Here is a 112,704-nt window from a genome sequence, read left to right on the forward strand (position 1 = left end):
GCGCTCAGGCAGGTCGCACCAATGCGCTCCAGATCTCAGAACCCACAAACATCCGTTCACAAACAATCGGTTATCCGACCCCGTCCGTCCAGGATCCCCCGCCTTGCCCGGCAGCAGCAGCGCGATCCTCGCCCACTGCGCATCGTTCAACTCGTACCGCTTGATCCCCATCGTCCGCTCCGCGTTCAACACGGAGCCCTATGAATCAGCGATCAACACGTTTGGAAATCCTGAATGTCGATCCCGCCTAGGCTCCAGGGATCGGGTAGCTCGGCTCGGGGATGCCGTCGATTGCCTGGGACAGCGCCTTCGTCCAGCGGGCGCCGAGATCGTGGTAATATTCATCGTCCTCGTCGATCCGGGTCAGGGTGACGCTGGACTGGCCCGGACGCATCACCAGCATGTCGATGGGCAGGCCTACGCCCAGATTCGAACGCATGGTGCTGTTCATGCTTACCAGCGCCACCTTGATCGCCTTTGGCAGTGGCGTGCGATAGTTCAGCATGCGGTCTAGGATCGGCTTGCCGTACTTCAGTTCGCCGATCTGGAAATAGGGCGTGTCCATCCCGCACTCGATGAAATTGCCCTCGCCATAGATCATGAACAGGCGCGGGGCGCGGCCGTCTATCGAGCCACCGACCAGCAGCGTGACATCAAGGCTGACATCCTCCTGCTGCTGCACCACGGACTCAATGTCGCGTTTGGCGCCGACAAGCGCCTCGCCGACGATCTGGGCGACCCGGAACATGGTGGGCGCGGTTTCCACGAACTCGGGCTCTTCCTTCCCCGGCATGAGCACGCCTTCGTTGAGACGGTTGACCAGCGACTGGGTTGTGCTGAGCGAGCCTGCCGCCGTCAGGGCGATGATGCGCTTACCTTCTTCGCCGAAGACGCGGAGCTTTCGGTAGATGGATATGTTGTCGATGCCGGCGTTCGTGCGGGTGTCGGCCAGCATCACCAGCCCTTCCTTCACCAGCAACCCGACGCAATAGGTCATTCGGCTCCCTTTGGCCCTTCTGCGCGCGTCAGGATTGGCTCTGAATCTGCGACTGGCCCTGACTGCCGGATTGCCGCCCGAAGACGCCAACCGCAAGCGATTCTGTACCCCCGCCGCGCCGGGAGCCGCGCACGGGCGCGGCATCGAGGCTGTCAAGGCCGACGGCGACGCGGATATGCGCCTCGGAACCCGAAATTCCGTGCGTGGGATCGAAGGTTACCCAGCCGAGATCGGGAATATAGGCCTCCGCCCAGGCGTGCGCCGCCTCCTGCTCCGGATGCTCGGAAGCTGCGAAATGGCCCGAGACATAGCGCGCCGGATGCTGGAGGTGGCGGGCGGCAGCGATGAAAATCTGCGAGAGGTCCTGGCAAACGCCGCGCCCGAGTTGCAGCGCGGAATCGGCATTGGTCACCACGTTGGTGATCCCGGGTTCGAACTGCATGCGGTCCTTTACCCCCAGCATCAGCGCATGGAGGGTTTCCAGAGGGTCTGCATGGCGGAACGGCTCGGCGAAGGCGGCGATTGCCGGGGTGATTTCCGTCAGGTCTGTTGAGCGGCGATAGATGATCGGCACCAGCGGCTCGTCGGTGCCACGCACGACGCCATGCGAATCCGAGGTGATGACGGTGCCGTTGACATGCAGAGTCAGCGCTTCGACAGGGCCATCTGCATAGAAGAGGTGGCAGTGGTTGCCATGCGGATCCTGCGCCATCACCAGCCGGCCGTCGGCGTCGACATCGATCCGCCAGTTCACCACCTGCTGATGGTCGTTGTCGCGGGGTGTAAGCCGCAGTTTCTGGACGATGCCGGTGGCCGGCTCGGTGTAGCGGTAGGTGGTGATGTGATCGATACTGATCTGCATGTGCCCTCTCCCGCTCAGAACAGATATTGCTCGGCGATAGCGTCGCCCAGCCTGTTGTTGTCAGCAATGAAGGCCAGCAGGAATTCGTGCAGCCCGGACTGAAACAGCGTGTCGATATCGGTCGCGGCAAGCTTGCGCAGCGATGTGGCTGCAACCCGGTTGGCCGGCCCGCGCCGTCCGCGCGAGGCCGCAAGTTGATCAAGCAGCCAGACGGCATCCTCAAGGCAGGCGATCAGCGACCGCGGCATGGCGCGATTGAAGACCAACAGGTCGGCCACCAGCCAGGGCTTCACGGATTCGCGATAGACCCAGCGATAGGCGGTGAGCGCGGAGACCGTGCGCAGCAGCGTCGTCCACTGGAAATAGTCGAGGCTGCCGCCCACCGGCTCGCTGCGCGGCAGCAGCAGATGGTATTTCACGTCGAGCAGGCGTGCGGTGTTGTCGGCGCGTTCGACGGTGGTACCGAGGCGCAGGAACCAGTAGGTCGCCTCGCGCAGCTGGGTACGGTGGGCGGCGCCGTCGAAACTGAGCAGCGCGCTCTTGATGCTGTCGGCAAGCCTGACCAGCGTGGTGCTGTCGATCGGCCCCTGCCCATAGCGCTGGATTTCATGCCAGGCGTCGTTGACGGCCTCCCACGTCTCCAGCGTGAGGGCAGTTCGGACGGCGCGGCCATTTGAGCGCGCAGCCTCCAGGCACCGACGGATGGAGCTGGAATTTTCCGTTTCCACGGTAAGATAATGGCCGACATTCAGCTCGTCGAAGGGCAGGTTCCGCTCGGTAAAGCCAATGTCGACCGCCGCCGATCGGATGGCGCTTTCCCAGGCCGGCTGCGCGCCGCCGTGCGAGGCAGGGAGCGAGGCGAGGCGAACAGTGGCGTCGATCAGGCGGCAGAGATAGTCGGCCCGCTCCAGGTAGCGGCCCATCCAGTAGAGATTTGCAGCAGACCGCGACAGCATCTCAGACGAGACTCGCCGGGGTTTCGGTATCGTAGGGACCACGGCTTTCGCCACCGAAGTCGCCCACCGCCGGGCTGTCGACCACCCAGGTATCCTTGGTGCCGCCACCCTGGCTGGAGTTCACCACCAGCGAGCCTTCCTTCAGCGCTACTCGCGTCAGCCCGCCGGGGATGATCTTCACGCCGTTCGCGCCGGTAAGGACAAAGGGGCGGAGATCGACGTGGCGAGGAGCGAGGCCGGAAGCGGTGAGCGTGGGGCAGGTGCTGAGCGCCAGTGTCGGCTGGGCGATATAATGCTGCGGATTGGCCTTCAGCCGGGCGGCGAAGACCTGGCGCTCCGCCTGCGTGGCGTGTGGGCCGACCAGCATGCCATAACCGCCGGAACCGTCGGTTTCCTTGACGACCAGCTCGTGCAGATTGTCGAGCACATAGCCGAGCGAATCCGGCTCGCGGCAGCGCCAGGTGGGCACATTGTGCAGAAGAGGATCGCGGCCGGTGAAAAAGCGCACGATTTCCGGCATGTAGCTATAGATCGCCTTGTCGTCGGCAATACCGGTGCCGATGGCGTTGGCGAGCGTCAGGTTGCCGGCATGGATGGCGCTGACGAGGCCCGGCACCCCCAGAGCGGAGTCGCTGCGGAACTGCAGCGGGTCGATGAAATCATCATCGACCCGGCGATAGAGGACGTCGACCCGCTTCGGCCCTTCGGTGGTGCGCATGTAGAGCACATCGCTGTGGACGAAGAGGTCAGAGCCCTCGACCAGCTCGACGCCCAGCTTATCGGCGAGGAAACTATGTTCGTAATAGGCGCTGTTGTGGATGCCCGGCGTCAGCAGCGCGAGGCTCGGCTCTCCGGAACAGGTTGCCGGCGCCACCGAGGTCAGCGTCTCCAGCAGGGTTTCAGGGTAGGTTTCGACAGGGCGCAGGCCGCCGGTGGAGGCGAGGGCATGGATCATTTCCGGCACGAGGCGGAGCATCACCTCTCGGTTTTCCATCATATAGGAAACGCCGGAGGGCGTGCGTGCATTGTCTTCCAGCACGAAGAATTCGTCGGGGCCGGTGCGGACCAGGTCGATGCCGGCGATGTGCACCCAGACATCCTTGGCCGGGCGTCGGCCCACCTGCGGCAGGCAGAACTGGGGGTTGAGGAGGATCAGTTCCTCCGGGACGATTCCGGCCTTTATGCACTCGCGCGGGCCGTAGACATCGGCAAGGAACATGTTGAGCGCCTGCACGCGCTGGGTGAGGCCTTCCTCCAGGCCCTTCCATTCGGTGCCGGAAATCACCCTTGGGACGATATCGAAGGGGATCAGTCGTTCCTGTGCGTCCGGGTCTCCGTAGACGGCGAAGGTGATGCCGATGCGGCGGAAGAAAAGCTCTGCCTGCCGGCGCCGGGTTTCCAGCAGCTCGGGCGGGGCCGACTTCAGCCAGCGGGCGACTTCACCGTAGGCAGCGCGAACATCGTCTCCGCCAAAGGGCGCAAATCCAAATGTCTCGTCGAAGGCGCGTGCTGTCACATCCGCATACTGTGCGGTGCAGCAAAGTCGTGCAACTGCTTTCTTCTCGCTATTGGTCGTTCACTACCGAACGCCCCTGCGAACGGACCTCGCGCTGGGTGCTGCGCGAGGGCTGGCTTGCCTGAGGCTGGCGTTGCGGACGGGCGACCTCTTGCCGGGGCCGGGATTGTTCCGGCTGGGCCTGTGGGGGCCTTGCCGGCGGCGGTTGCCGGTTCAGGCCGGGACGTTGGCCGCCCTGCCATCCCTGCGGCGGTTGGCGGTTGCCGCCCTGCCATGCCTGCTGGCCCGGCTGACGCTCTCCGCGCTGCCATTGGGGGCGGGGCGGGCGCTGGCCGTTGCCGGCCGACTGGTCGACCTGTGCGGGACGTTCGCCGCCCTGCCATTCGGGCGGGGTGCGGGGATGGGAATTCGGCGGGATGCGGAACGGCGGTCGTGGCGTTGCGACCTGATCGCCGGGACGGGGCCGGCCTGCGTCGGGTTTTTCCGGACGCGGCTTGCCGATCCACGGGTTGCGGCCGCGATAGCCATAGGGGGCGCTGGGCGACCACATGCCATCGGAGCGCCAATCGACCCAGGAGCCGCCGAAGCGGGTATCGGGCACCCAGTACCAGCCGAGCCGGGGGTCCTGGCCCCAGCGGCCATAATGGTAGGTCGCCCAGCCGAACGGCTCCTGCGAGACCCAGCGGCGGCCATAGCGGCTGTCGGTTCGCCAGTAGCCGCGGCTGTACGGGCTCCAGCCGGAGCCGACGTTGCCGGGCCAGAACACCTGACCATAGCCGGGGTAGCTGCCCCAGCGGCCATATTGCGAGAGCGGGCCATAGAAGAGGTCAATGGAGGCGGCATTCTGCCCCCACCAGCCCACCGGGGCGGGATAATCATAGCCGTAGCGATCAGAGCCGGGCGCCTCTGACCAATCGTCGAGTGTCATGCATCCGGCGAGGGAGAGGCCGGCGAGAATCGGGACCAGAAGGCGTTTCATGGCGGAAATGTTGCGACTTCGCTGTTGAATGGCGGCTGACCAAATGCGTATCGAAGGGGCAAGGCAAGGGATTGGGGATCGCGATGATTGCAACACGACTGTTGGCCGCTGCCGGAACGATGCTGTTGCTGTCATCGGCGCCCGTGGCCCTTGCGGCACCGACCGGCGGCGCAGCCGCCGAGGCAGGGACAGCCGATTCGCGGCTGAAGGCGCTGTATGCGGCGGAGTTTGCCTGGCGGCGGGCGGAGGAAGGGCGGCTGCCCGGGTTCGGTCCGGAGTCGATGGGCGACCGGCTGCCGCGGGTGGATCCGAAATCGCAGGCGGCACGGCTGGCCTATTGGCAGGATGTGCTGAAACAGCTGGACGCCATTCCGCTGGACCAGCTGTCTCCGGAAGAGCGGGTGAATGCGCAGGTTTTCCGCTCCATGGTGGAAACCAGCGCTTCGGAAATCCGCTGGAAACAATATGAGATCCCGTTCAACGCCGACAGCTTCTTCTGGGCCGATATCGCGCCCTATTCGGGCGAAGGCTTTGCCGATGCCGACCAGTATCGCCGCTATATCGCCCGGATCCGCGATGTGCCGCGCTATTTCGACGAGAATATCGCCAACATGCGCGCCGGGCTGAAGCGCGGCTTCAGCAATCCGAAACAGACGCTGGTGGGGCGCGAGAAGACCATAGACCCCTATCTGAAGGCGGATGCGAGCAACCCGCTCCTTGCACCGTTCAGGTCGATGCCGACGACAATCCCGGCTGCCGAGCAGGCGGCGCTGCGGGCCGATGGCGAGGCGGCGATCCGCGAAGCTGCGGTGCCTGCCTTCACGCGGCTGAGCGACTTCATCCGCAACGACTATATTCCCAACGCGCGGAAAAGCATCGGCGCGTCGGACATGCCGGATGGCCGGGCCTTTTATGCGGCTCAGGTGAAGGCCTTTACCACGACCGACATGACGCCGCGCGAAATCCACGAGCTGGGCCTGAAGGAAGTGGCGCGCATCCAGGCCGACATGGAAAAGACCAAGGCCGCCGCCGGCTTCGACGGCAGCCTGAAGGACTTCATCGCCTTTCTGAAGAGCGACCCGCAATTCTATGCGAAGACCCCGCACGAGCTGCTGGCGGAGACCGCCTATGTGGTGATGGAAGTGAATGGTCAGCTGAAGGACTATTTCGGCACCCTGCCCCGCTTTCGGCATGGAATCGTGCCGGTGCCGGATGCCATTGCCCCCATCTATACCAGCGGCCGCGGCGGGCTCGAGAACTGCATGATGAACACATACAAGCTGGACTCGCGGCCTATGTATTCGCTGCCGGCGCTGACGCTGCACGAATGCACGCCGGGGCACAGCTTCCAGGCGGCGCTGGCGCTGGAGGCGCCGGAGCGGCCCGACTTCCGAAAGGAGCTGTATTTCTCGGGCTATGGCGAGGGCTGGGGGCTCTATACCGAGTGGCTGGGGACTTTGATGGGGGTGTATGACACGCCCTATAAGGAGTTCGGGCGGCAGAGCTATGAGATGTGGCGCGCGGTGCGGCTGGTGGTGGATACCGGCATGCACGAATATGGCTGGAGCCGCGAGAAGGCGCTGCACTATATGAAGGATCATCTGGCGCTTTCCGATCTGGAAATCACCAATGAGGTCGATCGCTATATCAGCTGGCCGGGGCAGGCCCTGGCCTACAAGCTGGGGGAGCTGACGATCCGCCGGCTGCGGGCCGAGGCGGAGGCGAAGCTGGGGCCGAAGTTCGACCAGCGGGCGTTCCATGACCGGATACTGGGGATGGGCGCGGTGCCCTTGCCGGTGCTGGAGAGGGAGATGCGGACGTGGATGGCGGCGGAGGTGGCGAAACCCGGCGCGCAACGCTGAGGTCAGGCCTTTTAGGGATTTGCCCTGGCAAAGTTCCCAAACTTCCCACCGACTCGTGCGTACGTGCGCCGGCGCGTGCGGGTGCGCGCGTAGCGAAGCGGACTTGTGTAGGACAGGGGAGTTTCGTGCGTGCCGTAGCTGCCGCATTGCCCATCCATGGCAGGAACCTCGCCTGTAGGACAGGGCGGGCGCGGCCTCGGTTGGCGGAGGCCGCGCCTTCCTTCAGATCAGCGCTTCGAGGCGGCCCATGTGATAGTCGTAGTCGCCATATTGCGTCTCCAGGATGGAGAGCCGCTTGAAATAGTGGCCGGCTGCGAGTTCGGTGGTGATGCCGATGCCGCCATGGGTTTGCACGGCCGCCTGGCCCAGCAGGCGGGCGCCCTTGTTGACCTTGGCCTTGGCCTGGCTCACCCACTTCGTGCGTTCCGGATCGTCGAGGCGCAGCGTGCCCATCAGGGTCATCGAGGTCGCCTGTTCGGCCTCCATGAACATGTCGACGAGGCGGTGCTGGATCACCTGGAACTCGCCGATGGCCTTGCCGAACTGCTTGCGCTGCTTGGCGTAATCCAGCGTCAGTTCGTGCAGCTTGCGCATGGCGCCGGTGGCCTCGGCGCAGGCGGCCATGGTGGCGTGGTCGATCAGTTGCTCGACAAGCGGCAGGGCGCCGCCTTCGGCGCCCAGCAGGGCGTGCGGGCCGACATTGGCGTTTTCGAAATAGACTTCCGAGGCCATGTTGCCGTCGACCGTGGGGTAGTCGCGGCGGACGACGCCCTTGGTGTTGGCTTCGACCAGGAACAGGGAGACGCCCCTGGCTTCGCGCTGGCTGCCTGCCGTGCGGGCCGTGACCAGCAGGTGCGTGGCGTAGGGCGCGGCGAGGACGACGGCCTTGTGGCCGTTCAGCGTCCAGCCGGAGCCGTCGGCCTTTGCCGTGGTCTTCAGGTCGGCGAGGTTGTAGCGGCCCTGCGGCTCGTAGAAGCCGGCGCCGATGATGGCTTCGCCGCCGATGATGGCGGGGACGAGCGTTTCGGCATGTTCGCCGCCGGTGGCGACGAGGGCGCCGGCGCCGATGACGACGGTAGGGATATAGGGCTCGACGGCGATGGCGCGGCCGAGTTCTTCCATCAGCACCATGCTGTCGATCGGGCCGCCGCCGAAGCCGCCATATTGTTCCGGGAGCGCAGCACCGAGGATGCCGAGCTCGGTGGCGAGCGCCTTCCACTGGCCGGGATCGCGGCCGCCGTCGCGGGCAAGCATCGCCTGCCGCTTGTCGAAGTCGTAGTTGTCGGCGAGGTAACGGCCGAGCGTGTCGCGCAGCATCGACTGCGTTTCGGTGAAGTTGAAGTCCAAACTATCCTCCCGGAATATCTTGAATCAGGCGGCCCCGGATCGCGCCCGGGGCGACGAGTTGGTCAGAGCCCCAGCACCATCTTGGCGATGATGTTGCGCTGGATCTCGTTCGAGCCGCCGTAGATCGATGTCTTGCGCATGTTGAAATAGGTGGGCGCCGCGCGGTGCGCGAATTCCGGGCCGATCGGATATTCGTTGGAGCCTTCGGGGAATTCGCGGAAATAGGGCGCGGCGTAGTTGCCGGCACATTCCAGCACCAGCTCGGTGATGCGTTGCTGGATTTCCGTGCCCTTCACCTTGAGGAGCGAGGATTCAGGCCCCGGGCCCTTGCCCGAGGCTTCGCCGGCGAGCGTGCGCAGTTCGGTGAACTCGAGCGCGGTGAGATCGGTTTCGAGATCGGCGACCTTGCGGCGGAAGAAGGGGTTGGCGAGCAGCGAGCTGCCCTGCCCGTCCTGCTCTGTCTTCGCGATTTCCTTCAGCTTTTCGATGCCGCGCTTGGAGCGGGCGACGCCGGCGATGCCGGTCCGCTCGTGGGCGAGCAGGAACTTGGCGCAGGTCCAGCCCTTGTTTTCCTCGTAGACGCGGTTTTCGACCGGCACCTTCACATTGTCGAGCCAGACTTCGTTGACTTCATGCTCGCCGCCCAGCGTGATGATCGGCTTTATCGTGATGCCCGGCGTTTTCATGTCGATGAGGAGGAAGCTTATCCCCTCCTGCTGCTTTGCCGTGGCGTCGGTGCGGACGAGGAAGAAGCCCCAGTCGGCGTGCTGCGCGAGCGTGGTCCAGGTCTTCTGGCCGTTGACGATGTAATAGTCCTTGCCGTCCTCGGTGATACGTTCCGCCCTGGTGCGGAGCGAGGCGAGATCGGAGCCGGCGCCGGGCTCGGAATAACCCTGGCACCACCAGGTGGTGCCGGCGAGGATGCCGGGGAGATGCTGGGCCTTCTGCTCGGGGGTGCCGAAGGTGTAGATGACGGGGCCGACCATGGCGATGCCGAAGGGCAGCGGCGGGATGGTCTCGGCGCGGGCGGATTCCTCGGAGAAGATGTAGCGCTGCGTCGCCGTCCAGCCGGTGCCGCCATATTGGACGGGCCATGCCGGCGCCGCCCAGCCCTTTTTGCCGAGGATCTGGTGCCAGGCGAGGAAGTCCTCCTTGCTGAGCTCTTCGCCCTCTTCCTGCAGGCCGCGCAGGCGTGCCGGATAGTTTTCGGCGATGAACGTCCGGACTTCGTCGCGGAACGCGTTGTCTTCGGGGCTGAACGCCAGATCCATATGCTCTCTCCTTGGGCGCGAGGGGTAGCAAAGGCAGGTTGCCATTCCAAGCTGGCAAAAGGGCGGAAGCCCTTCCGTAACGGAAAGCAATGTTGGTGCTGGCGCTTGGCAACGCCTGCGCTAATAGACGGACAGAATGTGGCGCCTGCATCAGTTTCCTCTTTGTCCCTTCAGCCGCGCCGTTCGCTTTGCGATGGCAGAGAAGGGTGTGCCTGCCGAGCTGGTGCTGGCCTATCCGTGGGAGCGCGGGGAGACGCTGTCGCGGTTGAACCCTGCGATCCAGACCCCTGTGCTGGAAAATGGCACCGCCGTGCTGTGCGACAGCAACGCGATCCTGGAGTGGCTGGACGAGACGGTGGAGCGGCCGCCGCTGCTGGGGGCCGGCGCGCTGGAACGGGCGGAAGCGCGGCGGCTGGCCTTCTGGTTTGCGCAGCGCTTCTATGCCGAGGTGACGGCGCCTTTGCTGGCGGAGCGGATGTACAAGCGGGTGATCAGCCGGGAGATGCCCGACGGGATTGCCATTCGGAATGCGAACCGGGGCGCGGAACTGCACCTGCAATATGTGGACGACCTGCTGGACGAGAACCGCTGGCTGGCGGGGCCGACCTTTGGCATCGCCGATATCCATGCCGCGGCGCAGATTTCGGTGGCGGATTATCTGGGCGGGATCGACTGGGGCGGGCATCAGGCGGCGAAAATCTGGTATTCGGCGCTGAAGTCGCGGCCGAGCTTCCGGGCGCTGCTGGCCGATCGGATGGAGGGTGTTCGCCCGCCGCCGGACTATGACAAGCTCGACTTCTGACCTCAGGGCCGAGGCGGAGCGGCTTGGCTTTGTGGCGTTTGGGGTGGCGCGGGCGGATGCGGCGCCGGAAAGCGCGGCGCGGCTGAACCAGTGGATTGCGGACGGCTGCCACGGCGAGATGCTGTGGATGGAAGCGCGCGCGGCGGAGCGCGGATCGCCGGCGGGGTTGTGGCCCGGGGTTCGCTCGGTGGTGATGCTGGGGCTGCCCTATACGCCGGCGCTGGACCCGGCGCGCAATCTGGAGCGGCCGGAGCTTGCCACCATTTCCGTCTATGCGCTGGGGCGGGACTATCATGATGTGGTGAAATCGAAGCTGAAGGCGCTGGCGCGCTGGATGGTGGAGCGCTGGCCGGCTGAGCTGAAGGTTTTCGTGGATACCGCGCCGGTGATGGAGAAGCCGCTGGCGGCGGCTGCCGGGCTGGGGTGGCAGGGGAAGCATTCGAACCTGTTGTCGCGCAAACATGGCAACTGGTTGTTTCTGGGCGCGATCTATACCAGCGTGGAGCTGGAGGAGGCGCGCGAGGAGGCGGCGGTTGCGACCTGCGGGAGCTGCACGGCGTGCATCGATGCCTGCCCGACGGGGGCCATTGTGGCGCCTTACCGGGTGGATGCGCGGCGCTGCATTTCCTATCTGACGATCGAGGCCAAGGGGCCGATACCGCTGGAGTTTCGCGAGAGACTGGGGAACCGCATCTATGGCTGCGACGATTGCCTGAACGCCTGCCCGTGGAACAGCCTGGCGACGTCTGCTGCCGATCCGGCGCTGCTGCCGCGTGCGGAACTGGCGGCACCCCGGCTTGCCGATCTGCTTGCGCTGGACGATGCGGCCTTTCGCGCGGTCTTCTCGGGCTCTCCCGTCAAGCGGATCGGGCGCAATCGCCTTGTGCGCAACTGCCTCTATGCGGCCGGCAACAGCGGACTTGCGGGCCTGAGGCCCGCCGTGGCGGCCCTGCTTGCGGATGCGGATCCCGTCGTTTCCGAAGCCGCCGAATGGGCGCTTGCGCGACTGGGTTAAACCTTAGTCCTCGCCTTCCTGCTCGATGCGCCTGACCTTGCCGCGCAGGTAGATCCAGACGACCAGCAGGACGGGAATGACGGCCGCAGCGGCAAGAATCTCCGCGTGGGTGCCCAAAGCGGCGGAAACGCCCTTTGCCAGATAGGAGAGCAGGCCGACGGCATAGTAGCTGACCGCCATCACCGAGAGTCCTTCGACGAGCTTCTGGATGCGCACCTGTCGGACGGCGGTGCGGTTCATCGACTGGAGCAGCGCGACATTCTGCTCCTCTACCGACATTTCCACGCGCGTGCGCAGCAGCGAGGTCGCGCGCTCGATCCGTCCGGACAGGCTTTCCAGCCTCAGCACGAACGAGGAGCAGGTGCGTGCAGCTGGCAGCAGGCGGCGCTCGGTGAACTCGTCGAGCGTGAGGCAGCCTTCTACCGGGGTGCAGTCGAGCTGCTGCAGCCGATCCGTTGCGATCGCCGCATAGGCGGCGGTCGCGCTCATGCGATAGGCCGTGGCTGCTGTCAGCGAAGTTACCCGGGACGCCAAGGCCGAGAGCTCGTCCAGCAAGGCGCGGTCGTCCTCGCCTGCGGCCATGCGGCCGGCCAGATCGACGATCGCGGCTTCCGCCTCTGCAACCTCGCGGGCCTTTTCCTGAGCGAGCGGGAGCCCCATCAGCGCCATGTTGCGATAGTTTCCCAGCTCCTGAACCCGCTGCACCAGTCGGCCGAGATCATTGGGGGGGACGCCGTTGGCGGCGACGAGCAGGCGGCCAAAACCGTCGCCGCGGGTGTGAAAGTCCGTCCAGATCCGGGCCTTGCCGAGATAGCAGGAGACCAGATCGCTTTCGGCAAAACTGCAGGTCGCCGCAACGGCCTCTGCTTCGCGACCGGTTGCGACGATGCCGATGCGGACTGCCCTGATCACGCTGCCCGGGGCATCGCTGAGCCAGCGCATCGCCTCTGCATCATTCTGCTCGTCGGCGAACACGCCGGCCGCGGCCCGGCGCGGCAGAACAACCGTGGACGTCGTCGCTTCGCTGTGCCGTTCCCACATATAGGCGATGCCGCCCGCAGCGACGCCGGAGATGTGGCTGACACCGGACTGCGCCTCTGACCGGACAACGCCCGGCATGGCAGCGGCATGTGCGCGTTCGCGCCCATGGTCGGCGGCTTCGACGATCCGCACCACCTGCAGCATCTGGCATGGCGCCTGCAGCGCAGCCATCCGGCGCATGTGGATCTCTGCCCCAATACGGCTGCGAAGCGGATGGTTCTTCAGTGCCATCTGACATCCCCCCATTCGAGGACCGCAATGTGACCCAGAACGTGCCGCCGTGCAAAATTATTGCCGGGCGGCATCCGAGGCCAGCGCGCGATTGAGCCGTTCCTCGGTGGGGCCTTTCTCGTTGCCGAGCGACTGCAGCATCAGCACGACGGCCTGCTGGCGGACGGGATCGACGTGGAACAGCGTGCTGGCGGCGCCGCCCCAGCCCCAGACCTGCACATTGTAGCTTTCCGGATTGGGGCCGATGCTTTGATAGAGGACGGAGCGGCCACCTGCGCCGTTGCCCTGCGTTTCGGCGAAATAGACGCCGGGCTCCATCAGATTGGCCATGGCGAGGCGGGCCGTGCCGCGCGGGAGCAGCATCCTGCCTTCGAACAGGCCTTCGTTGAGCATCAGTTGGGCGAAGCGGGCGAAGTTTTCGGCGGAAGACACCAGCCCCGCGCCGCCGGCCAGCATGACGGGGCGCGTGGCGTAATCGCTCTTTTCGGCGCTGTCGATCAGGCGGGGTTTGTCCAGCATCTTCCAGGCGGAATCGCGCCAGAGATACAGGCCTGCCAGCCGCTTTTGCTGGGCGGGGCTTACCCAGAAGCCGGTGTCCTTCATGCCGAGCGGCTCGAACAGCTGTTCGGCGAAGACGCGGTCCAGCGTCTTGCCGGTGAGGCGTTCGAGCAGAGCGCCGGCGACGTCGAGCGAGATGGAATATTGCCATTTCGAGCCGGGCTCGGCGGCCAATGGCAGCGTTGCGAGGCGCTGCATGTAGCCGGTGAGGTCGGGCGCCGGGGCGCCTTGCTGCAGCAGGGCGCCGCTGGACATCGGCTGCAGACCGACGCGCTTGTATTCGTCTTCGAGCAGGCCCTGATTGAAGGCGTAGGTGAAGCCTGCCGTGTGGGTGAGGAGATGGCGGACGAGGATCGGTTTGGTTGCCGGGCGGCTGTCGAGGCCTTTCCTGGGGTCGACCAGGACCCGCATCTGGCGGAATTCCGGCATGACGTCGGCGATGGGGGTGTCGATGGAGAGCTTGCCGGCGGCAACCTGCTGCATCACCGCGATGCCGGTGACGAGCTTGGTCATCGAATAGACCCGCCACAGGGTTTCGGGATCGACGGGCACGCCGCCTTCGAACAGGGTCTTGCCGGAGCGGATCCAGACGGGCTGGAAGCGGCCCGGCCTGACGATGCCGACGACGGCGCCGGGGACCAGCCCTTCTGCCACATAGGCATCGAGCAGGGCCTGCACGGCCGGGTGGGTGCTGCCGCGACCGAAGGCCGGCGCCGACGCCGACGCGGCGCCGGCGGCGATTGCGGCCAGAAGCGATCGACGATCCAGGCTTATGGCGTTTTGCTGCCCCATCTCTGCATTTCCCCCTCAAGTTCGGCGATCAGCGGTTGCACCTGCCTTAGCCGGGTCTTTTCCGCCGACAATATGGCATTGAAAAGCAAGCCCTTCCAATGGTCGGCGTCGAATGACGTTTCCGGTGCAGCGCTGATGACGATATCGACCAGCCGTTCCGCCGCGTGCAGGCGGCCCCAGAGATAGTCGTTCTCGCGGTAGGCGCGGCTGAAGAAGCCGGCGAAGGCGTTCAGCTGCCACCCCTTCAGCGTGGCACGGGCGCCGCCCTTGCGCAGGGCGAAGGCATCGTCGGGGGAGATGCGATCCACCTTCATCTCGTCTAAGCTGTCGGCAGCTTCGTCCTGCATCAGCGGCAGGATGGCGATGTCGTAGAAGGGGAAGCCGAGCCAGGCGCGGATCAGGCTGCGGCGCATGTCGCGGCTGAAACCGGGGTTGTTGACGGCATCCACCAGCACGCGGTCGGCTTCGGCATCGAGCGACGACAGGCCGAGCGCGATTCCGAGCCGGTCTATGGCGTAGCCGGCAGCCTCGGCGCGTTCGACCGGGGTGGCGGCGGCGAGAATGGCGCGGGCGGCGATGGCGAGTGCCTCGGCTTCCGGCGGATCGGAGGGGGCGCGGCGGTTCTGGAAGGGAGCGGCGACGGCGTGCAGCGTTGCCTTCAGCGTTTCGCAGGCGGCGCGTTCCTCGGGATCGGTGGTTTCGATGATGGCGAGCGACAGGCGGCGGATGAAGAAGCTGAGGCGGCGGACGCGGAAGCCGATGTCGAGCTGCTTCAGGACCCGGACATAGCCCGATGCGTCTGCCCCGCGCTCGACCGCGGCATCGTGCGCGAAGGCGCCGCGCGCGGCGGCTTCCTCGAGGATGGCGATTTGCAGCCGGGCGGCGTCGGCCTTGCCCAGCCGGGCGGCGCGGACCAGAAGGCCGACGGCTTCCTCCAGGACGACGCGGAGCTTCAGCTGGGCATAGGCGGCGAAGGCGAAGCCGGCCTCTGCGGCGGCGAGCGACTGGATGCGCGAGCGGGCCTTTGACAGGCGTTCGGGGGTGACCTTCAGCAGGAAGAAGCGGGCGCCGACGGCGCGGACGATGGCGGCGTCGACGGCAGGTGTCATCGAATCGATCACATGCTTTACCCGGCGGATGCGGGTGGACAGGGCGTTGATCGCCTCCAGGCTGTCGCGGATCGGCTGTTCGCGCGGGATGCCGGCCATCGAGCGGAAGATGACATTGAAGAAGCCGGGGGCCTTGCCGTTGCCGTTCTGCTCCTGCCCGGAGCCGGGGTTGGGATCGACATAGACGAAGCGGCGGTCGGTTTCGCGGTGGGCGGCGCGCAGGCGGACGGCGTTGATGGCCGGGCCGAAGGGGGCGTTGTTGAGGACGCTGCCGTCTATCAGCGCGATGTCTTCGGGGGCGCGGTCGCCGGCGAGCTGGGTGCGGACGAATTCGGCGCGGCCGGGCCATGCGGCGCAGGTCTGTTCGAGCCGGCGATCGACTTCTGATATGGTAGCCGGGGGGAAGGCGCCGGGGAAGCAGGAGGTGGCGCGGGCGGCGAGGAGCAGCGCGGGGCGTTCTGCAGCCGGGAGGCGCTCGCCGAAGACCGGTTCATGCGCGACGCCGCGGCGGCGGGTGACGGCTGGCGAATAGAAGGCGAACAGGCGGCGGTGTTCGCGCTCGGTGACGATGGGGGGCGAGTGGATGGCAAGTTCGCCCTCCATCCCCCAATAGTCGGTGACGGTGACGTAGAGATCGAGCGGCAAGGTTGGCGGCAGCAGCGGCGGCCCCTTTGGGGCGCTTGCCATGGCGTCCATGGCGCGATCGATCATGGCGGTGAGGACTTCGCCCGAAAAGGGCGGCTGGAACCAGCGGCTGCGGACGAAGCCGGCGAGCTTGGCGGCGATTTCGGCGCGGACCTCCGGCACATCGACCGAGGCGAGCGTGGCCGAGCGGCGGGCGGCGAACCAGGCGACCGGCTCCTTGTAGAAATGTGCGAACCGCTGGGCGAGCGGGGATCTGGAGCGCGCGGCCGGATCGAGCAACCTGTCGACGTCGGCCTCTTCCAGCCACATATCGGTGAGCGGCTCCAGCGTCTCGCCCACGGTGATGGCATTGGAGAGGAGGACGGTGTTGATGCCGCCGGCGGAAGCGCCGGCGAGGATGTCGCACATGACGGTGAGATCGACGGTGTCGGCCATGGCGTTTAGCATGTCGCGCCAGACGGGCTCGGTGTCGCCGGGGAGCTCCCGGCCGCATTTGCGGCCTTCGCTCGCCTTCAGCAGCTTCCACAGTTCTTTCGTGACGCCGTGCATGTAGACGGCGAGGCTGACGCCGCCGTAGCAGACGAGCGCGAGGCGAAGTTCCTTTTCGCGGATCACGGGTGGATCAGAACTCTGCCAGTACCTGATCGGGCGGGCGGTGCCCGTCTGCGAAGACGCGGATGTTGGTGATGACCTTTTCCCCCATCGCCTGCCGGCCTTCGAAGGTGGACGAGCCCATGTGCGGCAGCAGCACGACATTGGGCAGCTTGAGCAATTTGGGCGAGACGGCGGGTTCGTGCTCGAAAACGTCGAGGCCCGCCCCGGCGATGCCGCCGGTGCCAAGCGCGGCGATCAGCGCCTCTTCGTCTACGAGGCCGCCGCGCGCCACGTTGATGAGGTAGCTGTGGCTGGGCATCAGGCGGAGGCGCTCGGCGTTGATCATGTGCCGGGTTTCGGGGGTTTCCGGGCAGTTGAGGCTGACGAAATCGACGCGCTCGAGCATGGCGTCCAGCGTGGGCCACCAGGTGGCCTCCAGCGTGGATTCGACGGCCTTCGGCAGGCGGTGGCGGTTGTGGTAGTGGATGGCGAGGCCGAAGGCGCGGGCGCGGGCGGCGACGGCCTGGCCGATGCGGCCCATGCCGACGATGCCGAGGCGCTTGCCGGTGATGCGGTGGCCGAGCATGCCTGTGGGCGTCCAGCCGGCCCATTTGCCGGCGCGGACGAGCTTCTCACCCTCGGACAGGCGGCGGGGCACCGAGAGGATGAGAGCCATCACCAGATCGGCGGTATCTTCGGTGAGGACGCCCGGCGTGTTGGTGACGGCGATTGCGCGGGTGCGGGCGGCGGCGAGATCGATATGATCGACGCCGGTGCCGAAATTGGCGATGAGCTTCAGCTGCTCGCCGGCGCCTTGGATGAGGGCGGCGTCGATCTCGTCGGTGACGGTGGGGACGAAGACATCGGTATCCGCCATGGCGGCGGCGAGTTCGGCGCGGGAGAGCGCCTTGTCCTCGTAGTTGAGCTGGACGTCGAACAGCTCTGCCATCCGGGTTTCGACCGCTTGCGGCAGCCGGCGGGAGACGGTGACGCGGAGCTTGCGGTCATATTTGCGGAAGCGACTGGCTGACATGCTGCATGCTTATGCTGCACCGAGGGCCGGGCGCAAGGCTTGCAAGGGGAGCGCCGGCTTGGCAGGGAGCATTATGCGTTTCGCTCTTGCCCTTATCCCCTTGCTGCTGGCGGGAAATGCCCTGGCGCAAGAGGCTGCGCCGGCGCCTGCTGCCGTGCAGCCCACGAACAAGGATGCGATGAAGAACCGATCCGGCCTGCCGGTGCCGCGCTTTGCGTCGCTGAGGGCCGGCAAGGCCTATATGCGGGCCGGGCCGGGCAAGGAATATCCCGTCACCTGGGTGTATGTGCGCCCCGGCACGCCGCTGGAAGTGGTGAGCGAGTGGAATGTGTGGCGCAAGGTGAAGGACGCCGACGGCACCGAGGGCTGGATGGACCGGGCGATGCTGTCGACCGACCGCACGGTGCAGATCACGAAGCAGACGCGGGAACTGCGGGCGCGGCCTGATCTTTCCTCGCCGATCGTGCTGCGGGCCGAGCCGGGCGTGGTGATGCGGGTGACGATGTGTGCCGACCGCTGGTGCCGGGTGGAGGGCCAGGGGCGGTCCGGCTATCTGCTGCGCGAGCAGGCCTTTGGCGTCTATCCGACCGAAACGATCGGCTGAGGGCGGATGATCCCGGTTTCGGTGCTGGTGCTGGCTACGCTGTCGCCGATCCTGGGATTGCTGGTGCTGGGCTTGCTGTTCGGGCTGGTGCAGATGCGGCGGCAGGCGAAAATGTGGCGGCAGGTGGCGATGACCGACGTGCTGACCGGGCTGCCGAACCGGCGCGGGCTGGAGCTGCACTGGGACGCGATGGAGGGCGAGAAGGCGTTGATCCTGATCGATCTGGTCGGCTTCAAGGCGGTGAACGATTGCCATGGGCATATCGTTGGCGATGCCCTGCTGCGGCAGGTGGCCGGGCGGCTGGCGGCTGCCGTGGCGCCGCCGGGGATGCTGGCGCGCTGGGGCGGCGACGAGTTTGCGGCGCTGATCCCCGCCGGGCAGGTGGACGCGCAGCAGGCGCTGATCGCGAACGCCAAGGTGATGGCCTATGATCTGTCGGCGAGCGGCGGGCCGGGCGAGGTGCGGATCGGCGCGCGGACAGGCGTGGCCGATGGTGGCGCCGGACTGGAGGCGGCGCTGCTGACGGCGACGCGTGGGCTGATGCTGGAGAAGTCTGCGGGTTAAAGACCGGCGAGGATGGGGCGGATTTCCGGGCCTGCGAGGTCTTCGGCGATGAGGCCTGCGCCCAGCCGGTTGCCGAGTTCGGCGTGGATCCAGCTGGCGGCAGAGGCGGCTTCGAAGGCGGGCATTCCTTGCGCGAGGAGGCCGGTGATGAAGCCGGCGAGGACGTCCCCCGAGCCGGCGGTTGCAAGCCATGCTGGCGCGTTGGTGGCGATGCTGGCGCGGCCTTCGGGGGAGGCGATGACGCCGTCTGAGCCCTTGAAGACGATCGTGGCGCCGGATTGGCTGGCGGCTTCGGCGGCGCGTTCGAGGCGGCTGCCCGTGAGGCCCGGGAAGAGGCGGCTGAATTCGCCTTCGTGCGGGGTGAGGACGACGTCGCGCGGGTGGCGGCGGATCAGGCGGAAGAGATGGGCGGGATCGGCTTCGAAGGCGGTCAGCGCGTCGGCATCGAGGACGAGAGGCTTGCCGGATTGCAGGGCTGCGCCCGCCACGCAGCGTGCGTTGCTGCCTGCGCCCGGCCCGACGCAGGCGGCGCGCAGTTTCGGGTTGTCCAGCAGGCGGGCGAAGTCTTGCGGGCCGGCTTCGGCGAGCATGATGGCGGTGACATGGGCGGCGTGGACGAGGAGGGCGTCGCGGGGGCCGGCCAGCGTGACGGCGCCTGCGCCGATCCGGAGCGCTGCCTGTGCGGCAAGACGGGAAGCGCCGGTGGCAAGCGCCGGGCCGGACCAGACCAGGGCAGCGCCGCGGGCATATTTATGGGTGTTGGGTTGCGGGCGGGGCAGCGACCAGAGCGCCGGGCTGTTTTCGAAGAGGGTGGCGCCGGTGGGGGCAGGAAGGCCGATGTCGGCGATGTGCAGGCGGCCGGTGTGCAGCCGGCCGGGAAGGAGGAGGTGGCCGGGCTTTGCCGTGTGGAAGCTGAGTGTCGCTGTTGCTTCGATCGCCGGGCCGGCGGCGGCGCCGGTGTCGGCATCGAGACCGCTGGCGATGTCGACGGAGAGGATGGGGCGGCCGCTGGCGTTGGCAGCCGTGACCAGGGCGGCGGCGTCGCCTGCGAGCGGGCGCTTGGGGCCGATGCCGAACAGGGCGTCGACGATCAGGTCGAAGCCGGCCGGGTCTGCCGGGCCGGTTGCGCCCGTCCATTCGGCGGCGGCGCGGCGGCTATCCGGGGTGGAGGGGGCGCCGAGGCGCTGAACATGCACGTGGAAGCCACGGGCGGCGAGCGCGACGGCGGCGAGGTGGCCGTCTCCGCCATTGTTGCCGGGGCCTGCGAGGATGAGGAGTCTCGCCGCTGGACCGGCCATCGTCCCTGCCCTTTCGGCGACGGCGGCGGCCGCGGTCTGCATCAGGGCGTAGCTGTCGTGGCCGGCGGCGAACCAGCTTTCCTCTGCGGCGCGCATGTCGGCTGCGCGCAGCAGCGGCACAGGCCGCATCAGGCGGCTTTCTTCAGCTTGTCGTCCTCCGCCCGCCAGTCGCGCGTTACCAGTTTTTCCTCGATTGCGGTGCGGGTTTCCAGCTCGCCGTTGCGGATCCAGTGCCAGGTGCGGCAGCGCTTCTTGCCGTCGTCCGAGAGCTGGACCATTTCGTAGAGGTAGAGATCCGGGTCGGCGACATGCTGCCAGTAGAGCACGAGGGAGCGGCCCTTTTCGTCGAGCGGCAGTTCGCAGGCCCATCCGCGGATGACGTCGCCTTCCCACCAGATGCGGCCGTCGCGATAGTTGGCGGGAACGTGCTGCGAGACGGTGCGGCCGTCTGGCCAGCTGTAATTGTTGGTCTGCAGGTAGGAATAGGGGCCGTCATCCGGGAAGCGGCAGACGACTCGCGAGCTGTGCTCGTCCACCAGTTTTCCGGCGGCGTCGTAGATTCTGTAGGTGCCGGCCCATACGCCTTCGTGGCGCGCGAGCAGCGGCATGTCGTCCTTCAGGCCCATGTTCCGATCTCCTGTTGGGGTGGAGTTTCGGCCCCCGACGGGCTTGCCGTCAAGGTAGGGAAAACGCGAGTGCGAAGGCGGGGCGGATGAACCGCCCCGCAAATCGGCTTATTTCTTGCCCATCGCCGACAAGCCGCCGAAGCGCTTGTTGAACTTGGCGACGCGGCCGCCATCCTGCAGCTTGGCAGCGCCACCGGTCCAGGCCGGGTGGCTCTTGGGATCGATGTCGAGCGCCAGCGTGTCGCCTTCCTTGCCCCAGGTGGAGCGGGTTTCGAAGACGGTGCCGTCGGTCATCTGCACCTTGATGGTGTGGTATTCGGGATGGATGCCTTGCTTGGCCATGTTCGGGGTTCCTTGGGGTTTGGCTGGTTCCGACCAGCCCGGAAAGAGGGGGCGCATAGCGACCGGGCGGCGAAAAGGCAAGCTTGGCCGCAGATTGGGTCAAGGCTCTTGCCATAAGTGCAAACAGTCTTAGGAGTGCGTGCATGGCTGTCATCGGAACGGGGATCCTCGCGGGCGAGGAGACGGATGCCAACCGCGCGGCAATGGCGGCGCTTGTGGCAGAATTGAAAGCGCGCGCGGCAACGGTTGCGCTGGGGGGGCCTGAGGCTTCGCGGCAGCGCCATGTGGCGCGCGGCAAGCTGCTGCCGCGAGAGCGGGTGGAGCGTCTGCTGGACCCGGGGACGGCCTTTCTGGAGATCGGCCAGTTCGTGGCGCATGACGTCTATGGCGAGGACGTGCCGGCGGGCGGATTGATTGCCGGCGTGGGGCAGGTGGCCGGGCGGCTGTGCATGGTGGTGGCGAACGACCCGACCGTGAAGGGCGGAAGCTATTACCCTTTGACGGTGAAGAAGCATCTGCGGGCCCAGGAGATTGCCGCCGAAAACCGGCTGCCGTGCATCTATCTGGTGGATTCGGGTGGCGCGAACCTGCCCCGGCAGGATGAGGTTTTTCCCGATCGCGAGCATTTCGGGCGGATTTTCTTCAACCAGGCGAACATGAGCGCAAAGGGCATTGCGCAGATCGCCGCCGTGCTGGGAAGCTGCACCGCGGGCGGCGCCTATGTGCCGGCGATGGCCGATCAATCGATCATCGTGAAGGAGCAGGGGACGATCTTTCTGGGCGGGCCGCCGCTGGTGAAGGCGGCAACCGGCGAGGATGTGAGCGCCGAGGATCTGGGCGGCGGCGATGTGCATGCGCGGATTTCGGGCGTGGTGGACCATCTGGCCGAGGATGATGCGCACGCGCTGGCGCTGGCGCGGGCGGCGATTTCGACGGTGCCTGCGGGGGACGTGCCTGTGCGGGCCGCCGTGGAGCAGCCGCGCTTTCCGGCGGAGGAGCTGCACGCGCTGGCTCCGGTGGATACGCGCCACCCGACCGACGTGCATGAGATCATTGCCCGGATTGTCGACGGCAGCCGCTTTGACGAGTTCAAGCCGCTGTACGGCGCGACGCTGGTGACCGGCTTTGCCCATATCGAGGGGCTGCAGGTGGGCATCATCGCCAACAACGGCATCCTGTTTTCGGAAAGCGCGCTGAAGGGGGCGCATTTCATCGAACTGTGCTGCCAGCGTAAGATACCGCTGCTGTTCCTGCAGAATATCTCCGGCTTCATGGTGGGCCGGGCGTATGAGAATGAGGGCATTGCCAAGCACGGCGCCAAGCTGGTGACTGCGGTGGCGACGGCCGGGGTGCCGAAGATCACCGTGGTGATCGGGGGAAGTTTCGGGGCCGGCAATTATGGCATGTGCGGGCGGGCCTATTCGCCGCGCTTCCTGTGGATGTGGCCGAATGCGCGGATCAGCGTGATGGGCGGTGAGCAGGCAGCCAGCGTGCTGGCGACGGTGAAATCCGGTGGATTCAGGAATGCCGCTGAGGAGGAAGCGTTCAAGGCGCCTATCCGCGAGACCTATGAGCGGCAGGGGAATCCCTATTATGCGTCGGCGCGGCTGTGGGACGACGGGATTATCGCGCCGGAGGATACGCGGCGGGTGGTGGCGCTGAGTTTGGCGGTGGCGTTGAACCAGCCTGTTGCTGAAACCCGTTTTGGCCTGTTCCGGATGTGATGATGAAAAAGCTGTTGATTGCCAATCGGGGCGAGATTGCCTGTCGGATCATCCGCACGGCGCGGCGGATGGGGATATCGACTGTTGCCGTTTATTCGGATGCCGATGCGGGGGCTCCGCATGTGCGGCAGGCCGACGAGGCCGTGCATATCGGGCCGGCGCCGGCGCGGGAATCCTATCTGCTGGCGGAGAAGATTCTGGCGGCGGCGAAGGCGACCGGGGCTGACGCCATTCATCCGGGCTATGGGTTTCTTTCGGAGAATGCCGATTTTGCCGAGGCGGTTCGCAAGGCCGGGCTGATCTTCGTGGGGCCTTCGGATCAGGCGATCCGGGTGATGGGACTGAAGGATTCGGCCAAGACCAAGATGAAGGTGGCCGGCGTGCCGGTGACGCCCGGCTATATGGGCGAGGATCAGTCTCTGGCGCGGCTGGAGCGGATGGCGGAGCTGGTTGGCTATCCGCTGCTGATCAAGGCGGTGGCGGGCGGCGGCGGCAAGGGCATGCGGCCGGTGGCCGACAAGGCGGGCTTTACCGAGGCACTGCTGGCGGCAAAGCGCGAGGCGGCGGCTGCATTTGGCAATGACAGCGTGATGCTGGAGAAGCTGATCGGGCGGCCGCGCCATGTGGAAGTGCAGATCTTCGGCGACAGCCATGGCAATGTGGTGCACCTGTTCGAGCGGGATTGTTCGCTGCAGCGGCGACACCAGAAGGTGATCGAGGAAGCGCCGGCGCCCGGGCTTTCCGGGCAGCTGCGGCATGTGCTGGGGATTGCGGCGGCGACTGCCGGGCACGCCATCGGGTATGAGAATGCGGGAACCGTCGAGTTTATCCTGGATATGGATGATCTGGACGAGGCGGGCGATCCGAAATTCTACTTCATGGAGATGAACACCCGGCTGCAGGTGGAGCATCCGGTGACGGAAGCGATCACCGGCCAGGATCTGGTGGAGTGGCAGATCCGGGTGGCGCGCGGCGAGATGCTGCCGCTGATGCAGGATGCGCTGGGCGTGAGCGGCCACGCGGTGGAAGCGCGGCTGTATGCGGAGAACCCGGACAAGGGGTTCCTGCCCTCTGTGGGGACGTTGAACCGGCTGCGGTTTCCGGCGGAGGCGCGGATCGATACCGGCGTTGTCGAGGGCAGCGAGGTGACGGTTCATTACGACCCGATGATCGCCAAGGTGATCACCCATGCCCCCACGCGCGAGCAGGCGCTGGCGAAGCTGGTGGCGGCGCTGGATGCCATCGAGGTGGAAGGGGTGACGACCAATCGCGGCTTCCTGGCACGGCTGGCGGCGCATCCGGCCTTTGTGGCGGGGGAAGTGGATACCGGCTTTATCGGGCGGCATGAGGCGGAGCTGTTTGAAGTGACGCCGCCCTCCCCTGCCGTGGTGGCGGCGGCTGCCGGGCATTGGCTGCGCTCTCTGGCGGCTGGCAGTTCGGGATTTTCCGCGCCGTTTCGGGTGAACCTGCCGGCGCTGACGCATTCGGCGCTGTGGACGGCCGAGGGCGAGGAGCAGCGCTTTACCGTGGCGGCAGACGGTGTTCGCGTGGGGGGAGAGCTGGTGGCGGCCGAGCCTTCTGCCATTGTCGTCGACATCGACGGCGGGATCGAAGCGCGGCGCAAGGGGCGGAGCTGGCGCTTCTTCACCGCCAATCCGGGGTGGGAGGGGCATAGCGCCGCCGGACCTTCGGATGGCAGCATCACGGCGCCGATGCCGGGCAAGGTGATCGGCCTGCATGTGAACCCGGGCGACCAGGTGGCGGCGGGCGACCGGCTGCTGGTTCTGGAAGCGATGAAGATGGAGCACCGGCTGACGGCGCCGTTCGATGCGCGGGTCGAATCGGTTTCGGTGGCGGTGGGCGGTCAGGTGGCGGAGGGAACGCTGCTGGTGACGCTGGTGAAGGCGGATCAGTAGAGCAGCGGCATCGGGCGCTGCGCCGGACATTCGCGCTTGCAGGGCTCCTGCGGGCGATCGTCGTCTGTGCAGGAAAACAGCAGCAGCGCGGGCAGCAGGCGCAACAATATATGCCTGCACGTGCGTCTTCCCTGCCGCATCTGTCGTTCCCCCGCTGAAGCAGCGGATTGCTATCGGGTAAAATCCGAATGGCGGGTGAACGGGAAGATGGCTCGCCCCCTTTTCGCCGGGAGCGGCAGCGAATAGGGCTGTCTGCACAGACCAAGGGAAGGGCCGGCCATGCTTTCGGGGCTTAGATTCAACCACGGCGAGACGATCGACATGCTGCGCGACAGCGTGCGCGCCTTTGCCGAAGCCGAAATCGCGCCGCGCGCCGACGAGATCGACCGCACCAATACGTTTCCGCGCGACCTTTGGGTGAAGCTGGGCGAGCTGGGGCTGCACGGCATTACCGTGAAGGAAGAGGATGGCGGCTCGGGCCTTGGCTATCTGGCGCATGTGGTGGCGGTGGAGGAGATTTCCCGCGCCAGCGCCTCGGTGGGGCTGAGCTATGGGGCGCATTCGAACCTGTGCATCAACCAGATCGCGCGCTGGGGCACGGCGGAGCAGCGGGCGAGATATCTGCCGAAGCTGATTTCCGGCGAGCATGTGGGCAGCCTGGCGATGTCGGAGCCGGGCGCCGGTTCGGATGTGGTTTCGATGCGGCTGAAGGCGGAGAAGCGGAACGACCGCTATGTGCTGAACGGCAACAAGTTCTGGATCACCAACGGGCCGCATGCCGATACGCTGGTGGTGTATGGCAAGACCGATCCCGAGGCGGGGCCGCGCGGCATTACCGCCTTCCTGATCGAAAAGGGAATGGCCGGATTTTCAACGGCGCAGAAGCTGGACAAGCTGGGGATGCGCGGCAGCGATACCTGCGAGCTGCTGTTCGAGGATTGCGAGGTGCCGTTCGAGAATGTGCTGGGCGAGGAAGGGCGCGGCGCGCAGGTGCTGATGTCCGGGCTGGACTATGAGCGCGTGGTGCTGTGCGGCGGGCCGCTGGGGATCATGCAGGCGTGCCTGGACGTGGTGGTGCCCTATGTGCACGACCGGAAGCAGTTCGGGCAGGCGATCGGCCAGTTCCAGCTGATGCAGGGCAAGCTCGCCGACATGTATGTGGGGCTGAGCACGTCACGCGCCTATGTCTATGCGGTGGCGGAAGCCTGCGACCGGGGCGAGACGGCGCGCAAGGATGCGGCCGGCGCCATTCTCTATTCGGCGGAGAAGGCGACCTGGATGGCGCTGGAGGCGATCCAGACGCTGGGCGGGAACGGCTATATCAACGACTATCCGACCGGGCGGCTGCTGCGGGATGCGAAGCTGTATGAGATCGGCGCGGGAACTTCGGAGATCCGCCGCTATCTGATCGGGCGCGAGATGTTCGAAGAGAGCGCTTGAGGCTGCTGGGGGCGATACTGGCCGGGGGGGAATCCAGGCGATTTGGCAGCGACAAGGCGCTGGCGCTGCACACCGGGAAGCCCTTGATCGCGCATGTGGCAGGAGCGCTGAAGGCGCAGTGCGAGGCTGTTGTGGTATGTGGTCGGGCGTGGGGCGGGATGGTTTCACTGGCCGATGCACCTGCGCCTGGGCTGGGGCCGTTGGGCGGCCTTTGTGCTGCATTGCAGCATGGACAGACGAACGACTTTGATGCGGTGCTGTGCGCGCCGTGCGATCTGCTGGGACTGCCGGTGGATGCGGCGCTGACGTTGACACCGGGGCCTGCGGTTGCCGAAGATATGTGGCTGGTCGGGCTGTGGCCTGCGATATTGGCAGACATACTGTCTCTAACGCTTTCCGCTGAAGGGGCAATCCCGGCGCGGCGGTGGGTGGAACTGGCTGGCGCCTCGGTCGTGCCCCTGGCCGGCTTGCGGAACATCAACCGTCCCGAAGATCTGGCTGGGCAATAACGCCGCACCCCGGTTTCTGTCGCATTCCTACAATCGACTTGTCACGCGCCCGCGCTATTGTTGCACTGCAACAGAGGCAGAAAGGATCGAGTCGTGCTGGACGTAGTCGATACGCTGATCGCCTATACTGCGACACCGCAAGGGCTGGCGACGGCCGGTATGGCGTTCCTGGTGATGATCATGGTTCGCCGCGCGGGCAATCGGGGCGGTTCGCGTCACACCGATTGAGACGGGGCGACTGATGAGACGGGGCGACTGACCAGAAGCGCCGGCCTGGGTGACCTGCCTGGTCAGGCGGGCGGGTCGGCGATCATGGCGGTGAAGTTGGCGGTGGCCGCAACTTCGCCATTGAGGAGCGCCTTGCCCTCGAACTTGCAGACAGTTGCGCGGCGTTGAAGGAAGCGTACTTCGAGGCGCAGCAGACAGCCCGGTTCCACCGGCTTGCGGAACTTCGCTTCCTCGATCGCCATGAAATAGACGAGCTTGCCTGAGCCCGTGAGGCCCAGCGTTTCGACCGCGAGCACGCCGGCTGCCTGCGCCAGCGCCTCTACGATGAGGACGCCTGGCATGATCGGGCGGCCGGGGAAATGGCCCTGGAAGAAGGGTTCGTTGAAGGTCACCGCCTTGATGGCGGCGATGCTTTCCCCTTCCACCAGCTCCTCGACGCGATCGACGAGGAGCATGGGGAAGCGGTGCGGAAGGCGCGCCAGAACGGCCTGAATGTCCATCATGTGCGCGCCCTCTTCGCGAGCCGATTACTGACGCGGAGCGGCCGCAGCCGGGGCAGGCTGTGCCGGCGGAGTCGTCGAAACGCGCGGCGTGCTGGTGTTGAGGCGGGTGATGACGTCGTTCGTCACTTCCAGCGAAGCGGAATGCTGCAGCGTGGCTTCCTTCTGCAGGGCGATCGAGGCGTTCCGCTCCCGCATCACCTGGGTGATGATCGGGCTGGCGGCGGTGCTGATCTGCTGGATCACATACTGGCGCGAACGGGCGATGTCCTGCTCCAGACGAGCGATTTCCTGCTGGGCTTGCTGCTGTTTCTGGCCGAAGGCCTGGGCGCGCTGCTCGAGAGCCGGGCCGACCAGCGTCTTGTTCGCCTGCCCTGCCTGGATCGAATCGGCGTCGGTCTTCAGCTGCGTCTGCAGCGTGGCGGCGCGCGATTGCAGATTGGTGATCTTGGTCTGGATTTCCGTGCCCGCCGTCTTGCCGGCGGCGCTTTCGTTCACGACGCGGTCCATATCCACGATCACGATCACGGCGGGGCTCAGCTGCTGGGCCAGCACCGGGGCGGAAGCAGCCGCAAGAAGAACGGCTGCAGTCACAGTCTTGAAAAAGGTCTTCATCAGAATTGGGTTCCTACGTTGAACTGGAATACTTGCGTGTCGTCGCCATCGACTTTCTTCAGCGCTTTCGCAAGGTCGAAGCGGAAGGGCCCGAAGGGGGAATTCCACGAAACGCCGACGCCGACGGAGATACGCGGGCTGGGGCTGTCGCCGACGAAGGTTTCGACGAAGCCGGGCGAGGTGTTGCAGATCGGAGAGGGATTCGGAACTACCTCGGTCGGAGCCGGCGTGATGCAGGTGAGGGTATTGTCGTCCTCGTTGATCAGGTCGGGCTTGGGCACGCCCCAGAGTGCGCCGACGTCCATGAAGATCGACGGCCGGAGGCCGAGCTCCCGGCCACCGGAACCGAGCGGCACTTCGACTTCGACGCGGCCGAGATAATAGTTGCGGCCGCCGATGGAATCGTCGGCAGATTTATCGTCGACGCTGCCCGTGGTGTCGGTCTGCTTATTATACGGCAGGCGGATGATGCGGGGGCCGACGCCGCGGATACCGAAGCCGCGCATCCGCGGTTCGCCGAGGTAGAAGCGATCGGTCAGGCGGACTTCCTCGCCGCCCCAGCCGAAGATGTTGCCCGCTTCGCCGCCCACATTCAGGATGAAGCCATAGGGAAGACGCCAGTAGCGGTCGTAGTTGACGCGTGTGCGCAGATATTTGACCGAACCGCCGAGGCCGGCGAAATCCTGGTTGAAGATCAGGCGTTGGCCGCGCGTCGGCCGCAGGCGGTTGTCGAGCGTATCGTTGACGAGGCTGTAGCCGATGGACGAGGTGGTGTTCTTGCCCACGGCGTCGCAGAGGTAGCGGCCGGCCTTCAGCGGGTCGCAGACGCCGTTGGTATAGAAGGTCGATTCATCCAGCGAGACATCGTCGAGCGACAGGCCATAGCGGACCTGCGCCGACCAGAATTCCGTGATGGCCGTGCCGGCGCGGATCTGGAAGCCGGTGGTCGTCTGTTCGTAGGTGGTCTGGCGGTCGCCGTTGTTGAGGTAGCCGAAGCTGTTGTAATCGCGGCGGAAGATGTCGAAGCCGAGCGCCAGGTTGCGATCGAACAGATAGGGTTCGGTAAAGCCAGCCTCGATCGAGCGCGAATAGGAGCTGATGTTGGCCGACAGGCGCAGCTGCTGGGCGCGGCCGCGGAAGTTCCGCTCCTCGATGGAGAAGCTGAAGATGAAGCGCTCGAGGCTGGAGAAGCCGGCCGAGAGCTGCAGCGAGCCGGTGGGGCGCTCTTCGACGTCGACCTGCAGCGCCACCTTGTCGGGCGCGGTGCCGGGCGATTGCTTGACCTCCAGTTTTTCCTGGAAGAAGCCGAGCGACTGGATGCGGTCGCGCGAGCGCTTGACCTTGATCGAGTTGAAGGCGTCGCCTTCGGCCAGGCGGAATTCGCGGCGGATCACTTCATCGCGGGTACGGGTGTTGCCGTTGATGGTGACGCTTTCGACATAGACGCGCGGAGCTTCGTTCACCACGAAGGTGAGGTTCATCTCCAGCTTTTCCTTGTCGCGGTCGAAGTTCGGGCGAACATCCGCGAAGGCGTAGCCGAGGAGGCCGACTGCTTCGGTCAGGCCGTCGACCGTGTCTTCGACCTGCTTGGCGTTGTACCAGTCGCCCTGCTTCATGGGCAGCAGAGCCTTGAAGCCGTCTGCCTTCACGTCGCGAATCTGGCTTTCCAGATCGACCTTGCCGAACTTGTAGCGCTCCCCTTCCTCGATCACGTAGGTGACGATGAAGTCGCGGCGATCCGGCGTGAGCTCGGCGATGGAGGAGACGACGCGGAAGTCCGCATAGCCCTGCGTCAGGTAGAACTGGCGCAGCTTCTGCTGATCGTAGGCGAGGCGATCGGGATCGTAGGTGTCGTTCGAGGTGAACAGGCGGAGCGGGCGGGCCTGGCGGGTTGCCATTTCCTTGCGCAGATCGCCGTCGGAAAACTGCTCGTTGCCGATGATGTTGATCTGGCGGACCTTGGATTTCGGCCCTTCGGAAATTTCGAAGATGAGGTCGACGCGATTCTGCTCGAGCTGGACGATCTTCGGCTCAACCTTGGCGGCGAAGCGGCCGCCGCGGCGGTAGAGTTCGAGGATGCGGCCGACGTCGGCGCGGGCGCGCGAGCGGGTGAAGATCTGGCGCGGGGCGACCTTGATCTCTTCGCGGATCTTGTCTTCCTTGATCCGCTTGGCGCCCTCGATCAGCACCCGGTTGATGACCGGGTTTTCGCGGACGTCGATGGTGATGTTGCCGTCGCCGTCATCGCGAATCTGCACGTCGGCGAAGAGCTCGGTTTCGAACAGGTCCTTCAGCGCACGATCGAGACGGACGCGGTCATAGGCTTCGCCGGGCTTCAGATCGATGTAGGAGCGGACGGTATCCGCCTCCAGACGCTCGTTTCCGACCACGTTCAGCGAGCGGATGGTGCGCGAGGGCTGCGGAGCGGACGTCGCAGCCGCGGTGGCCGCGGGCGCTTGCTGTGCAGGAGCGGGCGCGGCAGGCACCCGCGCGGCCGGAGGCGGCGCCGTCTGCGCGGCAACGGGGGAAAGAGCCACCGGTGCCACTCCGAACAGGAGAGGCAAAAGGATGGAGCGGCGAATATTGGTCAACCGTGCCGGGCCAGAACCCGGACCCACCTGAAAACTCGTCACGTTAAAACCTGGTATCCTGCTGAGTGTCAGCCGACGACGCTGGCGAGTGTATCCCACAGTCCGACCGATTGCAGGTCATTCCAGGTGAGGACAAGCATGAGCGACATCAGCAGCGCGAATCCAGACATGAACGCCCATTCCTGAATCTTCGGGTTGAGCGGCCGACGCCGGACACCCTCGATCGCGTATAGGAACAGGTGCCCTCCGTCCAGCATCGGGATTGGCAGCAGGTTGATGAACCCGAGGTTTATCGAGACGAGTGCAATGAAGCTGACGAGCGCCGGAAGGCCCAAAACGGCGCTTTGCCCCGAATATTGGGCGATTTTGACAGGGCCGCCCAGATCCTGGATGTCGCGGCGGCCGGTGGCGACCTGGACGATGGTTTCCCACATCATCCGCACGGTGGACCAGGTTTCGATGACTGCCCAGCGCAAGGCCTGCACCGGGCCGTGGCGCACCACCACCAGTTCGCCCGAGGCGATGCCGAGCATCCCGCGCGTATACTGGTTGCCGAAATTATCGGTCTGCGACACCAGTTTCGGGGTGACGGTGAGGGTCTTTTCCTGACCATCCCGCTCGACCACGAGGTCGATCGGCGTGCCGGGATTGATCGCCACCAGCGTGGTAATATCCTCGAAACGCTGCAGGGAATGCCCGTCTGCGGAAACCATCCGGTCGCCCGGCCGAAGCCCGGCCATCGCCGCCGGCGAACCTTCCTGCACGCCGCCAATGGTGGCGGGCGTGATCTGGTGGCCATAGGTCATGAAGAAGATGGCGAAGATCAGGATGGCAAAGATGAAGTTGATGACCGGGCCTGCGGCGACCACCAGCGAGCGCTGCCAGAGCGGCCGGTTGTGGAACAGGTTGGCGCGATCTTCGGCGGAAAGCGTGGCATCCAGCGCATGATCGGGCTGGCTTGCGGCATTGGCGTCTCCGGCGAACTTGGCGTAGCCGCCCATCGGGATCCAGCCCAGCTTCCAGCGGGTGCCGTGCCTGTCGGTCCAGCCGACGATCTCGCGGCCAAAGCCTACGGCAAATGCCTCGACCTTGATTCCGAACATCCGGGCGACGCCATAGTGTCCGAACTCGTGCACGAACACCAGGATTCCGATGACCAGCGCGAAGACCGCGAACGTGAAGAAGAATCCGGGTGAGGCCAGTGTTTCCATTGGATTTGCTTAACCCCTGGCCCGCTGAACGGCAAATGACCTGTTGCGGCTGATCTTTACGAAGTGTTGCGCCCTGTCGCGCGCCCTGCGATCGGCCTCGTCGACATCTTCGAGGTTTTCCGGGCATCGTGACGGGAGTGCCTCAAGCGTTTCGGCGACGATGGAGGCGATATCCAGAAAGCCGATGCGACCCTCGAGGAAGGCTGCCACGGCTATTTCGTTGGCGGCGTTCAGCACGCAGGGGCGGCAATCGCCGGCGCGCATCGCGGCTTCGGCCAGCGCCAGTGCCGGGAAGCGCTGGCGGTCGGCCTCCTCGAAGTCCAGCCGGCCGATGGCGGCGAGGTTCAGGCGCTCGACCGGGGTGGCGATGCGTTCCGGCCAGGCGAGTGCGTGGGCGATGGGAACGCGCATGTCGGCCGGGCCGAGCTGGGCGAGTACCGAGCCGTCGATATATTCGATGAGGCCGTGGACGAGGCTCTGCGGGTGGACGATGGCGCCGAGCTGATCGGGGCGGACGCCGAACAGGTGCCAGGCCTCGATCAGTTCCAGCCCCTTGTTCATCAGTGTCGCCGAATCGACGGAGATCTTCGCGCCCATCGACCAGGTGGGATGCTTCACGGCCTGCGCCGGCGTTACCGCCGCCATCGCTTCCGAGGTCCAGGTGCGGAACGGGCCGCCCGACGCCGTGAGCAGGATGCGGGATATGCGGTCGCGGTCTTCCAGCACCTGGAAGATGGCGTTGTGCTCGCTGTCCACCGGCAGCAGCTCGGCGCCGGTGCGGCGGGCCGTGGCTGTCATCAGCTGGCCGGCACAGACCAGCGATTCCTTGTTGGCGAGCGCAACCGAGGTTCCGGCCTGAAGCGCGGCAAGGGTGGGCGGAAGGCCGGCGGCGCCGACGATTGCCGCAACCACCAGATCGACGGGCTGGCGGGCGATATCGACCAGCGCCTGCTCGCCGGCTGCGACGTCGATGCCGGTGTCTGCCAGCGCTTCCTTCAGCGGGGCATAGGCGCCTTCGTCGGCGATGACGGCTGCCCGGGCGGCGTGCGCCACGGCGAGATCCGCGAGCTTGCGCCAGTCCTTTCCGGCGGTCAGCGCCTGAATCTGGAAACGCTCGGGGTTGCGGGCGACGAGATCGAGGGTGGAGGCGCCGACCGAGCCGGTGGCACCGAGGATGGTGAGGCGCTTCATGCGACGGCTCCGTTGGTCAGCGCGACAAAGAGGGCGACGGCGCAGACGACCGGGATCAGGCCATCGACCCGGTCCATCACGCCGCCGTGGCCGGGGAGCAGGGAACCTGAGTCCTTCACGCCGGCGCGGCGCTTCAGCCAGCTTTCGAAGAAGTCGCCCGATTGCGCCAGTACGGCAAGCGCCGCACCCAGCAGGGCGTAGAGCAGCGGATGTGTCGGCCAGCCGGCCAGCCAGGCATAAAATCCGGCGAAGATCGCGGCCGCCTTCATGCCGCCGATGAGGCCGGCCCAGGTCTTGTTGGGGCTGATCGCCGTCCAGATCTTTGGCCCGCCGACTGCGCGGCCGACGAAATAGGCAAAGATGTCGGTCGCCCAGACCACGCCCATCGTCCACATCACGAGGGCAAAGCCTTCGGGCTGCTGGCGCAGCCAGATGAGGGAGATGGCCGGCAGTCCCGCGTAGAGGAGGCCGCTGGTGAGCCAGTGGCTGCCGGGAAGCCCGGTTGCGAGGGCGAAGGCGGGAAGAACCAATGCGCCGCCAGCGAGTACGGCGAGCGCGGCGGGGGCCTGGCCGATCTGAGCGAGGAATGCGCTGACCGCGATGACGGCGATGGCGGCGATCTGCCAGCGGAGCGGCACGGCATGCATCGCGCTCCATTCGTGGAATATGAGGCTGACGCCCACGGCGACGAGAAGGGCGAACGGCCAGCTGCCCAGCCAGATGAGGGCGACGGCCGACACGGCGAGAAGAAGCCCGACAACGACCCGAGCGGCGAGGCCCGAGCCTGCCGACTGCGATGCGGCCACTTCAGCGCCCGCCAAAGCGGCGCTCGCGCTGCGCATAGGCTTCCACCGCTTCGCGCAGGCTGTTCTCGTCGAAATCGGGCCAGAGCGTCGGCGTGAACCAAAGCTCTGCATAGGCGGCCTGCCACAGCAGGAAGTTCGACAGCCGCTGTTCGCCTGACGAGCGGATGATGAGATCGACCGGCGGCAGGTCTGCCGTGTCGAGGCCGGCCTCGATCATCTGCGGCGTGATGGCGGCTGGAGAGATGGCGCCGGACGCGACCTTCTGCGCGATGCCCTGGACGGTGCGGACCAGCTCGTCCTGCCCGCCATAGTTGAGGGCGACGACAAGGCGGAAACGCTCGTTGTGGCGGGTCGATTCCATGGCGTTTTCCAGCCGCTCGACGACGTCGGGCTTCAGCCCGCGCCAGTCGCCGATGAGGGACAGGCGCGCACCGTTGGAATCCAGCTCCTCGAGTTCCGCCAGCAGATGGTGGCGGAGCAGGCTCATCAGGTCGGAAACTTCGTCGGCCGGGCGGCGCCAGTTTTCCGACGAGAAGGCATAGAGCGTCAGGGTTTCGATGCCGAGCTTCGGCGCGGCGCGGACGATGCGGCGGACGGCATCGACGCCGGCCTTGTGCCCTGCCACGCGCGGCAGCATCCGCGACGAGGCCCAGCGCCCATTGCCGTCCATGATGATGGCAACATGGCGCGGCCCGCCCGGGATTGGCGGCAGGCCGCTGGTCGGCATGGCAGCCTCAGCCTCTGAAGCCGGGCGCACGGAGCTGAACCATTTCACTTGCCAAGGATTTCCTTCTCCTTGGCCTGTGCCGCCGCGTCGACTTCGGCGATCGCCTTGTCGGTCAGCTTTTGCACATCGCCTTCAAGGCGCTTCAGTTCGTCCTGGCTGATCTGGCCCTTCTTTTCGGCCGCCTTCAGCACGTCGTTGCCGTCGCGGCGGACGTTGCGGATGGCGATGCGGGCCTTTTCGCCATATTGCGTACCCAGCTTCGCCAGTTCCTTGCGCCGTTCCTCGGTGAGATCCGGGATGGGGAGGCGCAAGGTCTGGCCTTCGGAGATCGGGTTGAGGCCGAGACCGGCCGAACGGATCGCCTTTTCGACGGGCTGGACGTTGGAGCGATCCCAGACCTGCACGGCCAGCATGCGCGGCTCCGGAGCGGTGACGGTTGCCACCTGGTTGAGCGGCATGTTGGCGCCATAGACCTCGACCTGCACCGGATCGAGCAGCGAGGTGTTGGCGCGGCCGGTGCGAAGGCCTGCGAGATCGTTTTTCAAAGTCTCGACGGCGCCCTTCATGCGGCGATCGAGATCGGCCTTGTGGGCGTTGGAATCGAAATCTGCCATGTTCAGTCCTTGGATTTCATGTGCTCGCTTGTCGTTCTTATCCGCCAACAACCGTGGAAACGCCACTGCCGGAGAGAACGCGCGCAAGATTGCCCTGCTCGCGGATGTTGAAGACGACGATCGGAATGTCGTTGTCGCGGCAAAGTGCGATTGCCGCGGCGTCCATCACCTTCAGATTGTCGCTGAGCACCTTGTCGAAGCTGATGCGGTCGTAGCGGACAGCCCCGGGGTTGGTCTTGGGGTCGCTGTCGTAGACGCCGTCGACCGAGGTGCCCTTTACCAGCGCGTCGCACTTCAGCTCGGCAGCGCGGAGGGCGGCCCCGGAATCGGTGGTGAAATAGGGGCTGCCGGTGCCGGCGGCGAAGATCACGACGCGGCCCTTTTCCAGATGCCGTTCGGCGCGGCGGCGGATGTAGGGCTCGCAGACGGCCGCCATCGGAATGGCCGACATCACCCGCGTTTCGACGCCCTGCTGCTCCAGCGCGTCCTGCATGGCGAGCGCGTTCATCACCGTGGCAAGCATGCCCATATAGTCGGCAGTGGCGCGGTCCATGCCCTTGGCGGCGCCGGCCATGCCGCGGAAGATGTTGCCGCCGCCGATGACGAGGCAGAGTTCGAGGCCGCTGTCCTTGGCGGCCTTCACCTCGCCGGCGACACGGGCGACGGTGGCAGGATCGATCCCGAACGCCTGGTCGCCCATTGCGGCCTCGCCCGACAGCTTCAACAGGATTCGCTTGAAGGTCGGTAGGGCCATTGGTCGCCTGTTTTTGCTGGAGGTCAGCCGGGCTTAGCGAGAGGCGCGCGCGCTCTCAAGTGCTAAGGCTCGATGCAGAGGCATCGAGTTCGGCCTGACGGCCGGCGCGCGGTTGCGCTTACGGCGTTCCGCCGATTGCGCTGCGACCGCTGCCGGCCGGAGGTTTGGCTTCAGGCGCCGGCAGCGGCCGCGACTTCGGCTGCGAAGTCGCTTTCCTTCTTCTCGATGCCTTCGCCCAGCTGGAAGCGGACGAACTTGGCGACGAGAATGTTGCCCGACAGGCGCTTGGCTTCGCTGCCGATGAAGTCGGCGACCTTGGACTTGCCGTCGATCACGAACACCTGGCTGAGCAGGGCCTGCTCGCCGGCGAACTTCTTCACCGCGCCATCGACCATGCGCTCGATGATGTCGGCGGGCTTGCCCGAGCCGGCGGCCTTTTCGACGGCAATCGCGCGCTCGCGCTCCAGCAGGGCCGGATCGATGTGCTCGATCGAAATGGCGAGCGGGTTGGCGGCGGCCACGTGCATGGCGACCTGCTTGCCGATCGCCATCAGCGCGTACTTGTCGGCGATGTCGCTGTCGATGGCGACGAGCACGCCGATCTTGCCGAGGCCGGCACCGGCCGCGTTGTGCACATAGGAGGCAACCACGCCGGTCGCTTCGACGACGGCGGCGCGGCGTACCGACTGGTGCTCGCCGATGGTGGCGATGTTGTTGGTCAGCACGTCCTGGACGCTGCCGCCGCCGGCCGGATAGTCGGCTGCGAGAAGCGTTTCCACGGCTTCGCCCTTGGCGAGCGCGACCTGCGTCACTTCGCGGACGAATTCCTGGAACTGGGCGTTCTTGGCAACGAAGTCGGTTTCCGAGTTCACTTCGACGACCGCGCCGCGGTTACCCGAGACGGCGACGCCGACGAGGCCTTCGGCCGCGGTGCGGCCGGACTTCTTGGCAGCAGAGGCGAGACCCTTGGCGCGCAGCCAGTCGATGGCCTTTTCCATTTCGCCTTCGACTTCGACGAGCGCCTTCTTCGCGTCCATCATGCCTGCGCCGGTCAGGTCGCGCAGTTCCTTGACGAGGGCGGCGGTGATGTTGGCCATGGCTGGCTCCTTCTCTCTCTAAGTTTGTGGGCGCTGCACGGTGACCCGTGCAACGCCCGAATGTCATGCCGATGACAGGCCAGCCCGGAGGCCGGCCGATATCAGGCGATAGCCGCTTCTGCTTCCGGCTCGACCGCAGCGCCGAGATCGACGCCTTGCGATTGGGCGCGGCCCTGCTTGCCGGCGAGGACCGCGTCAGCAACCGCGTTGCAGTAGAGCTGGATGGCGCGGGCGGCGTCGTCGTTGCCGGGCACCGGGAATGCAATATTGGCGGGGTCGGTGTTGGAATCAAGGATCGCGATCACCGGGATGCCAAGGACATTGGCTTCCTTGATGGCGAGGTCTTCCTTGTTCACGTCGACCACGAACATCAGATCCGGCAGGCCGTTCATGTCGCGGATGCCGCCCAGCGAGGCTTCGAACTTGTCGCGCTCGCGGGTCATCTTCAGCACTTCCTTCTTGGTGAAGCCGTGCGTGTCGCCCGAAAGCTGCTCTTCCAGCGTCTTGAACTTCTTGATCGAAGCCGAGATCGTCTTCCAGTTGGTGAGCATGCCGCCCAGCCAGCGGTGGTTGACATAGTGCTGGCCCGACCGGCGGGCTGCCTCTGCCATCGGATCCTGGGCCTGGCGCTTGGTGCCGACGAACAGCACCTTGCCGCCGGCGGCCGAGGTGGCGCGGACGAAATCGAGGGCGCGCGCGAAAAGCGGCACCGACTGCGACAGATCGAGGATGTGGATGCCGTTACGCTCGCCGAAGATGTAAGGCTTCATCTTCGGGTTCCAGCGATGGGTCTGGTGGCCGAAATGGGCGCCTGCTTCCAGCAGCGCCTGCATCGACACCTGCGGGGTGTCCGTCATGTGTAGTCTCCTAACCGGTTGGTTCCGCCGCGAAGGTAAGCCCGACTGTGGCCGGGCACCGGAGGTTTCCCTTCGCGTGTGGGATGGGCGGGGCAGCTAGTGGCGCGCGCGGGAAATGTCAAGTTTGGAGGAGATGCCCCCCAGCCGCGAGGCGACGCCCCACGCGATCATTGCCTGACCGCCGAAATAGGTGAGCCAGATGGCGTAGGAGGCCCAGCCGATGCTGGCGAGGATTTCCATGCGGGCGAAGATCAGCAGATCGGACAGCAGGAACAGCAAGGCGCCTGCGAAAGCGAGCGGGAAGCGGGAGAGGCTGGCGGTGGCCGCCATGGCGGCGAGGAACAGCGTGTAGAAGGCGATGGCGAGCTTCCAGCCTGCCGGGGCGAGGGTTGCAGCGAGGGCGATGGAGCCGGCGAAGAGGATCAGGGCGAAGGCGAATTGCGCCTGTCTGGCGCCGGCCCGGCGGTTTCGCAGATAGAGGGTGATGGCGACGACGTGGCCGAGCGCGAAAACCGCTGCGCCGCCGATGAAGTTCAGTTCCAGCACCATGTCGGCGATTGCGCCCAGCGCGAGGACGCTGGCGAGCAGGCGGTGGTTGGTCGAGCGGCCCTGAGACGACGCCCAGACGGCCAGCAGACCTACGCCCGCGCCCTTCCAGGCGATGGCGGCGGCGGGCGGCAGATTCCAGCCCCTGCTCGCCATGTAGCTGAGGCCGGCTGCGATTGCGGCGAGGAATATCCAGTTGTGGCGCAAGATCACAACTTCAGGCGGGGGCGGCCCATGAAATCCCGCTTGCCCAGCGCCACGCCCTTGCTGCGCAGGATGTCGTAGAAAGTGGTGGCGTGGAAATAGAAGTTGGGCGTGGAGAAGGAGAGGAGGAAGTTGGCGCCCGTGAAGGGCATCCGCGTTTCGCCGAAGACGAAGGCTGTTTCCTGATCCTGCAGGGCTTCCAGATCGGCAGCTGTCAACGCCGCGAGCTTCTCGTCGGCTCCCTGCAGCAGGGCCTTCAGCCCGGCGAAATCGGTGGGCCAGGGCTTCATGTCGGGGCTGAATTGGCCGGCGCGCACGCCGTCGATGCCGCCGATGCTGTGATGCGGAAGGCATTTCACCTGATAGCCCAGCGGCAGCATGTCCGGCGCGAGGCTATAGCCGATCACTTCCTCGGCCGACTTGCCCTGTTCGCTTGCCCATGCCTCTGCCTTGCCAAGGATGTGGATGGCGGCGCCGATGGTCTGACGGAAATTGGGAACTACGGCGTCATAGAGAGAGAATGTCATCTTCCTTACCCCTGTCATTTTCTGCATCGTCGTCGCTTCAGGCTACTGCCCGCAGCATGGAACCTATCGCCTTGATGCTCGCGCCGGCGATGCCCGGCAACTGGCGGATTTCGGCGTCTGCGCCGGCCGGCAGGGCGAAATCGCGGCCGAGCCGGATGACGGCCGGCGGGCCATCCCTGCGCGGAACGCTGACCTGCACTTCGCTGCGGCCGCCGCGCGGCAGCCAGGCGGCGAGCGACGGCAAAAGGTCGGGCCCGGCATCGGCGGCGAATTCGATTTCGAGCAGCGCGCGGGCGCTTTTCACCAGTGCGTTCAACGGGCTGGCGTTCTGGATGGTGAGGCGCGGGCTTTCGTCGCCTTCGCGCCATTGCAGTTCGACATCGAGCAGCAGGGTTTCGCCAGCGGCCATGGCGGCTGCCACCTGTTCCTGCGCTTCGGCGTTGAAGACGGTGGCGCCCCATTTGCCGCTCTGGTCGGTGAGGTCGGCCATCATGTAGCGCTTGTCCGGCCCCTTGCCCTGCGGCACGCGCCAGCGGCTGTCCTCGACGAGGCCGGCCATCTTCACGGTGAAGCGGGTGCCGGCGCTGGAGCGTCGGGCGAGCGCTTCGGTGGCCGTGGTGACGTTCATGGCGGCGAGGACCGCGGCGTGGGCTTCGACCGGGTGGCCGGAGAACCAGAAGCCGTAGGCGTCCTTTTCGCGGGAGAGGCGTTCGCCGAGCGGCCATGGCTTTGCGTCGGGCAGAGGCACCGATTCGGCGGCGGCGTCGCCGCCGAAGAGGCCACCCTGCCCTGTCACCCGCTGGTCGGCGGCGCGGGTGGCCGCCGCCATCAGCAGCTCGGCGCCGGCATAGATGCGCGCGCGATCGATGCCGAAGCAATCGAAGGCGCCGGCCGATGCAAGCGATTCCATCTGGCGGCGGTTGAGGGCGCGCGGATCGATGCGGTTGACGAAATCGTCCATCGAACGGAACGGGCCATTGGCGTCGCGTTCCCGGACGATGTCGGCCATGGCGCCTTCGCCGACGCCCTTCAGCGCGCCGAGCGCGTAGCGGACGGCGATGCGGCCTTCGTGATCTTCGAGGGTGAAGTCTGCCCCGGAGGCGTTGATGCAGGGGCCGAGCATCGGCTGTTCCAGCCGGCGCATGTCGTCCACGAACACCGCCAGCTTGTCGGTGAGGTGGATATCATAGGCCATCGAGGCAGCGAAGAAGGCGGCCGGGTGGTGGGTTTTCAGCCAGGCGGTCTGCCAGGCGACGAGGGCATAGGCGGCAGCGTGGCTCTTGTTGAAACCGTAGCCGGCGAACTTGTCGACGAGATTGAAGATGAATTCGGCCTGGGTTTCCGGCACGCCCCTGGCCTTGGCGCCGTCGACGAAGCGGGCGCGCTGGGCGTCCATTTCCGCCTTGATCTTCTTGCCCATGGCGCGCCGCAGCAGGTCGGCGTCTCCGAGCGAATAGCCGGCGAGCACCTGCGCGATCTGCATCACCTGTTCCTGGTAGATGATGACGCCGTAGGTCGGCTTCAGCAGCGGCTCCAGCATCGGGTGCAGATAGTCGGGCTGTTCGCGGCCCCATTTCCGCGCGGCGAAGCTGGGGATATTGTCCATCGGGCCGGGACGATAGAGGGCGCCGAGGGCGATGATGTCCTCGAAGACGCTGGGTTTCACGAGGGCGAGGGCGCGGCGCATGCCTTCGGATTCGAACTGGAAGACGCCGACGGTGTCGCCGCGGGTCATCAGCGCATAGACGGCCGGATCGTCCCACGGGAGGGTGTCGAGGTCTATTTCGGTGCCGCGCGCCTGCAGCAACTGGGTGGCGCGGGCGAGGACGGAGAGGGTTTTGAGGCCGAGGAAGTCGAACTTCACGAGGCCGGCTTCTTCGGCCCATTTCAAGTCGAACTGGGTGACGGGGAAATCCGAGCGCGGATCGCGGTAGAGCGGGACGAGTTCGGAGAGGTCGCGATCGCCGATGACGACGCCGGCCGCGTGGGTGGAAGCGTGGCGGGGGCGGTTTTCCAGTTGCAGGCCGACCTTGATGAGCTCGGCGACCTTTGGGTCGGCCTTCATCTCGGCCCTGAGTTCGGGGACGCCATTGAGGGTGCGGTTCAGATCCCACGGGTCGGCGGGGTTGGCCGGGATCAGGTTGGAGAGACGGTTCACCTGCCCATAGGGGAGCTGCATCACCCGCCCGACATCCTTGACGACGGCGCGGGCCTTCAGCGTTCCGAAGGTGATGATCTGCGCTACCTGCGCGCGGCCGTATTTCTGCTGAACGTAACGGATGACTTCCTCGCGCCGGGTTTCGCAGAAATCGATGTCGAAGTCGGGCATCGACTTGCGTTCCGGATTCAGGAATCGTTCGAACAGCAGCCCGAGTGCGAGTGGATCGAGATCGGTGATGGAGAGCGCCCAGGCGACCGCCGAGCCGGCGCCGGAGCCGCGGCCGGGGCCCACGGGGATCCCCTGCCCTTTTGCCCACTGGATGAAGTCGGCGACGATCAGGAAGTAGCCGGAAAAGCCCATGTCGCCGATGATCTTCAGCTCGAAATCGAGGCGCTCGCGATAGGGTTGTTCGTCGACGGAAAGGCTGGCGAGGCGCTTGTTCAGGCCTTCGATCGCGAGTTCGGTGAGGGCTGCCTTTTCCGCCTCGGCGTCGGGCACCAGCTTGGGAAGGACGGGGTCGCGTTTCTTCAGCGCGAAGGCGCTGCGGCGGGCGACATGCTCGGTCATGGCCAGCGCTTCGGGGAGATCGGCGAAGCGTTCGGCCATTTCCGCCTGTGTCGGCAGATAGTGGCGGGCATTAGAGCGCTGGCGTTCGGCGGATTCGAGATAGGCGCCTTCGGAAATGCAGAGCATGACATCGTGGGCGCCGTGGCCGGAGGCTTCGAGGAATTGTGCCGGGTTGGTGGCGACGATGGGGATGCCATCGGCATGGGCGAGAGATAGCAGGCCGTTTTCGCTCGCCTTTTCGACTGGATCGCCGGTGCGGGAGATTTCGACGAACAGGCGATCGCCGAAGAGCTGGCGCAGGCGGAGCGCCAGCGCCTGCGCTTCGCCGGCCTGCCCGTCTGCGAACAGCCGGGCGAGCGCGCCGTCTGCGCCGCCGGTAAGTGCCAGCAGGCCTTCGGTGCGGCCGAAGAGGGTGTCGAGCTCGGCTTCGCCCTGCATGTGGGTTTCGGAGACGAGGGAGAGCAAGTTCTGCCAGCCGACGGCGTTCTGGGCGTAGAGCGGGAGATAGTCCACCGGCGGCTTGCTGCCGGGGCGGAGAACGCCGGGTGGCAGGGTGCGGACGATCGGCAGCAGCGTGCCGATGATGGGCTGCACGCCTTCGTCCATGCAGGCCTTGGAAAAGGCCATTGCCGCGAACAGGTTGCCGCGATCCGCAAGACCGACGGCGGGCGTGCCGGCCTTGGCGCAGGCCTTGGCAAGCGCCTTCACCTCGATGGTCGACTCGAGCATCGAGAAGCAGGACTGGACCCGGAGGGGGATGAACATATTCAAACCTAGTGGGTTTGGCGCATCGGCCTCAAGCGTCGGAGCCGAGATAGTTGGGGAAAATCCTCACCCGGCGACGAGCTTGCCGTGATCCAGCCTGACGACCCGGTCCATCTTTGCGGCGAGGGCGCGGTTGTGGGTGGCGATGAGGGCTGCCGAGCCTTGCGAGCGGACGAGGGTGAGGAATTCTTCGAGGACGCGGGCGGCCGTGTCTTCGTCCAGGTTGCCGGTGGGTTCGTCGGCTAAAACGAGGACTGGCTTGTTGGCCAGCGCGCGGGCGACGGCGACGCGTTGCTGTTCGCCGCCGGATAGCTGGGCCGGGCGGTGGTGGAGGCGGGCTGAGAGGCCGAGGACGGTGAGCAGGTCGCGGGCGCGGGTTTCTGCGGCGGCGCGGGCGGTGCCGTGAACGAGTTGCGGAAGCACCACATTTTCCTCGGCCGAGAAATCGGGGAGGAGGTGGTGGAACTGGTAGACGAAGCCCAGCTTGTCCCGTCGTAGCGCGGTGCGTTCGCGGTCCGACATGTGGACGGCGGCCTTGCCGTCGATGGCGATGGCGCCGCCGAAGCCGCCTTCGAGGAGGCCGGCGGCCTGCAGAAGGGTGGATTTTCCCGAACCGGACGGACCCAGGAGAGCGACGATCTCGCCCTTCTCCAGCCGGAAGTCGACGCCGCGCAGGACCTCGATCGTGACGTCGCCCTGCTGGAAGCTGCGGGTGAGTGCTGTGAGCTGGAGCGCGGCCTCATTCATAGCGGAGCACCGTGACGGGATCGGTGCTGGCGGCCTTCCAGGCGGGATAGAGCGTGGCGAGGAAGCTGAGCACGAGGGTGAGGACGACGATGCCGATCACCTCGACCGGGTCGGTCTTGGACGGCAGTTCGGTGAGGTAGCGGACGCTCGGATCCCAGATGTTGGTGCCGGAGAGGCGCGAGACGACGGCGATGATCTGCTCGCGGAAGCGCAGCACCAGGAAACCGAGCGCCAGCCCCAGCAGCACGCCAAGCGCGCCGATGGTGGTGCCGACGATGACGAAGATGCGCATCAGCGCCGAGCGGCTGGCGCCCATGGTGCGCAGGATGGCGATGTCGCGGGTTTTTGCGCGGACCAGCATGATGAGCGAGGAAAGGATGTTGAAGACGGCGACGAGGATGATGATCGACAACACCCAGAACATCACCACCTGCTCCACCACCAGCGCTTCGAACAGGGCGCTGTTCATTTGTCGCCAGTCGGTGATCTGGGCGGACATGGTGATCTTTTCGGCGAGCGGCTGCAGGTAGCGTTCGACCTTGTCCGGGTCGACGGTGGTCATCATTACCATGCCTACCTCGTCGCCCATGTTGAACAGGGTCTGTGCCTGATCGAGCGGCAGGACGACGAAGGCCTTGTCGAAATCGTAGATGCCGATCTCGAAGATGGCGCCGATTTCATAGGAGACGATGCGCGGGACGGTGCCGAAGGGGGTGACGTTGCCGTCGGGCGAGATGAGGGCGATCTGGTCGCCGACGCGGACGCCCAGATTCTCGGCGAGGCGCGCGCCGATGGCGACCACCGGTTCGCCTGCCTTCAGGCGGTTGATGTCCCCGGATTGCACCGTCTTGGCAATGACATCGGTGTGCTTGATGTCCTCGATGCGCATGCCGCGCACGAGGACGCCTTCGACCCGGCCCTTGGCCGAGCCCATCAGCGGCTGTTCGATGAGCGGGATGGCGGTGACGACGCCGGGCGTCTTCTTCGCTTCCTCGACGACCATCTTCCAGTCCGGCAGGCGGCCGCCATAGCCCTGCGCCACGGCGTGGCCGTTCAGGCCCTGGAAGCGGTCGAACAGTTCGGCGCGGAAGCCGTTCATCACGCTCATGACCGCGATGAGGGCGGCGACGCCGAGGGCTACGGCGACCAGCGAAATGCCGGCGACGAGGACGATGAAGCCCTCGCCGCGTCCGGGGAGGAGATAGCGCCGGGCGATCATGCGTTCGTAGGAGCTGATCACTTCAGCAGACCGGCCAGCACGCTTTCGATGGAGGCCTCGTGCTTCTCGCCGGTGGCGCGGCGCTTGATCTCGACCGTGCCGGCGGCGACGCCCTTGGGGCCGATGGTGATCTGCCAGGGGAGGCCGATCAGGTCCATCGTGGCGAACTTCTCTCCGCCGCGGGCTTCGCGGTCGTCGTGCAGGACGGTGCGGCCGGCTGCCTCCAGCTTTGCCTGGAGATCGTGGGCTGCGGCGGCGCAGGCGGAGTCGTCCGGGCGGAGGTTGATGAGGCCGATATCGAAGGGCGCGACCGAATCCGGCCAGATGATGCCGGCTGCATCATGGCTCGCCTCGATGATGGCGCCGATCAGCCGCGAGACGCCGATGCCGTAGCTGCCCATCAGCGGGGTGACGAGCGTGCCGTCGCGGTCCTGCACCTGCATGCCCATGGCGGCGGAATATTTGGTGCCGAAGAAGAAGATGTGGCCGACTTCGATGCCGCGGCGACGGGCGAGCCGCTCGGGCGGCACCGGGCAATTGTCGACCTTTTCATGCTCTTCGGCCTCCATCGCGTAGAGGCTGCGCAGCCTGGCGGGGGCTTCGGGGTCGGCGAGGTCCACTTCGTCCAGCGCCGAGTCGTAGAAGACTTCGCTTTCGCCGGTATCGGCGAGGATGTGGAATTCGTGGCTGAGGTCGCCGCCGATGGGGCCGGTGGGGGCGCGGACGGGGACGGCGCGCAGGCCGAGGGCGGCGAAGGTCTTCAGGTAGGCGGTGAACTGCGCGTCATAGCTTTCGCGGCCGCCCTCTTCGGTCATGTCGAAGCTGTAGGCGTCCTTCATCAGGAACTCGCGGCCACGCATGACGCCGAAGCGGGGGCGGACTTCGTCGCGGAACTTCCACTGGATGTGGTAGAGCGTGCGGGGCAGATCGCGGTAGCTGCGGACGCAGTCGCGGAAGATCGAGGTGATCATTTCCTCGTTGGTGGGGCCATAGAGCATTTCCCGCCCGCCGCGATCCTGAAAGCGGAGCATTTCAGGGCCATAGGCGTCGTAGCGGCCCGACTGACGCCAGAGATCGGCCGACTGGATGGTTGGCATCAGCAGCTCTACCGCGCCCGCCTTCGCCTGCTCGCGGCGGACGATGTTGGCGATATTGTCCAGCACACGCAGGCCCAGCGGCAGCCAGGCATAGATGCCGGCGGCAGTCTGGCGGATCAGGCCGGCCCGCAGCATCAGCTGATGCGAGACGATCTGCGCGTCGGAGGGCGTCTCTTTCATGACGGGCAGGAGATAACGGGAAAAGAGCATGGGACCTCGTTTGCGTGGCCGTGCTTCACGCCGGCTGGGGCGCTCGGCGCCGGGGGCGGCGGAGCGCACGCCCTAGCCGAAGCTGTGGCGCGGCTGCAACAGCCGCCGAGCGAATCGTTCGGGACTGTTCCAGTTTGATGACAGTCGCTCAGACACTATCTAGGGTCGCGTCACCAAGGCAGCATGGCTGGCCAGGGTTCGGGGTTGGTCCGGTGATACTTAGCCCCATGAAGAGGGCGGCGCACCAAGGCAGGACCAATCAAAAAGGGTGTCTACGGGATACACGGCCGTCCGGCGAAAGCCGGGCGGCCTAGTTTTTCTGCCCCTGACTTTAGGCAGGGGGCGACATGTTGCGCCCTTCTCAAATCCGCATGACCCCGGCATTAACAGCGCACGTATGGGGCCGTTACAGGGAACGGCTCTGGCGTTCATTCAACCGCTTGAGGGGGGCTCATGCGCGGTATCCTGTTGTGTATTCTAAGTTTTTCGTTGGTTTCGGCACAGGTCAAGGCGGCTGCGTGCTGGGAGGCCGAGGAATATGAGGCTGCGCGGATGCGCGACCTGCAGACGGTGCTGATGGTGAGCGCGCTGAAATGCGGGCGCTCGATGCCGGACATGCCGGCTGCCTATAACCGATGGGTCGGCCGGGCGAAGGCGTCGCTGATCGAGGGGGAGAAGAAGCTGCTGGCGCATTTCGTGCGGGAGGGCGACCGGCTGAAGTACGACAAGTTCACGACCGCGCTTGCCAACAAATATTCGGAATATGCCGAGCACAGCCGATTCTGTGAGCGGGCGAAGCTGCTGATGGATGCCGACGAGAAGCATAATGGCGTGCTGGCGGAGGTGGCGCTGCTGCTGAATTCGCGGCCGAACGGGGTGGAAGACATGTGCCCGGCGAAGAAGCCTGCCGGTTCGCAGATCATCGTTTCGCCGTTCGATCCGATTCCCGAGGGCGGCGCCGCGCAGGATGCGCCCGGCCAGCCGGTGGTTGCCGGAGAACCGGCAGCGGTGGCGGCGCCGGCGACGGAAACCGCAGCCGCTATACCAGCCGGGACTGTTTCAGCGCCGCCTCAATGAAGCTTGCGAACAGCGGGTGCGGTTCGAACGGCTTGGACTTCAGCTCCGGGTGGAACTGCACGCCGACGAACCAGGGGTGATCCGGACGCTCGACGATCTCGGGCAGCCGGCCATCCGGTGACATGCCGGTGAAGGCGAGGCCCGTTGCTTCCAGCCGGTCGCGGTAGGCGGTGTTCACTTCGTAGCGGTGGCGGTGCCGCTCGGAGATTTCGGTGGCGCCATAGATGGCGTTGGCGTGGCTGTTGCCCGCCAGCACGGCCGGGTAGGCGCCAAGCCGCATGGTGCCGCCAAGGTCGCCTCCGGCCTCGCGCTGTTGCAGGCCTTCTTCCGACATCCATTCGGTGATCATGCCGACTATGGGTTCGCTGGTGGCGCCGAATTCGGTGGAGGAGGCGTCGGGGATGCCGGCGAGGTTCCGTGCGGCCTCTACGCAGGCCATCTGCATGCCGAAGCAGATGCCGAGATAGGGCACCTGCCGTTCGCGGGCGAAGCGGATGGCGGCAATCTTGCCCTCTGCGCCGCGTTCCCCGAAGGCGCCGGGCACCAGGATGGCATGCAGCGGCTCGAGGCTGGCGGCAATGTCGCTTTCGGATTGTTCGAACAGCTCGGCATCGATCCAGCGGATGTCCACCCTGGCGCGGTTGGCGATGCCGCCGTGCACCAGCGCTTCGTTCAGCGACTTGTAGGCATCCGGCAGGCCGACATATTTGCCGACGACGCCGACGGTGACGCGGCCTTCTGCATTGGTGATGCGGTCCATGATGTCGGTCCAGCGACCGAGATTCGGCTCGCGGCCTGGCGGCAGGCCGAAGGCGTGGATCACCTGCGCATCCAGCCCCTCGGCATGATATTGCAGCGGCACGCCGTAGATGGAGGAGGCGTCCAGCGCCGGGATCACGGCTTCCTTGGGGACGTTGCAGAAGAGCGCGATCTTGGCCCGGTCGCTTTCCGGCAGCGGCTTTTCGCAGCGGCAGACCAGCACGTCGGGCTGCACGCCGAGCGAGGCGAGTTCGCGGACGCTGTGCTGGGTGGGCTTGGTCTTCAGTTCGCCGGCGGCGGCGATATAGGGCACCAGCGTGACGTGGACGGAAATGCTGTTGCCGCGCCCCAGGTCGTTTCGCAGCTGGCGAATCGCTTCGATGAAGGGGAGCGATTCGATATCGCCGACGGTGCCGCCGATTTCGCAGAGAACGAAATCGACATCGTCGACGTCGGCGGTGGCGAAGGCCTTGATGGCGTCGGTGACGTGGGGAATCACCTGCACGGTGGCGCCCAGATAGTCGCCGCGGCGTTCGCGGTTGATGATCGTCTGGTAGATGCGGCCCGAGGTGATGTTGTCGGTCTTGCGCGAGGCGACTCCGGTGAAGCGCTCGTAATGGCCGAGGTCGAGGTCGGTTTCGGCGCCGTCGTCGGTCACATAGACCTCGCCGTGCTGATACGGGCTCATCGTACCCGGATCGACGTTCAGATAGGGATCGAACTTGCGGATGCGCACGCGATAGCCGCGTGCCTGAAGCAGTGCGCCCAGAGAGGCGGCCATGAGGCCTTTGCCAAGGGAGGACACCACGCCGCCGGTGATGAAAATGAACCGCGCCATGGGAGAACAGACCTAACGAAAGGCGCGCCCGCTGTCACGCGGGCGCGGCCGGTTTTCAACAGAAGTTTGGGTTAAAGTTCGAAGTTACCTGGCGACCGGTACGGTCTGATCGGCTGCCGGCGCCGTTGCCGGAGCAGCGGGCACGCCCGGAGCGGCAGCGCCCGGAAGCACCGGAGCGATCGGCGGCGCGTTGCTGGGGGGCGCGGCGGGCATGGAGCCGAGCGGGCCGACCGGCGCCGATTCGCGGGCGAGCGAGGTGTCGATCGTCTGCGGCCGATTGCTGTGGCCGGCGAGCCAGGCGAGGCCAAGCGAGGAAATGATGAAGAGCGTCGCGAGGACCGCCGTGGTGCGGCTGAGCAGGTCTGCGGCGCCGCGTGCCGAGACGAGGCCGCCGGCAGAACCGCCGCCCGTGAGGCCGCCGCCTTCTGACTTCTGCAGCAGGATCACACCCACCAGCGCGAGCGCCAGCAGGCCATGGACTACGAGAAGGAAGGTCATCAGCACGTGGTTGGGTCTCGCCAGCTCTGGTTCGGGGAAGCCGGGCACATAGGGACGACGGCGCGTTTAGGCAAGGTTGGCGGCCGGGCGCGAGGCGCGGCCGCCACCGTCGTCAATTGTATCTGCGCAGTTCGTCCTTCGCGATTGCCTGGCGGTGCACTTCGTCCGGGCCGTCGGCGAGACGCAGGGTGCGCTGGTGCGCATAGCCCGAGGCGAGGCCGTAATCCTGGCAGACGCCACCGCCGCCGTGCGCCTGGATCGCCATGTCGAGCACCTTGGTCGACATGTTGGGGGCCACCACCTTGATCATGGCGATCAGGGTCTTGGCTTCCTTGTTGCCGACGGTGTCCATCATGTAGGCGGCCTTCAGGCAGAGAAGGCGGGTCTGCTCGATCTCGATGCGGGCATTGGCGATGCGTTCGTGCCAGACGCCCTGATCGGCGACCGGCTTGCCGAAGGCGACGCGGCTTTTCAGGCGCTTCACCATCTTTTCGAGCGCCCGTTCGGCGGTGCCGATGGAGCGCATGCAGTGGTGGATGCGGCCCGGCCCGAGGCGTCCCTGCGCGATTTCGAAGCCGCGGCCTTCGCCCAGGACGATGTTTTCGACCGGCACGCGAACATTTTCCAGCAGCACTTCGAAGTGGCCGTGCGGCGCGTCGTCGTAGCCGAAGACCTGCAGCGGACGCAGCTTGGTGAGGCCCGGCGCGTCCATCGGCACCAGGATCTGCGACTGCTGCAGGTGCTTGGGTGCGGACGGGTCGGTCTTGCCCATGACGATGTTCACGGCGCAGCGGGGATCGCCGACGCCGGACGACCACCATTTGCGGCCGTTGATCACATATTCATCGCCGTCGCGGACGATCGAGGTTTCGATGTTGGTGGCGTCGGAGCTGGCGACGGCGGGCTCCGTCATCAGGAAGGCCGAGCGGATTTCGCCGTTGGCGAGCGGCTTCAGCCATTTATCCTGCTGTTCCTTCGTGCCGTAGCGGGCCAGCACTTCCATGTTGCCGGTGTCGGGCGCGGAGCAGTTGAACACTTCGCTGGACCAGCCGACCTTGCCCATCTCTTCGGCGAGGGGGGCATATTCGAGGTTCGTGAGCGGCGTTCCGTCGAAGTGGAACGCGTGCACCGGGGTGCCGCCGTGCGTGGGAGGAACGAACATGTTCCAGAGGCCGGCGGCGCGGGCCTTGGGCTTCAGCTCCTCGATGACGTCGATCACTTTCCAACGCTCGCCGCTGTAGGCCTCTTTCTCGTAGCGGGCTTCGTTGGGATAGATGTGCTCGTCCATGAACGCCTTCAGGCGATCCTGCATCTCGCGCATGCGCGGCGTATAATCGAAAATCATCTGTTTCTCCCCATCCCGGCAACCGGGTCCATCATAACTGGTGCGGAAGCCTTGGCGCAGTTGGAGGGGGGCGGCAACCTGTGGGAAGGGGCGGGGTGCAAGGGCGCCTGTTGGGCGTCAGAGTCTGCCCAGTTCGCCCGGCTTCAGCTGCAGCCGCATCCGCGCCGCGCTGGACGGCGGATCGATGGCGCTGGTTTCGAAGTCAGCCGTGCCGCCGGGCGCCAGAGTCTCGATCTCGGGGCGCACCATCCAGCGGCCGACGGTTCTGCCCTGGGCATCCAGCAGCAGGATTTCCACCGGAGGAACGGGAAGCCTTTCCCTTGTCGGGTTGCGGATGACGCCCTTCACCTCCCAGATCTGCCGGTTGTCCGAAAGGCGGCGCTTCCCGGCGTCGGCTTCGATGGTGAGCGGCGGCGGGGGGGTTCTGGGCAGGGCTATGGCAGGAAGCTGCACCTGATCGAGGCCGATGACGGACGGATCGTAGGGCGGCAGGCCATAATCTTCCGGCTGGACGCGGCCCGCTGCAACCAGCGCGGCCCATGTGACGGCAAGGGCCAGCAGCAGGGCCAGCAGCCACGGCCAGATTCGGCGGCGGGGCTTCTCGTCTTCGTCGGGCCACTCTTCCCCGGTCCACTCGCTGGCGGGCAGTTCCTCGTCTGCTTCCGATGGCGGGAGCTCGTCGGCTTCCTCGTCCTGATAGGCACCCGGGCCGAGCAGGCGGGGCCGGATGGCGCGACGCTCCGGAGGCGTGGGAAGTGGAACCGGGGGCGCTTCGAAATGGATCGAGGGCCGGGCGGGCGCTGCGTAGATGGGGGCGCTGGGGTCCTTTGGCGGCGTGAAGCCGGGCGCCGAGAAAACGGGCGGCGGACGATCGAGCGGGGGGGAGAAATCGGGCTTTGGCGCCGGCGGGGCCGGCAGTGGCCTGGGATCGGGCCAGCCGGCGACCGAGGCCCATGCGGCATCGGCCAGCCTTGGCGGCTCGTCGGGCGGCATGGGATCGTCCAGCTCGAGGACTTCTTCCTCGGGCAGGGCCTCCCAGATGGTGCGGCAGACCTTGCAGCGGGCACGCCGGGGACGGTGCACGGCTTCGCCGTCCGGGCCGGGCTCGGTAGGCCAACTGGTGGCATCGATACGGTAACGCGCCCCACAGCCAGGGCATGTGAGCTGCATGATCGGTCTTTTCCACAAGAACGGCGCCTTGCACAAGTATTTGCGGCAGAATGCCGGCCACAGCGTTTGCAAAGTGTCGTGGCAGGCGGCTATGTCCGCCATCCAATGGCCAGAAGGCGAACGACAAGCAGGCGGCAGAGCCCTCGGAATGGTCCCGGCCCGCTTGGCTGGCTGGCGCGTGCCATGGCCTTGCTTTTTCTCGTCTGGATCGGCGGTTTTGCCGTTTTCGTTCTCAACCAGGCGGGCCCTGCGCCGGAGGGCACCGTTACCGACGCGGTTGCGGTGCTGACCGGCGGGCCGGGCAGGCTGGCGCGGGGCAAGGATGTGCTGAACGCGGGGCTTGCGAAGCGGATGCTGGTGTCGGGCGTCGACCCCAGCGTGCGTCCGAACGAACTGGCGGAATCAGCCGGGTTTCCATCGGCGATGTTCACATGCTGCGTGGACCTGGGCTTTGAAGCCGACAGCACGCGTTCCAACGGCGATGAAGTCGCGCGCTGGGTGGAGCGGCATGGATTTCGCTCGGTGCGGCTGGTGACGGCCGGATATCATATGCCGCGGGCGCAGGCGGAGCTGGAAGCGCGGCTGCCTCCGGGTGTTGTGGTGGTGCCCGACGGCGTGCGGGCCGGGCTGCCGCTGTGGTCGATGCTGATCGAATATGGCAAGTTCCAGGCTTCCTGGGCAATGCTGCGGGTTCGCCCTGTGAATTGGGGGCAATGATGCGATTTCTGGGGTCCGTGCTGTTTTCGGTGGTGATGGTGCTGGGCACGATCGGGATCGCCGGAGCTACGGCGCTGGTCTCGCCCTTCTCGCATGACCTTGTGCGCCGCGGTGCGCATCTGTGGTCGGCCTGGTGTATCGGCTGCGCGCGCATCCTGCTGGGCCTGAAGCTGGAGGTTCGCGGCAGCGTTCCGCAGGAGGGGGTCATCGTCGCCTCGAAGCACACCTCTGCCTATGAGACCATCCTGACGCTGTACCTGTTCCATCACCCGGCGGTGGTGATGAAGTCGGAGCTGCGGAAAATTCCGATCTGGGGATTTGTGTCCTTCAAGCATGGCAGCATTTTCGTGGAGCGGGGCAAGGGCGCCTCGGCGTTGAAATCGATGTTGCGGCAGGCGAAGGCGCGGGTGGCGGAAGGCCGGCCGATCTTCATCTTTCCCGAAGGCACGCGGGTGAAGGTGGGGACTGCGCCGCCGCTGAAGCCGGGCCTGTTCGGCGTCTATTCGGGGCTGAAGCTGCCGGTTGTTCCGGTGACGCACAATGCCGGGGAGTTCTGGGTTCGCGGCTTTGTGAAACGGCCGGGGACCATCACCATCACCTTCATGCCGGAAATACCGGCCGGGCTGCCACGCGAGGAGCTGGAGGGGCGGGTGCATGCAGCGATCAACCGCGATCCGCTGACCGCCGAGGCACGGGCGTGATCGGGCGCCTGCCGCTGTGGATGATGCTGCTGCCGCTGGTGGCCGGCGTGGCGATATGGGCCTATGTCTGGCGTGGGCAGGCCGCCGGGTTTGAAGCGGATCTGGCGCGCGTGTTGCCGCCCAACAGCGAGATCGAGGCCGGCGGTTTTCCCTATCGGCTGGAGGTGCATGTGCAGCCGGTGGACCTGCTGGCGCAGGACGTGGCGCTGAAGGCCAGCCTGAAGGCGAGTGAAGCGACGATCAACCGTGTGCCGTGGCAGCCGGAACGGCAGGTGATCAATCTGGGCGAATCGGTGGCCGAGATTTCGCTGGCGCCGATCCAGGGGGCTATTGCGCGCATCGCCTCGCCCGAAGCGCAGGCCTCGCTGCGGCTGGATGGCGGCAAGATTGCCCGGCTTTCGATCCTGTGGGAGGGGGCCGACATCCAGACCGGGCTGTTCGCGACGCCGGCGACCGCAAAGCATTTCGAAGTGCATCTGCGGGAGACGCCTTCGTCTGCCGCTGCGGCCGACACGGATAATCCGCGGCCTCCGACACAGGCGCAGCTGGTGCTGGCGGGGGAAAGCGTGCGGTTCGGGCACGGCGACCCGCTGAAGCTGGAGCTGCAGGCGGAGCTGACGGCGACCTCGGCAATCCGGAGCCTTGCGGCCTGGACGGATGGAGGGACGGCGGAAGTGCGCCAGGCAAGCATCCACGACGCGACCGGTGAAGTTGCCAGCCTGAAGGCGACCATCGTTTCCGATGGTCTGCGCGGCCTGATGGTGGCGGGAACGATCGAGACGGTTTGCCCGGCCAGCGTCCGCGCGGCGATGGCGGGCCTGCCGCCGATTTCTGAATCGCGGACGCGAAAGGCCGAGACGATCGCGTTTCAGGGATCGCTGCCGGGGAAGCTGGTGGCGGCGGAGCGAGACCCGAAGAAGCCGCCGGCGCCGGTGAGAGGCCAGGAACCACCCTGCCCGCGGCTGAGATAGTTTTTTGTTGGCCGGCCTGCGGCCGGTTCCGCGCACTGGCGCGGGCGCGCAGTCGCGCTTGCGGGCTGCGCCCGTATTTCGTCCGAGTTGGCCGGCCTGCGGCCGGTTCCGCGCACTGGCGCGGGCGCGCAGTCGCGCTTGCGGGCTGCGCCCGTATTTCGTCCGAGTTGACCGGCCTGCGGCCGGTTCCGCGCACTGGCGCGGGCGCGCAGTCGCGCTTGCGGGCTGCGCCCGTATTTCGTCCAAGCTCCCCGGCCGAAGGCCGCAAGGCCGACCGGCCGCCCGCGCCAGTGCGCGGAACCGGCCAAAGGCCGGACCAAAAAAACAGAACAGTGGGAACCGAGGCGACCCGCGCCGTATTCGTTACGGCTGCTTCCTTCCGGATCTGACCGGGTTGGCGAGCGGCACGCCCGCCCCGGTTCCCGGCGCGGCATATGGCGATTGAGCGCCGGAAAGGCAACCTGCGTCTGTGCACTGGCTTCGGGCCGGCTTTCGGGCGCCCTTCCCGCTTGATTATGCGGCTGCGAAGCGTCACTTCAGGGGCATGAGTCTGTTCCCCGAAGATGCGCCCTATCGCGTGCTCGCCCGCAAGTACCGGCCGGGGGATTTCGATGCCCTGATCGGGCAGGATGCCGTGGTGACGACGCTGGGGAATGCGATTTCCAGCAACCGGTTGGCGCAGGCCTGGCTGCTGACCGGGGTGCGTGGCGTCGGCAAGACCTCCACTGCGCGAATCATTGCCAAGGCGCTGAACTGCATCGGCCCGGACGGCAGTGGCGGGCCGACGATCCATCCTTGTGGCGTGTGCTCCAACTGCACGGCCATTACGGCGGGCCAGCATATCGACGTGGTGGAGATCGACGGCGCCTCGAACAATGGTGTCGACGATGTGCGCGAGATCATCGAGGCGGTGCGCTATTCGGCGTCGCAGGCGCGCTACAAGATCTATATCATCGATGAAGTGCATATGGTCTCCAAGGCGGCGTTCAACGCGCTGCTGAAGACGCTGGAGGAGCCGCCGCCGCACGTTAAGTTCATCTTTGCGACGACCGAGGCGAACAAGGTTCCGGCGACGATCCTGAGCCGCTGCCAGCGTTTCGACCTGAAGCGGGTGCCCGCGGATACGCTGGCGGCGCATTTTGCCAGGGTGAGCGAAGCCGAGGGCGTGACGGCCGAGCCGGAGGCGCTGGCGCTGATCGCGCGGGCGGCCGAGGGCAGCGTGCGCGACGGGCTTTCCATTCTGGACCAGTCGATTGCGCTGGCGGGACAGGGGCCGGTGACGGCGGGCGCCGTGCGCGACATGCTGGGGCTGGCCGATCGCGGGCGGGTTGCCGGGTTGCTGGATGCGGTGCTGAAGGCGGATGTGCACGGGGCGATGGCGGCGATGGATTCGGCGCATTCGGCGGGTGTGGAGCCGCAGGCGCTGGTATCCGGTCTGTTGGATCTGTCGCACGCAGTGGCGCGCGCCAAGCTGGCCGGAAGCGCCGATCCGGCGCTGGCAGAAGGCGACCGGGCGCTGGTGACGCAATGGGCGGGGCAGCTGTCCTTCCCGCAGATTCACCGGTTGTGGCAGTTGCTGCTGAAGGCCCACGCGGATGTGGCGCAGGCGCCGATCCCGCAGCAGGCGGCCGAGATGGCGGTGCTGCGCTGCGTGCACGCATCCGGCCTGCCCGATCCGGAGAAGCTGGCGAAGCTGCTGGCGGAAGGCGGCGCTTCCTTGCCTGCGACGCGCAGCGAAGCGCCTGTGCCGCGACGCGAGACGGCGCCGGTTGCGTCTGCCGTGCGGCAGCTTGAGGCGATCGAGATTCGCGATGCGGCGGCGCTGGTTGCGTTGTTCGAGCAGAAGCTGGAGCCGATGCTGGCAAAGCAGCTGCGCGACGATGTCGCCGTGGTTTCCGTGCAGCCGGGCCAGCTGGCATTGGCGCCGGTGGGCAAGCTGCCCGGCACCTTTGCCGCCGATGTCCGCCGGCATCTGGACGACTGGACCGGGGCAAAATGGAATGTCGAGATTGGCGCGTCGGCAGAAGGGGTTGAAAGCCTGCGCCAGACGGCCGATCGCCGGACCGCCGATGCGCATGAGGCAGCACTTGCCGAGCCGATGGTGCAGGCGCTGACACAGGAATTTCCGGGTGCAGAGTTGATCTTTCCGCCACCGCCGCGCGAAAGCCTCTCACCCCCACGGCTGAGGAGCGCCACATCATGAAGAGTCTCGACGACATCCTGAAAATGGCCGGCAATGTGCAGGCGCAGCTGGCGCAGGCGCAGGAGGGGCTGGACAAGATCGAGGTGAGCGGCGTGTCTGGCGGCGGGCTGGTGAAGGTGACCGCCAGCGCCAAGGGGCGGATCATTTCGCTGGATATCGATCCGTCGCTGTTGTCGCCCGATTCCAAGGAGATGACGGAGGATCTGATCGTTGCCGCGCTGAACGACACGCGGGCGCGGGCGGATCAGGCGGCACATGCGGAAATGCAGAAGATGACGGCGGGGCTGCCCTTGCCGCCCGGATTCAAGCTCTAGCCGCCTTCCAACTTCAGCCTGCGAGCAGGCGCTCCGCCTGGGCGCGGGCTTCTGCCGTTACTTCCGCGCCTGAGAGCATGCGCGCGATCTCGTCGCGGCGGTCTTCGGGCTGCAGGGCGAAGATTTCGGTGCGCCCTGCCGCCTTGCTGATGCGGAAATGGTGGGCGCCTGCGGCCGCCACCTGCGGGCTGTGCGTGACCACCAGCACCTGAGCGGATTCGGCGACGCGGGCGAGGCGGGCGCCGATGGCGTTTGCGGTGGCGCCGCCGACGCCCCGGTCGATCTCGTCGAAGATGAGCGTGCCCGCCGTGCCGGTGCGCGCCAGCGAGACTTTCAATGCCAGCGTGAAGCGGCTCATTTCGCCGCCGGACGCGATCTTTGTCAGCGGGCCGAAATCGGTGCCGGCGTTGGTGGCGATCTCGAACCGCACCTGATCAGCGCCGACGGCGCTGGCGGGTGCGGGCTGGATGGCGGTGCGGAAGCGGGCAGCCTCCAGCTTCAGGGCGGGCAGCTCTGCGTTGACGGCGGCATCCAGTTTGCTGGCGGCGGCCTGGCGCGCGGCGGTCAGTTCCCTTGCACGGACGGCGAATGCGTCTGCGGCTGCTTTTTCGCTGGCCTTCAGCGCCGCCAGTCCGTGCCCGGCGTTTTCCACCGCAAGCAGGCGGCCAGCCAGATTCTCGGCCAGTTCCGGCAGTGCCTCCACCTCGACGCGGTGCTTGCGCGCCATTGCTCTCAGCTCGAACAGCCGCGATTCGGCGGCCTCCAGCGAGTCCGGCGAAATGCGGAAGCGGGCGCGGACGCTTGCGAGCGCCTGTTCTACCGCGTCGCCTTCGGTCAGCGCGCGGTCCACCGCATCGAGCGCAGCCTGCAGATCGGGATCGGCATCGGCCATGCGCTCCAGCCGCCGGGCGGCTTGCCTCAGCTGCGAGAGGGCGCCGTCGGCGGAGGACAGATGTGTGTCCACGGCATCCAGGCTCTCGGCCAGTCGCGCGCCCTTTTGCATGTTGGAGCGGGCTTCGGAGAGTTCGGCCTCTTCGCCGGGGAGCGGCTTCAGCGCGGCGAGCTCGGACGCGGCATGTTCCAGCCAGTCGCGGTCGCGGGCATCGGCCTCGGCGCGGGCTTCGGCTTCCTCGCGGGCGGTGGCTGCCGCCGCCCATGCGGCATGGGCTGCAGAGACATCGCCGACCAGCACGCCGTGCCCGGCGAAGGCATCGAGCAAGGCGAGATGGCCGCGCGGGTTCAGCAGGCCGCGTTCGTCGTTCTGACCGTGGATTTCCACCAGCATTGCGCCGAGCTGGCGGATGAGACCGGCGGAGACCGACACGTCGTTCACGTGGGCGCGGCTGCCGCCGTCTGCCTTCAGGGTGCGGCGCAGGATTATGGCGCCGGGTTCCTCCTCGGGGAGGCCGTTTTCCGCCAGCAGGGCAAGCGCCGGGTGGCCGGGGGCGACGCGGAATTCGGCGGAGGCGCTGGCTTGCGCGGCGCCCTTGCGCACCATCGCGGCGTCGGCGCGTTCACCCAGCGCGAGGCCGAGACCGTCGAGCAGGATCGATTTCCCGGCGCCGGTTTCGCCGGTAAGGACGGTCAGGCCGCGTTCGAAATCGAGCTCGACCCGCTCGATGAGGACGAGGTCCCGGATTGCGAGCTGGACCAGCAAGCCGGAAGCCGTGCCGGAATCAGGCGGCCGGCTTGGGCGGCGCGGCTGGCGCTGCTGCGGGCGCGGGCGGCGCGGCGGCAGGCGCAGGCGCCGCGACCGGGGTGATGGTCGTCGCGACCGGCGGCACCCTGGCGCCCGGCGCGTATTTTTCCATCAGCTGATAGGCCCGCTCATACCATTTGGAGCCGGGGAAGTTGGAGCCCAGCACGGAGGCATAGCGCATCGCCTCCTCGGGGATGCCGAGCGCGAGATTGGCTTCGACCAGCCGGTACAGCGCTTCCGGCGTGTGGCTGGTGGTCTGATACTCTTCTACCACGGTGCGATAGCGGACCATGGAGGCGATCCACTGGCGGTTGCGGGCGTAGAAGCGGCCGATGTCCAGCTCCTTGCCGGCCAGATGGTCGTTGACGAGGTCGATCTTCAGCCGGGCGTCGGCGGCGTAGCTGGTATCGGGGTAGCGGCGCACCAGTTCCTGCAGGGCGGTCAGCGCCTGCTGGGTGATCTTCTGGTCGCGGGCGACATCGGCGATCTGCTCGTAGTAGCTGAGCGCGATGATGTAATAGGCGTAGGCGGCGTCCTTGTTGCCGGGGTGCAAGCTGAGGAAGCGCTGCCCGGAGAGGATCGCCTCGTTATACTGGCGCGAGGCATAGTAGCTGAAGGCCGACATCAGCTGGGCGCGGCGGGCCCAGACCGAATAGGGATGCTGGCGCTCCACCTCGTCGAACATGGCGGCGGCCAGACGATAGTCGCCCTTTTCCAGCGTGTCCTTGGCGATGGTGTAGAGCGTCTCCACGTCGCGGGCGATATAGGCCTGGTCGGTCTTCGCCTTGTTGCGGTTGCGGGCGCAGCCGGCTGTCAGAATCAACGAGGTGGCCAGCACGGCCGACGCAACGAGACGGGCATTCGGCAGGCGCACACCGGCCGGGAATGGGCGGAAGTTCATGCGCAGCGTCTTACCGACGGAAGTTGAGCGCCACAAGCGGCGTCCAGCACGCTTCGCCGTATTGCCAGAATAGCAGCCCCGGGAGCCGCCACGGGCCTTCGGCAAGTGCCGGCGGCGGATCGGCACGGCGGCCAAGGCTGATGTGGAGCCGGGCGGGCGCCTTGTCTCCGGGGGCGAGCAGGCCCTGCCAGCATTCCGCGAGCCGCTCGCGCAGCTCGTCGAGGGCGGGCGCCTCGATGGGGGCCAGCCAGAGCCGCTCGCGGTGGAGCGGCGGCAGCAGCCGCGCCGTGGGCGCCCCGATATCGCGCAGCAGCCGCCGGGCATCGTTCAGCAGGGCGGGAAACCGGGCGCCGGGGAGGTGGCGGAACAAGGTGAGATGGGACGGCGCGTGCGCGAGCGCCGCCGCATCGCGCCGTGCATCCAGCGCTGCCTGCAGGGCGGGCGGCAGGGCGGCCGTCAGGATCAGGGGGGCGGGGGAAATCCGCTCGTCGTGCGCGCATTTCCAGCCTGCTGGCCAAAGCTCTGCCATGCCGCTAACAGGTGCCACAATCGGGCTTCACGGCCACCACCGAAAGAGACGAATGTTCAAGGTTCTGCGCAAATCGATCACCTCCTGGGTCGGAATTCTCCTCCTCGCTCTTGCGCTTGGCGCCCTGGTGTTCACGCTGTTCCAGCCATCCGGCCCGGCGGGTGCTCCGGGGGCGACCGGCCCCGTGCTGGCGACGGTTGGCGGCAAGGCGATCACCGAATCCGAATATATGCGCACGATCGACCGTGCGGTAGCGCGGGAGCGCGAGCGCGCGCCGCAGATGACCAACCCCGACTTCATCGCCGCCGGCGGTGGCGAGATGGTGCTGCAGCAGATGATCGGCGCCAAGGCGATCGACAGTTTCGGCGAAGCCAACGGCATGGTCATTTCCCGCAAGATGGTGGACGGCGAGATCGCCAGCATCCCGGCGCTGCAGGTGAATGGCAAGTTCGATGACGCGACGTTCCGCCGGCTGCTGCAGAACCAGCGCGTTACCGAAGCCGAGCTGCGGGAATCGATCGCCAGCGACCTGAAGCGGCGGCAGCTGCTGCAGCCGATCGTTTCGAGCAGCAGCGTGCCGCGCGGCATGGCCGAGCCGTTTGCCGCCCTGCTGCTGGAAGTGCGCCGCGGTGCCATCCTGCCGATCCCGTCGATCGCCATGCCGGAACCGGGCACGCCGAGCGATGCGCAGCTGCAGAAGTTCCATGACGAGAATCGCAAGGCCTATACGCTGCCGGAACGCCGCAGCTTCCGCTTTGCGGAGTTCGACAGTGCGTCGCTGCTGGCAAAGGCCAAGCCGACGGCTGCCGACGTGCGGAAATATTATGACAGCCATCCCGAGGAATTCGGCGGGCTGGAATCGCGCCATGTGCGGCAGGTGGTGCTGCGCGACGAGGCGAAGGCAAAGGCGCTGGTTGCAGCCGTTCGTGGCGGCAAGCCCTTTGCCGAGGCTGCAGCTGCCGAAGGTTTCGCCGCGAGCGATACCGACCTTGGGCCGCAGACTGTCGAGGGGCTGAAGACGTCGATCAACGACAATGTTGCCAAGGCGGTGTTCGCGTTGAAGCCGGGTGCCGTTTCCGATCCCGTGCAATCGTCGCTGGGCTGGCATGTGCTGGATGTGACCCGCATCGTGCCGGCCGCGCCGCTGCCGTTCGCGGTTGCGAGCGCCGGCATCGAGAAGAAGCTGGCGGATGAGAAGCTTGCCGACCTGCTTTCCCAGACCGTTGCATCGGCCGAGGACCGGCTGAGCGGCGGCGAGTCTCTGGCCGATGTGGCTCGGTCGCTGGGCATTGCGGTGCAGACCTCGCCGGCGTTGACGGCCGATGGGCGCCTGTTCGATGCCGACTTCCGGGTTTCGCGCATCGAGCAGCCGCTGCTGCCGAAGGCCTTCGACGCCGACCAGTCGGAAGGGCCGCAGGTCGTCGATCTGGGCAACAACCGCTATGCGCTGCTGGAAGTGGTCGATGTGATCGCGCCGGAGCTGGTGCCGATGGCCAAGATCCGCAGCGACGTGGCGACCGCCTGGGCGATCAAGGCGCGTTCGGATGCTGCGAAGGCGGAAGCGGATCGCATTGCCGCCGCCGTTTCGAAGGGCCAGTCGCTGGCGGAAGCGACGGCGGGCAAGCGCCTGCCGCCGGCCCAGCAGCTGGCCATCCGCCGGCTGGAGCTGACGCAGATGGCGCAGCAGGGCCAGCAGGTGCCGCCGCCGGTGGTGATGCTGCTGAACACGCCGAAGGGCCAGGCGCGGGTTATCCCGGCGCCGGGTGGCCAGGGCTGGTTCGTGGTGAAGGTCGACGCGGTAGAGCCCGGCGACATCGCGCAGGCACCGCAGCTGGTCGACGCCGTGCGGCGGAGCCTGGTTGCCGAGGCCGGCAATGAAATGGGCGAGACCTTCGTTCGCGCAATCGAGCGGGAAGTGGGCGTGGTGCGCAAGCCCGAGCAGTTGAAGGCGGTGAACCGGCGGCTGACCGGCGCTATCGTCGAATAGCCGGCGTGCGCGACGCCGACGACCGGGCCACGGCCTGTAGCAAGCTCGCGGCCGGGCAGCATGCCTGCCTGCACATCGTTCTGGATGCCGATACCGAGACTCCGGTTTCGGCCTGGATGAAGCTGGCGAAGGAAGGCCGGGGCGATTTCCTGCTGGAATCGGTGGAAGGCGGGCGCACGCGCGGGCGCTACTCGCTGATCGGGCTGGATCCGGATCTTGCCTTTCGCGCTGAGGGGAACAGGGCCGAGATCAACAGCCGGTGGCGGAGCGATCCTGCGGCCTTTGTGGCCGTCGAGGCGCCTACGCTGGATGCCCTTCGACAGCTGGTCGGCTCGATCCGGATGGAGGTGCCGGCGAGCCTGCCCCCTGCCCTGCCCTTCCTGGTGGGATATTTCGGCTATGAGACGGCGAGCCTGGTCGAGAAACTGCCGGTGCCCGATGCCAATCCGCTGTCTGTTCCGGACATGTTTTTCGTGCGGCCCGGGCTGTTGCTGGTGTTCGACCGTCTCGCCGATACGTTGATGGTTATCGCGCCGATCTATGCCGATGCGGAGAAAGATCCGCAGCGGCTGGTGGAAGCGGCGACGGAGCGGCTGGAGACGGCAGCTGCCCGGCTGGCGCAGCCGCTGCCGGCCCGTGCGACCGTTGCCGATGTCGCGGTTGAGGCGGCCCCGATTCCGGCCGTCGCGCCCGAACGGTATCGCGAGATGGTTGGGCGGGCGAAGGACTATATTGCCGCCGGCGATATCTTTCAGGTGGTGCTGGCGCAGCGCTTTCAGCTGCCGTTTCCGTTGCCGCCGTTTCAGCTCTATCGGTCGCTGCGGCGGGTGAACCCGTCGCCATTCCTGTATCATCTGGATTTTCCAGGCTTTGCCGTGATCGGTTCGTCGCCCGAGATTCTGGTGCGGGCACGCGACGGGCAGATCACCATCCGGCCGATTGCAGGCACCCGCCCGCGCGGCAAGACCGATGCCGAGGACGAGGCGAACCGCGAGAGCCTGCTGGCCGATCCCAAGGAGCTGGCGGAGCATCTGATGCTGCTGGATCTTGGCCGCAACGATGTCGGGCGCGTGGCGGAGGCCGGCAGCGTGCAGGTGACCGAGCGCTTCACCATCGAGCGCTATAGCCATGTGATGCACATCGTTTCCAACGTGATTGGCCGGCAAAGGCAAGGCAGCGATTCGATCGACGCCATACTTGCCGGCTTCCCTGCCGGGACGGTTTCGGGTGCGCCGAAGGTGCGGGCGATGGAGATCATCGCCGAGCTGGAGAGCGAGCGGCGGGGGCCTTATGCGGGGGGCGTCGGCTATTTCGCGCCGGATGGCGGAATGGACAGTTGCATCATCCTGCGCACCGCTGTGGTGAAGGACGGCGTGATGCATGTGACGGCAGGGGCGGGGATCGTCGCCGATTCAGACCCGGCCTCCGAGCAGCGCGAGTGCGAGGCGAAGGCGGGGGCGCTGATGGCGGCGGCGAAACTGGCGCTGGCGGCAGCGGGCGAGCCGCAGTTCGGGCAATAGGAAGGCAAGGATGGACAGCGATATCCTGATCGTCGGAACCGGCCAGGCTGGTGCGCAGGCGGCAATATCGCTCCGCCAGGAAGGGTTTGAAGGCAGCATCACCATGGTCGGCGAGGAAGCCGACCTGCCCTATGAGCGGCCGCCGCTGTCCAAGGAATATCTGGCGGGCGACAAGACGGCCGACCGGCTGCTGCTGCGTCCGCCGGCTTTCTGGGCCGAGCGGCATGTGCAGATCGTGACCGGCACCCGCATCGACCGGGTGGAGGGCCATTCGGCCTTCTCGGACGATGGGCGGGAGTTTCGTTTCGGCAAGCTGATCTGGGCGGCTGGCGGCCATGCGCGCCGGTTGAGCTGCGAGGGTGGCTCGCTGGGCGGCGTGCATGTGATCCGTACCCGGCAGGATGACGACAATCTGCGCAGCGACCTGCTGACGGCCGAAAAGGTGGTCGTCATCGGTGGGGGTTTCGTCGGGCTGGAGGCTGCGGCGGTGCTTTCGAAGCATGGGAAATCGGTGACTGTGGTCGAAGCGCAGCCCCGGTTGCTGGCGCGGGTTGCGGCCGAGCCCGTGAGCGATTTCTACAAGGCGCAGCATGAGGCGCATGGAGTGGAAATCCTGCTGGATGCGCAGGTGGAAGCGTTGGAGGGGGTGGACCGGGTTTCGGCTGTGCGCCTGTCGGATGGGCGGGTGCTGCCGGCGGATGTGGTGATTGCCGGAATCGGACTGGTGCCTTCGGTGGCGCCGCTGGGGCTTTCGGGCAATGGCGTTGCTGTCGATGCGCACTGCTGCACCGAACTGCCCGATATATACGCCGTCGGCGATTGCGCGGCGCATGTGAACAGCTTTGCCAATGGCGCTACGATCCGGCTGGAATCGGTGCAGAATGCCGTCGACATGGCGAAGGCGGCTGCCGCCCACATTGTCCATGGGGACACGGCGAAGCTTTATTCCGCCTGCCCGTGGTTCTGGTCCAACCAATATGATCTGAAGCTGCAGACGGTGGGCTTCAGCCATGGCTATGACGAGACGGTGGTGCGCGGCGATCCGGCCTCTGGCAGCTGGTCCCTCGTCTATCTGAGGGCTGGTGCCGTCATCGCGCTGGACTGCATCAACGCACCAAGGGACTATGTCCAGGGGAAGGCGCTGGTGGAGCGCGGGATCACGGCCGACAAGGCCCGGCTCGCCGATGCCGAAGTGCCCTTGAAGACCCTGTTGCCCGCCTGATCGACCTTTGGGGAAGGATGAACCGAATGCACCCGATCACTGCCAAGCTGAAATCCCGGATGAAGCTGCCCGTGATCGGCTCGCCGCTGTTCATCATTTCCAATCCGGATCTGGTGATCGCCCAGTGCAGGGCCGGCGTCATCGGCAGCTTTCCCAGCCTGAATGCGCGGCCTCTGCCGCAGCTGGAGGAATGGCTGCAGCGGCTTTCCACGGAGCTCGGGCCGGAGGATGCGCCCTATGCCGTGAACCTGATCGTTCACAAGTCCACAGACCGGCTGATGCAGGATCTGGAGCTGGTGGTGAAGTATAAGGTGCCGGTGATCATCACCTCCCTGGGGGCACGCGAGGATGTGAACGAGGCGGTGCACAGCTATGGCGGTGTGGTGCTGCACGATGTCATCAACGACAGGTTTGCGCGCAAGGCGATCGAGAAGGGGGCCGACGGCCTGATTCCGGTGGCGGCAGGAGCCGGCGGCCATGCGGGCGTGCTGTCTCCGTTCGCGATGGTGCAGGAAATCCGCGAATGGTTCGATGGGCCGGTGGCCTTGTCGGGCAGCATTGCCACTGGAGCGGCGGTGCTGGCCGCCGAAGCGATGGGGGCGGATTTCGGCTATATCGGCTCGGCCTTCATCGCCACCACGGAAGCGCGCGCCGACGAGCGCTACAAGCAGGCGATTGTCGAGGGGCGTGCCAGCGACATCGTCTATTCCGATCTCTTCACCGGTGTGTCGGGCAATTATCTGCGGCCTTCGATCGTTGCCGCCGGTCTGGACCCCGACAATCTGCCCAAGGGCGATTATTCGACGATGAACTTCGGATCGGGCGGGAATACCGATGCCAAGGCCTGGCGCGATATCTGGGGTTCTGGTCAGGGGATCGGCGCCGTGAAGGCGGTGGTGCCGGCGGGCGAGATGGTTGCCCGGCTGAAGCGCGAATATGATGCGGCGCGCGCCCGGCTGCAGGAAGATGCCAAGGTGCTTGCGGCCTAGAGGATCAGCGCTGCGACCTGCCGTTCCTCTGCCACCAGGACATTGAAGGTGCGGGCGGCCGCGGCACTGTCCATCGGCTCCACGCGCCAGCCCCGCTGGCGGCAACCTTCGACGAACCCTGCCGAGGGTCGCTGCAGCGTGGCGCCGGTTCCGAGCAGCAGCAGTTCGGCATCACCGAGGGCTGGCAGCGTCGCTGCATCGAGCCTATCCAGCGTCAGGCCCGGCAGCGTTCCCGCAAAATCGGCGGTGGCGATCAGCGCCGGCCTGTAGAGCCGGTTGCCGATGATCCAGCCGTCTGCCGTCTTGCCGGCGATGCGGCTGGCGCCGCCTTCCATCCGGACGCCTTCCATCCGGGAACCGCTTGTCGGGCTTTTCAAACCCGCCCGCGCTCGGCCGCCTTGCGGGCCTTCGCCCGCTCTTCGGCGGTGCCTTCGCCCCGAATGGCATCGGCGGCCGCCTTGTCTGGCGTGACGCCCATTGTCAGCAGCAGCGAGGAGGAGACGAAGACGGAGGAATAGGTGCCGACGAAGATGCCGAGCACCATCGCTGCCGTGAAGCCGAAGATCACGTCGGGGCCGAGGAAGAGCAGCACCAGAAGGGCGATGAGGATGGTGACCGTGGTCATCACCGTTCGCGGCAGGGTTTCGTTGACCGACTGGTCGATCAGCGATCCCATGTCCATCTTGCGGAATTTGCGCATATTTTCGCGGATTCGGTCATCGATGACGACCTTGTCGTTCAGCGAATAGCCGACGATGGTGAGAATGGCGGCGATGACGTTGAGGTCGAACTCAAGCTGGGTGAGCGCGAAGAATCCCAGCGTGACGATGATGTCGTGGATGAGCGCGACCACGGTGGAAATGCCGAAATACCATTCGAAGCGGAACCAGGTGAAGACGGCGACCGCGAGCATGGAGAGGAGAACGGCGGTGATGCCCTTCTGGATGAGTTCGCCCGAAACCTTGCCGCTGACCGATTCCACGCGGCGAATGGTGACGCCGGGGTAGTTGTCCTTCAGTTCGGAGCTGACCTTGGCGACGACCTTCTGGACGGCGGCGTCGTCTCCCTGCGGTTCCGGAAGCGGAAGGCGGATCAGGATGTTGCGCGGGCTGCCGAACTCGGTAAGCGCCGATTGGCCGACGCCGAGCTCGTCCATCTGGCTGCGCAGCTCATCCAGTTTCGGCGCAGTCTTGAACTCCGATTCGATGGTGAGGCCGCCACGGAAATCGACGCCGAGGTTGAGGCCGCGGGTCGCCAGCAGCGCCAGCGAGCCGAGCGTCAGCAGCAGCGTCAGCCCGAAGGCGATGAAGCGGAAGCTTACGAACGGGATGTTGGTGTTGTCGGGAACGAACTTCATCGGCATGGCCGCAGACTTCCTAGATGTGCAGTGCGGTGGGCCGGGTACGGACCAGCCAGTTGGAGACCATGAGCCTCACGACCGTGACGTTGGTGAAGACCGACGTGGCGATGCCGATCGACAGAACGACCGCAAAGCCCTTGATCGGCCCGGTGCCGAAGATGAACATGATGATCGCGACGATGATGTTCAGCGAGTTCGCGTCCCAGATCGTCCGCGTTGCCTCCCGGAAGCCCGTATCCACGGAATTGAACACGTTCCGCCCCTTTCGCTGCTCCTCCCGGATGCGCTCGTTGATGAGCACGTTCGCATCGACGGCGGCACCGATGGTGAGCACGAGGCCGGCGATGCCCGGAAGCGTAAGCGTGGCGCCGATGCCCGACATCACTCCGAGGATCAGGATCACGTTCAGCACCAGCGCGATGCAGGCATAGACGCCGAAACGGCCGTAGGTGACGATCATCAGCGTGGCGACGGCGATGGTGGCGACAATGGCCGCAAGCGTGCCCGCGCGGATGGAATCGGCGCCGAGATCCGGGCCGATGGTGCGCTCCTCGATCACCTTCAGCGCCACCGGCAGCTTGCCCGAACGCAGCAGGATCGCAAGTTCGTTGGCGCTTTCGGTGGTGAAGTTGCCGGAGATGATGCCGGATCCGCCCAGGATCGGTTCGTTGATGCGTGGGGCGGAGATCACCTTGCCGTCGAGGACGATCGCGAAAGGCTTGCCGGTGTTTTCCTGCGTCGCCTTGGCGAAGCGCTTGCCGCCGACGCTGTCGAAGCGGAAGCTGACGACCGGCATGCCGTCCTGGAAGGTGGGCTGGCTGTCGACCAGTTGGTCGCCCGAGATCAGCACCCGGCGCTTGACGGCGATGGCGCCTCCTTCGACCATCGGCAGGACCTGGCTGCCTGGGGGCGCCCTGCCCTGCGCGACCTGCGCCGGATCTGCATCGACATCGACGAGGCGGAATTCGAGCTTCGCCGTCTTGCCGAGCAGCGACTTCAGGGCTTCCGGGTTCTGCAGGCCGGGCACCTGGACGACGATACGGGTATCGCCCTGGCGGATGATGGTGGGTTCGCGCGTGCCGAGTTCGTCGATCCGACGGCGGATGACCTCGACCGCCTGCTTCATCGCGGCATCTGTTTCGGCTGCGATTCCGGCGTCGGTGGGCCGCAGCACGACGCGGTTGCCATCGACCACGCTGACGTCGACGTCGCGGGTGGCGGAAAGCTGGCCCACCGGACGGGAGATGGCGCGCATCGCCTCCACGGCGCGATCGACATCGGTGGGATTGCGGACGGTGAAGCTGATGGCGCCGTCGCGCATGCTCATGTCGAGGAACGGAATGGCACCATCGTCAGCCTGGCGCAGCTCGGTCCTGGCGATTTCCTCCAGCGTTTCCAGCCGCGATTTCCGCACGTCGGAGGCGTCCGCCTCCAGCAGGATGTGGCTGCCGCCGCGAAGATCGAGGCCGAGGTTCATCTGCTGGCGCGGGACGAACGCCGGCCAGTTTGCGACCGTTTCGGCGGGGAAGAAGTTGGGAACCGCGAACAACGTGCCGACCAGAAGGGTGGCAAGCGTCATCCAGATCTTCCAGCGGGGGAAATCCAGCATGGAGAAGCTCAGCCCTTGGCGTCGTTGGCGGCAGCCGGGCTGCCGCGCGGCGTGACGCCGCTGAGCGTGCCCTTCAGTGCCCGCACCTTTACCGTGGGCGAAAGTTCGATTTCGACTTCCGTGTCGGTCACCTTCGATACCTTGCCGATCAGCCCGCCGCCGGTGACGACTTCGTCGCCCTTCTTCACGGCATCCACCATCGCCCGGTGCGCCTTCAGCTTTTGCTGCTGCGGGCGGATGATGAGGAACCAGAAGATCACGAACAGCAGGATCAGCGGCACGATCTGGATGAGAAAGGCCGAGCTTCCGCCAGCGGCTCCGGCTGCGGTCTGCGCATAGGCAGGAGTGGAGAACATGAAATGAATTCCCGTCGATGGGGTGACTAGCTGGTCGCCGCGCTTACACGTCGCGTGACGGTTTTTCAAATGGGTCGGATGCCATTAGGGACAAGTGCATGAAAGACACAGATACAGAGTTAATGCGCCGGATTGCCGAAGCGCTGGAACGGATTGCGCCGGAAGGCGCGGCTGCCGCCGATCCGGCGGCCGGGAAGGCCTTCCTGTGGGATGGCGGCACGTTGCAAGCCGCCGCGCTGGGCAATGTCCTGCCGATCGACCGCTTTGCCGGGGTAGATGCGCAAAGGGACGCGCTGATTCGCAACATCGGCGCGCACGCGCGGGGCGACGCGTCGCACGACATGCTGTTGTGGGGCGCGCGCGGGATGGGGAAATCGGCGCTGATCCGCAGCGTGGCCGTTGCCCAGGGTGTGGCGCTGGTGCAGGCGAGTGGAGACGCCTTGCATAGCCTTCCGGCGCTGTTTGCGAAGCTGCAGGGCGTGGACCGGCCCTTTATCCTGTATGTGGATGATCTGGCCTTTGCGGCCGCCGACCCCTCGGTGCGGGTGTTGCGGTCGCTGCTGGACGGAGGGATAGCAGAGCGGCCGGCGAATGTCCGCCTGGCCGTGACCTCGAATCACCGGCATCTTGTGGAGCGGGAAGCCACCGACAGCCGTCATGCGCGCGACGCCGCCGACGACCAGCTGGCATTGGTCGATCGCTTCGGGATGGTGCTGGGCTTTCATGTGCCGGATCAGGACAGCTATCTGGAGATGGTACGGCGGCATCTGGCGGCCGAAGGGCTGGATTTCGTGGCCGAGGAGGCGACCGCCTTTGCGCTGGCAAGAGGGGGCAGGTCTGGGCGCACGGCCTGGCATTTCCGGACGCAGATGCTGGTGGACCGGGCGCAGCGGAGCTGATGCCGGTGCATTTTTTGGCTGGCGCAACATCGCAACTTGTATGTGCGACTAATTCGCAATAACTTTCTGCGACTCGTTCGCAGGAGAATGGCATGCACGCCCTTACCCCCTTTTCCTTTTCGCCGCCGCCCGTCAGCATGCTGGGCGATGAAGCGCGGCTGTTCCTGAAGGCGGCGCGGATGTGGGTGATGCTGGCCCGCAACCATCGCAACCCGCGCCCCGTGCTGGGTGGATTGCTGGGCAGTGCGAACGCGCGCTTCTCGCTTTTGATGGATACGGCGGTTTCTGCCTGGTCGGACCCGTTCACCACCTTTCCGCCCTGCGCGACGACGCTTTCGCCGGACGAGCATCTGCTGCTGAGCCTGCTGGCGAGCGCCGAGGCAGACGACGAGCATGGCTTTCACGAGTTGATCGGCGATCTTCTGCCGTGGACGGAACGGCAGCGCCTCTGGCAGGCGGCCGTGCGGCTGATGGCGGACCGCATCGGCGCCCGCTGACGTCCGAGCGGATTGCACTTTCCCCGTGCCAGGCTAGCTTGGCGCAAAAGAAGGGAAAGTGACTGATGAAAATCCTGATTGCGGCGCTGCTTGCCGCCGCCGCGATGCCTGTGTTCGCCGCCTCCGCGCCGACATCTGCCGGGGCGGTGCCTGCCAGGGCCGACGATATCTATCAGATTTCGATGGTGACCGGGCCGGAGCTGTCGGCCGACGGGCGCCGGGTGCTGTTCACGCGCGCCAGTTTCGACCGGCTGACGGATCGGCGCACGGGGGAGCTGTGGCTCGCGCATCTGGATGAGGCCGGCAAGGTCGTGGACAAGCGGCTGCTCGTGGCGCGCGATGTCGGCCCGCGCGGGGCGAGTTTTTCGCCGGATGGCAGCCGCATCGCCTATGTGGCGCAAGCGCTGGGCAAGCCGCAGATCCATGTGATGGTGCTGGCGGAAGGCATCGGCAAGCCGGTGACGACAGGCGACCTTTCGCCGGGTGCGCCGGTCTGGTCTCCGGATGGCACGAAGCTCGCGTTTACCGGGCGGGTAGAGGCGAAGCCGGTGAGCATCCCGGGAATGCCGGAGAAGACCAAGGGCGGTGACAGCGCGCCGGACCCGAAGATCATTTCCGAGCTGTTCTGGCGGGCGGATGGGGCGGGCGAGATCAAGCCGGGCGCGACGCATCTGTTCGTGGTCGATGCCGCGACCGGTGTGGTGTCGCAGCTGACGGTTGGCGACACCGACAAGGTGAATGGCGACGGTGGGCTGGACTGGCTGCCGAATGGCAAGGCCATCGTGGCGTCTTTCACGCCGGACCCGGTGAACGGGCCGCGCGAGATTGACCTTTACCTGTATGAAGCGCGGGTTGGGGAAACCGGCAAGGTTTGGCCGCCCGTGCAGCTGACCAGCCGGGCGGGCAGCGAATATGATCCGCAGGTGTCGCCGGACGGCAAGACGGTGGCGTTTGTCGGCTCTGCCGCCAGCACGGAATTCTATGACATGCCGGAGCTGTGGACGACGTCGTCCACGCCGGGCGGGCCCGTTACGCACCTGTCCAGGTCGCTGGACCGGCCGATCGATGCGATGGCGTGGCGGGAGGACGGCGGCGCCATCCTTGCGCTCTATAGCGACGAGGGGGTGCAGCGGGTCGGCGAGATTTCGGCTGCAACCGGGGAGAACCGGGTGGTGGTGCCGATGGTTGGTGGCACGCGCCTGTATCTGCCCTCGTCTGGCGGGCAGTTCAGTGCTGCAGCCGGCCGCTTTGCCTGGACCAGCGCCTTTACCGACCGCCCCACTGGGCTGGGCGTCAGCACCGGCGCTGCGCAGACCGACGGCATCGATTTCAATGCCGGCTGGGCCGCCACGCGCAAGGCGGCGCGGATCGAGGAAGTGAATGTGAAAAGCCGCGCCGACGGGCGGCGGGTGCAGGGCTGGATAGCCTATCCACCGGACTTCAAGCCGGGCAAGCGCTACCCGATGATCCTGGACATCCATGGCGGGCCCAACAGCGACTATGGCCCCTTCTATTCCATCACCCACAGCCTCTATGCGGCGGCGGGCTATATCGTGCTGTTCACAAATCCGCGCGGATCGATCGGCTATGGCCGGGAGTTCGCCAATCTGATCACCAACGCCTATCCGGGGCAGGACCATGACGACCTGATGACGATGGTCGATGAAGTGGCGAAGCGGCCCTATGTGGACGGGCGCAACCTGTTCATCGGTGGCGGATCGGGCGGCGGCGTGCTGACGCTGTGGGCGATCGGCAAGGAGCCGGACAAGTTCCGCGCCGCGGTTGCGCTGCGCCCAGTGGTGGACTGGACCGATCAGGTGACCACCGCGGACGGCAGCGCCTTCTTCATGAAGCACTGGATGGGAGCGACGCCCTGGGAAAAGCCGGAGCTCTATTTCAGCCGCTCGCCCTTCAGCCTGGCCGGGCAGATCAAGACGCCGACCTTGCTGATCACCGGCGAGAATGATTACCGCACGCCGATCAGCCAGACGGAGCAGATGTTTGGCGCCCTGAAGCTGCGGGGGATGGACGCGACGATGATCCGCCTGCCCGGCGCCGGGCATGGCATGGGACGGCCGAGCCAGTGGCTGCAGTCGGTGCTGGCGCCGATCGACTTTTTTGACCAGCGCAAGGTGAAATGAGGATGAAGCCCCCGTCGGCGGACGGGGGCCTTTTTCCGTCGCCCCCGGCAGAGGACAGGTTCAGTCGTTTACGACTGCCTGCAGGACGGGCGCTTCGGGCCGCTTCAGGCTGAAGCGGCCTTCGACCTGGCTGCCCTGCTCCATGGTCAGCGTTTCGTAGGTGACGTCGCCCTCGATGCGGGCGCTGGCCTGGATTACCAGTTCGCGCACATGGATCGAGCCTTCGACGCGGCCGGCGAGGCGGGCGGTTTCCGCGGTTACGGCGCCGCGAATCACGCTGTCTGTTCCCTGCACCAGCGTGGCGCAGGAGATGTCGCCCTCCACCCGGCCATCGAGGTGCAGATCGACCGTCGCCGAGATATTGCCGGTGACGGTGACATCGCCGCCGATCACCGAAAAGCTGGCCGAGCGCGCGCCGGCAGATGACTTAGCCGGCTGCGACATTGGCGATCCCCCCGGTGATACCCTTTGATCGGGTGTCTGCTTTGATTTCGAGAACATGCGGGTTCGCCTCCAGGAAACGACGGGGGTTCACGGCAATGCCGTTTACGCGGATTTCGAAATGCAGGTGGGTGCCGGTCGAACGTCCGGTGGAGCCCATCCGGCCGATCTGCTGGCCGGATGCGACGCGTTGACCGACGCCTGCGGTGAAGCCGGAAAGGTGGGCGTAGCGGGTGAGCAGGCCGTGGCCGTGATCGATCTCCATCACATTGCCATAGCCGCTCTTCACGCCGGCAAAGCTGACACGGCCGGGGGCGGCGGCGCGGATCGGGGTGCCGTGGGCGCCGCGGAAATCGAGGCCGGCGTGCAACGCGCGCTGGGACGTGAAAGGATCGGCGCGATAGCCGAAGCCGCTGGAAAGCTCCATCCGGTCTGTCGGCAGGCCGGTGGGGACGGCGAGAAGGAGATTTTCCAGCTGTTCCATCCGGTTGAGAATAGCGGAGAGACGCCTGAGTGCCGGATCAAGGGAGCCGGCGTTGCTGCGCGCGTCTTTGCCTTTGAAGGGAATGAAGGGGCCGCCCTGTGCGCTTCTGTCGTTGGATCTGAGCCCCACTGCCTGCAGGGCGGTTTCCGCCCGGCTTATCCGGCTTTCGGCGACTTTGGTCAGCGATTGCAGCATCTGGTCCTGCCGGCCCTCGATTTCCTTCAGGCGGGCGACCTGCTTTCCATCCTGCGGCGGGGCGGATGCCGCAGGCTGTTCCGATGCCTTCGGCAGCGGCTGCGCAGGGATCGCCTTGCCGAAATGGCTTTCGAAGAGCGCCTCCATATCATCCTGCCGCTGGTCCAGCGTTGCCGCTATGCCTTCGACCGTTTGCCGTTCGGCGGCGACGCGGGCTTCGGCGTGTTCGACGGCGGCTGCGCGGGCGTCGACATCGCCCGCCTTCCAGCTGGTCCAGGCCTGCCAGGCGACGAGCGCTGCCGTGCCGGCGAGCCAGAGGGCCAGAACGCAGAGCGCAAGCGTGGCGGCCCGGCGCTGCAGCCGGGCGCTGATGTGCAGGAAACGGACATGGCCAGACGTCCGCACATAGATTTCATGATCGCGAAACAGATTGTTCCACGTCCCGAAACCGAAGTTCCGGCGCTGCGCATTCTGCACGTGGAGCGACCCCCGTTACTGAACTGGCCTGCGGCGTAGCAGGCGGGGGGACAGAGTCCGATTCACCATGTTGGATTGCCGCGACGAGACGAGCGGCTTCTGCGGCAGAACGTGCCAATAGTCAGGGAACTATCATCGGGATGCAGGAAATGCCTGACAGCAGGCGACATTCCGTGGCCGGAGTTGGCTGCGCCGGCGAGGATGTGCGCCCTCAGCCCTTTAGACGGCTCGCATATTTCTGCATGAATTTCCGTACCTTGGGGCTGACTACGGCGGTGCAATAGGGATTATTGTCACCGACTCGGTCGAAATATTCCTGATGCTCGGCCTCGGCCTCGTACCAGGGGGCGGCGGGTTCGATCGTGGTGACGATCGGCTGCTCGAAATCCGCCTGCGCACGGGCAATCGCGGCCTTCGCCTCTGCCTGCTGGGCGGCATTCTGCGGGAAGACGGCGGAGCGGTATTGCGGGCCTACGTCGTTGCCCTGCCGGTTCAGCTGGGTAGGATCGTGGGTGGCGAAGAAGATGTCGAGGAGGTCGGCATAGGGGATTTTCGCCGGGTCGAACACGATCTTCACAGCCTCTGCATGTCCGGTGTCGCCGCCGCAGACCTGGCGGTAGCTGGGCTGCGCGACATGGCCGCCGGTATAGCCGCTTTCCACGCTCTGAACGCCTTCCAGCCGGTCGAAGACCGCCTCGGTGCACCAGAAGCATCCACCCGCCACTACCGCCGTTTCCAGTCCGTCGCCCACGTGCCGTCCTTTCGCCCGCGCGACTTGCGCTGAAACGGGAATAGTGACTGATCGCGCAAGAACAAGTCCCACAACGGAAAGGGGCCGGCAGGTTTCCCCTGCCGGCCCCTCGCCTTGCGTCAATCGTGCAAATCAGGCCTTGGCGGTATCCATCCGGCGGCGGCGCGCCATGCCACCCACCAGGCCGAAGCCGGCGATCATCATCGCCCAGGTGCCGGCCTCTGGAATGGGGGCACCCGCCCACATGCTGTTGCGGATGAACTGGTCGTGGATGTAGATCGGCACATAGCCGCTAAACTCACCGCAGCTGCTCTGCAGGCCAGGGAGGCAGTCGCCAAAGCCAGTTCCGAACGAGAGTCCGTAGCTGTTGACCGAGGCAAGCTTGCCATCGATGAAGCCCGGCCCGCCCGAATCGCCACCGGCGACACCGACTTCGCGTGCACCAACGCCGAACTGGAAGAACTCCAACCCGCCCGTTACGGCATAGCCAATGCGCCCGGCCATATCGTTGTTCAGCGTGCCGTTATCGAGATCCGAGACAAAGGACTTGTCGATCTCGGCCGTGCCGAAGAAATTCTCGCCGGCGACAACGTCGGTGAAGAAGCCGCCGAACGCAGCGTCGCCCCAGGCGTAGTCGTAGATGTTGTCGCCCTCGCGCAGCCAGCCCGTCTGCGAGTTGGAGCCAAGTGCGCCGCCCACGGTGGAGCGTCCACCATAGCCCGCGACGTTGAAGCCGGAGCCGGTGAGGTCACCCCCGGTATAGAGGCCATAGCGCTCGAAGGCGGACGGCGCATTGGAGGCGAGGCGCAGCACCGCGATGTCGTTCTGATCGATGACTTCGCCGGTGTAGCTCGGGTTCACGAAATAATCGGTGACGTCGATGGCGACGGCATTCACGCTGAACGGCGTACGCTCGTTCGGGTTACCGGTGAAGAAATAGGCGGTTGTCTTGAGCGGATTGGGCGTGCCGGCGCCGTCGCTGACGCAGTGGCCGGCGGTGACGATGGAGCGCGAGCTGACCAGCGAGCCGCTGCAGATGAAGCGCCCGCCCGGACCATAATCCATGATGAGGGCTACGACGCCCGACTTGTTGGAGCTGGGGAAGAACAGCGGATTGCCGCCGCCGACCCCGGTGATTCCGTCGGATGTAGGCGTCATCCCGACGATGGCGTTCTGGGCAGTCCACTGCAGACCGTCCCGGATACCGGAAACGATGTTTCCCTTGGCGTTGGCGACGCCGTGAAATCCGACGACCGCAGACGCAACTGCGGCAAGCGCAAGCACTTTGTTCTTCATGAGATGCCCCTAATTAAGCTTAACCCCTGTGCAGATTGGTAACCGAACGATTGCATTTGGCAACTGCATTCCGCGACATGTCAGCGACCAAATCGTTAATGCCGTTTTCCAACAATATGTTAGCAGGGTGCGGCAGATTGCGCAGCAGGCTGCCGGCGCCGAAATCCGGGGTAATTCCGAGTCGGGGAGGCGGGTGAAATTTGAACTGCCGATGAATCCGAGGGAGGGGAGAACAGCCGCTCTCCCCTCCCCGATCATGCTCGCTTCTTCAGAAGCGGTATTCGCCAGTGATCGCGAAGGTGCGCGGCGGTCCGTAATAGCCGATGATGCTGTTGCCCAGCAGGGCGCCGGGGAAATTGTATCCGCCGACGCGGTAGCGCTCGTCGGTGAGGTTGCGGCTATGCAGGCCGACGGTGACGCGGTCGTTATCGGAGGTCCAGTTCAGCGATGCATCTACCAGAACGGTTGCGCCCTGATCCAGTGGCGAGGCGAACTCGAACATCTGCTGGGCCGACCGCAGCGCGACTGCCGGCGTGAAGCCGAGCCGGCCGCCACCGACATCTATCGACCAGGTCAGGTTGGCGTTGATGACAAACTCGGGCGTGTTCTGGAAGGAGCGCTGATCCGACACGTCGACCGGCTCGTTGCCGCCGGCAATGTAGGTGAGGAACTCCTTGTAGTCGGCGTTGATATAGCCGAACGCCGCCACGAACTGCAGATTGTCGGTGGGAACGGCCCGGAGCTCGGCCTCGAAGCCATAGATGACGGCCTTGCCGGCATTGTCCACCACCGAGACGACGGTGGCCCCCGACGGCGCCTGCACCGTTACCTGCTGGTCCTTGTAGTTCGAATAGAAGCCGGCGAGGTTGAGGAAGAGGCTGCGATCGAGGAACGCGCCCTTCATGCCCACTTCCCAGCTGTCGATCGTTTCCGGCTTGTAGCCGTTGACGGTGTTGGGGGTGAAGATCGCGTCGCCGCGCATGTCGAAGCCGCCCGATTTGAAGCCCTGCCCATAGCTGGCATAGAGGTTCAGGTCTTCGTTGGGCTGGTAGCTGATCGAGATCCGCGGCGTCAGCTTATCGAAGGTTGCATCGTTGGTGTAATCGGTGCGGGTGCGGAAGAAGATCGCGTTCGGATTGCCGAAATAGGGCGAGCGGATGCCGAGATAGTCCTCGCGCAGGACGGTCGCTTCCTTCTTGTCCTGCGTCCAGCGCAGGCCGGCCGAGATCCTCAGCTTGTCGGTGACGTCGAACGACAGGTCGCCGAAGAAGGCGATCGACTTCGTATCGACCTGGCCGCCGGTGTAGGTAGTGAGGTTGGCGCCGCCCACGACAGTGTCGAAGGCGCCTTCGGCATGGCCGTCCAGATAATAGGCACCGACAACGCCCTGCAGGCGCTCGCCTTCATACAGTAGCTGCACTTCCTGGGTGAACTGGTTGTCGGCGTAGTAGGCGGGGATATCCAGCACCGGGCCGGGGGTGTTGTCGAAGTCGATCAGCGTATCGGTGCGGCCGTCGCGATAGGCGGTGATGGACTTCAGCGTGAACGCATCGCTGAGGGCGAATTCGCCCGTCAGGCTGACCCCCTGTGTCCAGACATAGTTGTCATCGCCGATGCCGGCGCGGGTGTCATAGACGCTCTTGGTGGGTTCGAAGGCGGGAAGGCCGAGATTGCCCTGCAGGCGGGTGCCGTGGCGGGGGTTGGAGCGGTCTTCGGTGCGGTCGCCGGCAACGCGGATGAAGATGTCGCCGTTGTCGAATTCTGCCGAGAGGCGGCCGGCCACGACGTCCTTGTCATACTGGTCGACGCCGGTGGTCAGATTCTCGCCGTAGCCGTCGCGCTGCGACCAGAGGAAGGCGCCGCCGACGGCAAAATTCTGCCCCAGCGGAACGGCGACCGTGCCCGACAGGTCGATCTGATTATAGCTGCCGTAGGCGCCGCGAACGGAGCCGCGGAATTCATCCCCGAGCTTCTTGGTGACATATTTCACGGCGCCGCCGATGGTGTTGCGGCCATAGAGCGTGCCTTGCGGGCCGCGCAGGATTTCCACGCGCTCCACTTCGAAGATGTCCAGCACGGCGCCCTGCGGGCGGGCGATATAGACGTCGTCGACATAGAGGCCGACGCCGGGCTCGAAGCCCCAGAGGGGATCCTGCTGGCCCACGCCGCGGATGAAGGCGATGAGCGTGGAGTTGGAGCCGCGCGCGACCTGCAGGGTGAGGTTGGGCGCCTGCCGCTGCAGCGCGGTGATGTCGGGCGCGCCCTGTGCAGCCAGCGTATCGCCGGAGAAGACCGAAACCGCGATCGGCACTTCCATCAGCGATTCGTCGCGGCGGCGGGCGGACACGATGATGTCGTCAGACACCCGCTCTTCCTCGGAGACGACCGGGGCGTCCTGCGCGATTGCCGGGAAGGCGATGCCAGCAGCGAGGGCGATCAGCGAAAGTTGTCTGAAATGCATATCTGTCTCCCAAGGGTCTGGCGCGTGGATACGCCATTGTGATTTGCCGCTTCCCGTTTCAGGCTTGCGGTTCAGTTGCCTACTGGCTTACTGAAACATGAATCAAGATTCAACTTGAAAGCTGAATCAGGTTCACAGGGGCTGGGAGAAAGACGTTGAGCGATGCATCCAGGACACAATCGGCCAGTACGAGGCCGGGCGGCGACACCACTGCCGTGCCGGCGCCCAAGACCGAGCGGGGTCGGCGGACGCTGAGGGGCCTTCTGGATGCGGCGGCGCAGGAATTCGGGGCGCGTGGTTTCCACGCCACCGGGATCACCGACATCACCCGCCGGGCGGGCGTCGCGCTGGGCAGCTTCTACACCTATTTCGCCAGCAAGGAGGAGGTGTTCCGTGCTCTGGTCACCGACATGTCGGCGCAGGTGAAATCGCATGTGACCCCGCATGTGCTGGCAGCCCCCGATGCGCTGGCGCGGGAACATGCGGCGCTGGAGAGCTATCTGGATTTCGTGACCCGGCACCAGCTGATCTACCGCATCATCGACGAAGCGGAGTTCGTCGCGCCCGATGCCTATTCAGAGCATTACAAGACTACGGTTGCGCGTATTGCCGCCCGCCTGCAGGCGGGCGCAGAGCAGGGAGAAATGCGGCCGGATGTGGGGGAAGTGGAAGCCTGGGCGATTGCCGGAATGAACGTGTTCCTGGGCCTGCGCTATGGCGTGTGGGGGAATGGCGAGGACATGGCCGACATTGCGGCGCAGGCGAACAAGCTGGTGACGGACGGGTTGCGGGCGCGCTGATCAGGGGAGGAAGCGGGCAGCGAGATCGCGCGCGATGCGGGCGGGGCGCCGCGTGTCGGTGTCGATGCAGCACCAGCTGGATTTCACCTCGGCGAGCACGGTGTCTCCACGCTGGATGAGCGTGGTGAAGAAGGCGCGGGAGCCCTGGACGCCGGTGGCGAGCACTTCGGCCAGCACTTCATCGTCGAGGAAGGCAGGGGCGCGGTAGGTAATTTCGTGCTTCAGGGCCACCCAGAGGTGCCGGGCGACGGCTTCGCTCGGCGCGATCCGCTGCCAATAGTCGATCACGGCATCCTGCACCCAGCGCAGATAGACTGCGTTGTTGACATGGCCCATGAAGTCGATGTCGGCAGGGTCGATACGGATGCTGTGCGAATGCATTTCAGCACTGTATCGTGGGCTGGTGCGATTGCACAAGCTGTTGGCCGCCCATGCGGCGACTCATCCTGACCAGCCGGTCTGCCGGCGCACCTCCGCCCAGACGAGCGCGCCGAGCCGAGCCGAGATCGGGCCGGGGCTGCCGCTACCGATGGGCGCCGAATCCAGCCGGACGATGGGGAGGATCGGCGCCGTCGTCGAGGTGAGGAACAGTTCCGGCGCGGCGCGGGCTTCTTCCAGCGTGAAGGGGCGCTCCACCACCGTCATCTGCGCCTCGCGGGCGAGGCCGAGCAGGGTGTCGCGCGCGATCCCCGGCAGGATCCGGGCTGAAATCGGGTGGGTAACGATCGCTCCGGCGGAGTCGACCATGTAGATGTTGGTGGAGCCGCCTTCGGTGACGTGGCCGTCTTTCACAAACACCGCCTCGAAGGCGCCGGCCAGCCTGGCTTCCTGCTTTGCCAGCACCGCGGGCAGCAGGCCCGTCGTCTTCAGGTCGCAACGGTCCCAGCGCTGATCGGGCAGGCTGATCGCGGCGACGCCCGTATCGAGCTGGGGCAGGCGCTGGCGGATATCGAAGCGGCGGACGGTCATCACCAGCGTCGGCTCGATGCCGGCCGGGAAGCCGTGATCGCGTTTTCCGGCACCGCGCGTGACCTGGATATAGAGGAGGCCGTCGGCGAAGCGGCTTCTGTGCACGAGACGGCCTGCGATGGCCGAGAGCGCCCGATCTGCTGCCAGCCCTTCGATATGGAGGGCGGCGAGGCCCCGCCGCAGCCGCCAGAGATGCTTGTCCCAGTCGAGGAAGCGACCGTTCAGGAAAGCGATCACTTCATAGATGCCATCGGCGAACTGGAAGCCCCTGTCCTCCACCGACACAGCAGCGTCGCTGACGGGGAGATAGCGGCCATGGGCGTAAGCAAGTGCGGGCATGGCCGCCCGATAGGCGAACTCTGCTTGCTTGCCAAATCGTTAACGGAAGCGCATTCTTTTCGCCGGGTGCAATGGGGAGGCGGTTCGATGCGCCATGCTGTCGTGCTTGCGGCCAGCCTTGCACTCAGCGGCTGTGCCTATCACCGGCTTACCGTTCCGGTGCCCGATCCGGCCGACCAGAGCTATCACCGCATTCACTCCTCGGCGTTTGGCTGGGGGGCATTCGAGCAGCAGACCGTTGCCAGCCTGTGCCCGACCAATCTGCTGGCCGAAGTGCGGGTGCGGACGTCGCTCGGCCAATCGCTGGCGACGGTGCTGACACTGGGGGCGTGGCAGCCGGCGACGATCGAATATCGTTGCTCGAAAGCGCCGCTCGGCGAGGGAAAGATCGACCCGTAGGACGTGAACTCCTAAACTGGAGGCGTTTTGATGGCCCGAACGATCTTCCATGACGAGCAGCGCTGGACCAACTGGCACCTGTCTGTGCGGGATGTGCCCATTGCCGGGCGCTTCGAGATTCTGAACGGCTCGGGTGCGGCCTCGCTGGCGGGGATGAAGGAGACGGCAGCGGAGATCCAGAAGCTGATCGGACGCGCCATTGCCGAGCGGCGGCGGCTTCGGGCGCAGGGAGCGGCCTGGTCGTTTTCGGAAGCGCCTGCGGTGCCGGGCGGCTGGTGCCTGGCGACCGGCTACGCCAACTGGATCTTCCCGCTGCCGGAAACGCATGTGGTGGCGGAATTTGCCGGCGACCGGACGGGGTTTTTCCTGGCGCAGATGGGCGTTGCCGTGGGGGCGTTCAATCGGTTCGTGGAGGCACGCGGAAGGTCTTTGCGCACCAGCGGCGCCTCCAACGGGCAAACCTTTGCCGGCGCGATGTCCACCGGCACGCACGGATCGGCGGTGGACCTGCCCGCCATCCAGAGCCAGATCGTCGGCTTCCAGCTGATCCCCTCGCCCGACCTGAACCTGTGGATCGAACCTGCCAGCCGTCCGGTCACCGACGGGCGCATGGCGGATGCGATGGGGGCGACCGTGGTGCGCGACGACCGCCTGTTTGCGGCGGCTCTGGTGGGGCTGGGCGCGTTCGGTGTCGTGCACAGCGTGCTGATCGAGACGCGCCCGATCTTCCTGCTGGAAAGCTGGCGGCAGCGCATTCCGTTCAGCGATGGCGTGCGCAGGGCGATGACCGGCGGCGGCTTTGACAGCGTCGACCTGCCGGGGCCGGATGTGGCGGGTGGGCGGCCCTATTTCTTCCAGTCGGTCGTCAACAGCCATATCGACAAGGGCTTTGCCTATGTGACCGCCGGCTATGAGCGGCCCTGGGATCCGGGCCACGCGCTTAGCTATGATCTCACCAACAAGCGGGCGCCGGGCTATAATCTGGGTGTTGTCGTGGCCAACATCCTGGATGCCGCGCCCGGTCTGACGCCGCCCATCACAAAGCTGGTGCTGCAGGATCAGCTGAAGCCCATGCTGGGAAAGACAGGGAGCTGGGGGCAGAGTTTCAACTTCACCACGCCGCGTGCGGGGACTGCGGGCGCCTCCATTGCCGTGCCGGTGGAGCGGTCGCTGGAAGCGCTGGACATCGCGCAGCGGGCGCTGGCACGGACGGGGAAGGCACCGCTGGCCTTCGCCTGCCGCTATGGGGTGAAATCACCGGGATTGCTTGCATTTGTGCGGCATCCACGCACCTGCATCCTCGATCTGGACGGCCTGAATTCCGACAGGGCACGGGCGGCGATGCGCGCCGTGCTGCTGGATATCCGCGCCGCGGGGATCCCGAATGCCGAGCATTGGGGCAAGATGAACGAGCTGACGGCCGCCAGCGTGCGGGACAGCTATGGCGCCGATCTGGAAAGCTGGATTGCGGCGCGCACCGAGCTTTTGGGGCGGGAGACGGAATATGTCTTCGGCTCGGCCTTCCTCGATCGGCTGGGGATGACGAACCCGAACTGGTAGTCCAGACAGGCGGGATGGCTGCACCACAGATCGTCTGGTTTCGCAACGACCTTCGCCTTTCGGATCAGGCGGCTTTGCGGGCTGCGGCGGAGGCGGGGCCGATCGTTCCGGTGTTTGTGCTGGACGAGGAATCGCCGGATATCCGGCCCATGGGCGGCGCATCCCGCTGGTGGCTGCACCATAGCCTTTCGGCGCTGGATGCCAGCTTGCGGAAGCGCGGCGGGCGGCTGTTGCTGTTGCGGGGGCGGGCGGCGGCGCTGCTGGCGCAGCTTGCCGAGCGAATCGGCGCCGGCGCCGTCCATGCTATCCAGCAGGCCGAGCCCTGGTGGCCGGGCCTTGAGGCGGAGGTCCCGCGGCTTCAGCTCCACCTTGGGCAGACTCTTGTTCCGCCCGGGCTTTTGCACACGAAGACAGGTGGAAGGTTTCGCGTCTTCACGCCCTTTTGGCGGGCGTTGAACGAATGGGGTGACCCGCCGCTGCCCGCTCCGGCACCTGCGGAGCTGGTTTTTGCGCCGCTGCCGGACGGAGAAGCGCTGGCCGACTGGGAACTGTTGCCATCGCATCCGAACTGGGCGTCGGGGTTTGGCGACTGGACCCCGGGCGAAGCCGGGGCGCTGGGCATGCTGGAGGATTTTCTGCCTCGGCTGCGCGGATATGCCGTTGCCCGGGATTTTCCCTCGCAGGAGGGGACATCCCGCCTGTCGCCGCACCTGCATTTCGGAGAGATCTCGCCGGCCCAGGCCTGGCATGCAGCGCTTGCCCATGCCGGGCCAGATGCGGAGGCCTGGCTTCGCCAGCTGGCGTGGCGCGATTTTGCGCAGGAGACGCTGGGGCAGTTTCCGGACACGGCGAGCCGCGCCCATCGCGACGAGTTCGAGCGGATGCCGTGGACGGAGGTGACGAGCAAGGAGGGCGCCGCGCAGCTGGCGGCCTGGCAGTGCGGGCGGACTGGCTATCCGCTGGTCGATGCCGGGATGCGCCAGCTTTGGGAGACGGGGTGGATGCACAACCGGGTGCGGATGGTGGCGGCCAGCTTCCTTGCCAAGCATCTGCTGATCGACTGGCGACATGGCGAGCGCTGGTTCTGGGACACGCTGGTGGATGCCGACCTCGCCAACAATGGCATGGGCTGGCAGTGGGTGATGGGCTCGGGCGTGGACAGCGCGCCCTACTTCCGGATTTTCGCGCCACTGCGGCAAAGCGCGAAGTTCGATGCGGCGGGCTATATTCGCCGCTGGGTGCCAGAGCTTGCCGGGTTTGAGGACGGCGCCATGCATGGGCCGTTTCCCGACGGCCCGAACGGCTATCCGCCGCCGATCATCGCGCATGGGTTCGCCAGAGAGCGGGCGCTGGCGGCCTATGCGAAGTTGAAGGCCTAAAAGGCGTTCTTTGGGAAAAGCACGGCGAGCACCGTGCGCAGCAGGATGTAAATGTCGAACGGCACCGACCAGTTCTCGATATAGTAGAGGTCATATTCGAGGCGCTTCACCAGCTTGTCCTCGGTGTCCGTCTCGCCGCGCCAGCCGCACACCTGCGCCCAACCGGTGATGCCGGGCTTTACCTTGTGTCGAGCGGCGTAGGTCTGCACGACCTCGTTGAAGAGCCGGCCTGCCGCCCGGGTGGACGGTGCGTGCGGCCGCGGCCCCACCAGCGACATGTCGCCCTTCATGACGTTGAACAGCTGCGGCAGTTCGTCGATCGAGGTTGCGCGGATGATCCTGCCGACGCGCGTGACGCGCTTGTCGTCACGGGTGGCCTGTTGGATTCCGTCGGTCTGCCCCATTTCGTGGGTCATCGAACGGAATTTCAGCACGTCGAATCGCTGGTTATTGAACCCCTCGCGCGGCTGCCGGAAGAAGATGGGGCCCGGTGAATCGAGCTTCACAGCGATTGCCGCCAGCAGCATGACCGGCCAGATGAAGAACAGGATGATGCCGGTGAAGAGCAGGTCCTCGGCGCGTTTCACGATGGCGTCGGTGCCGGAAATCGGCCGCTCGAACAGCGTGATCACCGGCATATCGCCCAGCAGCACCAGCGGGCGATGGGCGAAGGCGAAGTTTGCGAGATCGGGCGCCAGCCGGATCCGAACCGGCGTCAGCGCCAGCTTCTGCACGACCTGCTGGATTCGCGCCTCTGCAGACCATGGGAGCGCCACGATAACCTGATCGATCAGCCCGTCGCGGATCATGGCGACAAGATCCTCGGATGTTCCGAACACCGGCAGATCGTCGACGATAACCGGGACGCGGCCATCGCGTCGGTCGTCGAAGAAGCCGACCAGGCTGATCGTCAGCTTGCTGTTGCCGCGGATATAGTGCGCCAGCTTCTGGCCTTGTGCTGCGGCGCCATAGATCGCCACGCGGCTGTTGAAGATGCCCTGCCCTTTCAGCCGTCGGATCCACAAGGTCATCGCCGCGCGGGAACCGGCCAGCATCACGGCTGCCGTTACGAACCAGGTCAGTGCCCAGCCGCGCGAGAAATCTTCGGAGACCTTCAGCAGGAAGCCGATGGTGACCAGGAACAGCCCGGTTACCACCCACGACGCCAGCACCCTTTGCCATGCGACGCGCAGCGAGAAATGCGAATCCACGTCGTAGGTGCCCATGATCTCGGCAACGAGCGCAAAGATCAGTGCACCGGCGAGCATCGAACGGCCGTAGATGGCGGCATGCCCGGCGCCGACGATCTCTGCCCACAAGGAAAGCGAAACCACGCCAGCCAGGATGACGGTGAGGAATTCGACGACCCTGACCGCAAACACGACAAGATCGATCGGCACGGTGGTATGCCCGTGCCCTACCTCGCCCGCGGCCTGCGGCCTGCCCCTGCCGTCCATGTCGTTCATGCCGCCAGCCGGCCAAATCGACGGCGCAAGCGCCGTTCATCATCTTCGGCATCTTGCGAATGGCCGAATACCCATGCAAGGCTCTGCCCCGCCGGCAGTGTAGCGGACGCCGGATTCCGGAGGGGGAGTGGTGGCGTATGGAAACTGTTTACGACTGGGTTACGGTGGGGATCTTTGCAGGACTGATCGTCTTGTTCCTGCAGCGCTCCGTTGGCCCGCAGCGCGATCAGATGTGGCCCTATTTCGCGGCCTCGGTCGCCTGTGCGGTAATCAACCAGGTCGGCAACAAGGCCATCGACGACAGCAATATGCTGCTGCACGTTGTTTCCATTGGCGGAATTGCGGCGATCCTGGCTTTCATCCAATATTTCCTGAAGCCCTTCGGCAAGGAAGGGGAATAGCAAGGACGGCAAGGCTGGGCTGACGGCGCGGCCGCCGGCATCGCCGCTTTCACGCCCCCATTGCTGCCTACCTGCCTTCATGTCCGACCCTTGATAGCAGCTGCGAGCGGGCGACCGACGAGCGCCGGCAGGGCGGCCGGGGCGGTAGCGTCCAGCATTTCCTTGGCGAAACGCTGCAGGGATTCGAAAGTTCCGGCGCTGGGATCTCCCACGGTGGACAGCCGGACCAGCACGCCATCGGCGATGTTTCCGGCCAGTTCGTTGCGCAGCTTCATCAGCCGCTGTTCGCCGGATGAAGCCGGCAGATAGTCACCGATGCGCGTCCAGTACAGGATCGGCTCCGTGCGATCGTTGCTGGTGGCCACCAGTTCGCGCGCGGGCAGGACGGAAGGTGGCGCAACCGGAATTTCCACCCGCTCTGCCCTGCTGATCTCGAAGCCGACCGCCGTGTAGCAAACTTCCGGGCGGTGCAGCTGGAGTTGATCCGACTGCGTACTGCCATAGGCAATGACCATCATCACCGGCAGTTCCGTGCTGGACAGGTAGAGACGGCTTACGGTCTGGTCGTAGAGCTGGGCGGAAAGCGTGCCTTCCTGCGCCTCCGGCAGAATGACGGCGTTGGAGGGGGTTACGTGCCAGCTTCCGATGGTGAGCGGCACTGCCTCTTCCAGTTTCTTGTCACCAAGCAGGTTGAGACGATTGCGCGGCGTCAGCGCGAAAGCCCCGCCCGCAGCCGCGATCAGCGGCAGCCCCAGAACAAGTTCACGCCGCCGTATCAAGGGATTTCTCCGTATCTTCACGCGTCAGGTGGCGCCGGATGGGCGACAGGATCTTGTCCAGGAGGAAGATCAGCAGCAGCGCCGAGACGAAGGTCACGATGCCGGCGAAATCGTGCAGATAGCCCTGTGCCACCTCGTTCCCCGCATAATAGGTGAGCAACACCAGAATCACCACGCGCACCACGTTTGCGGCAATGGCGATCGGCAGCAGGAACATCAGCAGCAGCAAGGAATAGCGCCACGAGGCATTGTGCATCAGGTAGATGTAGAACAGGCCGACCGCTGTGAGGCTGATCAGCGAATTGAGGCCCGCGCAGGCATCCTCCACCAGCAGCTGATACTGGGCGATGTAGAGTGTCACGCCCACCTGTGCGATCGGATATCCCAAAGCCGATAGCAGGGTGGTGACGATGTCGGAAACCAGTATCTTCAGCGGCTGGGTTATGCTGTCCATGAGCCAGCCCGGCAGCGGCACCAGGAAGAGCAGATACACGATCGGGAACCACAGTTTCATCAACACCTTGTGCCCGACAAAGGCGTAGGCGACCGCCAGCAGTGCCAGCAGCAAGGCGCCAACCTCTATGATGAGGAAGTTGAAGGCGCGGCCGAAGGTGTAGAGGATGCAGCCCAGCAGCAGGACGGGAACCGCCAGCGCCATGTTGCCTGGGCGTGCTTCGGCGATGATCTCGTCCCAATTGCGCCAGACAAGCCATACGGCCGTGGCAAGCACGAGAGGCCCGTGCACGCCGGATTCCTGGGTCCAGCTCTGCGTCGCCATGGCGTACAGGGTTGGAAGCACCGTCACCAGCAAGGCGATGGTGAGCACCGGATAGCGCCGGGCATGATCCAGCCACCCTGTCTTGGCGATTGGCATGGTTACGGTCATTCCCCAGAACTCCCGGACCTCAAGCTGAAGCTTCAGTCATACTCGTTGAGGACGGAGCCAATGACCGTCGCACGCGATGCAGCGAGCTGCGCGGACAATACCTGTACATCCTTGATGAAGCTGTGATTGCGCCGGGCGACGACCAGGGCATAGCCCAGAACACCCGCCACCGTCAGGGCATCGGCATTCTCGTTGGTGGCAGGCGTGTCGAACAGCGCCACGTCATGCTGTCGCAGCAGGATATCGACGCCGGTACGGAAGCGGGCACCCGACAGCAGTTCCTGCGGGCGCGCGACCGGCGGGCCCGCCGGCACCACCGACAGGTTCGGCAGGACGTTCTGGTACACCACCCGCTCGGGTCGGTTCACATCGAGCGACAGATAGGAAGACAGGCCAGGACCATTGGGATCAATGCCGAAGACGGCGTCGACGCGCGGGTTGCGGAGGTTGGCGTCGACCAGCAGGGTCTTTATGCCGACCTGGGAGAGTGCAGCTGCAAGGTTGGCGGCGATATAGGTCGCACCGGAGCCGTCCGTTGCGCCGGTTACGGCAAAGGCGCGCCTGCCGGCACCGACATGCTGGGCAATGATCTGCGTTCTGAGCAGCCGCATGGCTTCGGCCCGCGGGCTCGCCGGATCGGACAGCACGATAAGCTCGTCCGAAAGGGCGGCCGACGGTGCCAGCTGGAGAGCGAGGCTGCCCTGAACGGCACGGCGGGCGACTGCGACATCGCCCTCGGTGGCTAGGGACAGTGCCACGGCTGCCTCATCGAAAGGCAGCCCCGTCTTTGCCTGGTATTCGCTGACCACACGCGCCTGCTCGTCGGTGAGGGCGCCGGTCTGCAAAAGCGAATCCGTCGCCCCGGTATCGGCGGCAGCGAGGCGCTGGCTGGTCTCGATGTCGTTCATGGATCAGATCGCCTGCAATTCGCCGTCGCCCGCATCGGGGTCTCGACGGCCAAGTAGTTTCTGGATGCGCTGACGCAGCGGCGACGGCGCCGCTGCACCCACGGTAACGAGCACCGGCACGCCGGAAGCGAAGGAAAGATCCTCATGGCCGCGCACCCGGCGGGCTATGAATTCGGCAATGAGCGCCGCCAGTACGCCCAAACCGAAACCGAACAGGGCCGAAAGTGCCACGATCAGGTTCACCTTGGGATAGGAGGGCGAGCGCGACGCCTGCGGATCGCCCATGACCACCAGGCCGGCTTCGGATTGGTCAGCCTGCAGCCGCAGCTGGTCGGTCCGGGCAAGGGCTGCTTCATATTGCTGCCGCTTGAGATCCACTTCCCGGCTCAGCCTGAAAAGCTCGTCGAGGACGGGCTTGCGATCCAGCACGAGTTTGGATTGCGCTGCGACCTGCTTTTCCAACTCACCGATCGACTGGCGAACCGCACCGGATTGCGCCGACACCCCGGCCGCCGACTTCGAGCGGGCAATGTTGATCTGCCGCTGCAACGTATTCCGGCGTGCAAGTATCGATTTGTAGGTAGGGTGTTCCGGCCCGAGGCGGGCCCCCGCCAATGCGAGTTCGTCCTCGATGCTGGCAAGCTGCACCTGCAGCTGGTCAGCAACCGGATCGCTGGCAAGCCGAACAGTGACCGCCGCGTCGGTGGCGCTTTGCGCCCCTTGCGCCTGCTGCAGCGCGGCCTGCAATGCAGAAAGCTTCGCGGATTCGCTATCGACCCCGCCCACCAGAATGATGTTGTTCTTGACCATGAAGGCCGACAGATCGCGCTCTGCGGTTGACAGGGCCTCCCGCGACTTGTCGGTCTGCTCCCGGAACCAGTCCCCCGTCCGGCCGGCGCGGTCGGTACGCAGGCGGAGGGATTCGTCGATATAGGCTTCGCGAATAAGGGCGACGATGGCCTTTGCCCGATCCGGATTGTCGGCCTGGTAGCGGATCTCCAGGATGTTCGAACCTGAGACCATGCCGGATTCGGTATTGTCGATGATCTGCTGGCCCAGCCATGCCCGGATCCCGCCATCCGCCGCTGTCCGGCCAGAGGCTTCGTAGGCCGCGATCATTGCCGGATCGTTGGCAAGTCCAAGCTTGTCGACCACGGCCCCTGCCACCCGCATGTCGCGGATGACGAGCATCTGCGTGCCGAGATAGCCGCGGTCGTTGCGGCCGCCCAGTGCTTCGCCGGTAACCGGGTCGGACTTGATGTCCAGAAGGACGCGCGCCGTGGCCGGATACCGCTTAGGCAGGAGCATGGCGATCGTCGTCGCAACGACCATGCAGGCCAGGGTGGCGGCAAGGATCAGTTTCCACCTTGCCAGGAGGATTCGCAGGAACTGGATGATACTCATCTCGGGGTGCTCCTAGAACAGCCGCTCGCGGACATTGATGATGTCGCCAGCCTCCAGCTTCGTCTGCTGGTCGGCATCGGTTTCCTTGCCAGTCCCACGTTTCAGGCCGACCTTGCCGGAAGAACCGGTGGGGCCAACCCCGCCGGCGGTCGCGAGCAGTTCGGAAACGGTCATGCCCGTCTTCAACGGATAGGTCCCGGGCCGTGCGACAGCTCCGGTAAGATATACCAGTTCGGCATCCGCCACATAGATCGTGTCACCGGCATCCAGCGTCACATCCGAGGTTGTGCCGCGCGCCAGCTCCTTCGAATTGATGCGGAGATCCTTGCCGTCGGCCTTGCGGATGGTGATGAATTCAGAGCCGGCATCCTGCACCCATCCCGACATCAGCAAGACGTCGAGCAGGCGGTTCGAGCGATCGAGAGGCACGAGACCCGGGCTGCCAACCTTGCCGGCGACGCGAACGTAGCGGCTGTTGTACTGGCTGACCTCGATATTGACGATCGGATCCTTGAGATAGTTGCCCGCCTCCAGCCGGCGCGTGATCTCATCTGCCAGCGTGATCACAGTCTTGCCCTGTGCCTGAACCTTGCCGATCAGGGGCATCACGATGGACCCATCCGGCTTCACACGCGTCTGAACATTGAACTCGCTCTGGCCATACACCACCACGGTTATGGCGTCGTTGGGGCCGAGAATATAGGCCGGAGAACCGTTTTGCGCAGCCGCAGGCACGCCGCAGAGCGAGAACAGCGCTGCGGCCATCCCCGCCAGCAGGGTGCGAAAGGGCGTTGCGCCGAGGCGCATAGCGGTAGTGCAAAACCTGTCGATCATGGCTGCCATTCCTGCCACTCCAAAATGTTTACCCGACATCGAACGCATCAGAATCGCGCCCGGATGCCGAGGAGGATACTGTTCTCATCATAGCTGTATCCGCTGGGATCCGACGAACGCTTTTGATGGTTAAGGTCCAGGCTGAACGAGAATATCTTGCTCATGCTGTAGTCCGCCCCGACAAAGTATCTCCGCGACTTGGAGGATCTTACGGCCTCGGTCTCGGGCAACTGTTCCAGCCCCCGATAGTCGGAGTTGGAGGTGGCGATCCCGCCTGCAACGGACATACGGTCGTTCAAGCGATAGTTTACCGACGTGTTGAAGAATGTGCCGATGGAATAGTTGGCAGAACCGCCTGCACCGCCGCTGACACTGCGGCCGGTGGAAATGCCCGCACCGATCCGCGGGCCGGAATAGTTCATCGACACGTTCCAGGTCGTTCCGGAAAATGCCGAGGAACCGGGCACATTCGTGCGCACTTCCGATTTACCGACCGACCCGCTGGCGCTGAGGGACGAGCCGACCCGATAGGCGGCGAATACGCTGCCCGACACGATTTCGTTGCGGTTGCTGCCACCCGTCGGCAACAGCTGATTGGGGTATCTGTTCTTGCTCCAACTGCCCTGCAGGCCCACCTGGCCGCGCGCGCCGACCGCATAACCGATGTTGGCGCCAAAGTGATTGGAATTGACATTGGCAAAGCTGCGATCGACCTCGTTCAACGGGTCATGGGTGTGGTTAGTCGCATTGCTATAGCCATAGGAAAGACTGCCGGAGAGCCCTCCGGGCGTCCGGCAGGTCGCGCTGGCACCAAGGGACACCCGCTCCTGTTCGGAGGGAATCACCTCCTCGAATGTTCCCAGCTGCGTGCCGCGATTGCTGTATCCCGCCTTCAAATTGCCGCCGCAACGGTTGCCCAGCGAGAGCGACGCGCCGCCGCCGACATTCAGGTTGTTCGAATTCAGCATCGTGTTGCGGGCAAAATACTGGCGTCCGATGCTGCCACTGAGGAACACCGTCTGCCGCCCCAGATCGCGACTCATGTTGACAGCGACCGTCGGGCGGAAAATCCAGTCATCCTTGCTGGTGTAGCGGCCGCCGACATCATCGTCTCCGGAAACGCGGGCAATGTTATCGCTATATTCCGTTATCAGGCTGCCCGATATCCGGAACCCCAGCCCCCCCAGAACACCAAGCCCGGCAAAGACCGGCGCATCATCGCCGAAGACGCGATAGGGATCCGAGGTAACCCCCGTGGGCGCCGTAGTGGATGCCACCTGCCCGGGAATGACCGGAGGCAGCGGGACAACCTGCGCAGCGGCCGGCGCCAGGCCGACCAAAGCTGCTCCAAACAGGCCAATTCCGGCGAGTGTCTTCAAGCCGCTTTCACCCACTGCCCAACGCGATGCCACCAGATCGACCCTCCTCCAGAACCCGGCCCGAATACACCGGGCAGCTCGCCTGTGCGCATCCCGGCTTCGGCTTAGCGTTAACCCCTGAGCCTCGGCAATAGTCGCTTTCGCACATGCGGCATACCGCCCCTTGCGGCAAAACCGAAGAACCATTGCAGCTTCCTTAGCGATGCTCCTATCTCAAATCAAAAGATTGGCGTGTCAAATGAAGGCGAAAGATTGTTACATGCGGTCGTTATGGGCTATGGCCGGCGCGGCTGCCATGGCAACAGGCAAGCTCGAGCCGGATCGTGCGAGCCTTGACGGATCGTATGGTCTGCGAGGAATACAAGGGACGGGAGCTGCCGTGGAGGGTCGGAGTTTGCTGGTGTTCGGAGTGCCGTGCCTGCCCCAGTTCCCGCCCCGTCATCACCGACTTGGCCCCTGCCAGTTCGGCCTGTGGAAGTTGATCGCATGATTTTTCGACGCGAGAAGAGCCCGCAGGAACGGGATGCCCTGGAACGGCTCGGCCGCCCGACCATAGGCAGGCATCAGCCCGATTCTCCGGCAGATCCCAGCCTTCCACGCTTTGCCGTGGCCGCCACCGATGATCTCGGCGATGCGGCGCTGGGCATGCTGGAGCAATCCCCCGGACGCGCACGGCTGGCGCTGGCGGACGCCCTTTCCGCCTCGCAGCCTGTCACGTCTCGCGATCGCTTTGCCGGCCGGCAGGATGTGCTGGGCGCCTTGATCGCGGCGATCGAGCAGCAGCGGGCGCATGTGGTGCTTTATGGAGAGCGGGGAATCGGCAAGACCAGCCTGGTGCATGTGTTTGCCGAGACAGCTCGTGAGGCCCATTATCTCGTCCTCTATGGCAGCTGCGGTGTCGAGGCGCGGTTCGACGACATGTTCCGCACCTTCGCGTCGGAGATTCCGCTGCTCTATCACAGCGGGGTTTCCCCGACCGCCGACGAAGGTGAGCATAATCGCAGTTTCGCCGACCTGCTCGACCCCGGTCATGTCGATCCGCGCGAGCTTGCCGACCTGTTCCAGAAGATTGTCGGGACGCGCGTTCTGCTGGTCCTCGACGAGTATGACCGTGTTTCCGATCCTGCGTTCCGGCGGAATGTGGCGGAACTCATCAAGAATCTGTCCGATCGCGCCGCCCGTGTGCAGCTGGTGCTGACCGGCGTTGCATCGAATCTGGACGAGCTGATCGGTTTCACCCCGTCGATCCGGCGGAACATCGTCGGGCTGGCCGTGGGGCCCATGGCCGAGCCGGAGCTTCGCGAGATCCTGCGCCGGGCGGAGGATGCGACCGGCCTTCTCTTTGCGCCTGACGCCCGCTCGCTGATCATCCGGATGTCGGGCGGTTCGCCCTATTTCGCTCGCCTGCTCGGCAACCGCGCGGCTGGCCGGGCGCTCGACGAGAAGCGGCAGACCGTCGGCGAGGCCGATGTTATTGCCGGGACGGAGGCCGTTCTCGCCGAATGGAACGCCGGGCTGCCGCGTCGGGTGCAGGTGATCCTGCAGCGAGCAGAAGTCCGTGCCGCCTGGAATGTGCTGATCGCTGCCTCGCGCGCCTCGGGCACGCCGGACGGGTGGTTTGGCGTGCATGATGTGGCGGCCGAGGCCGGTTCGCCGGACATCAAGGGCATCACCCGCACGCTGGACGGCCTGACAGGCGAGATCGATCTGTTCGATCGCGAGAGCGCAGACGGTGCGCCGGAGCCGCGTTACCGGTTCCGGACTCAGGGCGTTGCCCAGTTGCTGGGCCTTTCCGCTGCCCTTGCCCGGGCAGGGAGATAGCCATTCGTGCTTCTGGCCCGGTGCCCAAGATGAACGCTCCCCGGCTCGGAATGCCGAGATTGAGAGGAGGCGACGACGTGCTCCGGGAGGATCCGGGGCTTCCGCGCGTTTCCGTGATCATCCCGCATTTCAACACCCCGGAACTGCTGGTGAAGTGCCTGCAGGCCGTTGCCTCGCAGGCGTTGGATCACGGCTGGTTTGAAATCATCGTGGTCGACAATGGATCGCGCATGCCCATGCGGCTGATCGAGGCGGCATGGCCCGGCGTTCGCTTCTTGCTGCAGAGGGAGCCGGGCCCCGGCCCGGCGCGCAACATGGGTGTCGCCCATGCGCGTGCCGACGTGCTGGCCTTTGTCGATGCCGATGTCCGGGTTGCTCCGGGCTGGCTGCAGGCCGGACTGAAGGCGGTGGGAGACCAGGAGCTTGCACTGGTGGGTGGCGATGTGCGGATCGATGTGGGCGACCGGAAGCGGATGACCGACGTGGAGGCGTTCGAGTCGGTGTTTTCCTTCCGGCAGAAGGCCTACATCAAGAAGAAACATTATTCGGTCACGGCCAACATCATCATGACACGCGCCGTCTTTGACAGGGCCGGGCCGTTCGACGGCATCAACATGCCCGAGGATCGCGCTTTTGGCGAACGGGCCTATGCGATGGGCATCAAGACCCGCTATGCCCCGCGCATGCTGGCCTTTCACCCTGCGCGCCGCGATTTCGAGGAAATGCGCAGCAAATGGACCCGCCTGTCCCAGCAGGCTTTCTCGGCGCAGATGGAAAAGGGCCGCCCGATCCTGCTGTGGAAGCTTCGCGCCGCGGCGGTTGCGGCATCCGGACTTGTGCATGCGCCGCAGATGCTGGTGTCGCGGCGGGTGTCCGGCCTCGGCAACCGCTTTCGTGGACTTGGTTTTCTGCTCAAACTACGTTGGCTTCGCGCGCTTGACATGCTGGAGATCGCGAGCAAAGCGCGGGCTGGCGAGCAGCTTATCGTGAACTGGAACAAGTAACAGTGAACGACCTGAAACCTTCCCACCGACAATATCAGGGCACAACGGTTCAATCCGCTCAGGATCGGAATGCCAGGCTGGCGGTCATCGTCATCAACTGGAACCGCTGGTCGGACACGCTGGAATGTCTGGAATCGCTGCTCCGCTGCGACACGCGGGTGCGCGTGGTGATCGTCGACAACGGCTCCACCGACGGGTCGATCGACCGGCTGAAGGCCTGGGCTTCCGGCGAGGAACCCTATGAAGCGCCGATGGGGCCGCTCCGGCGCTTTACCAACCCGGCACTGCCGAAGCCGGTGAACCTGCGCGTGATTGCCGCCGACGAGATTGCCACGGCACGCCCGGGAGACGAGCAGATCGCCGTGCTGGCCGTGGGCGAGAACCGGGGTTTCTCGGGCGGCAACAACATCGGCATGCGCTTTGCGCTGGGCGACGCGGCAATCGCCTATTGCTGGTGCCTCAACAACGACACCGTGGTCGATCCTGCCGCCCCGGGAGCTCTCGTCGCGCGCATGAATGCCACCCACAAGGTCGGCATGTGCGGCACGCAGGTCCGTTACTATCATCGCCCGGGCGTGTGGCAGGCGTTGAACGGCCAGCGCTTCCACCTGCTGACCGGCAGCAGCAAGAGCATTTATCTGAACCAGCCGGTGACGCGGCCGTTCGATCCGCGCAAGGTGGCGCGCGAGACCGATTTCGTTCTGGGTGCGTCGCTGGCTGTCAGCCGCGCCTTTCTGGAGACCGTCGGATTCATGGAGGAAAGCTATTTCCTCTATTTCGAGGAGATGGACTGGTCGGTCCGCAACAGGGGGCGCTTTGCGATCGCATTTGCCCATGGTGCCATCGTCTATCACAAGGAAGGTGGCTCGATCGGCTCGTCGGCCAAGAAGGGCCAGCGCTCCGAAGCGTCGGAATATTATCTGATGCGCAGCCGGCACAAATTCTATCGGCGAAATTTTCCGCTGTTGTGGCCGTTGCAGTTTCCGCTGTCGATGGCCCTCATCGTACGCCGCCTCTTCCGGCGGCAGCCACAAAAGGCCGCTGTGATGACCCGGGCGATGCTCGGGATGTCGCGAGAGTAAGCAACCGGAAAGCTGACCGGGCATAATCGAGACAGGCAGAACAACCAGGCAGGGACACCCATCACATGAACACCAACAGCAACAACATGGCGTTCGGCGCATCCGGCGGAGCCGGGAAACTGCGCGCATTGCTCCTTGTGGCGACCGCCGCCCTCGCGCTTGCCGGCTGCGACAAGCTGGGCATCGGCGGGAAGAGCGACGCTCCCAAGGGTCAGGTTGTGGCCACGCTGGACGGCCAGGAAATCACTGTCCTGGAAGTGAATGCCGAACTGGCAGGCACCCCGATCCCGCCCAACATGGTGCGGCGCGATGCCGAAAAGCTGGCGCTGGAGAACATCATCACCCGCCGGATGCTGGCGAAGCAGGCCGAAGAGCGGGAGCTGAACAAGAAGCCGGAATTCCTGTTGCAGGAACGCCGGGCTGTCGAGCAGCTGAAGGTCCAGTCGCTGGCGCGCGACATTGCGGCGAAGGTGGTTCCGCCGACGCGCGACGAAGCCGAGAAGTTCATCGCCGAGAACCCCTCGATGTTCAACGAGCGCAAATTCTTCATTCTCGACCAGATCCAGTTCCTGCGGCCCGACAATATCGAGAAGCTGGGCTTTGAAAGTGCCAAGACGATGGAGGCGGTCGAGCAGATCCTGACCGCCAACAAGATCCAGTTCCGCCGCCAGCCGGCCTCGCTGGATGCGCTCTCTGCAAACCCGGCGTTCGTTCGCGAGGTGAGCAAGGTGCTTGCGGCCAATCCGCAGGAACTGTTCATGTTTGCCAGCCGTCCGCAGGGTGCGCCGGCGCCTGTGGTGCTGGTGAACCAGGTGAAGGACACCCGTATCCAGCCGTTCACCGGCGACAAGGCGCGCGAGTTCGCCACCAATTATCTGCGCAACGAGCGCATCCAGAATGCGCTGCGCAAGGAAGTCGAAGCACAGCAGAAGTCGCAGAAGGAACGGGTGGTGTTCCAGCCCGGCTGGGAGCCGGCGGCCAAGAAGGCAGCTGATCCCAAGGCATTGGCGGGCACCAATCCGTCTGGGCCGGCGGCGCCCGAAGCCCTCAAACTGCCGTCGCACGAAGGCGCGGCGCCTGCCGCTGCGCAAGAGCCGGCACCGGCACCGGCACCGGCAGGCTGAAGCGGCGAGGCAGGAGAACAGGACTGAGGCGGAAGGACGCGGCTGCTGTCGTGACTTCCGCCTTGACCTTGCCGAACCTATTGGATGGCATGGGCCGGCACGACCGGGCAAGATGCCGGAAGGATTGAATGCATGCGGAAGGGAATAATCCTCGCCGGCGGGTCGGGGACACGGCTTTACCCGCTTACGCGGCCAGTCTCGAAGCAGTTGATGCCCGTCTATGACAAGCCGATGATCTATTACCCGCTGAGCGTGCTGATGCTGGCGGGGATTCGCGAAGTTCTGATCATCACCACGCCGGCCGACCAGGCCGCCTTCAGGGGGCTGCTGGGGGATGGATCGCAGTGGGGCCTTGCCATCCAATATGCAGTCCAGCCGGAGCCCAAGGGGCTGGCGCAAGCCTATCATATCGGGGCGGACTTCGTCGGCTATGGCCCGTCTGCCCTGATTCTCGGCGACAACATCTTCTATGGCCATGGGCTGCCCGAGCTGCTGCAGCGCGCTGACGGGCGGACGGATGGATCGACGGTGTTCGGATATTGGGTGAAGGATCCCCAGGCCTATGGCGTCGTCAGCTTCGATGCCCAGGGCCGGGCGGAGACGATCGAGGAGAAGCCCGCCAAGCCGCGGAGCAATTTTGCCGTTACCGGGCTCTATTTCTACGATGGCAATGCCGTGGAGCTGGCGAAGCAGGTTAAGCCCTCGGCGCGCGGCGAGCTGGAGATCACCGATCTCAACCGCCTCTATCTGGAGGCCGGCAAGCTGAACGTCGAGCTGATGGGGCGCGGCTTCGCCTGGCTGGATACCGGGACGCATGCCAGCCTGCTCGATGCCGCGCTCTACGTCCGCATCATCGAGGAACGGCAGGGATTGAAGGTCTGCTGCCCGGAGGAGATCGCCTGGAGGCAGGGCTTTATCGACGATGCCGGCCTGGCCGCCGTCGCCGAGCCGCTGCGGAAGTCGGGCTATGGCGAATATCTGCTGAGCCAGCTGGAACGCGGCAAGTGAAGGTTGAGCCGCTCGCCATTCCGGAAGTGAAGCTGCTGACGCCGCGCGCCTTTGGCGACGAGCGCGGCTTTTTCCTGGAAAGCTTCAATGCCCGGGTTTTCGCCGATGCCGGGCTGCCGACCGAATGGACGCAGGACAACCACAGCCGTTCGGTGCGCGGGGTGTTGCGCGGGCTGCACTATCAGCTTGTCGAGCCGCAGGGGAAGCTGGTGCGGGTCACGCGGGGCGCCGTGTTCGATGTCGCGGTTGATATCCGGCGCGCGTCTCCGACCTTTGGGCAATGGGTGGGGGCCGAGCTTTCCGACCGTAACTTTGCCATGCTTTATGTGCCGCCCGGTTTCGCCCACGGTTTTGTCGTGCTGAGCGAGGTTGCGGATTTCTGCTACAAGTGCACGACGATGTGGAACCAGCCGTCGGACCGCTCGCTGCGCTGGAACGATCCGCAGATCGGTATCGCGTGGCCGCTGGACGGCATCGGCGAGCCGCAGCTTGCGGCGAAGGACGCCGGTGCGCCGTTCCTGGCTGAGGCGGAGACGTTCGAATGAAGGTGCTGATCGCGGGCTCTGCCGGACAGTTGGGGCGGGCGCTGCAGGCTACCGCCCCCGCGGGCACCGAGATCCTTGCGCCACCGGAGGCGGATTTCGATATCCTCGATGCAGCCAAGGTTTCGGCACTGGTGCAACGCACGCGGCCCGATCTCGTCATCAACGCCGCTGCCTATACCGCCGTCGACAAGGCCGAGAGCGACCGCGACACGGCCGAGGCGGTGAACGGAACGGCGGCCGGCGGACTTGCGGCGGCGGCTGCAGCCATCGGCGCGCGCACAGTCTATGTTTCGACCGATTTCGTCTTCGATGGTCTTTCGCCCACGGCCTATCTGCCGGACAGCACGCCCGCTCCGATCGGCGTCTATGGCGAAACCAAGCTGTCGGGTGAGCGGCAGGTGGCGGCTGTACATCCCTCGCCGCTGATCCTGCGCACGGCCTGGGTCTATGCGGCGGAGGGCAATAATTTCGTCCGCACCATGCTGCGCCTGATGGGCGAGCGCGACGAGCTGCGGGTCGTCTCTGATCAGATCGGCACGCCGACCCATGCCGCCAGCCTGGCGCGGGCGATCTGGGCGCTGGATGCTGCCGGTGCCCACGGCATCCATCACTGGACCGACGCCGGCGTTGCCAGCTGGTATGATTTTGCCGTTGCAATTCGCGACGAAGCGACGGCCGCCGGCCTGCTCGATCGCGCGGTTGCAGTTGTGCCGATCAAGACCAGCGACTATCCAACCCCGGCGAAGCGCCCGGCCATGAGCCTGCTCGACAAGAGCAGCAGCTGGGCAATCACCGGCCCCGCCGCCCACTGGCGGGCCGAATTGAAGGCAGCGCTTGCCGAGATGGTGGAATTGCGGAAGGACAGCTGATGGCTTCATTGCTGGTTACGGGGGGCGCGGGCTTCATTGGCTCCAACTTCGTCGCCCACTGGACGGCGACGCACCCGGAGGATCGGGTGACGGTGCTGGACCTGCTGACCTATGCCGGCAATCGTGCCAACCTGGATGGCATGCGGGCAGAGCTGGTGGTGGGCGATATCCGTGACGAGGCGCTGGTTGCCGAGCTGGTGGACAGCCGCGATGTCGATACCCTTGTCCACTTCGCAGCCGAGAGCCATGTCGACCGCTCGATCGTGGGCCCGGATGCCTTTATCGAGACGAACGTGCTGGGCACCCATGCGCTGCTGAAAGTGGCGCGCAAGAAGTGGGCCGGCACCGGAAGGCCGCACAGGTTCCACCATGTCTCGACCGACGAAGTCTATGGAACGCTGGGCCCGAACGACCCGGCTTTCTCGGAAGAGACGCCCTATGCGCCGAACTCGCCCTATTCGGCGTCGAAGGCCGCATCGGACCATCTCGTTCGGGCCTATCATCACACCTATGGGCTGCATACGACGACGTCGAACTGCTCCAACAACTATGGGCCGTTCCATTTCCCGGAAAAGCTTATCCCGCTGTTCATCATCAATGCCCTGCACGGCCGAAACCTGCCGATCTATGGCGATGGCATGCAGGTGCGGGACTGGCTGCATGTGGAGGATCATTGCCGGGGTATCGCCGCCGTGCTGAAACATGGACGGGTGGGTGAAACCTATAATATCGGCGGCGGGGCGGAGCTTCCGAACATCCGCGTGATCGATACGCTGTGCGCCGCAGTGGACTCCGCCTTTGCCGCCAATCCGGCTCTCGCGCAGCGCTTTCCCGATGCGCCCGCTGCCAAGGGCCTGCCTACGTCCACGCTGAAGACCTTTGTTGCGGATCGTCCGGGCCACGACAGGCGTTACGCCATCGATTGCCGCAAGGCGATGACCGAGCTGGGCTATAGCCCGAAGCACAGCTTCGAGAGCGGATTTGCGCAGACCCTGGGCTGGTATCTGGATCATGAGAGCTGGTGGCGCGGCATCCTGGACGGCAGCTATCTCGAATGGGTTGAGACGAACTACGGTAACCGCCAGACGGCGGCCTGACCGGAGTGCTAAAATGAAGCTCGATCCGCGCCTGGAGCGGCTGATCGGATGGGTGCGGGTTCACCAGACCTGGCTGACCATGCTGCTGATGGCGGTGGTGCTGGGGTTTGCGAGCCTCGCGCTGCTGGAGATCCTGCGGGATATCAGGGTAGAGGATGTCCTTGCCGCTTTTGGCAGGATCACGCCGCATCAGATCCTTCTCTCGATCGGGCTGACCGCGCTCTCCTTTTTCGTGCTCAGCTTCTATGACGTGTTGGGCCTCCATGCGATCGGCAAGCCGCAGCGCTATTGGCGTGCGGCGCTGGGCAGTTTTACCGCCTATAATCTCAGCCACAATCTGGGCTTCGCGCCGATTACCGGAGCTGCCGCGCGTTGGCGCGCCTATCGCGGCACCAACCTGGACGCTGCCGACATTGCCCGCCTTGTGGTCATTGCCGGCGTGACCTTCTGGCTGGGCATCTTCCTGATGCTGGGCGCGTTCTTGATCGCCTTTCCCGGGGCACTGCGGGTGCATGACAACAGCCTGCCCTATTATTCGCAGGCAGCGATCGGTGCCGTGGTGCTGGCAGGCATCGGCGGCTATCTGGTGGCGTGTGCGCGGCAGACCGGCCCGATCAACATATTGGGCTGGACGCTGCCGGTGCCGACGCTGAAGCAGGCGCTGATCCAGTTTTCGCTGGCTGCCACCGACATCGCGATTGCCAGCGCCGCCCTGCTGGTGCTGCTGCCGTCGGAGACCTGGTTCCATTATCCGGATTTCCTGGTGGCTTATGTGGTGGCGGTGGTGGTCGCCCTCCTCACCCATGCGCCGGGCGGCATCGGCGTGTTTGAGGCGGTGATTCTGGTGACACTGCCGGAAGTGGACAAGCCATCGCTGGTGTCGGCGCTGATCCTCTATCGGATGATCTATTATTGGGGGCCGCTGCTGCTGGCGCTGATGCTGCTGGGGCTGAACGAGTTGCGCCTGTTGCGGAATCCGCCCGTTCAGGAAGGCGACAGGGACGAGCGTATAGTCAGCAGCGATATCCTCTGACCCCCTTTCGGCGCCACGAGCCAAGGCTCTGGCGCCGAAGTTTTGGCCGAAGGCGGCCGAAGCTGGCGCGGAGCGCTAGCCTTCGGACTCGCCGAAGGCCCGGCCGGCAGGGCGTGGGCGAACGCCCACTAACCCGTCCGACGAGCGGGCGTTCAGCCGAAGGCTGACCTTCGGAGCGCCCGCTTCCTTCTTTTCTGTTGCGTGGCGTATCCGCTTCCGGACTCGTCGGCTTAGCCGACGGCCGGATGCGGGTGGGGGCGTTGGTGGGGGGAGCGGCCGGCGGCAAAGCCGCCGAGTCCGCTTGGGGTTCAAGTCAGGAAGGAAGAACGCAGGCAAAGCCTGCGCCGTCGGACTGGCCGCGGCTGGAGAGCCGCGACTCAGCCGGCCGTGCGGGGCCGCGAGTCCGCGGGCCTTCAAAAAATCGCTTCGCAATTTTTCTCCAGGCCGCGGCCGCTCGATGATTGCTTACGCAATCATCGCCCGCAGCATCCACGCCGTTTTCTCATGCACCTGCATCCGCTGCGTCAGCAAATCCGCAGTCGGCTCATCCGAAGCATCATCCGCCAGCGCAAACACCGAACGCGCCGTCCGCACCACCGTCGCCTGATCGGCCGCCAGCTCGGCCACCATCTGGTCGGCCGAAGGCGTGCCGACCGCTTCCTTCACGACCGCCAGACGTGCGAAATCCGAGTAGCTGCCCGGCGCATAGGCCCCCAGCGCGCGGATGCGCTCGGCGATTTCGTCCACTGCCAGGCCCAGCTCGGTATATTGCGTCATGAACATCGCGTGCAGCGTGTTGAACTGGGGGCCGGTGACGTTCCAGTGATAATTATGGGTCTTCAGATAGAGCGTGTAGGTGTCGGCCAGCAGCCGCGACAGCCCTTCGGTGATGGCGGCGAGCTTGGCCGCCGGGATACCGATGTCCAGCGCCTGCGCCGAAGGGACGGCCTTCTTCACCTTCTTCTCCGGCGTCTTCTTCACACTCTTCGTTGCCATCTTGCTTGCCCTTTCCTGTTATGCCGTCCGCTATAGGGGCGCATGCCGATCGACGCCAAGCCTCACCTGACGTCGAATGCCGTCACCTTGCTGCCGGTTGCGCGGCAATCCATCGTCACCTGCCTCGTCTGCTGCGGATAGGTGGCAGTGATCCGCGCCAGGATCATCCAGCCGTCGCCCGAGCGACTGGCAGTATCCAGCGTATCCAGCCGCACCCTGGTGCCGCCGGTGGCGCCGATCTGACGGGCGGCCTCCTTCATGCAAGCCTCTCCCGAAACGCGCGCGTCGGAGGGGAATTTGCCGAGATCTGCATCCAGCTGCGCGACATTTGACGAGTTCGAGGAGCTGTTGCTGCTCTTGCCGGCAGCTGCCAGCAGCGCCACCAGCCCGGCCGCAAGCGCCACGCCACCGATCACCGCGCCGGTGTTGGAGCCACCGCTGCTGCCGCCTGAGGTGTCGCCGGTGACATTGCCATAGCCATAGCCGAAGCGGGCCTGGCAGCCGTTATCGACCCAGATGCTGTTGCGGTCATAGCCCCAGCTGCGGCCGCGGGTGCAGCTGGAGGACGAGAATTGCCGCAGCATTTCGACCCGGTTATTGGTGTTCACCGAGCAGCGCCGATAGCGGTTATCGTCTGACCGGCATTCCGTCTGCCCGGCGAAGCCCTGGTTGTTGCCACCGCCCCAGCCGCCCCCGGAGCCGCCATCATAATTGCCATAGCCGTAGCCGAAACGGGCCTGACAGCCCTGGCGGACGATGATGGAGTAGCGATCGTAGCGCCAGGTCGATCCCTGGCGGCAACTCGCACTGCTGTATTGCTGCAGGAGCTGCACGCGCCCGCCGGTGTTCGCGGAGCAGCGCTCCTCGCGGTTGTCGCGGCTGCGGCAGGTGACCTCGCCGGCGAAGCCCTGGCCGTTGCCGCCGCCCCAGCCACCGCCGGAACCGCCGCCCGAGCCGCCACCCCAGCCACCGCCGGAACCGCCGCCCTGATAGACCATCGCCTCAAAGGTGCCGCCGCAGCCGTCGGAAACGCGAATCTGGTTTCCGACGCGCCGCCAGGTATCGCCCTCGCGACAGCGGCCGCTGCGGTCGGGACCGATGAAGGTGACCGACTGGGTGTTGCGCGGCAGGTCGCAGCTGCGTGTCTGGTTGCCGCTGGAGTAGCAGTTCACACGGAAAGGTTCGGCGCCATATTGTGCGGCGGCGGGCGCCATGGCCAGCAAAGGAACCGGCAAAGGTGCCAGCTGTGCCGCCACCAGCGACAGGGCCGCGCCCCAACTCATCGACTTGTCCGGAAAAGCCATGCATTTCATCCCCATATATGCCGATGGCCAGAATAGGCCAGGGACTGATCCTGTCCAACCCGAATCTGTGCTCCCGGTTCCAGTTGAGGCGAACGCCGCTGAGCCAGTTGAGGCTTGCGCGCAGGGCGGCTAACGGGAGCGCTGATACGTGTCTGAACGCCGGCCCGGCGTTCGAGGAGATTCTGGTTTGGACGTCTTTCAACGGTTCGAGGATGTGGTGGCGGAAGCGGTCGCGGCGCTGGTGGCCGATGGAACGGTGCCGCCCGAAGCTGCGAATGCGGCGATCGTGCTGGAACCGCCGCGCGACCCGTCGCATGGCGACCTTGCCACCAATGCCGCCCTGGCGATGGCAAAATCCGCCAAGGCCAACCCGCGCGAGCTGGCGACGCGGATCGCGATGAAGCTGGCGCGGCATCCGGATATTGCCAGCGCCGAAGTCGCCGGGCCTGGCTTCATCAACCTGAAGCTGGAGCCGACGGTCTGGCAGGACGAGATCGGCCGCATTCTGGCCGAGGGCGCCGACTATGGCCGGGGCGATCCTTCGCAGGAGACGCTGCCGGTCAACGTCGAATATGTCTCTGCCAACCCGACCGGCCCGATGCACATGGGGCACTGCCGCGGCGCGGTGGTGGGTGACGCGCTTGCCAGCCTGCTGGCCTTTGCCGGCCACGATGTGGTGCGCGAATATTATGTGAACGACGCCGGCGGGCAGGTCGATGTGCTCGCGCGCTCCGCCCATCTGCGCTATCGCGAGGCTTTGGGGGAAGATATCGGCGACATCCCGGAAGGCCTCTATCCGGGTGACTATCTGAAGCCGGTGGGCGAGGCGCTGGCGAGCGAATTTGGCGACCGCTATGTCGGTGCGGCGGAGGGCGAATGGCTGGCGCTGTTCCGCACCCGCGCCGTTGCCGCCATGCTGGAGATGATCAAGGCCGATCTGGCGCTGCTGGGCATTGTTCACGACCGTTTCTCTTCCGAGGCCGCGATCCTTGCCGAAGGCGCGCCGCAGGCGGCCGAAGCGCTGCTGCGCAGCCGTGACCTTGTCTATGACGGCACCCTGCCGCCGCCGAAGGGCGAAGTTCCGGAAGATTGGGAGCCCGTCGAGCTGCCGCTGTTCCGCAGCACTGCCTATGGCGACGATATCGACCGGCCGATCCGGAAATCCTCGGGAGACTGGACCTATTTCGGCATCGACATGGCCTATCATGCCGACAAGGCGCGGCGTTCTTCGGCGCTGGTCAACATCTGGGGCGCCGACCATACCGGCACGATGAAGCGCATCGAGGCGGCGGTCGACGCGCTGACCGAAGGCCATACCCCCTTTGTCATCAGGATTGTGCAGATGGTGCGCCTGTTCCGCGGCGGCGAGCCGGTGAAGATGTCCAAGCGCTCGGGCAATTTCGTGACGTTGGCGGATGTCGTGAAGGAGGTCGGCCGCGATGTGGTCCGCTTCATGATGCTGACGAAGCGCCCCGAGGCGATGCTGGATTTCGATTTCGTTTCCGCCATCGAGCAATCGCGCGAAAACCCGGTGTTCTACGTCCACTATGCACATGCGCGGATTTCCTCGGTGCTGCGCAAGGCGGCCGGCATGAACCTGCCCTCTCCGGCGCAACTGGAGCTTCTGGACGAACAGGAGCTGCAGCTCGCCGGGCTGGCGGCACAATGGCCGCGCGTGGTGCGGCAGGCGTCGGTGGCGCGTGAACCGCACCGGATCGCCTTTTATCTGGCTGACCTCGCCGGCGCGTTCCACACGCTGTGGAACCGGGGCAACGACGATCCGGGCTTCCGGCTGCTGGTTGAAAGCAATCCGGCGGTTACGGCGGCGCGCCTGCAGCTGGCTTCGGCAGTGGCGCAGGTGATCCGCACCGCGCTGGGCGTGATGGGCGTTACCGCTGCCGAGGAATTGCGCTGATGGCACCGAGGTCGCCTTCCCGCGGCCCGTCTCCGCGTGAGGACGCCTCGCGCCGCAATCGTGGCTGGGAGGATGAACCGGCCCCGCGCCGCGCGCGCCGGCAGGAGCCGGATGACGCCCCATGGCTCGACGAAGGCGATTTCGAGGAGGAAGGCCCGACGCATACGCTGGTGGGTCGCCGCGCCTTCTGGGGCATGATGGCGCTTCTGGCGATCCTGACCATCGGCGTGATTGTTGGCATCATGCTGGTGTCGAAGCGGGAGACTACGCCCATCGACGTTCCGGGTGTGGGTGAGCAGGTTCCGGTGCTTTCTTCGCCCGGTCCGTGGAAGGTGGCCCCTAGCGGGCCCGACGTGGATGGCGTTCCGGTGGAAGGTCAGGGACAGGTGCTGTTCGGTACGGGGGATGGACGCGATCCGGAAGCCGCAATCGCGCTCGACGCCATGCCCGAAGATCCTCTGCCGCGCCCTGTGGCGGAGCCGGAGCCTGTGCCCGAAACCGTCATCGTGGAGGGCGAGCCGAAGGCTGAGCCGGCCCCCATCCCTGCAAAGCCTGTCGTCGCCGCGCCTCCCCCGGCGAAGCCCCGGATCGCCGAGCCGAAGATGATTGTTGCGCCCGAGCCGGAGCCGCGGGCTTCCGGCAATGGCAGCACCTTGCAGCTTGGTGCCTTCTCCAGCGAATCGCGGGCGCGTGCCGCGTTCAAGTCGTTGACCGATCGATACCGCTATCTTGCCGGTTTCGAGCCTGTGATCCTGCCGACCGCAAGCGACGGCAAGACGCTGTATCGGTTGCGCACCAGTGCGGCCAGTCCGGCGGAAGCCAGGGACATCTGCGGCCGGCTGAAGGTGGCTGGAGAAGCCTGTTCGGTGGTGGGCTAGGCGCGCACGAGGAAGCGCCCGCCGCCTGCCTGCAGCAGCGTCCAGCCGCGCTCCCGACACAGGGCGGGAATATCGGCCTCGGCAGCCGGATCGTCGGCGAGCAGGTCATAGCGTGCCGTGCCGCCTTCGCGCACGGCGCGGGCCAGGCGCAGCGCGGGCAGCGGGCATTTCAGCCCGCGGGCGTCGACCGGTATTGCTGCATCCGTTGGGCTTCGCGTCATCTTGCGCCGCATAGCTTGACGGTGCGGGCAGGGGCGAGCGGAATCGCGCACCTATTGTCGCAGGCATCGGTTGACCCGGCGAAAGCCCGCGCTAACCTGCCCGCCCATGGAACTTCTCGATATCCTGCTGATCGCCGGCCTTGTTCTTGGCCTCGTCCTGATGGTCATCCTGATGCGGGGATCGAAAAAGCTGCCCGCCAAGGATCCCGTGCGGGCAGCGGAAGCCGCGCTTGCCGCCGCAGTGGCCGAATCGCCAAAGCCCGAGGATGTGCCGCCTGCAACCGTGGCTGCGGAAGCCGCCGCTTCGCCGTTTCTTGCGGCTCCGGACGGCGCTGCCGATGATCTTTCGAAGATCAAGGGGATCGGCCCGAAACTGTCGGCCAGGCTAGGCGAACTGGGCGTGTTCCACTATCGTCAGATAGCCAACTGGACCCCGGCGCAGCTTGCCGAAGTCGATGCACAGCTTGGGACTTTTGCCGGTCGCCCCGAACGAGACCAGTGGCAATCGCAGGCAAGGCTGCTGAGCGACGGCGACCTGAAGGCCTATGAGCGGGTGCACGGCAAGATCGGGCCGTCGGCCTGATGCGGGCGCCGGCCTCCGGCGCGAGCCGGGGCCCGCTCGCGTTCATCATTCTCACCGTGTTGCTGGATACGATGGGGTTCGGCCTCATCATTCCGGTGCTGCCGCAACTGGTCGGCGAGCTGGGGAATGTGTCGCTGGACAAGGCCGCCACCATCGGCGGCACGCTGATCATGACCTACGCACTGGCGCAGTTCCTGTTCTCGCCGGTGATCGGCGGGCTTTCCGATGCGCATGGCCGGCGCCCGGTGCTGCTGCTTTCGATGGCGGGATTCGGGATCTCGATGCTGGTCGCGGCCTTTGCCACCAGCCTCTGGATGCTGTTCGTCGGCCGCACGCTCGCCGGGATCACGGGGGCCAGCTATTCGACCGCCAACGCCTATATCGCCGATATCACCCCGCACGAGCGGCGGGCGCAGACGTTCGGGCTGCTGGGGGTGGCGTTCGGGCTCGGCTTCATATTCGGCCCGGCCATTGGTGGCCTGCTGGGGTCGCTACACCCGCGCTGGCCCTTTATCGCGGCAGCGTGCCTGGCCGGGATCAACATGCTGTGCGGCATCTTCCTGTTGCCGGAAAGCCTGCCGCCGGAGCGCCGCCGCGCTTTTGACTGGCGCCGCGCCAACCCCATTGGCGCCATTCGCCAGCTGGGGCGGCTGGGCGGCTCGCTTCGGCATCTTGCCGCTACCTTCTTCATCTGGATGTTCGCCATCCAGTCGCTGCACGGCATCTGGAGCTATGTCGCCGCCTATCGCTATCACTGGACGCCGCTGGGAATCGGCTTGTCGCTGACGACGGTTGGCGTGCTTGCGGTGCTGATCAACGGATTGCTGGTGGGGCGCGCGGTCAGGTTTCTGGGGGAATGGCGGACGGCGCTGGCAGGCATGGCGGCAGGCACGCTCGGCTATGCCATCCAGATATTCGCCTCGACGCCGGGGCTTGCCTATCTGGCGCTGACCGTGGGCGCCTTTGGCGGCCTTACCGTGCCGGCCCTGCAGGCGATGATGACCTCTCGCGCGGCTTCCGACCAGCAGGGGGAGTTGCAGGGGGCGCTGGCCACGCTTTCATCGATCACGGTAATGGCGGGGCCGCTGATCTTTTCCCGTATCTTTGCGCATTTTTCGGGTGCCGACGCCGGTGTTCATGCGCCGGGCGCGCCGTTCGTGCTGTCGGCCGGGCTTGCCGGCATTGCGCTTGCCCTGCTCGCCCTTGCCGGCAATCCGCGCAGCCCGGAACTGAGGGCCTAGCCCACGCCCTCGCCGCCGCCGTTTGCCGACAGGTCGGCGTTGCCGGCCGATCCGCGCTCGATGGTTTCAGCCGGCACCTGATTGGGGGCCGGAGAGACAGGCCTAGGGACGGCGCGATTGGCAATCTCGCTCAAGATGTCGGGCACCAGCCGCTCGGAGAAGCCCGCCAGGAAGGCGATGACGAACATCTTCATCAGCTCCGTGCGCGAGCAGAGGCCGAGCGCGAAGGCAAAGCGGTCGCCGGCGCTGCCGGTGCGGAACGCCTTGTGCGTGGCGGTCCAGGCGACGGCATCGGAGGCCGGCGGGCCGGCGCCGCATTCGCTGGAGCCGACGGGTGCGGGGAAGACGCCGCCGGATATCCCGAGCGCATTGGCGAGGCCGCTGGCGAAGATCAGATAGGCGATGCCGGCGAACACCGCCGCGGACGCCATTGCCAACCGCACGCCGTTCCAGCCTGCCGCGAGCCCGCCGATCGAGAAGACCGGGTCGGAACTGAGCACCGGCGTGTCTACCGCGCGCTGAAAGCGCTGCGCCACGCTGACGATGGAGCCCGCATATCCCAGCGCCAGGATGATGAGGATGCCCAGCAGGAAATAGGGCACCTGCGTCATGAACAGCTGCACCTTCTCCGGCAGATCGATGATCGGGCGACCGGCCTGGAAGGCGAAGGAATTTGCAGCCCGCCACAGCAGGGCGCCCGCCAGTGTCAGCAAGGCGCCCATCGAGAGCACGAGGATCGGGGTCTGCAGGCGGAAGAGAAGCGTGACTCTTCTGGGCACCATTTTTCTTTCCGGACACTTCCGCAAGTGTCCGGAAAAATCCAAGAAAACAGCCACTTACGACAAGTTTGGCGTCCATCGGCATCCAGCCGAGTTCGTTGAAATTGGCGGTACATGACGGTATATCTGACGGTATCAAAACCGACAGAGGTGGCACCATGCTGACCGATCTGGCCGTCCGAAAAGCCGCGCCGCGCGACAAGCCCTACAAGCTCTCTGATGGGGGCGGGCTGTACCTGCTGGTGACGACCGCGGGTCAACGATACTGGCGGATGGACTATCGTTTCGGTGAAAAGCGGGCCACTGCGGCACTCGGGGTTTATCCGACCATCACCTTGGCCGAGGCGCGAGCCAAGCGACTGGAGATCAAGAAGCAGATCGCCGAGGGGATCAACCCAGCGGCCAAGCGCAAGATCGACAAGATCACCGGGCCGCTCGCCAATGTGAACAGCTTCAAGGCCGTGGCGGAAGAATGGCTCGACAAGGCCCGACGCGAGGGCCGTGCCGATGTGACTGTGTGCAAGCTGACATGGCTGCTCGAATTCGCCTACCCCATGATCGGAGATCGCAAGGTGGGCGAGATCAAGGCTCCCGAATTGCTAGCCGTGCTACGCGCGGTTGAGAAGCGCGGGCATTACGAAACCGCGCGACGGCTGCGCAGCACCTGCGGACAGGTCTTCCGCTATGCCATTGCCACGGGCCGCGCCGACCGCGACGTGTCGGCAGACCTGCGCGGCGCGCTGATCGTGCCCAAGGTGACGCACCGCGCCGCCATCACCACGCCGAAGGAAACGGGCGCTCTGCTGCGGGCCATCGATGCCTATTCAGGCTATCCGGTTACCCATGCGGCGCTGAGGCTTGCCCCTTATGTTTTCGTGCGTCCGGGCGAACTGCGGCAGGCAGAATGGAGCGAGTTCGACTTTACCCGCAACATCTGGACCATCGCCGCCGACAAGACCAAGATGCGCGTCGCGCACCGTGTGCCGCTCAGCCGTCAGGTCCTCGCCATCCTGGAAGAGCTGCGCGAGATCACCGGCAACCGCCGCTTCCTCTTCCCCGCCCAGGGCAAGCGCGACAGGCCCATGTGCGAAAACACGATCAACCTCGCGCTGCGGCGGATGGGGTTCGACGGTACCACGATGACCGCCCACGGTTTCCGCGCCATGGCGAGCACCTTGCTTAACGAGCAGGGTCACTGGAACCCCGACGCGATCGAGCGCCAGCTCGGCCATGCCGAGACCGATGACGTCCGCCGCGCCTACGCGCGCGGCGAGCACTGGGATGAGCGCATCAGGATGATGCAGAGCTGGGCGGACTATCTCGACCAGCTAAGGTCCGGTGCAAAGGTGCTGCAAGGCAGCTTCCGCAGGCCATCGGGCGCTGCGAGCGCGTTGCCGGGTTGATCCTGCGGCACCACTCAGGATCTGTCACCAATCTGTTCAGCTGGCGATTTCCACATCAAGGTAGGCCTCGACGCGCCGCATACCTGCGAGGCCATCTGCCAGCATGAGATCGAGCGCGCAGGCCCCATCAAAAGCCTCGTTAGGTGCACCAATCCACAGCGCGGCCCTATCGCTGTCAGCGAATATGCATCGTAATGCGCGATGAATGCCGAGCAGCGCTGCAGCCCGCCCTTCGCCGTTGAGAAGCCGCTCGGCTGCTGCATCCTGAACGCCCCAGCGCGCGACCAATGCAGCGGCCGCCCGCGTCATGGCCAGCATTTCTTCATCGTCGTATTGAGCGCTGGCGATCGACATGGACAGATCCACTGACTTCGACGCGCCCTCGATAGCACGGAACGTCCGCCGAGGCCACCAATAAACTTACCGAGCGGTAAGAATTTCCGGATGGGCCTCAACATGAAGGGGATTCCTTCCCGATCGGGAAGGAATGCTCTTGAAACTCTACAGTATATATGAGAACTTCCCGATCGGTAAGACTGACATGATCGACAACGCAACCCAATTCGGCGCAGCCGTCGCCTCGGCCCGCAAGGCCCTTGGCCTTACCCAGCGGGAGCTGGCGCTCGCAATCAACAGCGGTGAGCGCTTCATTGTCGATCTGGAAGCAGGAAAGCCCACCGCCCAACTCGGCAAGGCACTCGCCGCCGCCAAGGCAGTCGGCTTGCGGCTCACCGCGACCGGCATTTCGCAGGCCTGACGGTGGACCTTCCCGTTCACTACGAAGACCGCCTGGTCGCCACGATCAGCGCCGACGCGCAGGCAACCCGCCTCACTTATGCGGATGCCTGGAGTTCATCCGCTGACATCTTCCCGGTCTCGCTGGCCATGCCGATCCAGCCGGAGCCCTATGGAGGAGAACAAGTGCTTCCCTGGCTGATGAACCTCCTGCCGGAGGGCGAACCACTGCGCGCCATGACGCGCGCACTCGGCGCTGCGCCGGAGGACGCGCTCGGCCTGATCACACAGACCGGCAACGATCTGGCAGGCGCGCTCAGCATCGCCCCGCAGCAGCCGCGCGGCAAGCCCGGCTATCGTCCGATCCCGGATGCCGACGCACTGGAACGGATCATCGAGGAATTGCCATCGCGGCCATTTCTGGTTGGCGAGGACGGCGTTTCGATGAGCCTTGCCGGCGCGCAGGAAAAGCTGCCGGTGGCCGTCATCGAAGGCCAGATTGCGGTGCCGATCAACGGCGCACCATCCACGCATATCCTCAAGCCCGACAATCCACGCCTGCCCGGCAGCGTCCAGAATGAGGCGCTGTGCATGGTTCTCGCTCGCAGGATTGGCCTCAATGTCGCGCCGGTTACAACCGGCGTTGCAGGGAAGCGCAGCTATCTGCTTGTCGAGCGTTATGACCGTACAGGCACCGGCACCAATGTCCGCCGCCTGCATCAGGAGGACTTTTGCCAGGCCCTCGGTCGTCCGCCTGCAGCCAAATACGAGTTCAACGGCACCGGTACGCGCGGCCCCTCGATCGCCGACATGTTCGCGGTTGTCCGCCAGCATATGACGGCGCGCGACATCACCCGGCTGCTGGACGCCGTGATCTTCAATATCGCCATCGGCAACGTCGACTCCCACGCCAAGAATTACTCGATCCTGCTCGGCCCGGGCGCGCCGCAGCTTGCCCCGCTCTACGACCTGATGTCCGGGCTCGCTTGGGCGAACATCACCCAGAACCACGCCCAGGCGATCGGGGGCCAGCGCCGCGGTCGGCACATCTACGGTCGCCACTGGCGGCGCATGGCAGAAGCCGCAGGACTGGCAGCGCGAGGAACGGTGCAGCGGGTGGAACAGGTGACGGCACGGTTGCTGCGCGAACTGCCCGCAGCGGTCGAGGAGGTGGCAGCAATGCCCGCCGGTTCGTCAATGCTGGAAATCTTCGCCAAGGAGATCGAGGAGCGGGCAACCGAAGTCAGCACGCACGCCGGGCAGGAAGGTGTACCAGAAGTAAGCGGAGG

The 112,704-nt window shown here is 65.6% G+C and carries 106 protein-coding genes and 1 other RNA gene (1 of these 107 only partly in view); 44 read left to right on the forward strand and 63 right to left on the reverse strand.

All coding sequences use genetic code 11. The features are described 5' to 3' along the window. From IM784_RS14785 to IM784_RS14810, 6 genes are all read right to left on the reverse strand, one after another. Positions 1–165 (reverse strand): transposase (locus IM784_RS14785; protein WP_199556229.1); only part of this gene is annotated, 165 nt, incomplete at its 3' end. Positions 166–247: 82 nt separating this feature from the next. Then, the gene (locus tag IM784_RS14790; RefSeq protein ID WP_199556126.1) at positions 248–997 is read right to left on the reverse strand and encodes a peptidase; all 750 of its coding nucleotides are present in this window, start codon (positions 995–997) and stop codon (positions 248–250) included. A gap of 28 nt (positions 998–1,025) precedes the next feature. Next, positions 1,026–1,859 (reverse strand): transglutaminase family protein, encoded by an 834-nt coding sequence (locus IM784_RS14795; RefSeq protein ID WP_199556127.1) that lies wholly within the window; start codon positions 1,857–1,859, stop codon positions 1,026–1,028. Positions 1,860–1,873: 14 nt separating this feature from the next. Beyond that, complete coding sequence (locus IM784_RS14800) at positions 1,874–2,815, reverse strand: alpha-E domain-containing protein (protein ID WP_199556128.1); 942 nt, start codon at positions 2,813–2,815, stop codon at positions 1,874–1,876. Position 2,816: 1 nt separating this feature from the next. After that, a complete protein-coding gene (locus tag IM784_RS14805; RefSeq protein WP_199556129.1) occupies positions 2,817–4,331 on the reverse strand; it encodes a circularly permuted type 2 ATP-grasp protein in 1,515 nt (504 codons plus the stop codon). Positions 4,332–4,380: 49 nt separating this feature from the next. Next, entirely contained in the window at positions 4,381–5,310 is a 930-nt protein-coding gene (locus IM784_RS14810; protein ID WP_199556130.1) for a DUF6600 domain-containing protein, read from the reverse strand. A gap of 119 nt (positions 5,311–5,429) precedes the next feature. Here IM784_RS14810 and IM784_RS14815 point away from each other — a divergent pair, with 119 nt between their 5' ends. Beyond that, the gene (locus tag IM784_RS14815; protein ID WP_235977412.1) at positions 5,430–7,172 is read left to right on the forward strand and encodes a DUF885 domain-containing protein; all 1,743 of its coding nucleotides are present in this window, start codon (positions 5,430–5,432) and stop codon (positions 7,170–7,172) included. Positions 7,173–7,394: 222 nt separating this feature from the next. On the opposite strand, the gene IM784_RS14820 is transcribed toward IM784_RS14815, so the two are convergent. Continuing rightward, on the reverse strand, positions 7,395–8,519 hold the full coding sequence (locus IM784_RS14820) for an acyl-CoA dehydrogenase family protein (protein WP_199556132.1): 1,125 nt from the start codon (positions 8,517–8,519) through the stop codon (positions 7,395–7,397). 62 nt (positions 8,520–8,581) lie between these two features. After that, positions 8,582–9,790 carry an acyl-CoA dehydrogenase family protein gene (locus IM784_RS14825; RefSeq protein WP_199556133.1) on the reverse strand — a complete coding sequence of 403 codons (1,209 nt, stop codon included), beginning with the start codon at positions 9,788–9,790 and terminating at the stop codon, positions 8,582–8,584. A 136-nt stretch (positions 9,791–9,926) separates the two neighbouring features. On the opposite strand from IM784_RS14825, the gene IM784_RS14830 reads away from it, so the two are divergent. Both IM784_RS14830 and queG read left to right on the forward strand, forming a co-directional pair. Beyond that, a complete protein-coding gene (locus IM784_RS14830; RefSeq protein ID WP_199556134.1) occupies positions 9,927–10,592 on the forward strand; it encodes a glutathione S-transferase family protein in 666 nt (221 codons plus the stop codon). Beyond that, entirely contained in the window at positions 10,573–11,607 is a 1,035-nt protein-coding gene (gene queG, locus IM784_RS14835) for a tRNA epoxyqueuosine(34) reductase QueG (RefSeq protein WP_199556135.1), read from the forward strand. The genes IM784_RS14830 and queG overlap by 20 nt, the downstream gene beginning before the upstream one ends. A 3-nt stretch (positions 11,608–11,610) precedes the next feature. Here the strand turns inward: queG and IM784_RS14840 are convergent, their stop codons facing one another. The 4 genes from IM784_RS14840 to IM784_RS14855 are packed head-to-tail and all read right to left on the reverse strand — an operon-like array spanning position 11,611 to position 17,610. After that, positions 11,611–12,879: a DUF3422 domain-containing protein gene (locus IM784_RS14840; protein ID WP_199556136.1), complete on the reverse strand. Its 1,269-nt coding sequence runs from the start codon at positions 12,877–12,879 to the stop codon at positions 11,611–11,613. 57 nt (positions 12,880–12,936) lie between these two features. Beyond that, on the reverse strand, positions 12,937–14,229 hold the full coding sequence (locus IM784_RS14845) for a serine hydrolase domain-containing protein (RefSeq protein ID WP_199556137.1): 1,293 nt from the start codon (positions 14,227–14,229) through the stop codon (positions 12,937–12,939). Next, positions 14,208–16,598, reverse strand: a complete 2,391-nt coding sequence (locus IM784_RS14850) for a patatin-like protein (RefSeq protein WP_199556138.1) — start codon at positions 16,596–16,598, stop codon at positions 14,208–14,210. The genes IM784_RS14845 and IM784_RS14850 overlap by 22 nt, the downstream gene beginning before the upstream one ends. A gap of 7 nt (positions 16,599–16,605) precedes the next feature. Beyond that, on the reverse strand, positions 16,606–17,610 hold the full coding sequence (locus tag IM784_RS14855) for a 2-hydroxyacid dehydrogenase (RefSeq protein ID WP_199556139.1): 1,005 nt from the start codon (positions 17,608–17,610) through the stop codon (positions 16,606–16,608). 73 nt (positions 17,611–17,683) lie between these two features. Between IM784_RS14855 and IM784_RS14860 the strand changes: the two genes are divergently transcribed. Further along, complete coding sequence (locus IM784_RS14860) at positions 17,684–18,214, forward strand: SH3 domain-containing protein (protein WP_199556140.1); 531 nt, start codon at positions 17,684–17,686, stop codon at positions 18,212–18,214. Between the two features lie 6 nt (positions 18,215–18,220). After that, positions 18,221–18,778 carry a GGDEF domain-containing protein gene (locus IM784_RS14865; protein ID WP_199556141.1) on the forward strand — a complete coding sequence of 186 codons (558 nt, stop codon included), beginning with the start codon at positions 18,221–18,223 and terminating at the stop codon, positions 18,776–18,778. Here the strand turns inward: IM784_RS14865 and IM784_RS14870 are convergent. The 3 genes from IM784_RS14870 to rpmE all read right to left on the reverse strand — a co-directional run bounded on the left by IM784_RS14870 (position 18,775) and on the right by rpmE (position 21,044). Further along, positions 18,775–20,205 carry an NAD(P)H-hydrate dehydratase gene (locus tag IM784_RS14870; protein WP_199556142.1) on the reverse strand — a complete coding sequence of 477 codons (1,431 nt, stop codon included), beginning with the start codon at positions 20,203–20,205 and terminating at the stop codon, positions 18,775–18,777. The genes IM784_RS14865 and IM784_RS14870 overlap by 4 nt on opposite strands. Further along, positions 20,205–20,702 (reverse strand): DUF3598 domain-containing protein, encoded by a 498-nt coding sequence (locus IM784_RS14875; RefSeq protein WP_199556143.1) that lies wholly within the window; start codon positions 20,700–20,702, stop codon positions 20,205–20,207. Before IM784_RS14875 ends, IM784_RS14870 begins: the two co-directional genes overlap by 1 nt. 108 nt (positions 20,703–20,810) lie before the next feature. Next, complete coding sequence (rpmE, locus tag IM784_RS14880) at positions 20,811–21,044, reverse strand: 50S ribosomal protein L31 (protein WP_199556144.1); 234 nt, start codon at positions 21,042–21,044, stop codon at positions 20,811–20,813. 143 nt (positions 21,045–21,187) lie between these two features. Here rpmE and IM784_RS14885 point away from each other — a divergent pair, with 143 nt between their 5' ends. From IM784_RS14885 to IM784_RS17485, 5 genes are all read left to right on the forward strand, one after another. Continuing rightward, the gene (locus IM784_RS14885; protein WP_199556145.1) at positions 21,188–22,768 is read left to right on the forward strand and encodes a carboxyl transferase domain-containing protein; all 1,581 of its coding nucleotides are present in this window, start codon (positions 21,188–21,190) and stop codon (positions 22,766–22,768) included. Then, entirely contained in the window at positions 22,768–24,684 is a 1,917-nt protein-coding gene (locus tag IM784_RS14890; RefSeq protein ID WP_199556146.1) for an ATP-binding protein, read from the forward strand. The genes IM784_RS14885 and IM784_RS14890 overlap by 1 nt, the downstream gene beginning before the upstream one ends. A gap of 279 nt (positions 24,685–24,963) precedes the next feature. Beyond that, entirely contained in the window at positions 24,964–26,124 is a 1,161-nt protein-coding gene (locus IM784_RS14895; RefSeq protein WP_199556147.1) for an isovaleryl-CoA dehydrogenase, read from the forward strand. Next, a complete protein-coding gene (gene mobA, locus IM784_RS14900; protein ID WP_199556148.1) occupies positions 26,121–26,633 on the forward strand; it encodes a molybdenum cofactor guanylyltransferase in 513 nt (170 codons plus the stop codon). Before IM784_RS14895 ends, mobA begins: the two co-directional genes overlap by 4 nt. 93 nt (positions 26,634–26,726) lie before the next feature. Then, a complete protein-coding gene (locus tag IM784_RS17485; RefSeq protein WP_268920882.1) occupies positions 26,727–26,861 on the forward strand; it encodes a hypothetical protein in 135 nt (44 codons plus the stop codon). A 62-nt stretch (positions 26,862–26,923) separates the two neighbouring features. Here IM784_RS17485 and fabZ read toward each other — a convergent pair whose 3' ends face one another. The 17 genes from fabZ to proS form a co-directional block, all read right to left on the reverse strand. Then, on the reverse strand, positions 26,924–27,364 hold the full coding sequence (gene fabZ / locus IM784_RS14905) for a 3-hydroxyacyl-ACP dehydratase FabZ (protein ID WP_199556149.1): 441 nt from the start codon (positions 27,362–27,364) through the stop codon (positions 26,924–26,926). A gap of 24 nt (positions 27,365–27,388) precedes the next feature. Beyond that, the gene (locus IM784_RS14910; RefSeq protein ID WP_199556150.1) at positions 27,389–27,976 is read right to left on the reverse strand and encodes an OmpH family outer membrane protein; all 588 of its coding nucleotides are present in this window, start codon (positions 27,974–27,976) and stop codon (positions 27,389–27,391) included. Further along, positions 27,976–30,522 carry an outer membrane protein assembly factor BamA gene (bamA, locus tag IM784_RS14915; RefSeq protein WP_408015298.1) on the reverse strand — a complete coding sequence of 849 codons (2,547 nt, stop codon included), beginning with the start codon at positions 30,520–30,522 and terminating at the stop codon, positions 27,976–27,978. The genes IM784_RS14910 and bamA overlap by 1 nt, the downstream gene beginning before the upstream one ends. Before the next feature lie 113 nt (positions 30,523–30,635). Continuing rightward, positions 30,636–31,778 carry an RIP metalloprotease RseP gene (rseP, locus tag IM784_RS14920; protein ID WP_199556152.1) on the reverse strand — a complete coding sequence of 381 codons (1,143 nt, stop codon included), beginning with the start codon at positions 31,776–31,778 and terminating at the stop codon, positions 30,636–30,638. Positions 31,779–31,787: 9 nt separating this feature from the next. Then, positions 31,788–32,969, reverse strand: a complete 1,182-nt coding sequence (locus IM784_RS14925) for a 1-deoxy-D-xylulose-5-phosphate reductoisomerase (RefSeq protein ID WP_199556153.1) — start codon at positions 32,967–32,969, stop codon at positions 31,788–31,790. Next, the gene (locus tag IM784_RS14930) at positions 32,966–33,811 is read right to left on the reverse strand and encodes a phosphatidate cytidylyltransferase (protein ID WP_199556154.1); all 846 of its coding nucleotides are present in this window, start codon (positions 33,809–33,811) and stop codon (positions 32,966–32,968) included. Before IM784_RS14930 ends, IM784_RS14925 begins: the two co-directional genes overlap by 4 nt. Then, on the reverse strand, positions 33,777–34,502 hold the full coding sequence (locus IM784_RS14935; RefSeq protein WP_199556230.1) for an isoprenyl transferase: 726 nt from the start codon (positions 34,500–34,502) through the stop codon (positions 33,777–33,779). The genes IM784_RS14930 and IM784_RS14935 overlap by 35 nt, the downstream gene beginning before the upstream one ends. 44 nt (positions 34,503–34,546) lie before the next feature. Further along, positions 34,547–35,116, reverse strand: coding sequence for a ribosome recycling factor (gene frr / locus IM784_RS14940; RefSeq protein WP_199556155.1), 570 nt, complete (start codon positions 35,114–35,116; stop codon positions 34,547–34,549). 37 nt (positions 35,117–35,153) lie between these two features. Continuing rightward, positions 35,154–35,870 (reverse strand): UMP kinase, encoded by a 717-nt coding sequence (gene pyrH / locus IM784_RS14945; protein ID WP_199556156.1) that lies wholly within the window; start codon positions 35,868–35,870, stop codon positions 35,154–35,156. Positions 35,871–36,040: 170 nt separating this feature from the next. Then, positions 36,041–36,967 (reverse strand): translation elongation factor Ts, encoded by a 927-nt coding sequence (gene tsf, locus IM784_RS14950; RefSeq protein ID WP_199556157.1) that lies wholly within the window; start codon positions 36,965–36,967, stop codon positions 36,041–36,043. A 101-nt stretch (positions 36,968–37,068) separates the two neighbouring features. Next, complete coding sequence (rpsB, locus tag IM784_RS14955) at positions 37,069–37,824, reverse strand: 30S ribosomal protein S2 (RefSeq protein WP_199556158.1); 756 nt, start codon at positions 37,822–37,824, stop codon at positions 37,069–37,071. A gap of 96 nt (positions 37,825–37,920) precedes the next feature. Next, positions 37,921–38,583, reverse strand: coding sequence for a lysoplasmalogenase family protein (locus IM784_RS14960; RefSeq protein WP_199556159.1), 663 nt, complete (start codon positions 38,581–38,583; stop codon positions 37,921–37,923). After that, positions 38,580–39,101 (reverse strand): DUF1993 domain-containing protein, encoded by a 522-nt coding sequence (locus tag IM784_RS14965; RefSeq protein ID WP_199556160.1) that lies wholly within the window; start codon positions 39,099–39,101, stop codon positions 38,580–38,582. The genes IM784_RS14960 and IM784_RS14965 overlap by 4 nt, the downstream gene beginning before the upstream one ends. 37 nt (positions 39,102–39,138) lie before the next feature. Then, a complete protein-coding gene (gene dnaE / locus IM784_RS14970; protein ID WP_199556161.1) occupies positions 39,139–42,594 on the reverse strand; it encodes a DNA polymerase III subunit alpha in 3,456 nt (1,151 codons plus the stop codon). A 66-nt stretch (positions 42,595–42,660) separates the two neighbouring features. Next, the gene (locus IM784_RS14975) at positions 42,661–43,341 is read right to left on the reverse strand and encodes an ABC transporter ATP-binding protein (protein ID WP_199556162.1); all 681 of its coding nucleotides are present in this window, start codon (positions 43,339–43,341) and stop codon (positions 42,661–42,663) included. Next, positions 43,334–44,560 carry a lipoprotein-releasing ABC transporter permease subunit gene (locus IM784_RS14980; RefSeq protein WP_199556231.1) on the reverse strand — a complete coding sequence of 409 codons (1,227 nt, stop codon included), beginning with the start codon at positions 44,558–44,560 and terminating at the stop codon, positions 43,334–43,336. The genes IM784_RS14975 and IM784_RS14980 overlap by 8 nt, the downstream gene beginning before the upstream one ends. Before the next feature lie 17 nt (positions 44,561–44,577). After that, on the reverse strand, positions 44,578–45,867 hold the full coding sequence (proS, locus tag IM784_RS14985; RefSeq protein WP_199556163.1) for a proline--tRNA ligase: 1,290 nt from the start codon (positions 45,865–45,867) through the stop codon (positions 44,578–44,580). A gap of 489 nt (positions 45,868–46,356) precedes the next feature. Here proS and IM784_RS14990 point away from each other — a divergent pair, with 489 nt between their 5' ends. Next, positions 46,357–46,944 (forward strand): hypothetical protein, encoded by a 588-nt coding sequence (locus tag IM784_RS14990; RefSeq protein ID WP_199556164.1) that lies wholly within the window; start codon positions 46,357–46,359, stop codon positions 46,942–46,944. On the opposite strand, the gene IM784_RS14995 is transcribed toward IM784_RS14990, so the two are convergent. The 4 genes from IM784_RS14995 to IM784_RS15010 form a co-directional block, all read right to left on the reverse strand. After that, the gene (locus IM784_RS14995) at positions 46,907–48,541 is read right to left on the reverse strand and encodes a CTP synthase (protein ID WP_199556165.1); all 1,635 of its coding nucleotides are present in this window, start codon (positions 48,539–48,541) and stop codon (positions 46,907–46,909) included. The genes IM784_RS14990 and IM784_RS14995 overlap by 38 nt on opposite strands. An 84-nt stretch (positions 48,542–48,625) precedes the next feature. Further along, on the reverse strand, positions 48,626–49,039 hold the full coding sequence (gene secG, locus IM784_RS15000) for a preprotein translocase subunit SecG (protein WP_199556166.1): 414 nt from the start codon (positions 49,037–49,039) through the stop codon (positions 48,626–48,628). A gap of 112 nt (positions 49,040–49,151) precedes the next feature. Continuing rightward, positions 49,152–50,384, reverse strand: a complete 1,233-nt coding sequence (locus tag IM784_RS15005) for an acyl-CoA dehydrogenase family protein (protein WP_199556167.1) — start codon at positions 50,382–50,384, stop codon at positions 49,152–49,154. 117 nt (positions 50,385–50,501) lie between these two features. Further along, positions 50,502–51,554 carry an FxLYD domain-containing protein gene (locus IM784_RS15010; protein WP_199556168.1) on the reverse strand — a complete coding sequence of 351 codons (1,053 nt, stop codon included), beginning with the start codon at positions 51,552–51,554 and terminating at the stop codon, positions 50,502–50,504. Between the two features lie 183 nt (positions 51,555–51,737). On the opposite strand from IM784_RS15010, the gene IM784_RS15015 reads away from it, so the two are divergent. The 3 genes from IM784_RS15015 to IM784_RS15025 are packed head-to-tail and all read left to right on the forward strand — an operon-like array spanning position 51,738 to position 53,943. Beyond that, complete coding sequence (locus IM784_RS15015) at positions 51,738–52,271, forward strand: YdcF family protein (RefSeq protein WP_199556169.1); 534 nt, start codon at positions 51,738–51,740, stop codon at positions 52,269–52,271. Then, on the forward strand, positions 52,268–52,972 hold the full coding sequence (locus IM784_RS15020; RefSeq protein WP_199556170.1) for a lysophospholipid acyltransferase family protein: 705 nt from the start codon (positions 52,268–52,270) through the stop codon (positions 52,970–52,972). The genes IM784_RS15015 and IM784_RS15020 overlap by 4 nt, the downstream gene beginning before the upstream one ends. Next, entirely contained in the window at positions 52,969–53,943 is a 975-nt protein-coding gene (locus IM784_RS15025; protein ID WP_199556171.1) for a DUF2125 domain-containing protein, read from the forward strand. Before IM784_RS15020 ends, IM784_RS15025 begins: the two co-directional genes overlap by 4 nt. 328 nt (positions 53,944–54,271) lie before the next feature. Here IM784_RS15025 and ffs read toward each other — a convergent pair. Beyond that, an RNA gene (gene ffs, locus IM784_RS15030) (signal recognition particle sRNA small type) lies at positions 54,272–54,370 on the reverse strand. Between the two features lie 117 nt (positions 54,371–54,487). Here ffs and IM784_RS15035 point away from each other — a divergent pair. After that, complete coding sequence (locus tag IM784_RS15035) at positions 54,488–56,146, forward strand: DNA polymerase III subunit gamma/tau (RefSeq protein ID WP_199556172.1); 1,659 nt, start codon at positions 54,488–54,490, stop codon at positions 56,144–56,146. Continuing rightward, positions 56,143–56,460, forward strand: a complete 318-nt coding sequence (locus tag IM784_RS15040; RefSeq protein ID WP_199556173.1) for a YbaB/EbfC family nucleoid-associated protein — start codon at positions 56,143–56,145, stop codon at positions 56,458–56,460. The genes IM784_RS15035 and IM784_RS15040 overlap by 4 nt, the downstream gene beginning before the upstream one ends. A gap of 13 nt (positions 56,461–56,473) precedes the next feature. On the opposite strand, the gene recN is transcribed toward IM784_RS15040, so the two are convergent. Genes recN through IM784_RS15055 form a run of 3 tightly spaced genes read right to left on the reverse strand, consistent with a single transcriptional unit; the run spans position 56,474 to position 59,589 of the window. Next, positions 56,474–58,117 (reverse strand): DNA repair protein RecN, encoded by a 1,644-nt coding sequence (recN, locus tag IM784_RS15045; protein ID WP_199556174.1) that lies wholly within the window; start codon positions 58,115–58,117, stop codon positions 56,474–56,476. Between the two features lie 19 nt (positions 58,118–58,136). Beyond that, complete coding sequence (locus IM784_RS15050; RefSeq protein ID WP_199556175.1) at positions 58,137–59,060, reverse strand: outer membrane protein assembly factor BamD; 924 nt, start codon at positions 59,058–59,060, stop codon at positions 58,137–58,139. 10 nt (positions 59,061–59,070) lie between these two features. Continuing rightward, positions 59,071–59,589, reverse strand: a complete 519-nt coding sequence (locus IM784_RS15055; RefSeq protein WP_199556176.1) for a 2'-5' RNA ligase family protein — start codon at positions 59,587–59,589, stop codon at positions 59,071–59,073. A gap of 52 nt (positions 59,590–59,641) precedes the next feature. Between IM784_RS15055 and IM784_RS15060 the strand changes: the two genes are divergently transcribed. Genes IM784_RS15060 through IM784_RS15075 form a run of 4 tightly spaced genes read left to right on the forward strand, consistent with a single transcriptional unit; the run spans position 59,642 to position 65,307 of the window. Next, positions 59,642–61,576, forward strand: coding sequence for a peptidylprolyl isomerase (locus IM784_RS15060; RefSeq protein WP_199556177.1), 1,935 nt, complete (start codon positions 59,642–59,644; stop codon positions 61,574–61,576). A gap of 5 nt (positions 61,577–61,581) precedes the next feature. Next, positions 61,582–63,096 carry an anthranilate synthase component I gene (gene trpE, locus IM784_RS15065; protein WP_199556178.1) on the forward strand — a complete coding sequence of 505 codons (1,515 nt, stop codon included), beginning with the start codon at positions 61,582–61,584 and terminating at the stop codon, positions 63,094–63,096. A gap of 10 nt (positions 63,097–63,106) precedes the next feature. Beyond that, the gene (locus tag IM784_RS15070) at positions 63,107–64,318 is read left to right on the forward strand and encodes an NAD(P)/FAD-dependent oxidoreductase (protein WP_199556179.1); all 1,212 of its coding nucleotides are present in this window, start codon (positions 63,107–63,109) and stop codon (positions 64,316–64,318) included. A gap of 26 nt (positions 64,319–64,344) precedes the next feature. Further along, complete coding sequence (locus IM784_RS15075) at positions 64,345–65,307, forward strand: NAD(P)H-dependent flavin oxidoreductase (RefSeq protein WP_199556180.1); 963 nt, start codon at positions 64,345–64,347, stop codon at positions 65,305–65,307. Here IM784_RS15075 and IM784_RS15080 read toward each other — a convergent pair. Genes IM784_RS15080 through yajC form a run of 4 tightly spaced genes read right to left on the reverse strand, consistent with a single transcriptional unit; the run spans position 65,304 to position 68,632 of the window. Beyond that, a complete protein-coding gene (locus tag IM784_RS15080) occupies positions 65,304–65,657 on the reverse strand; it encodes an MTH938/NDUFAF3 family protein (RefSeq protein WP_199556181.1) in 354 nt (117 codons plus the stop codon). The genes IM784_RS15075 and IM784_RS15080 overlap by 4 nt on opposite strands. 23 nt (positions 65,658–65,680) lie before the next feature. Continuing rightward, positions 65,681–66,670, reverse strand: a complete 990-nt coding sequence (gene secF / locus IM784_RS15085) for a protein translocase subunit SecF (RefSeq protein WP_199556182.1) — start codon at positions 66,668–66,670, stop codon at positions 65,681–65,683. A 13-nt stretch (positions 66,671–66,683) separates the two neighbouring features. Beyond that, positions 66,684–68,276 (reverse strand): protein translocase subunit SecD, encoded by a 1,593-nt coding sequence (gene secD, locus IM784_RS15090; protein ID WP_199556183.1) that lies wholly within the window; start codon positions 68,274–68,276, stop codon positions 66,684–66,686. 8 nt (positions 68,277–68,284) lie between these two features. After that, the gene (yajC, locus tag IM784_RS15095) at positions 68,285–68,632 is read right to left on the reverse strand and encodes a preprotein translocase subunit YajC (RefSeq protein ID WP_199556184.1); all 348 of its coding nucleotides are present in this window, start codon (positions 68,630–68,632) and stop codon (positions 68,285–68,287) included. Between the two features lie 98 nt (positions 68,633–68,730). On the opposite strand from yajC, the gene IM784_RS15100 reads away from it, so the two are divergent. The 3 genes from IM784_RS15100 to IM784_RS15110 all read left to right on the forward strand — a co-directional run bounded on the left by IM784_RS15100 (position 68,731) and on the right by IM784_RS15110 (position 72,169). Further along, positions 68,731–69,531 carry a DUF815 domain-containing protein gene (locus tag IM784_RS15100; protein WP_199556185.1) on the forward strand — a complete coding sequence of 267 codons (801 nt, stop codon included), beginning with the start codon at positions 68,731–68,733 and terminating at the stop codon, positions 69,529–69,531. A gap of 92 nt (positions 69,532–69,623) precedes the next feature. Continuing rightward, positions 69,624–70,028, forward strand: a complete 405-nt coding sequence (locus tag IM784_RS15105; RefSeq protein WP_199556186.1) for a hypothetical protein — start codon at positions 69,624–69,626, stop codon at positions 70,026–70,028. A gap of 65 nt (positions 70,029–70,093) precedes the next feature. After that, positions 70,094–72,169 carry a S9 family peptidase gene (locus IM784_RS15110; protein WP_199556187.1) on the forward strand — a complete coding sequence of 692 codons (2,076 nt, stop codon included), beginning with the start codon at positions 70,094–70,096 and terminating at the stop codon, positions 72,167–72,169. 60 nt (positions 72,170–72,229) lie between these two features. Here IM784_RS15110 and IM784_RS15115 read toward each other — a convergent pair whose 3' ends face one another. From IM784_RS15115 to IM784_RS15135, 5 genes are all read right to left on the reverse strand, one after another. Further along, positions 72,230–72,613, reverse strand: a complete 384-nt coding sequence (locus tag IM784_RS15115) for a bactofilin family protein (protein WP_235977413.1) — start codon at positions 72,611–72,613, stop codon at positions 72,230–72,232. Beyond that, the gene (locus IM784_RS15120) at positions 72,597–73,766 is read right to left on the reverse strand and encodes a M23 family metallopeptidase (RefSeq protein WP_199556189.1); all 1,170 of its coding nucleotides are present in this window, start codon (positions 73,764–73,766) and stop codon (positions 72,597–72,599) included. The genes IM784_RS15115 and IM784_RS15120 overlap by 17 nt, the downstream gene beginning before the upstream one ends. 211 nt (positions 73,767–73,977) lie before the next feature. Continuing rightward, complete coding sequence (gene msrA / locus IM784_RS15125) at positions 73,978–74,517, reverse strand: peptide-methionine (S)-S-oxide reductase MsrA (protein WP_328799564.1); 540 nt, start codon at positions 74,515–74,517, stop codon at positions 73,978–73,980. Between the two features lie 132 nt (positions 74,518–74,649). Continuing rightward, entirely contained in the window at positions 74,650–75,813 is a 1,164-nt protein-coding gene (locus IM784_RS15130; protein WP_199556190.1) for a trypsin-like serine protease, read from the reverse strand. A 268-nt stretch (positions 75,814–76,081) separates the two neighbouring features. Next, complete coding sequence (locus IM784_RS15135) at positions 76,082–78,274, reverse strand: TonB-dependent receptor (protein WP_199556191.1); 2,193 nt, start codon at positions 78,272–78,274, stop codon at positions 76,082–76,084. A 155-nt stretch (positions 78,275–78,429) separates the two neighbouring features. Here IM784_RS15135 and IM784_RS15140 point away from each other — a divergent pair, with 155 nt between their 5' ends. Next, entirely contained in the window at positions 78,430–79,074 is a 645-nt protein-coding gene (locus IM784_RS15140) for a TetR/AcrR family transcriptional regulator (protein ID WP_199556192.1), read from the forward strand. On the opposite strand, the gene IM784_RS15145 is transcribed toward IM784_RS15140, so the two are convergent. Beyond that, a complete protein-coding gene (locus IM784_RS15145; protein WP_199556193.1) occupies positions 79,075–79,455 on the reverse strand; it encodes an acyl-CoA thioesterase in 381 nt (126 codons plus the stop codon). Between the two features lie 60 nt (positions 79,456–79,515). Beyond that, positions 79,516–80,382, reverse strand: a complete 867-nt coding sequence (locus IM784_RS15150; RefSeq protein WP_199556194.1) for a D-amino-acid transaminase — start codon at positions 80,380–80,382, stop codon at positions 79,516–79,518. A gap of 87 nt (positions 80,383–80,469) precedes the next feature. Between IM784_RS15150 and IM784_RS15155 the strand changes: the two genes are divergently transcribed. Genes IM784_RS15155 through IM784_RS15165 form a run of 3 tightly spaced genes read left to right on the forward strand, consistent with a single transcriptional unit; the run spans position 80,470 to position 83,720 of the window. Continuing rightward, positions 80,470–80,781, forward strand: a complete 312-nt coding sequence (locus IM784_RS15155; protein ID WP_199556195.1) for a hypothetical protein — start codon at positions 80,470–80,472, stop codon at positions 80,779–80,781. Between the two features lie 30 nt (positions 80,782–80,811). After that, positions 80,812–82,341: an FAD-binding oxidoreductase gene (locus IM784_RS15160; protein ID WP_199556196.1), complete on the forward strand. Its 1,530-nt coding sequence runs from the start codon at positions 80,812–80,814 to the stop codon at positions 82,339–82,341. A gap of 14 nt (positions 82,342–82,355) precedes the next feature. After that, positions 82,356–83,720, forward strand: a complete 1,365-nt coding sequence (locus IM784_RS15165; RefSeq protein WP_199556197.1) for a cryptochrome/photolyase family protein — start codon at positions 82,356–82,358, stop codon at positions 83,718–83,720. Here IM784_RS15165 and IM784_RS15170 read toward each other — a convergent pair. Next, positions 83,717–85,186 (reverse strand): undecaprenyl-phosphate glucose phosphotransferase, encoded by a 1,470-nt coding sequence (locus IM784_RS15170; protein ID WP_199556198.1) that lies wholly within the window; start codon positions 85,184–85,186, stop codon positions 83,717–83,719. The genes IM784_RS15165 and IM784_RS15170 overlap by 4 nt on opposite strands. A 137-nt stretch (positions 85,187–85,323) precedes the next feature. Between IM784_RS15170 and IM784_RS15175 the strand changes: the two genes are divergently transcribed. Then, positions 85,324–85,587 carry an XrtV sorting system accessory protein gene (locus tag IM784_RS15175; RefSeq protein ID WP_199556199.1) on the forward strand — a complete coding sequence of 88 codons (264 nt, stop codon included), beginning with the start codon at positions 85,324–85,326 and terminating at the stop codon, positions 85,585–85,587. A gap of 77 nt (positions 85,588–85,664) precedes the next feature. Here the strand turns inward: IM784_RS15175 and epsI are convergent, their stop codons facing one another. The 6 genes from epsI to IM784_RS15205 are packed head-to-tail and all read right to left on the reverse strand — an operon-like array spanning position 85,665 to position 91,963. Further along, entirely contained in the window at positions 85,665–86,366 is a 702-nt protein-coding gene (gene epsI / locus IM784_RS15180; protein WP_199556200.1) for an exosortase-associated protein EpsI, V-type, read from the reverse strand. After that, positions 86,350–87,240, reverse strand: a complete 891-nt coding sequence (gene xrtV / locus IM784_RS15185; RefSeq protein WP_199556201.1) for an exosortase V — start codon at positions 87,238–87,240, stop codon at positions 86,350–86,352. Before xrtV ends, epsI begins: the two co-directional genes overlap by 17 nt. A 44-nt stretch (positions 87,241–87,284) precedes the next feature. After that, positions 87,285–88,160: a hypothetical protein gene (locus IM784_RS15190; RefSeq protein ID WP_199556202.1), complete on the reverse strand. Its 876-nt coding sequence runs from the start codon at positions 88,158–88,160 to the stop codon at positions 87,285–87,287. A 3-nt stretch (positions 88,161–88,163) separates the two neighbouring features. After that, entirely contained in the window at positions 88,164–89,564 is a 1,401-nt protein-coding gene (locus tag IM784_RS15195) for a GNVR domain-containing protein (protein WP_199556203.1), read from the reverse strand. Between the two features lie 12 nt (positions 89,565–89,576). Then, entirely contained in the window at positions 89,577–90,398 is an 822-nt protein-coding gene (locus IM784_RS15200) for a polysaccharide biosynthesis/export family protein (protein WP_199556204.1), read from the reverse strand. A 47-nt stretch (positions 90,399–90,445) separates the two neighbouring features. Beyond that, positions 90,446–91,963: an MtrB/PioB family outer membrane beta-barrel protein gene (locus IM784_RS15205; protein WP_207791777.1), complete on the reverse strand. Its 1,518-nt coding sequence runs from the start codon at positions 91,961–91,963 to the stop codon at positions 90,446–90,448. Between the two features lie 300 nt (positions 91,964–92,263). Here IM784_RS15205 and IM784_RS15210 point away from each other — a divergent pair, with 300 nt between their 5' ends. The 9 genes from IM784_RS15210 (at position 92,264) to IM784_RS15250 (ending at position 101,360) form a co-directional block, all read left to right on the forward strand. Continuing rightward, complete coding sequence (locus IM784_RS15210; RefSeq protein ID WP_199556206.1) at positions 92,264–93,598, forward strand: AAA family ATPase; 1,335 nt, start codon at positions 92,264–92,266, stop codon at positions 93,596–93,598. 50 nt (positions 93,599–93,648) lie between these two features. Then, positions 93,649–94,602: a glycosyltransferase gene (locus IM784_RS15215; protein ID WP_199556207.1), complete on the forward strand. Its 954-nt coding sequence runs from the start codon at positions 93,649–93,651 to the stop codon at positions 94,600–94,602. Positions 94,603–94,604: 2 nt separating this feature from the next. Next, a complete protein-coding gene (locus IM784_RS15220; RefSeq protein ID WP_199556208.1) occupies positions 94,605–95,684 on the forward strand; it encodes a glycosyltransferase family 2 protein in 1,080 nt (359 codons plus the stop codon). Between the two features lie 65 nt (positions 95,685–95,749). Next, positions 95,750–96,808 carry a hypothetical protein gene (locus tag IM784_RS15225; protein WP_199556209.1) on the forward strand — a complete coding sequence of 353 codons (1,059 nt, stop codon included), beginning with the start codon at positions 95,750–95,752 and terminating at the stop codon, positions 96,806–96,808. 132 nt (positions 96,809–96,940) lie between these two features. Beyond that, positions 96,941–97,816, forward strand: coding sequence for a glucose-1-phosphate thymidylyltransferase RfbA (gene rfbA, locus IM784_RS15230; RefSeq protein ID WP_199556210.1), 876 nt, complete (start codon positions 96,941–96,943; stop codon positions 97,814–97,816). Beyond that, the gene (gene rfbC, locus IM784_RS15235; protein ID WP_199556211.1) at positions 97,813–98,361 is read left to right on the forward strand and encodes a dTDP-4-dehydrorhamnose 3,5-epimerase; all 549 of its coding nucleotides are present in this window, start codon (positions 97,813–97,815) and stop codon (positions 98,359–98,361) included. Before rfbA ends, rfbC begins: the two co-directional genes overlap by 4 nt. Further along, positions 98,358–99,230: a dTDP-4-dehydrorhamnose reductase gene (gene rfbD, locus IM784_RS15240; protein ID WP_199556212.1), complete on the forward strand. Its 873-nt coding sequence runs from the start codon at positions 98,358–98,360 to the stop codon at positions 99,228–99,230. Before rfbC ends, rfbD begins: the two co-directional genes overlap by 4 nt. Next, the gene (rfbB, locus tag IM784_RS15245; protein ID WP_199556213.1) at positions 99,230–100,327 is read left to right on the forward strand and encodes a dTDP-glucose 4,6-dehydratase; all 1,098 of its coding nucleotides are present in this window, start codon (positions 99,230–99,232) and stop codon (positions 100,325–100,327) included. Before rfbD ends, rfbB begins: the two co-directional genes overlap by 1 nt. Before the next feature lie 13 nt (positions 100,328–100,340). Continuing rightward, a complete protein-coding gene (locus IM784_RS15250; protein ID WP_199556214.1) occupies positions 100,341–101,360 on the forward strand; it encodes a putative bifunctional lysylphosphatidylglycerol flippase/synthetase in 1,020 nt (339 codons plus the stop codon). A gap of 465 nt (positions 101,361–101,825) precedes the next feature. Here the strand turns inward: IM784_RS15250 and IM784_RS15255 are convergent, their stop codons facing one another. Together IM784_RS15255 and IM784_RS15260 are read right to left on the reverse strand one after the other, a co-directional pair. Then, the gene (locus IM784_RS15255; RefSeq protein WP_199556215.1) at positions 101,826–102,356 is read right to left on the reverse strand and encodes a Dps family protein; all 531 of its coding nucleotides are present in this window, start codon (positions 102,354–102,356) and stop codon (positions 101,826–101,828) included. A gap of 62 nt (positions 102,357–102,418) precedes the next feature. Continuing rightward, positions 102,419–103,660, reverse strand: coding sequence for a DUF3011 domain-containing protein (locus IM784_RS15260; RefSeq protein WP_199556216.1), 1,242 nt, complete (start codon positions 103,658–103,660; stop codon positions 102,419–102,421). A 187-nt stretch (positions 103,661–103,847) separates the two neighbouring features. On the opposite strand from IM784_RS15260, the gene argS reads away from it, so the two are divergent. Together argS and IM784_RS15270 are read left to right on the forward strand one after the other, a co-directional pair. Further along, entirely contained in the window at positions 103,848–105,575 is a 1,728-nt protein-coding gene (gene argS / locus IM784_RS15265; RefSeq protein WP_199556217.1) for an arginine--tRNA ligase, read from the forward strand. Next, positions 105,575–106,453 (forward strand): SPOR domain-containing protein, encoded by an 879-nt coding sequence (locus tag IM784_RS15270; protein ID WP_199556218.1) that lies wholly within the window; start codon positions 105,575–105,577, stop codon positions 106,451–106,453. The genes argS and IM784_RS15270 overlap by 1 nt, the downstream gene beginning before the upstream one ends. On the opposite strand, the gene IM784_RS15275 is transcribed toward IM784_RS15270, so the two are convergent. Beyond that, the gene (locus tag IM784_RS15275) at positions 106,450–106,674 is read right to left on the reverse strand and encodes a sulfurtransferase TusA family protein (RefSeq protein ID WP_199556219.1); all 225 of its coding nucleotides are present in this window, start codon (positions 106,672–106,674) and stop codon (positions 106,450–106,452) included. The two genes, IM784_RS15270 and IM784_RS15275, sit on opposite strands and share 4 nt — an antisense overlap. A gap of 106 nt (positions 106,675–106,780) precedes the next feature. On the opposite strand from IM784_RS15275, the gene IM784_RS15280 reads away from it, so the two are divergent. Both IM784_RS15280 and IM784_RS15285 read left to right on the forward strand, forming a co-directional pair. Then, on the forward strand, positions 106,781–107,257 hold the full coding sequence (locus IM784_RS15280) for a hypothetical protein (protein ID WP_199556220.1): 477 nt from the start codon (positions 106,781–106,783) through the stop codon (positions 107,255–107,257). After that, on the forward strand, positions 107,257–108,498 hold the full coding sequence (locus IM784_RS15285; RefSeq protein WP_199556221.1) for a TCR/Tet family MFS transporter: 1,242 nt from the start codon (positions 107,257–107,259) through the stop codon (positions 108,496–108,498). The genes IM784_RS15280 and IM784_RS15285 overlap by 1 nt, the downstream gene beginning before the upstream one ends. Here IM784_RS15285 and IM784_RS15290 read toward each other — a convergent pair. Next, positions 108,495–109,280, reverse strand: a complete 786-nt coding sequence (locus tag IM784_RS15290) for a hypothetical protein (protein WP_199556222.1) — start codon at positions 109,278–109,280, stop codon at positions 108,495–108,497. The genes IM784_RS15285 and IM784_RS15290 overlap by 4 nt on opposite strands. Positions 109,281–109,435: 155 nt before the next feature. Here IM784_RS15290 and IM784_RS15295 point away from each other — a divergent pair, with 155 nt between their 5' ends. After that, complete coding sequence (locus IM784_RS15295) at positions 109,436–110,680, forward strand: tyrosine-type recombinase/integrase (protein WP_199556223.1); 1,245 nt, start codon at positions 109,436–109,438, stop codon at positions 110,678–110,680. 36 nt (positions 110,681–110,716) lie between these two features. On the opposite strand, the gene IM784_RS15300 is transcribed toward IM784_RS15295, so the two are convergent. Further along, entirely contained in the window at positions 110,717–111,034 is a 318-nt protein-coding gene (locus IM784_RS15300) for an MbcA/ParS/Xre antitoxin family protein (RefSeq protein ID WP_199556224.1), read from the reverse strand. A 187-nt stretch (positions 111,035–111,221) separates the two neighbouring features. On the opposite strand from IM784_RS15300, the gene IM784_RS15305 reads away from it, so the two are divergent. After that, positions 111,222–111,437 (forward strand): helix-turn-helix domain-containing protein, encoded by a 216-nt coding sequence (locus IM784_RS15305; protein WP_026150031.1) that lies wholly within the window; start codon positions 111,222–111,224, stop codon positions 111,435–111,437. 2 nt (positions 111,438–111,439) lie between these two features. Beyond that, positions 111,440–112,704: the 5' portion of a type II toxin-antitoxin system HipA family toxin gene (locus IM784_RS15310; protein ID WP_199556226.1), read on the forward strand. Its footprint extends 46 nt past the window's final position; only the first 1,265 of its 1,311 coding nucleotides appear in the window; the start codon lies at positions 111,440–111,442; its stop codon lies off the right edge, out of view.

Origin of the sequence: Sandaracinobacteroides hominis, assembly GCF_016464365.1 — a bacterium.
Taxonomy (GTDB): Bacteria; Pseudomonadota; Alphaproteobacteria; order Sphingomonadales; family Sphingomonadaceae; genus Sandaracinobacteroides; species Sandaracinobacteroides hominis.

Coding starts and splice junctions, on each gene's coding strand:
- IM784_RS14790 (WP_199556126.1), bottom strand. CDS start 997: ATGACCTATTGCGTCGGGTTGCTGGTGAAGGAAGGGCTGGTGATGCTG.
- IM784_RS14795 (WP_199556127.1), bottom strand. CDS start 1,859: ATGCAGATCAGTATCGATCACATCACCACCTACCGCTACACCGAGCCG.
- IM784_RS14800 (WP_199556128.1), bottom strand. CDS start 2,815: ATGCTGTCGCGGTCTGCTGCAAATCTCTACTGGATGGGCCGCTACCTG.
- IM784_RS14810 (WP_199556130.1), bottom strand. CDS start 5,310: ATGAAACGCCTTCTGGTCCCGATTCTCGCCGGCCTCTCCCTCGCCGGA.
- IM784_RS14815 (WP_235977412.1), top strand. CDS start 5,430: ATGCTGTTGCTGTCATCGGCGCCCGTGGCCCTTGCGGCACCGACCGGC.
- IM784_RS14825 (WP_199556133.1), bottom strand. CDS start 9,790: ATGGATCTGGCGTTCAGCCCCGAAGACAACGCGTTCCGCGACGAAGTC.
- IM784_RS14830 (WP_199556134.1), top strand. CDS start 9,927: ATGTGGCGCCTGCATCAGTTTCCTCTTTGTCCCTTCAGCCGCGCCGTT.
- queG (WP_199556135.1), top strand. CDS start 10,573: ATGACAAGCTCGACTTCTGACCTCAGGGCCGAGGCGGAGCGGCTTGGC.
- IM784_RS14840 (WP_199556136.1), bottom strand. CDS start 12,879: ATGGCACTGAAGAACCATCCGCTTCGCAGCCGTATTGGGGCAGAGATC.
- IM784_RS14845 (WP_199556137.1), bottom strand. CDS start 14,229: ATGGGGCAGCAAAACGCCATAAGCCTGGATCGTCGATCGCTTCTGGCC.
- IM784_RS14855 (WP_199556139.1), bottom strand. CDS start 17,610: ATGTCAGCCAGTCGCTTCCGCAAATATGACCGCAAGCTCCGCGTCACC.
- IM784_RS14860 (WP_199556140.1), top strand. CDS start 17,684: ATGCGTTTCGCTCTTGCCCTTATCCCCTTGCTGCTGGCGGGAAATGCC.
- IM784_RS14865 (WP_199556141.1), top strand. CDS start 18,221: ATGATCCCGGTTTCGGTGCTGGTGCTGGCTACGCTGTCGCCGATCCTG.
- IM784_RS14870 (WP_199556142.1), bottom strand. CDS start 20,205: ATGCGGCCTGTGCCGCTGCTGCGCGCAGCCGACATGCGCGCCGCAGAG.
- IM784_RS14875 (WP_199556143.1), bottom strand. CDS start 20,702: ATGGGCCTGAAGGACGACATGCCGCTGCTCGCGCGCCACGAAGGCGTA.
- rpmE (WP_199556144.1), bottom strand. CDS start 21,044: ATGGCCAAGCAAGGCATCCATCCCGAATACCACACCATCAAGGTGCAG.
- IM784_RS14885 (WP_199556145.1), top strand. CDS start 21,188: ATGGCTGTCATCGGAACGGGGATCCTCGCGGGCGAGGAGACGGATGCC.
- IM784_RS14890 (WP_199556146.1), top strand. CDS start 22,768: ATGATGAAAAAGCTGTTGATTGCCAATCGGGGCGAGATTGCCTGTCGG.
- IM784_RS14895 (WP_199556147.1), top strand. CDS start 24,964: ATGCTTTCGGGGCTTAGATTCAACCACGGCGAGACGATCGACATGCTG.
- fabZ (WP_199556149.1), bottom strand. CDS start 27,364: ATGATGGACATTCAGGCCGTTCTGGCGCGCCTTCCGCACCGCTTCCCC.
- IM784_RS14910 (WP_199556150.1), bottom strand. CDS start 27,976: ATGAAGACCTTTTTCAAGACTGTGACTGCAGCCGTTCTTCTTGCGGCT.
- rseP (WP_199556152.1), bottom strand. CDS start 31,778: ATGGAAACACTGGCCTCACCCGGATTCTTCTTCACGTTCGCGGTCTTC.
- IM784_RS14925 (WP_199556153.1), bottom strand. CDS start 32,969: ATGAAGCGCCTCACCATCCTCGGTGCCACCGGCTCGGTCGGCGCCTCC.
- IM784_RS14930 (WP_199556154.1), bottom strand. CDS start 33,811: ATGCGCAGCGCGAGCGCCGCTTTGGCGGGCGCTGAAGTGGCCGCATCG.
- IM784_RS14935 (WP_199556230.1), bottom strand. CDS start 34,502: ATGCCGACCAGCGGCCTGCCGCCAATCCCGGGCGGGCCGCGCCATGTT.
- frr (WP_199556155.1), bottom strand. CDS start 35,116: ATGGCAGATTTCGATTCCAACGCCCACAAGGCCGATCTCGATCGCCGC.
- pyrH (WP_199556156.1), bottom strand. CDS start 35,870: ATGGCCCTACCGACCTTCAAGCGAATCCTGTTGAAGCTGTCGGGCGAG.
- tsf (WP_199556157.1), bottom strand. CDS start 36,967: ATGGCCAACATCACCGCCGCCCTCGTCAAGGAACTGCGCGACCTGACC.
- rpsB (WP_199556158.1), bottom strand. CDS start 37,824: ATGACGGACACCCCGCAGGTGTCGATGCAGGCGCTGCTGGAAGCAGGC.
- IM784_RS14965 (WP_199556160.1), bottom strand. CDS start 39,101: ATGACATTCTCTCTCTATGACGCCGTAGTTCCCAATTTCCGTCAGACC.
- dnaE (WP_199556161.1), bottom strand. CDS start 42,594: ATGTTCATCCCCCTCCGGGTCCAGTCCTGCTTCTCGATGCTCGAGTCG.
- IM784_RS14975 (WP_199556162.1), bottom strand. CDS start 43,341: ATGAATGAGGCCGCGCTCCAGCTCACAGCACTCACCCGCAGCTTCCAG.
- IM784_RS14980 (WP_199556231.1), bottom strand. CDS start 44,560: ATGATCGCCCGGCGCTATCTCCTCCCCGGACGCGGCGAGGGCTTCATC.
- proS (WP_199556163.1), bottom strand. CDS start 45,867: ATGCTCTTTTCCCGTTATCTCCTGCCCGTCATGAAAGAGACGCCCTCC.
- IM784_RS14995 (WP_199556165.1), bottom strand. CDS start 48,541: ATGGCGCGGTTCATTTTCATCACCGGCGGCGTGGTGTCCTCCCTTGGC.
- secG (WP_199556166.1), bottom strand. CDS start 49,039: ATGACCTTCCTTCTCGTAGTCCATGGCCTGCTGGCGCTCGCGCTGGTG.
- IM784_RS15005 (WP_199556167.1), bottom strand. CDS start 50,384: ATGATTTTCGATTATACGCCGCGCATGCGCGAGATGCAGGATCGCCTG.
- IM784_RS15010 (WP_199556168.1), bottom strand. CDS start 51,554: ATGCAGCTCACATGCCCTGGCTGTGGGGCGCGTTACCGTATCGATGCC.
- IM784_RS15015 (WP_199556169.1), top strand. CDS start 51,738: ATGGCCTTGCTTTTTCTCGTCTGGATCGGCGGTTTTGCCGTTTTCGTT.
- IM784_RS15020 (WP_199556170.1), top strand. CDS start 52,268: ATGATGCGATTTCTGGGGTCCGTGCTGTTTTCGGTGGTGATGGTGCTG.
- IM784_RS15035 (WP_199556172.1), top strand. CDS start 54,488: ATGAGTCTGTTCCCCGAAGATGCGCCCTATCGCGTGCTCGCCCGCAAG.
- IM784_RS15040 (WP_199556173.1), top strand. CDS start 56,143: ATGAAGAGTCTCGACGACATCCTGAAAATGGCCGGCAATGTGCAGGCG.
- IM784_RS15050 (WP_199556175.1), bottom strand. CDS start 59,060: ATGAACTTCCGCCCATTCCCGGCCGGTGTGCGCCTGCCGAATGCCCGT.
- IM784_RS15055 (WP_199556176.1), bottom strand. CDS start 59,589: ATGGCAGAGCTTTGGCCAGCAGGCTGGAAATGCGCGCACGACGAGCGG.
- IM784_RS15060 (WP_199556177.1), top strand. CDS start 59,642: ATGTTCAAGGTTCTGCGCAAATCGATCACCTCCTGGGTCGGAATTCTC.
- IM784_RS15070 (WP_199556179.1), top strand. CDS start 63,107: ATGGACAGCGATATCCTGATCGTCGGAACCGGCCAGGCTGGTGCGCAG.
- IM784_RS15075 (WP_199556180.1), top strand. CDS start 64,345: ATGCACCCGATCACTGCCAAGCTGAAATCCCGGATGAAGCTGCCCGTG.
- IM784_RS15080 (WP_199556181.1), bottom strand. CDS start 65,657: ATGGAAGGCGTCCGGATGGAAGGCGGCGCCAGCCGCATCGCCGGCAAG.
- secF (WP_199556182.1), bottom strand. CDS start 66,670: ATGCCGATGAAGTTCGTTCCCGACAACACCAACATCCCGTTCGTAAGC.
- secD (WP_199556183.1), bottom strand. CDS start 68,276: ATGCTGGATTTCCCCCGCTGGAAGATCTGGATGACGCTTGCCACCCTT.
- yajC (WP_199556184.1), bottom strand. CDS start 68,632: ATGTTCTCCACTCCTGCCTATGCGCAGACCGCAGCCGGAGCCGCTGGC.
- IM784_RS15100 (WP_199556185.1), top strand. CDS start 68,731: ATGAAAGACACAGATACAGAGTTAATGCGCCGGATTGCCGAAGCGCTG.
- IM784_RS15105 (WP_199556186.1), top strand. CDS start 69,624: ATGCACGCCCTTACCCCCTTTTCCTTTTCGCCGCCGCCCGTCAGCATG.
- IM784_RS15110 (WP_199556187.1), top strand. CDS start 70,094: ATGAAAATCCTGATTGCGGCGCTGCTTGCCGCCGCCGCGATGCCTGTG.
- IM784_RS15115 (WP_235977413.1), bottom strand. CDS start 72,613: ATGTCGCAGCCGGCTAAGTCATCTGCCGGCGCGCGCTCGGCCAGCTTT.
- IM784_RS15130 (WP_199556190.1), bottom strand. CDS start 75,813: ATGAAGAACAAAGTGCTTGCGCTTGCCGCAGTTGCGTCTGCGGTCGTC.
- IM784_RS15135 (WP_199556191.1), bottom strand. CDS start 78,274: ATGCATTTCAGACAACTTTCGCTGATCGCCCTCGCTGCTGGCATCGCC.
- IM784_RS15145 (WP_199556193.1), bottom strand. CDS start 79,455: ATGCATTCGCACAGCATCCGTATCGACCCTGCCGACATCGACTTCATG.
- IM784_RS15150 (WP_199556194.1), bottom strand. CDS start 80,382: ATGCCCGCACTTGCTTACGCCCATGGCCGCTATCTCCCCGTCAGCGAC.
- IM784_RS15155 (WP_199556195.1), top strand. CDS start 80,470: ATGCGCCATGCTGTCGTGCTTGCGGCCAGCCTTGCACTCAGCGGCTGT.
- IM784_RS15160 (WP_199556196.1), top strand. CDS start 80,812: ATGGCCCGAACGATCTTCCATGACGAGCAGCGCTGGACCAACTGGCAC.
- IM784_RS15165 (WP_199556197.1), top strand. CDS start 82,356: ATGGCTGCACCACAGATCGTCTGGTTTCGCAACGACCTTCGCCTTTCG.
- IM784_RS15170 (WP_199556198.1), bottom strand. CDS start 85,186: ATGAACGACATGGACGGCAGGGGCAGGCCGCAGGCCGCGGGCGAGGTA.
- IM784_RS15175 (WP_199556199.1), top strand. CDS start 85,324: ATGGAAACTGTTTACGACTGGGTTACGGTGGGGATCTTTGCAGGACTG.
- xrtV (WP_199556201.1), bottom strand. CDS start 87,240: ATGCCAATCGCCAAGACAGGGTGGCTGGATCATGCCCGGCGCTATCCG.
- IM784_RS15190 (WP_199556202.1), bottom strand. CDS start 88,160: ATGAACGACATCGAGACCAGCCAGCGCCTCGCTGCCGCCGATACCGGG.
- IM784_RS15195 (WP_199556203.1), bottom strand. CDS start 89,564: ATGAGTATCATCCAGTTCCTGCGAATCCTCCTGGCAAGGTGGAAACTG.
- IM784_RS15200 (WP_199556204.1), bottom strand. CDS start 90,398: ATGATCGACAGGTTTTGCACTACCGCTATGCGCCTCGGCGCAACGCCC.
- IM784_RS15205 (WP_207791777.1), bottom strand. CDS start 91,963: ATGGTTCTTCGGTTTTGCCGCAAGGGGCGGTATGCCGCATGTGCGAAA.
- IM784_RS15210 (WP_199556206.1), top strand. CDS start 92,264: ATGATTTTTCGACGCGAGAAGAGCCCGCAGGAACGGGATGCCCTGGAA.
- IM784_RS15215 (WP_199556207.1), top strand. CDS start 93,649: ATGCCGAGATTGAGAGGAGGCGACGACGTGCTCCGGGAGGATCCGGGG.
- IM784_RS15225 (WP_199556209.1), top strand. CDS start 95,750: ATGAACACCAACAGCAACAACATGGCGTTCGGCGCATCCGGCGGAGCC.
- rfbA (WP_199556210.1), top strand. CDS start 96,941: ATGCGGAAGGGAATAATCCTCGCCGGCGGGTCGGGGACACGGCTTTAC.
- rfbD (WP_199556212.1), top strand. CDS start 98,358: ATGAAGGTGCTGATCGCGGGCTCTGCCGGACAGTTGGGGCGGGCGCTG.
- rfbB (WP_199556213.1), top strand. CDS start 99,230: ATGGCTTCATTGCTGGTTACGGGGGGCGCGGGCTTCATTGGCTCCAAC.
- IM784_RS15250 (WP_199556214.1), top strand. CDS start 100,341: ATGAAGCTCGATCCGCGCCTGGAGCGGCTGATCGGATGGGTGCGGGTT.
- IM784_RS15255 (WP_199556215.1), bottom strand. CDS start 102,356: ATGGCAACGAAGAGTGTGAAGAAGACGCCGGAGAAGAAGGTGAAGAAG.
- IM784_RS15260 (WP_199556216.1), bottom strand. CDS start 103,660: ATGGCTTTTCCGGACAAGTCGATGAGTTGGGGCGCGGCCCTGTCGCTG.
- IM784_RS15270 (WP_199556218.1), top strand. CDS start 105,575: ATGGCACCGAGGTCGCCTTCCCGCGGCCCGTCTCCGCGTGAGGACGCC.
- IM784_RS15275 (WP_199556219.1), bottom strand. CDS start 106,674: ATGACGCGAAGCCCAACGGATGCAGCAATACCGGTCGACGCCCGCGGG.
- IM784_RS15280 (WP_199556220.1), top strand. CDS start 106,781: ATGGAACTTCTCGATATCCTGCTGATCGCCGGCCTTGTTCTTGGCCTC.
- IM784_RS15285 (WP_199556221.1), top strand. CDS start 107,257: ATGCGGGCGCCGGCCTCCGGCGCGAGCCGGGGCCCGCTCGCGTTCATC.
- IM784_RS15290 (WP_199556222.1), bottom strand. CDS start 109,280: ATGGTGCCCAGAAGAGTCACGCTTCTCTTCCGCCTGCAGACCCCGATC.
- IM784_RS15295 (WP_199556223.1), top strand. CDS start 109,436: ATGCTGACCGATCTGGCCGTCCGAAAAGCCGCGCCGCGCGACAAGCCC.
- IM784_RS15300 (WP_199556224.1), bottom strand. CDS start 111,034: ATGTCGATCGCCAGCGCTCAATACGACGATGAAGAAATGCTGGCCATG.
- IM784_RS15305 (WP_026150031.1), top strand. CDS start 111,222: ATGATCGACAACGCAACCCAATTCGGCGCAGCCGTCGCCTCGGCCCGC.